We start from the raw sequence: 115,343 nt of genomic DNA on the forward strand, positions 1-115,343 counted from the left end.
CAGCTGCCTTTAACATTGCATCTAAAGCTAGTATTGCTGCTACATTTGCATCAACTTCCAGTATTCCAATAGCTCTCATGTAATCACTCTTTCTGATAGTTTGCAATTATTTTGCTGCTGGTAAAATCTTATCTACATCACTATGAGGTCTTGGAATAACATGTACTGCAACTAAATCTCCAAGTCTTGATGCTGCGCTCGCGCCAACTTCTGTAGCTGCTTTAACTGCCCCAACATCTCCTCTTACCATTACAGTAATAAGACCTGAACCGATTTTTTCTGTTCCTACAAGTGTTACATCTGCTGCTTTTACCATTGCATCTGCTGCTTCTATTGCTGCTACTAAACCTCTAGTTTCGATCATACCTAATGCTTCTTGTTTCATTTTAAATTCCTCCTATAGTGTGTGTTTTATTTTTATTTTTTATAAACAGTTTAATCTTAAGAGCTTTTCTAAGTCTTCATCAGGACTTGGAATTACTTTATCAGCAACATATCCTGCGACCTCATTTGCAGCCCTTTTGCCAGCTTCAACAGCAGCTGTTACATCGGATACACTTCCTCTGAATTTTAACATAATTAAGAGGGGTACGGGAAGTGCATCTCCACCTGCTGGTTTATTTTTATCAATTGCTTCTATGGTTACATTAGCGGCCTTACATGCTACATCAGCAGCATGCAAGGCTGTTGCCAGTCCATATACTTCTAATAGTCCTACTGCTTTTCCCATATGGCACCTCTATTATTTATTGATGTAGGCTATTTTGATACCTTCTTGCTTCATATTAACTACCATTGCCTCATTAAGTTCATCAAGACCAAATCTATGGGTAATTAATTTCTGAATTGGAAGCCCGATACCTTTAGCACGTTTTAAGAACTCTAAAGTATTCACATAGTCTCTAAAGGTATAAACCCAAGAACCTACCAGTGTAATTTCTTTTTGGCATAAGTCAAAGTGAGGATTAATGGTAGCATTCCCGTTATCAACGAAGAATCCTAGTTCACAAAGTCCGCCGCCCCGTTTAATAAATTTATAGATATTTGAAGCTGCTGATGGTACGCCAGTACATTGGAATGCAAAATCAACTCCGCCTTTTGTCTCTTTTTTTACAAAAGCTAACATCTCATCAAAGCTTCCAAAATCTTTAAAGTTTACAGTAAGATCTGCTCCAATTTCTTTTGCAAGCTGTAATCTTTTTGCATCACCATCTACAGCAATGATATTTTGTGTACCCATTGTACGTAGTACAGCAATAACAGTAAGCCCAATTGGTCCGCAGCCCTGAACAAGCACACGGCTTCCAAAACTTATAAGGTTAGTTGTTTTAGCACGTTCTACAGCATGCATAGCTACTGCAAAAGGTTCAACTAATATCCGATCATCAAGTGAAAGGTCGCTTACATTAAAGATTGAGGACCCTTTTCTAAGAACGATGTATTCACCAAACCATCCATTAAATTTGTAATTGTCATCTGGAAGCAGTCCATATACAGCCATGTTATCACTTAAGTTTGCTTTTTCTGGTTGTAAAGTTGTATATTCATCGTCTCCTGTAAGTGTAACAGAAGTTACAACTTTGTCACCTACTTTAAGTGCCTTGCCCACCATATCTACTTTAACATTTTTACCTATTTTAACGATTTCTCCTGTTCCTTCATGACCAAGTACTACTGGTATAAGTCCAAATGGGTCATTTTTGTATTCATGAACGTCAGTCCCGCATACACCACAGCCCTCAACTTTTACAAGGACTTCATCATCACTGATCTCAGGAAGATCATAAGTTTTAACTTCTATTTTTTGTTTTTCTACTAGATAAGCTGTTCTTCCTTTTTGAGGAACTGCTGCATTTGATGCTGTACCAGCGCCAATTCCCTCACCTTGTAAATTCTTAATAACTTGAGCAACAATATCTTCAATATTTCCTATATTATAAGACTCCACTTGATTTCCTCCCTATCTGATATAAAGCGCGTCTGCCATAACGCATCTTCTTGATTTGGTAAAGGATGCTGCATTCGTTAACCCCTCACCTGTTTTACTTGCTATTGTAAAGGTTGCAAAACCTTCACCGCCAAATCCAATCCCAGCATAAGACGGTGCATTTTTTACAAATATAGCTGTATCAAGTGCTCTGCCATACTTGGTTAGGTTATAAACATTGGATGAATGCATGTGTGCCGAATGTCTGTTACCACCTTCAAGCACTTTGGCAACCGCAATCCCTTCATCTACATTTGCTACTCTAACAATACCAAGCACCGGCATCATAAGTTCTTCTACAACTAAGATATGCTCTTTAGAGGCTTCAAAGATAATACATCTGATGCTCTCTGGTGCTTCTATTCCGATACCTTTTAAGATCACATGGGCATCTCTTCCTACATAGTCACGATTTACAATATAGTGGCCATTTTTTTCTACTAGAATGGTCTGTGCGAGCTTCTCAATTTGTTCACCTTTTAGCATATAACAATCATTTTCTGATGTCATATAGTGAATAAGTTCATCAGCCACTTCATTTACGACAATCACTTCTTTTTCTGCGATACAAGGCAGGTTGTTATCAAAAGTTGCCCCATTAATAATATCTGCTGCTGCTTTTTTAATATTTGCTGTTTCATCTACCAGCACTGGTGGATTACCAGCGCCTGCTGCGATACCCCTTTTGCCGCTTTGAAGAATGGCTTTTACGACACCTGGTCCTCCAGTAGCTACTAAAAGTTGAATATCTGGATGTTTAAATAATGTATTCCCTGACTCAACTGTAGGCTTTAGTACTGAGGTTGCAAGATTTTCAAATCCACCGACTTCTACAGCCGCTTCATTTACAAGCTGTACTGCAAAATTTGATGTCCTGGCAGCATTTGGATGTGAGTTAAATACAACTGTATTACCAGCAGCAATCATCCCAATCGCATTACAAAAGACAGTTTCTGATGGATTAGTTGACGGCGTAATAGCACCTACTACACCAAAGGGACCACTCTCTATAACCGTAAGTCCTTGATCACCACTCCACGCTCTTGTTTTAATACATTCTGTTCCTGGTGTTTTCTTTGCTGTAAGTTCATGTTTAAGTATTTTATGTCCGATCTTACCCATACCTGTTTCATGAACTGCCATCTTGGCAAGCGTCTCTTTATTTGCCATAATTTTTTCTCTAATACGTGCAATAATTTTTTCTCTAAACTCTAGAGGCATCATGTGAAGGTCTTCTTGAGCCGCTTTTGCAGCTGTTATTGCTTCATCCATGCTTTCAAATACACCTTGACCAAGTCCAATTGTTGGTGCTGTCTTTGGTGCTGTTGCTGAAGGTACCCCAAGTTTACGTACAACCTCTTCAACAACTTGTTTTAATTCTATTTCGTTCATTTTTTCACTCTCCTTCTATACACTGAGCGCCATATCTCGCAAACTCTATATCATCTTCGGCCGATCCGCCGCTTACACCTATAGCGCCTATAACGATCCCACCTACTTTAATGGGACAGCCACCTCCAAGGGTTACAATTTTTGCATCCAGCATATTTTCTAATCCTTCAAACTGTGCACCCTTAGCTGTAAGTCGTGCAAGTTCGTGGGTCGGCATTTTTAAAGCAGAAGCCGTAAATGCTTTTTTAATAGCCAGTTCATAGCTTATTACAAACGAGTTATCCATCACTTGAACGCTTATTGGACTGCCTTCTTTTGAAACAACCGCCACAACCACTTGAATGCCTTTGTATGCTGCATATTCTTTAACTTTTTCAATAAGAAAATTAGCTTGCTCTAAATTTAACTCTGTGTGCATTTGCTGAATATTTGTTTTCATTGTTTCTCTAAACACCTTATCTATATATCTGGCTGCTACATATAAGTAGTCCGATAATCTATTAATATACTTTCTTACTTCTGTTTGTGCATCTTGGCATCTGGCTACCGCTCTTTCTGCTCTTCTTGCAACAGTCCGTGCGATATCTACTTGAGATGATAGGGGGTTATCTCCTGGAAGAATAAACTTTGTAAATGAACCAGCCTGTTGTTCATAATGATCAATACAATTTTCTAAAAATCGTATGTCTCCTTGTTTGTTCTGCCATTCTCCCTTACCGCTTGATGCTACTTCACTCATTAAAAGTATAAGTGATTTTTGGATCTTTTCTAATTCATCAACTATAGGCCCTTTTTGAATGATACTTTTTATACCGCCTAAATGACTGGTTAGTTCATCTAGTGTGCCTACAGCTTCTATTTTAGGATGTGTTTTAGGTACCCGTTCTCCGCTATAAAGTCCTGTTGTACCATCATCACCTGTTTGGGTATATATTTTCATTCCTCTCCTCCTTATATCTCAATAAGTGGATTGCCTTTTACATACCTTGCTGCATTTTGACCAAGTTTTCTGTGCTTAGCTGTTGTGTGAAATAAGGGGGCATCTTTTATCTTTTTGACATAAAGTGCTGCATGGTCTGCCTGAATGCCTATACCTACTTCAAGCTGTGACATCTGAGATGCTATATACCCAAGTGTCATTTGATCCTTAGGCATTTGTTCATGAATCACCTTATAAAGCACACCTTCTTCTTCTATACCTGCCAGCATTTCTTTTAAGGCTTTGGTGTCTGGATTATAGGTTTTTATAATAATCTCCGGCCTTACCATACTTTTCCCACCTTTGAAAGCACAAGTCCTGTTGCCACTGCATTTCTTGGTCCTTCTGTTCCTCTAATCTCTCCTTTTCCTACTACGATATTATAATAAGAAAAGGCTTCAAGAATCATATGAGGTATTTCAAAATCAAGGGCACTGCCTCCTACTAAAACAACATTTGAAATACTTCTTATATCATGAGCTACTGCAACTTGCCCTAGTGCTCTTAGAGCGTTTTGCACAAATACTTCTTTCTTGGCTGTTTTCCTTGTAAGCGCTATTTTTTCAAGATTATGCTTTGTCTCAATCGGGATAAGTTCATTTTCTTTACAGACAACTACTTTTCCAAATACTTTTGGACTAAGCGGTTCATTAAAGAACTTTACTTCTCCTGTTTCTAATCTAATGTGGAATAAACTCTCAACCTTAGCCAGCGGATATCTTTTAATATCTTCCGCAAGCGACATATTGTGAAGATCAAGCTGTACATCTATGAGCATTGTAATGAAGTTCCCGGCTCCTGCCAGATGAACTGCTCGCACACTACCATCTTCTAAAACAATGGCTGCATCCGTTGAACCACCACCAAGATCTAGTATAGCAAGGGGTAAGGTGCTGCCTCTTGTTGTAAGCGCTCCAAGACTTGCCATAACTGCTTCAACGCCTGCTACTTCTGCGGGGATCCCAAGGTTCTCATAGACAGCCTTAGCCAGAACCTGCATGGGGAGCTTGTCCGTCTTAACCATTGCCGCTATGGCAACTGCCTTTTCTAGGGAGACTTCTCCTGCAAGGGCGCCTTTTACATTGATAGGAACAAGTACATCTACAGCCAGCAGATCCTTAATGCTTATACTTTGCATCGTACTCTTTGAAAGTATCATGAGATCATGTCTCATGCGTTCTAGCATATAGCCAACATTACTGCCTGTATCTCCTTTGATATTAACGATCTGCGTCATACCAGTGAGACCTTCCATAATCTTGGCTGCCCCTTGGTCAATATTAATCTCCTGCTGGCTGCCGTTTCCATCTACAAATGTCAGTTTGCCTGCTGGCAATACTTTTTCTTTGACTTCTCCATGAGGGGTTCTTACAACTACTGCCGAGCGATTACCTATTAAACTCTTTGCAATCGGAATAATACGCTTAGTTTCTTCATGGGTAAGTTTAAAGATATTGGCTATGCTATAAGGATTAGATAAACTTTGTACTGACCTTCCAGTTCCAGCTACTTCTATTGCAGCCGGCATCCCTATCTGAATCCGTTCAATATATTTCACCTCATCCACGATGGGTATAAAGATTTTGATGCGGTTTTGAATAAGAACTGCTTCATCATTCTGAACAATAGCACCTGCAATACATCTATCTGAGTCATTCATGAGCTTTGCTGCAGCTTCATACTTTATTTCTTTTGGCACGATTACAATATAAGCTTTATCCCGGCTTGCTGATTGAATGTCTGTTATAAGGATTGTTTCACCAATCCCTACCCCTTCTCCGCTAGGTGTACTTGGATCATGTCCTATCATTGTAGAATCTGTAATAATCGTTTCTGTAATAGTCTCCATCGCGGTATCGCCTATAACGGGAGCTGCTTCATTAAGAAAAATCCTATCTATTTCCGAAAGCTTCATCCCTATTTTATCTAATGCGACTTTAAGAGCTTCTTTAATCCCTCTTATGTTTTCTAATGTGCCTTTTGTACCTGTTGTTGTCACGCTGCTGCTACTTTTAAACGTAATATTTCCTGCGCGATCTATTTCAGCGATGCATACCTCCGTAGTTGAATTCCCTATATCTATACCTGCTACTCTTTTTCTCAAAGGTATTCACCTACTCTTTGCGAAGTATATCTCTTTTTTTGTGAACCTCTAGCGTTTCTCTTATAAAGTTTGCACAAATAGGGGCATCGTACTTAGCTTCAAGCTTATCTGCAATATTTTGAAGTTCCGTCTCTGTTGCTCTATAAGGTCTTAAGCTGTTATAGATTTGCAGTATTTCATCATCCGGAACTGCTATAAGCTCTGCTGCTCTTACAAAGTTTTCTGCGAGCTGCGTTTTGCCATCTTCAAGAGCTACTTTTGCTTGGAGCATAAGAGTACTTTTTGAAATTGAAATATCATCAATGCCAATGCTGCCGTTCATGATATTTTCTATGGTTACATCCTCTAGTTTTTTGCCGGTTTTACTGGCTATCAGCTCAGGATATTTTTCTATTAATGGGTATAAATCCATAGCTCTTACCTCCTTAACTTTTAATAGTGACTTGCTCTGGCTGACCTCTGTCTACGACCAGTTCTGTTTCTATCGTATGCATGAGCGCAGCTTTAACTTGAAATTTGGGTCTGCACATGGGGTCATTTTGTATCGGAATAGGCATTACCTGTTCCCCTTTAGCATACTTCGCAGCATTTTTACCTATTTTTCTATAGGTTTCTAAAGTTAAAAGGGGTGCTTGAGGAAACAGTTCTAAATTAGTCAGCGGATAAAGATCCTTTTGGTGAATGACCGCAGTCCCTTTAGACTGAAGTCCTATCCCAATGCCTGATCCCACAAGCTTTGCAACATCATTCCCCATAAAGGAAACATCCGAGGTTCTCATAATTCTATAAACTTTAGGTGTCATGCCCTCTTCTTCAATACCTGCCATGATTTCTCTAAGTACTTGGTCTACCGGCAGGCCGTTAATGGTGTAATGAATTTTAGTCCCATACGCTGCACCTATTCCAATCCCTACCTCTTTTGGATCTTGGTAACCAGAACTTGAAGAGCTGAGGTTTTTATGGGTATTTTGCAAGTCTGAACTTGCAAGTATTTGTCTGACAATATCAGCTATAAGCTTTTCATCCATATTAACATCACCTCCTATAAGTCTTCTGGAGAGATAATATGGGGAATATCTTTTATCTCATCCCAGCGTTCATTACTCATGACATAACCTGTCCCAGGTCCTTTATAATCATTTTTAAAGTTAATCGCACTCTGTACCTTAAAATCAGTGTCTAAGATAGCTGATGTATGGAGGTAATCTCCTGTCATACGCTGCTTAAACATTTCAAGTAAACTGCCGGCTACATCTTCAAAACCTGATTTATGAAGGGCTTTTATAATATCTATCCCTGTAATGCTGTTTTTCATCATTTCATCTATTGCGACTAAATCTTTTACAATATCTCTGTCAATCACATCTTCACTTGAATGTGCATAAGTGATCGCTTCAACTTCTGCATCAGTAACTTCCGGGAAACCTAATTCTTTAAAGATTGCCTGCATAGCTCTTGCTGCCTTGTTTCTAACGTTTATCACGTCTTCTTCTTTAACAGGTCTAAGCCCGCCATCTACTTTAAGATCTCTTTGAAGTACATTATAGTCATCAAAGTCTTCTGCATCAAAGTTTGATCCTGCAAACATATTATCAGCATTTGGTGTACCGCTGTATCCTGAGAAAATAAAGTCTGTGCCTGGAAGCATCTGCATCAGCATTCTTGCTGTTCTCCTAATATCTGAGTGAGAGAATGTCTGATCATTACTGGATGCGACTTCAAGATCAAGTATGGCTGCTATTAAGTTTTCCGCAAGGATTGCTCTTACACCTGATGGTACAGAAGTCGTAATCCCAACGCAGCTTACTGAGCCATTTTGTATCCCTTGTACCCCGCCGCCTTTTGTAACCATAAGACATCTTGTCTCTAGATAAAGCATCGATTTCATTTCTGCATTTCCCATCAGGACTTCAGAGCCTGTCCCTGAAGTGTATCTCATTTTGAGCCCTCTTGAAGCGTAAGCAGAAGCTAAAAAAGTTTTGGAATACGGCGTATCATCACCATCTATAAATACCTTTTCTGTGCCATACACCGAAATAGTCTCTGCATAAGTTGTAAGACCTCTCATACCTAATTCAAGTTCTACAGCTTCTTCAACAGCACATTGTGTAAGTACGCCTCTTGCCCCTATCTGTGAGCCTACTAGAAGACCGATTGCCGTAAAAGGTGCATATCTTGCTATACCTACCGTAGTTTCTTCTTCTCTAAAACCTCGTAGTGCGCCCTCAGCAGCATCTGCCGCAATAAGGATTGGATTATCTTTAGCGTTTGTTATATGTGCTTGATTTGCTGGATGTCGTCTTGCTCTCATTTTTTGCATTGCCATCATCATCTCAACGACATTTAAATGATTCATGACTCTTGTGAGTTTTGCTGGTGTAAAGCCTTTTGCTATTTCTACAATTTCTTCTCTTGAAACATGAATATCCACCAACATTCTCGCAATATCTAAAGTAGGTATTTCCATGCTTTTAGCAGCAATATCTGTATTTATATAATGATCTGCAATAAAGTAGTCCATAAAATCAAAGTCTTCTCTTTTTTTTCCATCCATTTCAATAACTTGTCCATCTTTAATCAGGATAGAAGGAGAAGGATCATATGGACTTAACATAGCCACAAAACCTTTTTCTGGCCATTCCTTGATAAAGCCATCTTTATTAACAGGGCGACTATCTAGCATTTCCATTCTTTTAGAACGTCTCACTGCCTCCCACCCCAATCTTATTTTTTAAGTTGTTTTAATACTTCTTCTGTAATACGTGCAATAAGGTCTGCTTGTGATGAACTTTCTGCGGCCTTTGGTGCCTTACTCTCACAGCTGCATACTCTATTTTTGCAGTTTGCATCATGTGTACATGAAGAACCTTCTGGTTTTGTACATAATCCTTCTCTTTCAATACAAGGATGTTTGCCTGGTACGTTGAACGCTTTTCTTAAATCAAGAAGACGTTTAACTTCGTGAGCTGGAATTTCTTTTGCGCCGCCTAACATTTGTGCTCTATAGGATAATTCTGCGTAGAATTCTAAACTTTCCATTTTAAAGTATGCAGCCATAAGGTCAATACCCCATGATAAAGCACCATGGCTTTCAAGTAATACTGCATCATGTGTTGCAAAGAATGGTTCGATTGCATCAGGGATTTCCATAGTTGATGGCAAACCATAGGGTGCGATAGGTACTTCGCCAAGGAAGATTGTAGCTTCTGGCATAATCTGCTTGTCCAGTGGAATACCTGCTATAGCATGAGCTGTTGCATACATTGGATGTGCATGAACTACTGAGTTAACGTCTTCTCTGCATTCATAAACACGTAAATGCATTTTAATTTCTGAAGATGGTTTATGAATACCGTCTGACTGAAGCACATTACCTTTCATGTCAATCTTACAAATCATGTTTGGTGTCATAAAGCCTTTACTTACACCTGTTGGTGTACAGAGGATTTCGTTAGGACCAATCTTATAAGAAAAGTTTCCGTCATTAGCTGCTACCATTCCTCTATTGTAAACACGTTTCCCAATCTCACACATTAACTTTCTCATTTCAAATTCATTAACAAACATATGTTACCTCCCTGATTTTTGTTTTTTGTTAGTTTGTGTTGTTTTATCTTTGTTTGACTTTATTCTATCACTATCACCCTATGAATTCAATAGATTTTTTGATTAAAATACAGAATTTCAATAAAAAAGTGTATAAATCTACTAAAAAGTGGTTACACTAATTTTTTTAATAAATTCATACACTTAAGGTTACTATTTAATCACATATAATCTGTTTGATGTTGTTGTTTTCACAGAAGTTTTTCCACTCCTGGGGTAGTTCTCGATCTGTAACAATATAATCTACTTTGCTTACTTCCATGAGTTTATACATAGAAATTCTTTGCATTTTAGTGCTGTCTACTGCTAATATAATCTCCTTAGCACATCCAATCATAGCTTTTTTAATTTCTACTTCTAGTTCATTCGTATCCATAACACCTTTTTCAAGCTCTGCCCCTTTACAAGATATAACTGCTTTATCGGCATAGTAATTTTTAATATTATCTTTAGCTGTAGGGCCTATAAGCGAAAGAGATCTTTTTCTAAGGGTCCCGCCTGTTGATACAACATTTATTTCCTCATACGTACTAAGTTCAGATAAAATACTCACAGAATTAGTAATAATAGTAAGTCTCTTAGTTTTATCTATATTTTTAGCTACTTCTAAACAAGTTGTACTTGAATCGAGCATAATCACTTCCCCATCGTAAAGCATATTAGATACTGCAAAAGCAATTTTTTGTTTACTGGTTATATTTTCTTTAAGACGCATACTAAATGGTGTATCTTCTGTATCTTTTGATGCGCTATTTATAAAAATAGCTCCTCCATATGTTCTTTTTAATATTCCTTGCTTTTCTATCTTTTCTAAATCTCTTCGGATTGTTTCTTCTGTTACATCAAAACGTTTGCTAAGCTCTATCACTTTAACTGATTTTTCTCGTTCTACAATCTCAGTAATATGTTTTTGTCTCTCTAGTGCCAGCATTATACCCCTCCAGTCTCTATATTTTCATTATTTATCATACGTTACAATGTGCTTTATATGGTTTTATGTTGTATTTTCTTTATTTTATTTGATTTTAACATACATTTATTCATTTTTAAATAGATTTCTCACATAATCTTAACTTTACATTTTTTTAACGTTAATTTAACATAGAAGCCTTACGATAGAATTGTTAAAATTTACAACAAGATAAAGGAGCGCTTATGAACAGCTTACGCGTCAAACTAAAACCAATGTTCTCCCATAGATTATTAAGTACACGCTTTAAGTTTAATTTCAAATGGGGTCTAAAATTCAGCTTAAAAAAATCTGGACTTATGAGCCGTATTATTATATTAACTTTTTTGATCTCTGTACTGCCTATAGTGCTATTAATCTCAGCTATGATTTATGATTCTAAAACGAGCATTGAAACTGATATTAAAGATTCGGCACTTTTATTTAATAAAAATATGATGGATGAGCTAAGTACTACTTTAAACAACGAGTTAAATATCCTTCAGGTACTTGCTACAGATTCTTTGTTTTTAGATTTTAATAACAGCTCTCTTCATCAAGATATCCTTCGTGAAAAGTTACTAAGTGTGGCAGATAGCAAAGATTTCGTTTCTGGCATCTATATAAGATTCGAAGATTACGACACACCTATTGGCTATTCAAAAAATAATCTAGCTAAGCTCACCAAAGAAGATATTAACGGCAACTATCTCTATAATAGTGCTAAAAAAAAGAGTGCATTTATTATTTCTGATCCTTACCAAGATGATATTACAAACACACTTCTTATCACCCTATGTTTTCCCATTATAAATGAAGCTAATCAATTTATAGGTGCAATGAATATGGATATAAGTATGGATTACCTCTCTAAACATCTTCAAGTACATATGAACGAAGCAGGTATGGATCCTAATATAGATGTACTGATTTATCTAGATAACGGTACAATCATTACCTCAACAAATGAAAACTACATCAATAAGAAGCTTGCACTCTTAGAAGGAGGCCATAGCATAATTAATGGTCGCACGGAAACTTTTTCAGCTGATTTTATAGGAGATTATTATCATTTTTTTAAAGGTGTAAGAAGCAATGGACTTAATATTGTATGTTATGTAAAAGCGTCTTATTTAACTGCTCTACTAAAAACTAAGACAGCGCCTTTATGCTATACCATACTTATTGTATTTACTCTTACTGTCTCACTCGGTTTAATCTATGCTTACTTCTTTCTGAAACCTATTAAGCATATTTTAACAGCACTTAGCAGAATTAAGGCAAATGATTTAAACGTCCATATAGATACTCAAAAAATCAAAACCCGGGATATATTTGAAATAGCTCATGCCACTAATGAACTCATACATAGTCTAAAGTCTACTATTATAAGTTTGCAAAACACCTCTAATCAATTAGTAAAAGATGCAAACATCGCTAAAGAAAGTATCAATCACTGCAATACCTACGGAGATGAAACTTTGACTCTCGTGGAAGCAATCTCTGCGGGAGCTGATACTCAAATGCAGAAAATCAAAGATAGTATTCATTCTTCAGTCATATTAAACGAAAAATTTGAAGAAGCCTCACTAACTAAAATAAAGATGCATGAAGCATCCTCAACTGTTACCCAGGCTGTTACTAATGGTATGACAATGGTGCATCACCTCAAAGAATCTATGGGTTTAAATAACCAAAAACTTACGGATTTAAAAACGGGGGTAGCTTTAATAGGCGATAAATCCACTTCGATTAAACACATTTTATCTACTATGCAGAACCTTACTAAACAAACTAATCTGCTTGCTTTTAATGCCTCAATAGAAGCCAACCGGGCTGGTGAAAATGGACGAGGTTTTGCCGTAGTAGCTAATGAAGTCAAAAAACTTGCTGATCAGTCTGCAAACTTCGCAATAGAAATCGAAAAAATAGTAGGTGAAAATATCATTTCTGTTAACCAGCTTGTAACAGATGTAGATGCTTTCGTTAGTGTCCAAGGTTCTACTGAGGATGTGCTTCGTCAAACTGAATACCGTTTTCTAGATATTAGTACTGCTATTGCATCCGTTCAAGAAGCTATAAGCAATATGGACTATGTTTTAAAAGATATTGAAGAGGCCAAAAACAATGTTATCTCTGAAATAAATAGTGTTTATAGTGTTGCACAAGAAACAACTACCTCTACTGAAATAGTTAAATCCTGCGCAGCCCTGCAAGTTGCTAATTTACAAGAAGTTCTTGCAACTTTTGAGGGGCTGAAAAACCTTTCAATCACCCTTGAAAACATCGTACATAATTACACTTTATAGAACACTACCCCTCGAACATTTTATAAAGAAGATGAGCTGATACGTTTAAAACCCATATCAGCTCATCATATACTTTATAACATAATCCTCTTAATTCTAAAATATTCATACCCATTTCTTCTTCAATTACTTCTTCAAAATAATCTTCACCGTCTCATCCTCTTTTAATAAGCTCTCATAAGTCCATTTACTCCAACTGAAACGATTACCATCTATATGTAAGTTATATAGGAATCCTCTAGAAAAGTATCTAAGGCAGCAAGTATTTTATCTGCAGCCCTCCGATATTTTTTGACTCTTTGATAATCTTCTTCTGATAGATTTGGAATACGAGATAAATTCATATTATCTGCTAGGTCTGCAAGCTTAACATGGCAAGCCAACCGATTCTCCATAACTCTCTTTATGAACTCATCATAAGTTTCATTCTTACGTTTTGTAAGTGCATCAAGTGAAGTGATGATTTCTTTCTTAAAGCCTGCTGCACTTAAGTCTTCAAAGGTAACAGCAGTATCTTCTATCACATCATGCAGTACAGCACATATCTGTGCATCTTCAGTCTTGCAGCCAAGCATGACACGAAGCGGATGGAGAATATAAGGTGCTCCTGCTTTATCAACTTGTCCTTGATGTGCAGTTGTTGCTATTAAGATGGCTTTGTCTAGATTCATAAGGTTGACTCCTTTTGGACGAAGTTGGTATGTTTTATAACGTTGCTACTTTTTTATCCATTCTTTAAATACTAATATAGAAAAAACTATTGCCAATATTAAAAAGCTGATTCCTATTATTATCGGAACGTATGTACATGCATTTACTAGTCCATTAGAAACAGTCCAGCTGTTTGCCCCAATAGGTCTTGAAAAATGGCTTCCCAGATCTTCGCCATATGCAAATCCAATCCACATGCTTATGATTCCTATTACAAATAAACCTATTATTATTTGCAGTATTTTTTTCATTTTTGAATCCAAATAAATCCCTCCCTTCCTTTATAACCAATACTATATATCTATTTATTAGGATCAGAAAAAGATAAATAGAAAACGATACATGCACTAATACATGAAAGAATAGTTGTGACTTCATCAAAAACTCAACCCAACCAGAATACCGTAGCCGATAAATGATACTGCTGTCGAATACACCAGCAACTGTGTGAAAAAATCTACTTCTTCCCGCTTCTGAATATACAGTGGAAGAATATACGGTGCAGGCAATAAAATAAAAGCGTAAAAAGCCTGTATAAACAGTCCATCCAAATCGGGGATTAGGCGTATTATAGCAAACAACACCAGTGTACCAAGCCCCACCACCAGCACGATCCGTGATAAAATATATGTTACTGTTTTGCGAAGATGTGTACGCTGAAAAACCATCGTGTACCCGATAACGATCAAAATCAGCGGTGAAGTCAGTGGCTTGAGAAACGCTATAACCGCAAGTAGACTCTGACCGATAACATGTTCATTCATCAGAGGTCGGATTCCCGCAAGGTTCGCCGCTACCCCTAAGACAATGGCGATAATCGTTGGTGTCTTTAAAAATTGCCCAACTGTTTCCGTAAGACTAAAAGGCTTATCTGCCGATCTCGCAATTAGCGGCACATAAAAGAACCATATAAACAATTCATGACCAAAGCCAATAAGCATGATGACTGGCAGCTGCTCCATACCCCAGATGGCACCAAAAAGACCAACCCCAATCATCCCAAACTCAAATCCCGTCATATAACCCTTCGTATAAAACATTCCAAAAGTCTTTGGAAAAAACTTATGTAATCCACTACCAATTCCATATAACAGGCCACAATAAATAAAAATTAACCCAAAAAGCAATAGATATGACATCTCAAGTGTCATTGTCGAAAATGCATCAAACAAAACAGCCGGCAATGCAACCCCTATAATCAATGTCTTCAATCCTTCTATAAACACATCCGAAAATAATTTTTTCCATTTCGCAAAAAAACCAATCCCCATCAACAAAAAAATTGGCAACAACCTTCTCAGTACTTCCTCCACAATCCACACCCCTTCACACTTCATTCTAAATTAACTATACCTCATAATGATCTGTATCTTCAGAAACATACGCTATCCGCTGCTCTTCAGCAAGATAATTAATATCTTTACTCCTATAAACAGGAGTAAATCGCTTAAAGTATTCTCTCAAAGCATCATCACAAATATACATATAAGTCCCTCTTATTCCTCTTGTTAAAAGTGTCTTATATATATTTAAGATATATGCTTTCAAAATCTCTACATTATCTACTGTTTGTTTGCCGTATTTATCAAAGTATTTTTCAGCATAAATCTCTACTTGACCATTTCGATAAGCTATCTCATCACCAATAATAACTCCGACATAATTTAAGTCATACCCTTGAATGGTATGTATACACCCAATCTCTTCTAAAGCCTTACTTGAGTTTACCCAGTCTTTGTTAGTAGAATTCCAACGATAGCTTTGTCCTTGAATTTTAATATCATAAGCATTCTTATCCTTTTTAGATTCCCATGGCCAAGCGTAACCTGCTACCATTCTACAAAGTCCATATTTTAATTGTTTTATTTTGACCTGATTTTCCATTTCTACAATACTCTCAAAAAGATAGAACTCATATTTATCAAATCTTTTAACTTCTACCTGTTGTCTGTGTAATATATTATGAATGTATTCGATATAGTCTTCTCCACCTAATACACGCATTTGAGATTTGATAGAGTATTTTAGGGCATTTAGTTTGTCTATTTTGTGAGACAATATATCAGAAGGTCTAACAGACTGATTAGGGTCATAGCAAAGCACTATATGTTTAGATGCTTGCCTTATCCAATCTAACTGATCTCCTTCTTTAATATCTAGACCTAAACTTCTATTCATTTTATCAAACTGTCCCATATTACTAATGTTTACTCGGCGATTGAGACGATGTGCCTCATCTACTATCAATACATCATATTTTTCTTTGGTAACCTCAAAAGGACTTAGTATCATACTACTCTTGAGCCCTTTAACAGATTTAAAGACTTTTTTTAAGGTACCTCTTAGAGAAGTCATTGGAACAACTAAGCCTATGTTAAGATGCTTTGTCTGTTCACATTCAGTAAGATATTTGACAAGATAAACAGCTACTATAGTCTTTCCGGTTCCTGGTTCCCCTTGTATAATATGTTTACTCTCAGTTTCCTCAATAATACTCTCTTTTATTGCCTCTACAACTGCTAACTGTTCACTGTTTAAAGCCTTATATGGTGAGTACTTAAATAAGTCACTGTTTCTAAGTTCAAAAATGCCTTTAACTACTACATTTTTTCTTCTCAGCTGTTCCCAAATTTTCTCAAACTTTGCTTGGTAAAATTCCCTGTCATAGTAGTTATGGTTTGTTAAGCCTACATTGCTATTTTGCAGTTTATACTTATTATCCGCAGCCATATATTGGATAAGCATCGACTCAATATCGAGCGCTACAGATTTATTAAAATCATTATCGCTGATAATATGGATTTGATCTAAGTTTTTTCTTTCTTCCACCTTATAGTGTTGTTGACTACGCTTATAGGCATTAATAGTCTCACCCACATAAGCCTCTTTTTGCCCTTCTAAGACATAGACTACTGGCCAGTTCTTGCCATACTTATAGCATCCAATTTTTTCGAAATCGTCTCTATGATACTCAAAAGTTTTGATTAATCCCACTTTTACCCCTCCATACCCTATTTGAAAGCTTATCCAATTTTATAGGATCTTTAAAGCTCTGTATATTTTTTGCTGTTCCCTTTAGCTTTCTCTACGGGGTATTTCTTCGCATTCTTTTCCATCTTCTTTAATATAATATCTTCTAAATTTACACCTATTGCATCTGCCATATGTATGCAGTAAACAAAGACATCAGCTAACTCTTCTGCTGTGGCTTCTTTATCATAGGTATTATTCCATTGGAACTGTTCAAGTAATTCTCCAGCTTCTATACTAATAGACTTTGCAAGATTTTCTGGTGTGTGAAACTGTCCCCAATCTCGTTCCTCTCTAAATCGACGAACTACTTCTAGTACCTTTTCCATTTCTGTTTTCCTCGCTTTCAAAATTTATTCTTTAGATTAATAAACAATAATAGCAACAATGTACAATTCTAATTTAATTTTATGCGTTAATTAAAAAAAATTCAACTAATTCTACTCTAATCAACCTTTATCTCCTTTACCTTACCTACACTCCCGTTCTCTAGCACGCTGATCTTCCTTTTGGACAACAAGAACGACTGCTCCTATATCTTATAGTGCCTTGGACAGTTGATATAGTACCAGCTTAAAATATAAGATTCAAATTTGAAAGGTGATTTATTCAAATAGCTTTTAGGTCAGGAATACTGTTTGAGCAGCACTCATCCCCTGGGATGAGTCGCGATTTTGCGGACGTTATCCAACTACTTCAAGTATAACATACAAAAAAGGACGAACAGCAATCGCTGTCCGTCCCAACATATTTTAATATTCTCTAATAAGCTCTGTATAAGCAAGTAACAAAGGTGCTATTCCTTTAGCTTCATTTTCAACAACTGGCTCAGAAATATAGTATTCATAACTGCCATCTCTTTTTTCTTTGCCACCAAGTCCTGCTACTAAGCAAATGCCACCTAAGTGCATCTCGCCATTTTTTTCATAAAGGTACTTCTTACAGATCCCCTCAAAAGCTTTATCGCCATAAGCTTTATATTTTTCTTCCAAATAACCGAGTCTTACGCCTTTTAGAATGGCATAAGCCATAATGGCACTGCCGCTGGTTTCTAAATAGTTGCCTGCTCTATCTCCTTGGTCAATGACTTGATACCACATACCCGAATCATCTTGATATTTAAGAAGTGCATCAACTACATCTTTGAAAATGGCCATCAACTTCACATAAGCCTCAGATTTTTTGTCGTCCATTTTTTCAAGTGTATCTATGAGGGCCATGACATACCACCCCATAGCTCTTAACCAGAAGTTTTGAGAAAGACCCGTTTCTTTGTCACACCAGAAAATGTCTCTTGAAGAATCATACCCATGATAATAAAGTCCTGTTTTTTGGTCCTTCATCAGCTTTTCTACATTAATAAACTGACTATAGATATCTTCACAATTAGCCTTATTGTTAAATTTTATTTCATACTCCATGTAAAAAGGCTGCGCCATATAAAGTCCATCAAGCCATATTTGATAAGGATAAATCTTCTTATGCCAGAAGTTGCCTTCTTGAGTTCGAGGCTGCTTTTTTATTTGCTCATATACTGTATCAATGGCCTTGCGATACTTTTCTTTACCTGTTAACTCATAAAGCTCAAAAAGTGTTTTGCCAGCATTTACATTGTCAATATTAAACTCTTCTACTTCATAATCTTTAATCGTGCCGTCTTCTTGTACGAAGTAATCTATAAAGTTATCTGCAAAGCTCAGATACTTTTCATTTTTAGTAATAGCATACATCTCTAGGATCGCTTTAATCATACAACCATCAATATAATTCCACTTTGTTTTTTCACCACTTCTTACTTTTTCTATATTCCAAATTGGATATTCTGGCGTACTTTTTTCTAATAGCTCTTCGATATAGCGTTCAAGCATTTCCATACTCAATTCTCCTTGCCCTGTCTTTATAGTACATCAAATTAAAGAGTGACCCCATCTTTGAAAATGGCAATATCTCTAATGTCATTTTGCTCTGTCTTGGTCTGTATTTCTCCTGATGCGAGTTTTATGAGATAGTCGTAGAATTCATCTGCCACATCTTTCATATCCATACCTTCAACTAATCTTCCTGCATTAAAGTCAATCCAATTTGATTTTCTTTCATAAAGATCAGTATTGGTAGAGATCTTAACAGTTGGCACTGGACATCCAAACGGTGTACCTCTTCCTGTTGTAAATAATACAATATGTGCTCCTGAAGTCGCGAGGGCTGTTGCCGCAACGAGATCATTTCCTGGTGATTGTAGAAGATTAAGCCCTTGTACTTTAGTCATTTCGCCATATTTAAGGACACTTACAACCGGTGCAGTCCCGCCTTTTTGTGTACAGCCAAGGGATTTATCTTCAAGTGTAGAAATGCCTCCTTTTTTATTACCTGGAGAAGGATTTTCATATATTTCTTGATTATATCTTATGAAGTAGTTTTTAAAATCATTAATCAGTTCTACCGTTTGGTCAAATACTTCTTTTGTAGTACAGCGGTCCATAAGAAGGGTTTCTGCACCAAACATCTCAGGTACCTCTGTTAAAATAGTACTGCCCCCCTCACTGATGAGTCTGTCTGAGAAAACACCTACTAAAGGATTTGCTGTAATACCTGATAATCCATCAGAACCACCGCATTTTAGCCCCACAATAAGTTCTGAGGTCGGTATATCTTCTCTTTCAAAGGTACTCGCATAGTCTGCTAATTCTTTGATTTTTTCGAGTGACACGCTTACTTCATCTTTTTCATCCTGACAAATAACAAACTTCACTCTGTTTTCATCATACGCTCCAAGCATTTGTTTAAACTGCTCGATTGTATTATTTTCACAGCCAAGTCCCATAACTAATACCCCTGCCGCATTAGGATGCTTGGCAAGTCCAGTAAGTACTTTTTGTGTATTAAGGTGATCATCTCCAAGCTGAGAGCAGCCATAAGGATGTGCAAAATAACTAATCGCATCCACTTTATGGCTTACATATTGCTGTGCTTCTTTTTGCACCATTTTAGCAATATCATTCACACACCCCACTGTTGGTAAGATCCATATTTCGTTTCTTATCCCAGCCTTGCCATCTGGCCGTCTGTAACCTTTAAAGGTTCCTGGTTCTTTACTTTCAAGGGCCTTGAAGCTTGGTTTATAGTTATACTCCAAGATGTCTCCAAGTCCTGTTTTTAAGTTGTGGGTATGCACCCATTCATCAGCTTTAATATCCTCAGTGGCATAGCCGATTGGATTACCATATTTAATGATGGGTTCTCCTTTTTTAATATCCGTAATAGCTCTTTTGTGTCCGGCAGGAATGCCATTTGTTTCTTTAAGAGCTACCATTACATTATCTTCAGGGTTAATTTTAATAAAATCCAACATCTTTATGCCTCCTCACTTAGACTTAAAAGAGCATTTCTCATTCCATTCTTATAGATGTTTTCTAAATAATGACTTACTGTACTTACGAAGCCTTCATACTCTGCAAGATTTTCTCCCCAGAAAGCTTCATTTGAAGCAAACTTATTCACAAAAGTCTTCACATCTTCTGAACTATAATTTTGTGCAAAGAATTCTAAGATATTTTTATCGTCCATAATCTTGTAACTTTCTTCGCCTCTTTTACCAACAAGTGCTTCTCCTTGTAAATCACTTGAAGAATAAAATGCCATAAGTGCTGCAAAAGAAAATGTCATATATTGAGGCAGTTTACCTATTTGCTCAATACTGTCTTTGAAGCTCGGCATAATTCTTGCTTTCCATTTTGAAACAGAATTTAGTGAAATAGCAAGTACGCTATGATCAATGAATGGATTTTCAAAACGTTCTATGACTGCATCTTTAAAAGCAATAACTTCATCCCGCGGAAGTGCTACAGTCGGGATAATTTCTCCTAAAAGGTTTTCCATATAACTTCTGATGAGTGTGTCTGCCATACAGTCTCTAACAATATCTTGCCCTGCAAGGTAAGCTGCAAGTACTGTCCCTGTATGTGCACCATTTAAAATACGTACTTTACGATCTCTATAAGGTTTTAGATTATCTGTAAATACAACATCCATCCCAGTTTGATCCATTGGGAACTTATCACGAATATCTTTTTCACTTTCTATAACCCAAAGACCAAAAGGTTCTCCAACATCTAATAAGTCATCTCTGTATCCTAAAGTTTCAAACATTTTATCTGCTGTTTCTCTAGGATAACCTGTTACAATTCTATCTACTAAAGTATTGCAAAATGTATTATGGCTTAGAACCCAAGCTTTAAAGTCTTCTCCTAAATGCCAAAGCTCAATATATTTAATAATACATTCTTTTAACTTAGTGCCGTTGTGTTCAATAAGCTCCACGGGTAAAATAATGAGCCCTTTTGCTGGGTCGCCCTTAAAATGTGTAAATCTATCATATAAAAATTTAGTAAGTTTACCTGGATATGTCCCTGGTGGAGTAAGTTCGAATGCATCTTTCGCATCATAAGTAATACCAGCTTCTGTTGTATTAGAAACAACAACCTCCAAAGTATCAAGTGCTGCAAGTTTTGCATATACTTCATATTCATTATATGCGTCAATAGTTTGACCTATAGAAGTAATCACCCTGTTTTCATCAACAATCGTGCCATTTTGTTTCCCTCTTAACGAAAGTGTATATAAATTATCTTGTGCTTTAAAAAAATCTAGATTACCAAATCCAATAGGTTTAATAACAGCCACATTGCCATTATAAACACCTTTCTCATTAGCCCTATCAATAATATCCAGGATAAACCCTCTTAAAAAATTGCCCTCTCCATATTGCATGACACGAATTGGTCTCTCTACTTTACTTACTAAATCATTTATCTTTTTCATATTTCACCCTCCGTTATTGTAAGTGCTTACATATTTTTATTTTAATTATTTTTCACTTAAAAGTCAATAATATATTGATTTTTTTGTAGGTGTTTTAAAATGACATTGACTTATTATAAACGGGAATTTATAATATTTATTGAAAGAGCTTACACTATAAAAAGGGATGAGATAATATGAACATTTATGACATAGCCGAAAAGGCCGGTGTTTCTATCGCTACTGTGTCTAGAGTTTTAAACGGTAGTCCTAATGTAAGGCCTAAAACTAAACAGAAGGTTTTAGATATTATGGAAAAGTCAGATTATACGCCTAATATATTTGCCCGTGGTTTAGGTCTTAATTCGATTAAAATGATTGGCGTCCTTTGTACAGATGTTGCAGATATTTATTATGCCAAAGCTGTTTCAATTATTGAAAATGTTTTAAGACAAAATGAATTTGATGCCCTGCTTTGCTGTACGGGAGACGACCTTAATAATAAAAAGAAATATCTTGACTTACTCCTTGCTAAGCGCGTAGATGGGGTTATTTTAATCGGTTCCCCTTTTAAGGAAAAGTTCGATAATTCTCACATTGAACAAGTAGCAAAAAAAGTTCCAGTATTTATCATTAATGGATTTCTTCCTTTTGACAATACTTATTGTATAACCTGTGATGAATTAGAGGCTATGCGTCAAAATGTATCCTCACTCCTTTTAAAAGGCCACAAAGACATTTTATATCTTTATGATGTAGATACTTATAGTGGCTCTCAAAAGCTTGAAGGCTACAAACGCGCTTTCGATGATAATAAGCTCGCGGATAATCCTAGATTGATTGTTAAAGTGCCGCAGGATCTATCTGTTGTTACTGAAACAGTCAAAAATCTTATGCAGGAATGCCCGTCTATTTCTGCAGTTGTTGCCTCAGAAGATATTTTGGCAATAGGTGCTATGAAAGCGATCACCCAGATTGGTCATCGAATTCCTGAAGATATCCCTGTTATAGGTTTTAATAACTCTTTACTCTGTGAATGTGCTTCTCCTACCCTAACTAGTGTTGACAATAGGGTTGATATTTTATGCACAACCGCTATTAATCTCTTAATAGATGTTTTTGCAGGGAAAAGCGTTGCAAATAAAATGACTATCTCCTCTAAACTTATAGAGCGAGAGTCTTTCAAATTATAAGGAGGCTTAACTATGAAAAATTTTATGTGTGATGATTTCTTATTATCGAATGAAACATCTAAAGTGCTTTATCACAACTATGCAGCAAAAATGCCTATTATTGATTACCACTGTCATATCAATCCTAAAGAAATTGCTGATAATCACCGCTTTAATAACATTACTGATGTTTGGCTTGGCGGTGACCATTACAAATGGCGTGCTATCCGTTCAAATGGGGTAGATGAGAACTTCATTACAGGTAATGCAGCTCCAAGAGAAAAATTTCAGAAGTGGGCCGAAACACTTTCTAAAGCTATCGGCAACCCACTTTATCACTGGACACATCTTGAATTAAAAAAATACTTTGATTATAAAGGTACTTTAAATGCGAATACCGCAGAAGAAGTATGGAACCTCTGTAATGAAAAACTACAAACAGAGACAATGAGTGTACGTGGTATTATCGATCAATCTGATGTAAAACTTTTATGTACTACTGATGATCCTGTAGACAGTTTAGAACATCACGTTGCTATTAAAAATGATCCTACATGCAAAGTCAAGGTTTTACCAGCTTGGCGCCCTGATAAAGCTGTTAATATTGACAAAGCTGGCTTTACGGCTTATATTGATACACTGGCACAAGTAAGTGATACAGCTATTACTTCTCTTAAGGATCTTTTTGCAGCACTTATTAAGAGATTAGATCATTTTGATTCTCTTGGCTGCAAGGCTTCTGACCATGGCCTTGATTACGTGCCTTATAATCCAGCATCAGAAGAAGAAGTAAATCAGATTTTTGCTAAAGCCCTAAAAGGTGAGAGTCTTTCATTTGATGAAGCTGAGAAATACAAAACTGCTTTACTGGTATTCTTTGGCAAAGAATATGCTAAACGCAACTGGGTAATGCAGCTTCATTACGGTACAATTAGAAATACGAATACAGCTATGTTTAATAAACTTGGCCCTGATACAGGTTTCGACTGTATTAATACTCAGAGTTGTGCAAATGGTATTGTAGGCTTCCTCAATGCCTTAAATCAAGAAAGTCTTCTTCCAAAAACAGTGCTTTACTCTCTTAATCCAGCAGATAATGAAATGCTCGGCACAATTCTTGGCTGTTTCCAAGGACCTGAAACTGCTGGTAAAATCCAACACGGCTCTGCTTGGTGGTTCAACGATACAAAAACAGGTATGCAAAAACAACTAACAGACCTTGCAAATCTTTCTTTGCTTGGTAACTTCATTGGTATGCTAACTGATTCTAGAAGCTTCTTATCTTACACAAGACACGAATATTTCAGACGTATCTTATGCAACCTTGTTGGTACTTGGGTTGAAAACGGAGAATATCCAAATGATATCGAAGCGCTTGGTCAATTAGTTCAAGATATTTCTTATAATAATACAGTGCGTTTCTTTGGTTTTGAAGTTTAATCTCAAAAAAAATAGTCTAAGCCTTTATCGGCCTAGACTATTTTTTGTTTTAAAAAAGCAACATCTCTATAAGCTGTTTGTGGATCCGCATTTTCTCGTAAGACACTGACATGTGATTTATGTGTATTGAACCAGTTAAATAAAAATTGATAATCTACGAGTCCATCTTCTAATAAAACATGTTTAAATGCATTATTTTCTATAATGACATTTTTAACATGTATTGCTTCTATTTCGGCTCCAAACGCTTCAAAGCATTCTTTCCAAAGTCCCTCTTGATTTTTACTGTTTTCAAAGGTGAGTAAATTAACAGGATCAAATATAATTTTCAAATGATTGCTTTTTACTCTTTGGAGCAATTTATAAGTTAACTCCGGCGTATTGAGAGTATGCACACTTACTGGTTCTATGCCAACTATAGCATCTATCTCTTCTGCCTTTTCTACCATTCTCTGCACACTGTCTACTAAAGCCTCAAAAGCTTTGGGTCTTTCACTCTCATCAGTCGTAAAATGAGTGGTTTCAGTTCCTACAAGCAGCGCATCAATTGTTTTGCTGTATTCTAAAGCTTTTAAAAATCTACTCACTTGCCCCATCCTTGCTTCTTTATCCAATAACGCCGGTTCAATATAGCATCCAAAAACCGATAACTCAATATCACTTTTTTTAAACACTTCGTGAATTTTTTTTAAAAGTTCCGGCGTAATTTGATCAAAAGTATCAATGCCACTTATTGCTTTAGGAATAGCTAACTGAACTGCCTCAAATCCTACTTCTTTTATTTTAGTTACAAGTCCTTCTGGGGTATTTTTACCATAATCATGAGCTCTTACTCCTATACGCATTTTAATACTCCTTTTCTATCGTTCATGTTTTTCCAACCTTTCTATAGTCTTATTCTAACATAATGTTTCCATTCTGGGCACATCTACTCCTGTTTTTTATAAAGATACAGCTAATTATTATTTATATTTACTTTTTAGTTAGTACATACTTCTTTAAAAAACGGTTATTTTAATTATATAAATTTTTAAATAATCCGAGGTGTTTCATGAATACTATCGCAAAACCTAGGTCCTTAACATGTATTATTTTATCAGTCATCATTGTATTTTCTTGTGTTTCATTAAGTGCTTCAGCTCCAGATATTATCCCTCCTTCTCCAACTAAACATCAACAAACTATGGAACAATTTCTTGGTGATATAAGATCAATTCATGCACAGCTATTTGATATCGCGCAATTTTCTTTAGAAGATCCAGGACTGACCCTAGATGAACTCGCAAATGCTATCGCATTTATTAATTATGATATTGAACGCTTATACAATGACACTACAGAGTACTTAAAGCTCTTTCCAAGTATTAGTGTAGAAAATACTCAAGTTCTGCTTGCTATTACTGCCCTAAATTTTATTAAAAACGAGTTATATTATTTAAGCTTAGTAATACCTGCAATTAGTGATATAGAAAGATTACAAATTCTCAATCAATATTTTAGAGCTAGATTATCTGCTGTAGACACACTTGAGCTGTTAGAAGAAGATTTAGCTAACTATTAACTTGGATTCAAAAAAACTTAGCTGATATGACTAGAAAAAGACCTGTGAGAAATCTTTAAATTTCTCGCAGGTCTTTAGGTTCTTAAATTATTCTATTGGTTTATGAATAGCATACTCACCTGTACTGCTATAGATAATCCATTCTGCAATATTTGTGATATGATCTCCTATTCTTTCTAAGTACTTTATAATCATGATATAATGTACCCCGTTTTGTATAAAATCCTTATTCGCGATCATTTCTTCCGTTATTTCTTCCCATATTTTAATAAAAATCGAATCAATCTTATCATCTTCCTTATAGGTTTCTTTCACTACCTCTATGTCTTTAGAGATAAAAGCGTTTAATACTTCTTGCAGCATAGCTTTTGCTCCAAAAGCCATTTTTTCAATATGCCTTTTATAGTTAATCTCTCTGCTCCAAGTCCCATCATTTAAACGAATATTATACTTACAAATATCGCAACATTGATCAGCTATTCTTTCTAGGTCAGTAACAATTTTTACAACCGATATCACAAATCTAAGATCTCCTGCCACCGGCTGTTGATGTGCTATTAAAAGTGCGCATTCCTTTTCAATTTCAAGCTGCATAGCATCAATCACATCATCTTGTTCAATAATGCTTCTTGCCAGATCATTATCATTATTAATAATAGCCTGTATTGTTTTATCAATAAATTCTTCTGTACGCTGACCCATTTCCATAATATTTTTATTTAATTTTTTGAGTTTGTCTTCATATACTTTTCTTGGTGTCATATCCCCTTCTCCTTTCTCATCCAAACCTGCCTGTTATATAATCTTCTGTCTTTTTGTTCTTTGGTAAATTAAATATTGTTTGTGTCGTATCTACTTCTATTACTTCTCCCAGCAAGAAAAAAGCAGTGCGATCTGATATTCTGGCAGCTTGCTGCATATTGTGTGTAACAATAACAATGGTATACTGCTTTTTAAGTTCGCTAATGAGATCTTCTATTTTAGAAGTAGAAATAGGATCAAGTGCTGAGGTTGGTTCATCCATCAAAAGTACTTCGGGGCGCATTGCTATAGATCTTGCAATACATATCCTTTGTTGCTGTCCCCCAGATACGCTGATTGCATTTTTTCTAAGCTTATCTTTTACTTCCTCCCAAATAGCTGCTTTTTTAAGACTATCTTCCACTATTTCATCAAGCTCTGACTTCTTTTTAACCCCTTGCATTCTAGGCCCATAGGCAATATTATCATAAATGCTCATAGGAAAAGGGTTAGGCTTTTGAAATACCATACCTACTTTTTTTCTAAGCTCTATTGTATCCATTTCAAATATTTCTTGTCCTTTATAAGTAATAGATCCGGTAACCTTTGGACTTTCTGCTAAATCACTCATTCTATTCATAATTCTAAGCAATGTAGATTTGCCGCAGCCTGATGGTCCTATAAAAGCTAACACTTCGTTTTCTTCTACATCTAGATTAATATTTCTAAGCGCCTCAAAATCACCGTAGCAAAATGAGAGGTCCTTAATACTAATTATTTTATTCATAATGTCTCCCCCTTATTATTTTCCTTTGCTCCTATTAAGTCTGCCTCCTATGAAATAAGTAAATAAGTTAAGGAGTAATATAATGAGCAGTAAAACTAGTGCTGTACCATATGCGTCAGCAAACGAAATACCTTCTTTAGCAAGTAAATATAAATGTACTGACAGCGTCCTTCCTGATTCTAGAGGGCTGCTCGGCAATCTATACATTGTACCTGCTGTAAGGTAAATAGCCGCTGTTTCACCGACTATTCTACCTGTACCAAGTACGATCCCTGTAAGTATGCCAGGCAAGGCACTTGGGAGTACTACTTTTGAAATAGTAGCAAATTTAGAAGCGCCTAAAGCAAGTGAACCTTCTCTATAAGCCACTGGAACTGTCTTTAATGCTTCTTCTGTTGTTTTGACAAGCGTGGGCAGTACCATCATAGCTATCGTAAGTGCCCCTGATAATATAGAAAAGCCTAGTTTGAGTCTTGTTAAAAAGAACATCATACCAAAAAGTCCAAACAAAATAGAGGGTACAGCGGCTAAGCTTTCTGTTGCAAAACGAATACCTCTTACAAACCTTCCGCCCCTTGCATATTCATTAAGATAAATAGCTGCCCCTATTCCTATAGGCGCTGCTATCCCCAGTCCTATTATAACCATATAGATGGTAGATATTATAGGGGGCACTAATTTGATTAAATCTATATTGTTATAGCCTTTTATAAAGATATACCCTAAAATCCATAGGAGCATACCGATTGTAATTAAAGATATACTAACAAGTATCGTAAAGGTTATCTTATCCTTATAATTTACCCGCATTGCCACTTCTCCTTTCTGCATTTTTTATAAACTGAGTCAGAAAGAAGTTTATAAGCATAATGAGCGCAAACAGAATCATTCCTGTTGCAAAAAGTGCCTGTTGATGTACGCCTGATGCATATCCCATTTCAATAGCAATATTGGCTGTAAGCGTTCTGACTGGATCAACCAGACTCTTAGGAATAATAGCTGCATTCCCTGATACTAATATAACAGCCATTGTCTCACCAAGCGCCCTGCCTATTCCTAGCACAATCCCTGCCATAATGCCTGATCTGGCAGCTCCTAACTGTACTCTTAGAATATATTGAAACTTAGAAGCTCCTAGCCCTAGAGCGCCTTCCTTATACTCTCTCGGAACTGCTCTTAAGCTGACTTCTGTCATTCTTATAATTGTTGGTAAAATCATAATGGCTAATATAATAATAGCTGCTAAAAGACTGCTGCCTGCACCTTTTCCTCCCCAGAACTTATTAATAATAGGGACAATCACCATAAGTCCCCAAAACCCATAAATAACTGAAGGGATCCCTGCCAGTAGGTCAATGGCTATCGAAAAGAGTTTGGCTATTTTAAGAGGTAATATCTCAACTAAAACAATAGCTGTACTGACTCCAACAATAACCCCTACAACCGTAGCCCCTAGGGTACCATATATGCTCGTAATCAGCATGGGAAAAATCCCAAACAGCTCACCTGAGGGATTCCATTTTTTTCCTAATAAGAAACTACTTATATTTGTATGACTGAAAAAGGGGAGACCCCCAATTACAATGTAGGCTCCCATAAATGCTATGACAATAATCATTATTGCTGCGCATAACCAAAATACATATTTCATTAATTTATCCATCGCTATATCATCTGCCTCAATTAATATTTAGTTTCTCTATCTCTCTGTTTTCTAGATTTCCCTATCTCTATTCATTAGTTTTTAACAGGTATATATTTTTCTGCCATAACTTTTTGTCCTTCGTTGCCTAGGATAAAATCGATAACTGCTTGTGCTTCTTTTTTAACATCTGGTTTTGTGATAAGAATAAGTGGTCTTGAAATCGTATATTTTGATGCTTTAATATTTTCAACAGTAGGTTCTACACCGTCAACACTTACTGGTTTTACTGTGTCGTCTAAAAAGCCTTCTGAAACAAATCCGATTGCTGCTTCTTTAGTCGCGACCGATGCCATCACAGCACCTGTTCCTTCTGCAACAACTGCTGTTTCTACTACTGTAGACGCTTTATTTTCATCTATTAGCTTTAAGATTTCTTCAAAAGCGCCTCTTGTTCCTGAACCTGCTTCTCTTACAACAACAACGATATCTTGATCATTACCGCCTACTTCTTTCCAGTTAGTAATGGTCCCTTCAAAGATATCTTTAACCTGTGCTTTGGTAAGGTCAGATACTCCGTTTGATGGATGAACTACAACTGCAATACCGTCATACGCAATAACAGTTTCAACTATTCCAGCTTTCTCTTCTTCTTTTAATTCACGAGAACTCATCCCGATATCTGCTGTGCCATCTATTGCTGCTTTTATACCTGCTGATGAACCTACGCCTTGTATTTCTACATTATCAGTATTACCAAGTTCTTTGTATTTTGCTGCTAGTTGTTCCATAGGTTCCGCTACTGTTGTAGAGCCTACGATAGATATTTTAACACTGCCTTTTTTAGTCTCTTCTGGTTTTGTTTCTGCTGTCTGAGTTGTATTAGACTGTGGTGCTTCGGTCTTCGTGTTATCTTGAGATGTACATCCTGCAAATACCATTGTACCAAGTGCTAATGCCGCTATACATGAAAATAATCTTTTTTTCATTTCTAATATCCTCCTTGATAATTAACTTCTAAAGCAATTATCCCTCAATTTATTTTTTCTTTTTATCTACTTTACACCCCTATACTAGCTTTTCTTTATTCAGATTATATTGGCTAAATGTTAAATCCATGTTAAATATGCTAATGCCCAAAATGCATCAAGTCTTCTTGTTACGTATGTATGAATAGAAAAACCCTATAGACTATACATATTCTGCGGACTATAGTAAACTAATATTAATAAGCATGTAACTACGAGGAGATTGATATGAAAACATTTGAAATTATTGCCACTTCTACTTTTGGGTTAGAATCTATTGTCCGCAAAGAAGTAGAAGATCTAGGATATGAAGTTAACTCTGTTTCAGACGGTAAGGTAACTTACACTGGAGATACTGAAGCTGTAGTACTTTCTAATTTATGGCTTCGCAGTGCTGATAGAGTACTTATTAAGATGGGTGAATTTAAAGCAACATCTTTCGAAGAGCTTTTTAATGAAGTCAATAGCCTACCCTGGGAAGCTTGGATTACACAAGATGCTAAGTTTACAGTAAACGGTAAATCCATTAAATCTGCACTTTTTAGTATTTCAGACTGCCAGGCTATCGTCAAAAAATCTATTGTTAAAAGACTTCAGCAGCATTATGACATAGAGTGGTTCCAAGAAACTGGTCCTTCTTATACTGTACAAGTCTCTCTATTAAAAGATATTGCTACCTTGACCATTGATACAACTGGCGAAGTGGGCCTTCACAAAAGAGGTTACCGCAAAAGCACTGTCGAAGCACCTATCAAAGAAACTTTAGCCGCAGCCCTTCTTCAAATCAGTTACTGGAAAAAAGGACGTATCCTCTATGATCCTTGTTGTGGATCTGGCACCTTTGCAATAGAAGCTGCGATGATTGCTAAAAATATCGCCCCTGGTCTTAAGCGAGAATTTGCGTCTTCTCATTGGGAACAAATCCCCAAGACATTATGGGAAGCACTTCGTCAAGAAGCAATAGAAAGTATAGATCAAAAAGGAAACCCTATTATTTATGCTTCTGATATTGATAGAAATGCTATATTAAGTGCAAGAGACAATGCCATAGCTGCCGGAGTAGATGAATACGTTCAATTCTTCGCTAAACCGCTTCATAAAACGTCACTCCCTCATGGTGATTATGGTGTAGTCATATGTAATCCACCTTATGGTGAACGACTAAGTGATTTAACGAAGATTCAAAAGCTGCATAAGGATATAAGAGCTTTAATGAACTCTAATCCTACATGGTCTTTATATACGGTTACCTCTGTAGAAACATTTGAAAAAGATTATGGTAAAAAAGCTGACAAAAAACGTAAACTTTATAATGGTAATTTACAAGTTAACTACTACCAATATTTTGGTCCAAAACCGCCTAAGGGAGGCGAAAATTTTAAGGCTATACCCCAAGCATCTCTTTGATGTTTGAGGTATAGCCTTATACCTTTGTATAGACTTAAAATTTTTATTTACTCTAAAACGTAAGTGTAAAGATTGTCCCTTCTCCTTCTTCACTTTCTACTTGGATCTGGGCACCATATAACTGTACGATATGTTTAACAATAGATAACCCGAGCCCCGTTCCTCCACTTTTTCTTGATCTGCCTTTATCAACTCTATAAAACCTTTCAAATATGTGTTCTATACTCTCTTTAGCCATACCAATACCTGTATCTCTTACACGAATTACATTTTTATTATTTTTTATTTCAGTTGTAATAATCACACAGCCATGATCTGTATATTTTATTGCATTACTAACGAGATTCAGCATCACTTGCTCAATATGATCAGTACTGGTATTTTCAAGGACTATCTCGTCAATATCATTAAAAATAAGCTCAATATTCTTTTTATGAGCCTCTTCTTTTAAAATCTCCATAACTTGCATGATAACTTGATTTACCTTTGCTATGCCATAATTTTGTTTTTCCATATTTTCGATTTCAGATAATAATAGTATATCCTGAATTAATCTATAAAGCCTCTTAGCTTCTATATCAATAATGTTTAGAAATCTTAATGCAACATTTTTATCTTCTATTGCACCTTCTTTAAGGGTTTCTACAAATCCCTGTATACTTGTAAGCGGTGTTTTAATCTCATGTGAGACATTACTTACAAATTGGTATTTCATCTCTTCTAAATTTTTTAGTTTTGTAATGTCCCTTAACACAATCAAGTATTCATAAACATTGTGTGTTTCTTCAACTGGCACAATAGTTGTATAAACAATTTTATCCCCTAATGTTAATTCTGCAGCCCCATATTTAAACTTATTTAGCGCATCATCAATAAGCTTTCTAAATTGATTACCTCTTATAAGCGTTACAATATGATTCTTATAGGATTTTTCTGCCTTTAAGTTTAGCATCTGGCCTGCTAGGCCATTAAACTCTGTAATTTGTCCTTCTTTATCTATGACTATAATACCCTCGTCTAGAGATGCAAGAACTGACTCCACTTTGGTTTTCTGATGTCTTAATTTTCTTATTGTACCATTAAGCTCTTCACCCATATTATCAAAAGCACTGGCTAATAGCTGTAATTCTTCTATTTCATAATTTCTAAGCTTATGAGTATAGTTTCCTTTGGCAAACAATTTAGCATCTTTTGTAAGCTGCTCAATCGGTGAAGCTATTTTATGAATAACTTTTAATAAAATTAAATATAATAGTATGCTTCCAACAAATAAAATACCTATAAGTCTATAAAATAGTGATGAATAAGAAGCATATTCTAAACCATAAGAACTATTATTTTTTAAGATTTCATTAAAAAGGAGCAGACTTTCACCTATGATAATAAGTCCTATAATCCATAGCATTAACATAACCGGCAAAATGATTTTATTTTTCATCAGTTACTCCTTTATAAATTTATAGCCTACTCCCCTGACTGTCTCAATATAATCTCCAATCTGATGAGCATCCAATTTCGATCTTAGATATCTAATGTGTACATCTACTGTGCGTGTCTCTCCATAATAATCATATCCCCATACTTTATCCAAAATAACTTCTCTTGTTAAAACACGCCCTTTATTAAGCATGAGAAGCTTAAGAATCTCAAATTCTTTAAAGGTAAGTTCTATTTGCTCATTATGATAGGTAATTAAATGACTCTCAATATCAAGCTCCAGTCCTTTGATTAGTATTTTATGGTTTGATACTTCTGCTTCTTTTTGATGATTTCTCTCATTTCTTCTAACAGATGCTTTGACTCTTGCAACAACTTCTCTTACACTAAATGGTTTTGTAATATAATCATCAGCTCCAAGTTCAAGCCCTAACACTTTATCGATTTCTTCTGATTTTGCTGTAATTAAAAGTATAGGAGTGTCTTTTATATGAGGCGTTCTTCTAAACTTTTCTAATGCACTTATGCCGTCAATCCCTGGCAGCATAACATCTAATAGAATAGTATCAATTTTACCTTCATCAATAGTACTCATGGCCTCTTCTACACTTGTAAATGCCGATACTTTAAAACCACTTCCTTCTAGATTATATTTAATAAGTTCTAAGATATGTTCTTCATCGTCTATTACAACGATATGCTTTTTTTCCATTTGCTGCTCCCTCCACTATATCTTGATCAATCTAAATTAGAATTTATGCCTTGTTTAATTGTGTAATTTTATCATACCCCTACGTAAAACTCAATATTGTTTTTATTTTTACAATTTAATGATATTCTGATTTCCTTTTAATAATGTACCGAGATGCTCTAAAGAAAAAATAATAACTTTACAAAAATTTATAAATTATAAGTGAAATATTTGTAAACCTCAGTAAACACGCTTTTTACTCCTAAAGTAATATTTACATACACTTTTTTAATTTGGTGTGGATATAATAAGCTGTATACAGAGATATATTTTTATTTTTTAAAAAGGGGGATTTTTTAATGTCAACTTTGCTTACAAAACAACAACTAGAAAATCATCTGCTTCAATTTAGGCACGTCTTAAGTAGTTTTGATTATTCTTCTATCCAAAATATTAGATTTTTAAATTTGGAATCTTTTTTTGTTTATATGGATAACGTTGAAAACAATCCATTTAAACAACAATATGACGAACTCCAAAAAATATTAGATGCTATACAACCTTATCTTCCTTTTGTTTCCTCTAAACGCGCTAAAGACTTTTTAAACGCACTTGGATCAAGCTCGGATGATGAAGAAGTAGATACAATTAAAAGAAACTATACCGAAAAATTACGTCAGGATTTCATTAATCTTGCCCGAACGATTACTATAGAAGACGAGTGGCAGCGTATTATAGATATATGTGAAGAGATTCGGCTACGTAAAGAAGAGATGCTCCTTGCACTTCACTAATTTATATAAGATAATATAGATATAGATGTGAAATCTATATCTATATTATCTTATTATTTTATATAAAATATTACATAGTTATTTTACTGCGAGGACTTAACTCATGATAAAAAATAAACCTTATTATAGCCTTAATAACTTTTTAAGAGAAAAACACGGTGAAAAAGTCATCAAACTTTCTATTGATGCCGGCTTTACTTGTCCAAACCGAGATGGTTCTCTTTCTTCCGAAGGCTGTGTTTTTTGCAGTGAAAAAGGAAGTGGTGACTTTATTCCGTCTCATGCTGGATCTATTACCTCACAACTTCATGCATCTATTGGTATACTTTCAAAGAAATGGTCTAACAGCCATAAATACATTGCTTATTTTCAATCCTACTCTAATACCTACGCCCCTCTTGCTTTATTGAAGGCCCGTTATGAAGAAGCCCTTAGTTTTCCTGATGTAGTAGGTATCGCTATAGCTACAAGACCTGATTGTTTAAATGATGAAATAATTGATTATCTCGAAGAACTCCATCACCGGACACATCTTTGGATTGAGCTCGGTCTTCAGAGTGCTAATCCAGCAACTGCGAAATGGATTAATAGAGGTTATTCCTTAGAATGTTTTGAACAAGCCATGTATAAGCTCTCATCAAAAAAAATCGAAACTGTTGTACATCTTATTATAGGATTTCCTTACGAAACACTAGAGGACATCTTATCAACTATCAAGTATATCAGTAGTTTTTCCTTACAAGGTATTAAGCTTCATATGCTTCATGTGCTCGATAACTCTCCTCTTGGAGAAATTTATCTTACACAGCCTTTTAACTTACTTTCTAAGACTGATTATATTTTTACCATTGGTGAAATACTAAAAATATTGCCTCCCACCTTTGTTGTTCATAGATTAACTGGAGATGGTGATGCAGACCACCTCATAGCTCCTTTATGGACTAAAAACAAAAAGCAGCTCTTAAATGAATTAAATCATTATTTTAAAATTAATGATATCTATCAGGGGAAATATTTAAACACATATTGAGTTTCGTTTGTTTTTAATATACAATATTAGTAAAAAGTGTGAGGAGGAGTTCTGTGATTAATAATCATGAAGATTTTACGATTAATAAACTCATCATACTTTATCTTTTATCTCAAGTTAAAATACCACTATCTCTTTCCCAAATGACCCAAATTATATTAGAAAGAGGCTATACTAACTATTTTTCCTTACAGCAGTATTTAAATGAGCTAGAAAAATCTTATTTTATTATGACTTCTAAACAAAATAATACTTCTTATTTTGAGATAACAGATAAAGGTGTTGAAACTTTGGATTTTTTCTCTTCTAGAATTCCTGATTTTATTAGAAAAGAACTAGACCTATTTATAGAGGCCAATTGGAGAAAATTAAGAAGCGAATTAGACATACACGCCGAATATACACCGAATAAATCTAACGAGTATATTGTAAATTGTAAAGTTACAGAAAATAATTCAAGTCTTATCGAACTTAGTGTAAGTGTTGGTTCAAAGAAACAAGCTATTGAACTGTGTAATAAATGGAAAACTAGTGCTTCTACACTTTATAGTGAAATTCTTCAGCTGCTTTCCAAATAAAAAAAGATGTCGCAATGATAACGACATCTTTTTTTATTTGGAAGACTTATATTCAGATCATCTTACAAATGAATTAAAAAAATCGGGGTGACAGGACTCGAACCTGCGGCCTCCTGAACCCAAATCAGGCGCTCTAGCCAAACTGAGCCACACCCCGATAACAAGCGCGAGACGGGACTCGAACCCGCGGCCCTCTCCTTGGCAAGGAGATGCTCTACCACTGAGCCACTCACGCACATCATCATCATAAACTAATTTGTTTCTTCCGACGAAAATTATAATATCATATTTTGATTTTTGTGTCAACATATATTACCCTAAAAATAAAATAATTCTTTAATAATAGCTATCTATTACTACCTATAGTCTTTAATTTTTTTTATTTGATCTTCTATTTTTTGCCTCAATTCATCTGCATATTGAAATTTAGGCTTAACCTCCCCCAGCTGAGTGAGCAGCAATGCATCTATACTGCTTTGCTGCAAAGTTGCTGGATGGTTCATATAATCTCGTATTGCAATCATTTTGCTTATTATTTGAGTATCTTCCACAAGCATTGTTTCTGATAGTGTATGTGCCTTAGAAGTTTTGGGAAGATCTGTTATATCTGTAGATTCTGTCTGCGTCAAAAACTCTCCCATTATTTTTAAAGTATTATAAACTTCTTCTGATACCTGTAATGTGCTTTCCCCAATAGGTGGTACGTTCATTTCATAACCACCTGCATCCTCTTCATCCGAAGTCGTATCAAGCATTATTTCTTCTATCTCTTCTATGCCTTCATCTAATATGGATAATTCTAGTTTATCATTTTTTAAACAATATAGATCTCTTTTAATCATATTCTCCCCCCTATTACCCCCGTAAACCTTTCGTTCTATATGTCAGTATTAATACCATTCTCTATAATTTCCCATAATTCATCTTTCCCTTGTTTTGTCTCTGCCGAAAATCCAATCAATACATCATCAGCTGATAATTCAAGTCCTTTTCTAATGATACTTAAATGTTTTTGAACTTGACTTCTTTTAATTTTATCTAACTTGGTCGCTACTACAATAACATTTTGATGATAATGAGAGATCCAATCATACATCATTTTATCATTAGCGCCTACTTCATGCCTTATATCCACTAACAGAATAACCTTTTTAAGCTGAATTCTTTCCTGCAAATAACTATCAATTAATTTACCCCATTTTTCTCTTTGTTCTTTAGAAACCTTTGCATAGCCATACCCTGGTAGGTCAACAAACATTACTGCGTCTTGAATGTTATAAAAATTTATTGTTTGTGTTTTTCCAGGTTGAGAGCTTGTTCTTGCCAGCGCTTTCCTATTTACAATGGCGTTAATAAGTGAAGACTTGCCGACATTAGACTTGCCGGCAAAAGCTATTTCAGGTAATTCATGCTCTGGAAATTGACTTTTGTTTCCTGCTGTTATAATCATTTCTGACTTAGTTACATTCATTGCTTTTCTCCTTTTTTATGCAAATACATATTGCAGTACTTCATCCATGGTTGAGGCATAGATGATGTTAAGATTTTCTAAAATATTCTCTTCTATCTCTTTAATATTTCTTTCATTTGGCTTTGGTATAATGATATGATTAATATTGGCTCTTTTAGCTGCTATAAGTTTTTCTTTTAATCCGCCTATAGCCAGAACTCTTCCTCTAATCGTGATCTCCCCTGTCATAGCTATATCTGCTTTTACAGGTTTTTCTGTAAGTGCTGATATAATAGCCGTTGCCATAGTAATACCAGCAGACGGGCCATCTTTTGGCACAGCCCCTTCAGGTATATGAATATGTATATCGCAAGTATTATAAAAATCTTCTCTTATCTGAAGTGTTTTCGCTTTAGACCTGATATAGCTTAGCGCAGCCTTTGCAGATTCCTGCATCACATCTCCCATTTTTCCGGTAAGCTGAAGTTGCCCTTTACCGGGCATAGTATTTACTTCAATAGATAACGTATCTCCTCCTACAGATGTCCAAGCCAGACCTCTTACAACACCTATTTCAGGTTCTTCATTCTTTTTTTCATATAAGTAGCGAGGTATTCCTAGATATTCATTTAACTTATTGGGTGTGATACGTATGCTCTTAACGTCTCTTTCAATCATTTCTTTAACGGCTCTTCTGCAAACCTTTGCTAACATTCTTTCTAAACTTCTAACGCCTGCTTCTTTAGTATAATGTTCTATAATATAGTTTAAGCTCGTCTCATTCATCTTAAGATTTTTTGTAGTAAGCTCATGACGTTTAAGCTGCTTTGGCATTAAATGTTTTTTGCTGATATAAAGTTTTTCATTGCCCGTATAGCTATTAATATCTATAATTTCCATTCTGTCTAATAAGGGTTTGGGGATACTCGCTAAACTATTAGCTGTAGCTATAAACATACTTTCTGATAAATCAAGAGGTACTTCCAAATAATTATCTCTAAAATTACTGTTTTGATTACTATCTAGTACTTCCAGAAGTGCCGCTGCTGGGTCACCTCTAAAATCTCCCATCATTTTATCAACTTCATCTAATAAAATAAGGGGATTCATAGATTTTGCCTGCGTAAGACCATAAACGAATCTCCCAGGTATTGCCCCAACATAAGTTCTTCTATGCCCTCTTATTTCTGATTCATCTCTTATGCCGCCTAGAGATATCCTTACATAATTTCTTCCTATAGCTTGGGCTATAGATCTTGCTATAGAGGTTTTACCTACCCCTGGCGGCCCCACTAAACATAAGATAGGCGTTTCTACTTGGTGAGACATTTTTTTAACCGCCAGGTATTCTAAAACTCTTTCTTTTATTTTAGTAAGTCCATAATGTTCTCTTTCTAAAATAATATGAGCCTGTTTTAAGTCTATATTTTCGTTCGTTTTGATCCCCCAAGGCAGGTCTAATACTGTATCAATATAAGTTCTGATGGTTCCACTTTCTGGTGATGCACTTGATACTTTATTTAGTCTTCTAATTTCTTTTTGCATTTTAAGTCTTACTTCTTCTGGTAAATTTAAAGCTTCAAGTTTTTTTTCATAGGAGGCAATATCTTCTAAGACACCGTCTTTTTCTCCTAGCTCCTCTTGGATTACTTTAATTTGTTCTCTTAAAAAATATTCTTTTTGAGATTGGTCTATACTTTTTTTGACCTTTGCATAAATATTTTTTTGTACTGTAAGAATTTGAATTTCAGCATCTAAGATCTTAATCACTTGATACATTCTGTCTTTGATATCAAAACACCCCAGAATTTCTTGCTTCTTCTCAACTTCCAGTGTCATATTTGCTATAATAATATCTACTATTTCTACCATATTATTAATACTAAGTATCCCTTGAACCATTTCTTCTGATATTCTCGCACTCATAGCTGCATACTTTTCAAACAATTCACCTATGGTTCTAAGCATAGCTTCTTGCTCCATATCAGCTGGCTGTTCCTCTTCTGTCATTACCTCTATACTTGCATACATAAAGGGTTCATTTTCAAGAGAAATAATTTTTGCGCGCTGCTCCCCTTTAACTAAAACTCTGACTGCAGATTCTTTAAGATTTGCAACTTGCTTAATATGAACAAGCGTTCCTATTTCATATAAGTCTTCTTGTTCAGGTTCGTCAACACTTGCATCTTTTTGAGCTACAACCAGCAACATCTCATCTTTTGCCATTGCTTCTTCTATAGCTTTTAATGATTTACTTCTTCCTACATCAAAGTGTATTGCCATCCCTGGAAATACTGTAATACCCCTTAAGGCAAGCATAGGTACATGCTTTATTTGTTTATTCATACTACCACCCTCTTTATTTGTGTCGCTTTTATTATGCGTGTAATATTGCGTTTGCTCGATCTCGTATATCTTCTTCAAATACATGCTTAATAACTTCATCTATGGTTTCTACAGGTATAATTTCTATGCCTGTATTTAAAAGCAAGTCTTGCATATTATCTTTAGGAATAATTACCTTTTTAACACCGGCTTTCTTTGCGGCTAAAACTTTTTCATAAACTCCCCCTACAGGATAAACAAGGCCTTGAATAGATATTTCTCCAGTCATTGCTATCTCACCTGATACTTTCTTATCAAATAAGGCTGAATATAATGCACAAAAAATAGCTATGCCTGCTGAAGGCCCATCTATAGGGATGCCTGAAGTGAAATTAACATGCATTAAATAGTTATTTACATCAACATTATATCTCATTTTTAGAATGGTGAGTACATTTTCTATAGAACTTGATGCCATACTTTTTCTTTTAATCGTACTATGCTTCATATGAAGATCTTCTTGTTCTATAATACCTGTAATCTTAATTTCACCGTTCTCTTTATGAGTAGGCCTAGCAACAGCTTCTATATCAAGTACCATCCCTTGTCCGTGTCCTGATACTGCTAGTCCATTTATTTTACCTATATGATACCCTTTATTGATTTTTTTATCAATCCTCGGAGCATATTTACCTGTTTGTATGACCCATTCTACATCTTTTTCTTCTATATTTTCTCTTTTTTCTAACCGAACCAGACTATGTGCTGTTTGCAGCATATTAATTGCATCACGGCCGTTCGTACAATATTTAGCAATGAGGTCTCTCGCATCCTTTACAATATCAATCTTTTGCTTATTTAATACATTTTCTACAATGCAAATAATATGTTCATAAGATAAGTCTTTAAAAAATATCTCTACACATCTTGATCTTAATGCAATTGGGATATCTTCTGGACTTCTTGTTGTTGCTCCTATAAGTCTGAAGTCTGCTGGGAGCCCATTTTTAAATACATCATGAATATGCCTTGGAATATTCTCATCTCCGGCTACATAATAAGAACTTTCTAGAAAAACTTTTCTGTCTTCTAGAACTTTTAAAAGTTTATTCATTTGAACAGAATGAAGTTCTCCTATCTCATCAATAAATAATACACCTCCATGAGCTTTTGTTACAGCTCCTGGCTTAGGCTGAGGAACACCTGCCGGTCCATAAGCACCAGCACCCTGATAAATGGGGTCATGCACAGATCCTATAAGAGGGTCTGCAATACTTCTTTCATCAAACCTAAGTGTTGTTGCATCTATTTCTATAAATTTAGCATCATTCTTAAATGGTGATCCTTCTGAGAGCTTCGCTATATTAAGCGCTATTCTAGCTGCTGCAGTTTTTCCAATACCAGGACTGCCATATATAAGAATATGTTGTGGGTTAGGCCCACATAAAGCTGTCTTTAAGGCCTTAAGTCCATCCTCTTGTCCAATAATATCTCGTTCTTCTTTTGGCCTCATTTTTTCTGATAAAGGCTCTGTAAGTGAAATATTTCTAAGCGCATTCATTTTTTCATACTGGATAGTAGCATCCTTGTGTATATTCGCCTTTGAACTTGTTTGATTTTTAAGCTGTAATAAAAAATAGATTCCAATTACAAAGGAAAAAAATAATTGAACCCCTAATAAAAACCCTTGCAACATAAAGTATCCTCCTGTTAGTTATTCATATACTTTTCAAGTATTGCCAAGAGTATTAAAAAGGATACTTCTTAATAGTTTTTTATCTTATTTTTTTAAAATCAGCATATAAAAGAGCTGTTAGTATAAACTAACAGCTTATGCTGATTCATTATCAGTCTTTTTATTTTTACCTTTTGTTTTTACATTATCGCTATAGGCAATAGAAGGATTCTTACCGTCTTTAATAACACCTTGATTAATAATAACCTTCTCAATCTGATCAGCCATTGAAGGCGTTTCATACATAATGTCCCGGAGAGCAGTTTCTAAAATGGCACGTAGCCCTCTAGCACCCGTCTGTCTCTCAATAGCAAGATCTGCAACAGCTAGAAGTGCCTCTTTATCAAATTCTAAGTTAACATTATCGAGTTCAAATAACTGCTTATATTGTTTAGTAAGCGCATTTTTAGGTTCAGTAAGAATTTGTACGAGCGCGTCTTTATCTAAATTATTAAGAGAAACAATGGCCGGAACCCTTCCAACAAACTCTGGTATCAAACCAAATTTTATTAGATCTTGAGGTTCGATATGTTTAAGGAGCTCTCCTACATTTTTTTCTTTTTTACTTACAGAAGCTGATCCAAATCCAATAGTCTTTTTGCCCAGTCTGTTTTCAATAATTTTATCAATCCCATCAAAGGCTCCTCCGCAAATAAATAAGATATTTGTGGTATCAATCTGAATAAACTCCTGATGTGGATGTTTTCTTCCGCCTTGTGGTGGTACTGACGCTACTGTGCCTTCTAATATCTTAAGTAGTGCCTGCTGTACACCTTCTCCGCTTACATCTCTTGTAATAGATGGATTTTCTGATTTTCTAGAAATTTTATCTATTTCATCAATATAAACAATACCTATTTGTGCCTTATCTACATCATAGTTGGCAGCCTGAATAAGTTTAAGCAGGATGTTTTCTACATCTTCACCTACATAGCCAGCTTCAGTTAAAGACGTTGCATCAGCAATTGCAAAAGGTACATTAAGCATTTTTGCAAGAGTTTGTGCAAGTAATGTTTTTCCTGAGCCTGTAGGCCCTAAAAGCAAAATATTACTTTTTTGAACTTCTGCATCCCCTTTTTTTCCAGGTGCTTTATGAATACGTTTATAATGATTATAAACTGCAACAGCTAATGCTCTTTTAGCATCCTCCTGCCCTATAACGTACTCATCTAAGTGTGCTTTAATTTCCTTAGGCTTTGGCATGTCTACAGCTTCGTCTTCTTCATAAGCCCCTTCTAATTCTTCTTCAATAATTTCTGAACACAATTCTATACACTCATCACAAATATACACATTAGGCCCTGCAATAAGACGCTTGACTTGTTCTTGTGTTTTGCCGCAAAAAGAGCAGCGTAGTTGTTTTGTATCATCAAATTTTGTAGGCATTGCACACCTCTCTTTTATTATTGTGGTTCTATGACTTTATCTATTATGCCATATTCCTTAGCTTCTAATGCCGTCATAAAGTAATCTCTTTCCACATCTTGTTTTATTTTTTCTAGAGGTTTCCCCGTATTTTCCGCAAGCATGCGATTCATTCTATCTTTGATTCTAAGAATATGTTCTGCTTGGATTTGAATATCTGTGGCTTGACCTTTAGCACCACCTAAAGGCTGATGGATCATAATTTCTGCATTTGGAAGCGCAAAACGCTTACCTTTTGCTCCTCCTGCAAGCAAAAAGGCACCCATACTTGCCGCCATACCCATACAAATCGTTGAAACAGCTGGCTTAATATGATGCATTGTATCATATATCGCCATACCATCTGTGATAGATCCACCTGGACTATTAATATAGAGCATAATATCTTTATCAGGATCTTCAGCCGCCAAAAACAAAAGCTGTGCAACGATAAGGTTAGCTGTAATATGATTAACCTCATCTCCTAATATAATAATACGATCTTTTAATAAACGGGAATAAATATCATATGATCTTTCTCCCCTATTGGTTTGTTCAACAACAACTGGAACTAAACTCATTTTAGTCGCCTCCTCACATCTTCTTATACTTAAATTTCTACTACTTGAGCCGAATCAGTTATAAGTTTAGCTGCTTTCTGAACTTTAACATCAGCTGATAAAGTTTCTTTCTCGTATTCAGCAAATGATTTTTTAAGTTCTTCATAAGTCATCTGGTATTGCGCTGCAATAGCCTTTAACTCTTCATCTAGCTCTTCATCAGATACTGTAATATTTTCTGTCTCAGCAACTTTTTCTAATAATAAACGTGTACTTATTTGATTTTCGGCATCTTTTTTGAAATTTTCTCTAAAGCTATCCATTGTCTGACCTGTAAACTGTAAGTATTGCTCGATTTGCAGTCCTTGTGATTGCATACGCTGTGCAAATGATTTAATATTTCTATCTACTTGTTCTTCAATCATAGCTTCTGGAACTTCTATCGTTGCATTTTTCACTGCTGCTTCTATAGCTTTTTGTTCAGTTTGTGAAGCTTTATTTGCTTCTTTTTGCTTTAACAGTTTTGCCTTAATGTCTTCTTTGTATTCAGCTAAAGTATCAAATTCTGAAATATCTGACGCAAAGTCATCATTAATTTCTGGTAATTCTTTTACAGTAATGCTTTTAATAGTTACTTTAAACATTGCAGCTTTTCCAGCTAATTCTTTTGAGTGATACTCTTCTGGGAAAGTTACATTGATGTCTGCTTCTTCTCCAATTGATTTTCCGATTAATTGTTCTTCGAAGGTATCAATAAATGATTTTGAACCAATAACAAGCGTATAATCTTCGGCTTTTCCACCTTCAAATGGTACACCGTCTACAAAGCCTTCAAAATCAATAATAACTTTATCACCATCTTCTACCGCTCTGTCTGAAACTGTAATTTCACGTGCATTTTTTTCTGCCTCTGCAGTAATTTGCTTATCAATTTCTTCATCTGCTACTGCTAATTGCTCTACCTCAACCTGTAATCCTTTATAGTCACCTAAAACTACTTCTGGCTTAATTGTAATAATCGCTGTATATTTCATAGCTTCTTTTGTCATTTCGACAACTTCCAGCTCATTAGGTCTGATACGCGCTGCAATTTCAACTTTGTTTTCTTCAATAGCATCCCATAATGTTTCATCTATAACAATATCTGCTGCCTTATTAAAGAACACTTCTATCCCGTACATTTTTTCCACCATTGGGCGAGGCACTTTCCCTTTTCTAAAACCTGGTACATTAAAGTCTTTTTTCATCGCTTGATAAGCTTTATCTATCGCTTTAGATATTTGTTCTCCACTTACTTCTACTGTAAGTTTTACCTGACTTCTTTCCATCTTTTCCATTTGTGTATTCATTATTTTATCCTCCTTAAGGTTTTTAGTCCATTTTAAGTAATGCCAACGCATAAATATAGCATTTTAAACTAACATTCAATTATTATATCATATGTCATTTATAAAATCCATATTTAATTGTATACTATTTCTATAGACAAATATAGTATTTATTTACATCTTATTATATTCCAAGTATTACATATAGTATTCACTATAGGGTTTGTTTTATAATAAATGTATGTAATAGTTTTGTAACATGTTATTTTAATACAGGAAGGATTTATTGCTATGGATAAATTTTCTAGCGAGTGTATATCCCTTGTAAGTTTCGACAAAATATATAGCCAAAATATACGTCCCAAACTTGAGGAAATAGATATTTTTTTAAAATCGAATACCATACCTTATGCGGCAAGTGATGTTGCTAAGTTATTATCTGTAGAAACAGACGATCTCTTAGATGCCATGAGCAGCTTAGAAATTTCAACTATTGATAAAATAAGCTTTTTTAGTTTATTATTTAGTTTGCCAAGCTATATTTGCAAACTGATTAAACGCCAATGGCAGTATGGTGCCGAAAAGGTTTATGATCCACAAATGATTTCTCATATCTACCAACTCAATATACATAAAGTAAAAAGTGCATTTGATGAATTAAATGTTCAGTACATAAATGATAATGAATTATCCCTAGTATTTGAAAGAATATATACGACTATCTTTACCATGTAAAGTATTACTACATATTTTTACTTATACGCGTTTGTTTTGCAAGCAGTAAAGGAACACAATAAACCTTTTAGGCATTGTGTTCCTTTACTGCTTCGTATTAAGCAGCCTTAATTATATAGTTCTTACAAGCATCGCCTCTTTAACTGTATCTGCAACACCTTTGCCTTTTAGGACCTTTAATATGGTAAATGCGAATTCTAAAGCTGTTCCCACTCCCTTGCTGGTTATAATCTTATGACTGACAACAGTTCCTTCATTTATATATTCACATTGTTTTAAATACTTCTCATTTCCTGGATAGCAAGTTGCTTTCTCACCTATAAGCAGCTCGCATTTGCCAAGTATACTCGGCGCTGCACAAATAGCGGCCAGCCATTTACCTTGTGATTTAAATGATTTAATGTTTTCTAGTACCAATTCATTCTTCTCTAGGTTGTAAATCCCAGGCACACCCCCAGGCAGTACAATCATATCAATAGCATCATGATTCAATTCATCTATAACACAATCCATTTGAATACTAATATTACGGGCACTTTTTACCTGTGTCCCCGTTACCCCTACCATGATAACTTCCACCTCGCCTCTTCTTAATACATCTACTACAGATAATGCTTCAAGTTCTTCATACCCTTCTGCAAAATATACAGCTATTTTCATATACCAACCACCCTCTCTTAAAGTCATCTCATTATCTTTCTTTACTTTCCTCTAACAAGCACATCTTAATTAACTTTATTATAGTACATACACTTAAAAAATTAATAGAGGTTTTTTCTAAACAACTATGTTAAAATTAATCCGTAAACTTTTGATCAAGCAAATAGCTGCGGAGGTATAGCTAATATGGAAATAGAACGTAAATTTTTAGTTAAAGAATGCCCCTTACTCTATCACTATCCAAATAAAGCACTCACCCAAGGATACATTGCGATGGACCCTGTAATACGCATAAGAGAAATCGCAAACAACTTCTGGCTTACAATAAAATCTAAAGGCACTATGATAAGGGAAGAATTTGAACTCCCAATCACCAAAGAACAATACACTTCACTCTGTGCTAAACTCGAGGGCGAGCCTATCGCCAAAACACGTTATTTCATCCCTCTTCCCAACGACTTGACAGCGGAACTAGATATTTACCAAGGAAACTTACAGGGACTTATGACTGTAGAAGTTGAGTTCCCAACTCTTGACGATGCCGACCGTTTTAATCCCCCATTATGGTTTGGCAAAGATATTACTTATGACAACCGCTACAAAAACAACTACTTATCGCTTAATGGTATACCTAAGTAAACTCGTTGCCCACAGACTGGATAAAAAACTAAAAAAGATGCGTATTTTAGCAATACGCATCTTTTTTAATTAAGCTGGGCTGGAAGGATTTGAACCTTCGAGTGCAGGAGTCAAAGTCCTGTGCCTTACCGCTTGGCGACAGCCCATCAAACCGTATCCACAGGGATTCGAACCCCGGACCCACGCCTTAGAAGGGCGTTGCTCTATCCAGCTGAGCTATGGATACAAAAAGCGGGTGATGGGAATCGAACCCACGTGACCAGCTTGGAAGGCTGGTGTTCTACCATTGAACTACACCCGCAAATAGTTTGATTATTTGGTTATAAATGCGGGTGACAGGAGTTGAACCTGCACGCCGTAGGCGCTAGATCCTAAGTCTAGTGCGTCTGCCAATTCCGCCACACCCGCATATGAGCCACCCGGGATTCGAACCCGGGACCACTTGATTAAAAGTCAAGTGCTCTACCAACTGAGCTAGTGACCCGTATTATCCTATTACAAATCATTTAAGATTTTAACTGGGCTGGAAGGATTTGAACCTTCGAGTGCAGGAGTCAAAGTCCTGTGCCTTACCGCTTGGCGACAGCCCATTATTTTAATTAAACAGGTGGAAAAGGGGATTCGAACCCCCGACCCCCAGAGCCACAATCTGGTGCTCTAACCAACTGAGCTATCCCCACCATACGTATCCACAGGGATTCGAACCCCGGACCCACGCCTTAGAAGGGCGTTGCTCTATCCAGCTGAGCTATGGATACATAGAGCGGGTGATGGGAATCGAACCCACGTGACCAGCTTGGAAGGCTGGTGTTCTACCATTGAACTACACCCGCTTAAAAAAACATCACTTCAATCGATTTCCCAAACTCTTTTGGCTCAACCGACAAAATGTATTATACATAACTTCTTTGCATACGTCAACACCTTTTGATGTTTTTTTTTATTTTTTTTATTTATTTTTATAAAGCGTATAAGCCGGATGTGTACAAACCCTTGAATTCTCTATGATCTGCATGATAGATATATCTTTAACCCTGCCATCTTCAAGATCCACAATCGCATAGGATGGATAATTCGAATCTCTTGGTAAGGTGATACTTCCTGGATTTAAAAGTATTATCCCCTTCTCTTTTTTGAGATATGCAGAATGCGAATGACCACATATTGCTAATTTTGCACCTTCCGCCTCAGCGTCTATAAGCAGTTCACTATAATCATCCCATTTGATACCATATCGATGACCATGGGTAATCAGTATAGATACTTGCTCTATTACAACAACACGAGTATATTCTTCTGGATACGCCATTCCGTCACAATTACCATAAACAGCATATATTTCGATATCTGGGTAAAGTTTTTTTAGTTTATGTGCGTCCCCTATATGGTCTCCACAATGAATAATTGTACTTACTCCAAGCGGTCTAATGCGTTCTATTACGTGAATTACATTTTGTATATTGCGATGTGTATCGCTAATGACTAGCACCTTCATTTTGAGACCTCTAATATGCCTTTTAGCCTTTCTTTCATTTGTCTAAGGGCTTCCCCTCTATGACTAATTGCATTTTTTAAATCTGAACACATATCTGCTGTAGAAGTATTGTATGCTTCAACAAAAAATATCGGATCATACCCAAAGCCATTGGTCCCTCTCGCTTCATACCCTATATAGCCTTCTATAGTTCCTCTTGTCGTGATTGTTGTTATGTCCTTGGCGGCCACTGCCATAACACAAACGAATCTTGCTGTTCTTTGTTCTTTAGGAACATCTTGCAATCTATCTAATATGATTTGATTTTTAACTGTATACGGCGTATCTTTTCCTAAATATCTCGCTGAATATACCCCCGGTTCTTTTCCAAAATGATCTATTTCAAGCCCCGAGTCATCCGCAAGAATAATTGCATCTGTATGTGCCTTTAGTGCCTCAGCTTTTATAATCGCATTTTCTTCAAAAGTAGTTCCTGTCTCTTCTATCTCAAGATCTATCCCTGCCTCATCCATCGTCTTTACTTCTACATCTAAGTCTTCTAACATTTTCTTTATTTCGGTTACCTTACCCGCATTCTGGGTTGCAACAACAATTGTTCTCATGCCACTAATCCTCCTAGCTGATCCTTTGATGTAACTCATTCTGTTTCATAAAATAAATTTTGAATCTAAAAAGGAGGAATGCTCCTCCCATAGCCAAGCTTCATTTTCTTCACTACTCAGCAATCTCTAAAAGTATTTTCTCATCATCTTCCGCCAGCAGTAAATCTACATCAAAGATTACAATAATTCTATCTTCTTTTTTAATAATACCATTAATATATTTACTTTCATATTTCTCAAGCATACGTGGTGTTTTTTCTATCTCATCTTCATCAACAGTTAATATTTCACAAACACTATCTACCATAAAACCTACTTTTGCTTCTTCTAAATTCATTAAAATAATTTTTGTCTCATGAAGTGCTTCATGTTTTGGCATATGAAGTCTTTCTCTCAAATTTAGTATTGGATAAATAGTTCCTCTTAAATTAATAATTCCCTCAATGTATTTCGGTACTTCAGGAACCTTTCTTACAGGCTCATAGTTGCCTATTTCTAGAACCCTCATGATATCAATGCTATATTCTTGGTCTAATAACTTAAACACTACGATTTGTTTTGTTGCCATACGCTAATCCCCCTTTATTTTTTTAATCCCGTTGGTGTATCCAAGCTAAATATGCATTCATAAATTTATCTATATCTCCATCCATAACAGCCCCTGTATTGCCTGTTTCGTGTAAGGTTCTATGGTCTTTTACAAGATTGTATGGGTGAAACACATAAGATCTAATCTGACTTCCCCAGGCGATCTCTTTCTTTTCTCCTCTAATGCCATCTAGGGTATCCATTCTTTCTTGCTTTTCTTTTTCATAAAGTTTTGCTTTTAACATCTGCATCGCTTTTTCTCTATTTTGAATTTGGGAGCGTTCATTCTGGCACTGTACGACAATACCACTCGGTAAATGCGTAATACGGACAGCCGAGTCTGTTGTATTAATATGTTGTCCACCAGCTCCCGTTGCCCTATAGGTATCAATTCTCAAGTCTTCTGTTTTAATATCCACTTGTATTTCATCTGTAATTTGTGGTATCACATCACAGGATGCAAAGGATGTATGTCTTCTTCCAGAAGAATCAAAAGGTGAAATACGTACTAATCTGTGAATACCTTTTTCAGCTTTAAGATACCCATATGCATTTTGCCCGCTTACTTGAAGCGTGACAGACTTAATCCCGGCTTCTTCTCCCTCTAAATAGTCTAATACTTGTACTTTAAACCCTCTTGAATCTGCCCATCTTGTATACATTCTAAGAAGCATACTTACCCAGTCACAAGCCTCAGTACCGCCCGCCCCTGGATGAAGTTCTAAAATCGCATCATTTTTATCATAAGGCTCATCTAATAATGTAGCAATAAGCATCTCATCATAACTGTTTTGAAAACCTTTGGCGCATGCTTTAGCTTCTTCGGCCAGCTCGTCCTCTTCAGATTCGTTAGCCATCTCAATCAGAATAAATATATCCTCATAATCCGCACATAACTTCTCATATTTGTCGACGAGTTCCTTATATCCCTTAAGCTGTTGTAATATATTCTGTGCATTTTCAGTATTATCCCAAAAATTACTCTCCATAGAGGCTTGTTCTAATTCATGTGTAATCTCTTTTAATCTTGCAATGTCAAAGAGAGTTCCCCATTTCAATCAATTTTGTTTTATAAGGTTGGAGAGCTATTTGCAACTGCTCTAATTCTAACATTCTATCACTCCTTTATATCTCTATCATATATGTTAAGCCAATGATTATTCAACTATTTTTTTTATAATTATCCTATTTTTTTATCAAGTGTGCAATCTTCTGATCAATTCATTTATTATTTGCATAACTAAAGGTATGTATGCTTTTTATTTTTAGTTCAAAAAAAGACCACCCTGTAGTTAATGAGGTGATCTTTTAGATTGCGGAGACAGGATTTGAACCTGTGACCTTCGGGTTATGAGCCCGACGAGCTACCTAGCTGCTCCACTCCGCGCTATTAATTTTAAGTATAGCAACAAATGGTCTATTATTAGAGCTATTGCTTTTCTCTAAAAACAATATCGGATTCTTTTACCATTCCCAACTCTTCTCTTGCTACCTTTTCAATATATTCAAGCGTATCCATTTGTGTGATCTCATTTTGTAAACTTTTTAATTGTTCCGCATTGATACCAAGTTCTTTTTTATCCATACTTATTTGGTGATCCACACGTTTGATAAGTTTATTAAGCTGATAGCCTTTCATACCAAGTATGACTACAATCAGGATCGTAATTATAAAGGTCAGGCGAAAAATATTCTGCTTTATCTTTTTCATTTGTATCCCTACTTTGAGCCTTAGATTAAATAATAACTAAACACTAAGTATTACTTAATCTTATCTTATCTAATTTACTATAAATTGTAAATCATTTTTTGTCTTTTTTAATTCTAAGTTCTGTGCGTATATCCGCTTTTGTATGGTACCATTTCCTTCTTAACCTTCTAAGGCGGCGTTTTTTATAATAATTTGCAGCGCTTAGTTTACCCGAGGCATATTTTAAAGGAACTTTAAGTATACGAACTGCTCCCTTAATAGGTATAAGCAAAAGTCTGATGATCTTATGTATTAATGCTTTTATGTAGTTAATAACAATCGTTGCAATCTTCATAAATACTATACTAAAACTTGCAAAATAAAGTATTGCACCAAGTAAAATACCAATAAAAACAAAGGGTCTTATTGCAGCATAGTTATTAATGTAGAGCATATAAAATCCGATAAGTGCACAAATGATCCAATAAATTAAATCTTCAAGCTGAACTAAAATGTCTGGGTGCTTAATTATTTTTCTGAAAATTCTTATGAGATCGAAGAAAATACCCATAACGATACCAATTTGAGCACAGGTTATAAAGAGCAGAGACTGATTACTTACTATTTGATTCATAACAGATCACCATCTTATTTAAATAATTTTGATATGATAGAACCTTTTTTCTTAACAGTCCCTTGATGATCATGATATATAAGTTCTGTCACAGTCCCCTCCACTATCATATCGCCATCATCTATATTCATTTTAACAATATGTAAATCTTCTCCCTTAATTTCTATGTACCCTTCATTCGTTTCTAATTCTATAATGCCTTCATCAAAAGAAAATACATCCGTAACCCCTGTTATAGACAGCCTTTCTCGATCCACGATATTTACAACATGTTTCCTTGTCATCTTTTCTTCCATCTCTCTCATCCTTTCATATAAATAGTCTTATACTAACTATTTATATGAAAGGAAAAGATAATTATTACAGAATACGGTACAAGTTATTTGTTTCTTCTTTTTTAACATGCTCTTTAATTTCTAACACTTCATATTTTGCAGTTTGTGTACCAAATTTTATCTCTATAATATCACCTATTTTAACTACCGTGCTTGATTTAGCAACTTTGTCATTAACAAGTACTCTTTGATGATCACAAGCTTCTTGAGCAATTGTACGCCTTTTTATAATACGTGCCAGCTTTAAATATTTATCAATGCGCATAACATCCTCCAATTTATTTAAAGAAGTAAAAAAAATCTACACAAGTTGTGTAGATTTATGAATATATAATTATTTATTCCCCTTTAACAACATCTTTCAGAGCTTTACCTGGTTTGAATTTTGGAGCCTTACCACCTGGAATTGGCATTTCTTCATTTGTTTTTGGATTTCTTCCTACTCTTGGTTTACGTTCTGTAACTTCAAATGTTCCAAATCCAACTAACTGAATTTTTCCCCCAGCTTTAAGTTCTTCCATCACTGATTCTTCAAATGCTTTAAGAGCTTTCTCAGCATCTTTTTTGCTAATTTCTGCTTTTGCAGCCATTGCTGCTACTAATTCAGACTTGTTCATTATAGTTCCTCCTCTATTCATGTTCCTAACATGGATATATGTATTGAAAATTTAGCGTCATTCACTCGCTTAACTTGTAGGTTTCCCACAAATTATTTATCTCTTCTAACGATAAATCAACAAGCTGCTTTCCTTGCGCAAACGCTGAATTTTCAATATATCTAAATCTATTTATAAACTTTTCCAATGACTTTGTCAAGGCAAATTCAGGATTTAAATCAAAAAAAGTTGATAAATTGACCACACTAAACAGTAAATCTCCTAATTCCTCTTCTATTTGGATTTTATTCCCATTTTTTATAGCACTTTTCGTCTCTTCAAGCTCTTCAATAACCTTATCAATTATTGGTAAATAACTATCCCAAAAGAAGCCTACCTTGGCTACTTTTTTCTGTACTTTTTGAGTTCTTACAAGTGCTGGCAAAGCTTTTGCTATTCTGTCAATTGAAGAACTTACAGATGTTTCTTTCTTCTCTTTCTTTTTAAGTTCTTCCCATGAAACAATCACCTCTTCTGGCGTTTTTATATCTTTTTCAGCTTTAAATACATGGGGATGTCTATAGATAAGTTTCCGGGCTAAACCATCTATAACTTGATCTATAGTAAATACATTTTCTTCTTTTCCTATTTGCGCATGAAGTAATATCTGAAGCAGTACATCCCCTAATTCTTCTTTCATATTAAGAGTATCCTGATGATTGATTGCATCTACAAGTTCGTAACTTTCTTCTAATAAATGAGGTACTAAAGAACTGTGTGTTTGAACTTTATCCCAAGGACAACCATTTTCTCCTCTAAGCTGCTCTATAATCTGAATAAGTTTGTCATAAGTATATGTTTGATCTTGCATAAGTAGTTTGCCTCCTAAAATACTTTTCTAAAATTTTACCTCATAAACCTCTAAAAAGCCAGTAACTTCTATGAAGTCATTGGCTTTTCAAAATTATTGTTCCATTTGTTTACCTATAAACCCAGCTGCAGACTGAGCTAACTTTTCTTCTACTTCTCCCATAAGACTATTTTTATTTGGAGACAAGAAAATAACCGCTCCAATTGCATCGCCTTCACAAATAATAGGAGATATAACTTCTGAATAGTATCCTTCTGTGGATCCTTCTGATAAAATTGGAGCAAATTTCGAATCATCTTTAGTTGCCTTAAATATCGCTCTATTTTCAATAATTTTTTCTAAATTGCTGCTAATACTTTTATCAAGAAATTCTTTTTTTGAACCTCCTGCTACTGCTATAACTTGATCCTTATCAGAGATACAGGTAATATGCCCTGTAGCTTGCGCAAGTGCATCTGCATACTCTTTTACAAAGGAACTAAGTTCTCCTACAGGTGAGTACTTTTTAAGGATAACCTGCCCCTCATTATCAGTGAAAATCTCTAGTGGATCTCCCTCTCTGATACGTAATGTTCTTCTTATTTCCTTTGGAATAACTACACGGCCTAAATCATCTATTCTTCTAACGATGCCTGTTGCTTTCAAACAAAACAACCTCCTTAATGTCTAAATGCGTATATTGTAAATTGTAATTTACAATTATTATGCTACATAATCTAGCATAATATGCATAAGTAAATTGAACTTTTCATTTCTAATTGTATTATTACCAATAATCAATAGATTAATTCGGCTAATAAAAAAGACTAAGTCATCTTTCTAATGACTTAGTCTTTTTTATTAGTTTTTTACAAATTTTACTCATTTTCAGACTCAGGAACTAGTATTTCTGTACTAGGCTCTATAGCTTGAGATTCTGCTGCATTGGGAGTATCACTTCTTATAATATGAATATTATTATAAGCTTCAGTTTTCTCAACTTTCATAGCTTCACTAAGCTCTGTAAGTTCATTGGCTGCAAATCTTTGTTTAATACGCTCCCTACTGTCTTCTTTAATTTGATCTTCACTTCCTAGTTCATGATTTTCTATCTTAATAATATGATAACCATATGATGTTTCTACAAGTTTTGGGTAAACTTTGCCTACTTCACCGGTAAAGGAAGCTTCTTCAAATTCTGGAACCATACGGCCTCTTCCAAACGTATATTCTCCACCACTATCTTTAGATCCTGGATCCTCTGAATATTTTTTAGCAAGTTCTGCTACATCTTCTCCCGCTAATGCTTTTTGCAATATTTCTTCTGCTAATAATTGTGCAGCTTCCATCTTATCTGCCGGCAGATCGTCTCCTTGCTCATCTTTATTACCAATAAGAACATGTTTTACTGTAACCTTTTCATAATCGCTTCTAATAAGCTCCATTTCTGCACTGATCTCATCTTCATTTGGCATGTAACTTTCACTAATTCTTTGAATGACCTTTTCTATAAGACTTCCATAACTTAAAAATTCTTCTACATCCCTTTGTTTAAAGCCCAGTTCTTTTACAAGCTCTGGTCTATTTTGTATAATTTCTTTAGATTTATCCTTAATGCTTGATTTTTCTTCTCTAGATAATTGTATACCAAGCTCCTTAGCTCTTTGTTTAGCTGCTACTGAAAGTTTTATTGAATCCAACGCTCTTTCTTTAGCTACATCTTCAGTTTTTTTGCCTTCAAGCTCCATATCCCATATGTTAGGTGTAAGACTTTCAAATTCTTGCTGTGTAGTCCATAAATATATTCTATAAAGTGATTCTGATATTTTTTCATTATTGATAGTAACTACTGTATTTTCAGTGGCACCACACCCTATGAGCATAATAGTGATCATCGTTGCTGCTAATAGCCTTGCTAGTATTTTCTTTACTCTTTTCACTTCTATCTCTCCTTATAGTTCGTCTCGATGCTCTTAATAATAAGTCAATCATCTATTTTTCATTATAGCTTAAAACCATTAACTCTTCAATTTTTTAATCGTTTGTAATATACTTTTAATATAAGCAAGCATTTCCTTTTTAGGTATATCTGTTAACTTTGCTTTAAGAACAGATTCTTTGCCTCCTGAAAATTTTAGTATTTTAGGATATGCACTCAGAACTTCCGGCAATTTATCTGCATTAAGGTTCACATCTGGTTTAAATTTAAATAGGACGATACGCTCATTTTCTGTTACCAAGTTAATATACATATCATGTGCTAATGCTTTAATAAGCGCTATGTCTAATAGATTTTGAACCATATAAGGAAGTGTGCCATATCTATCTTCAATCTCTTCTTGAATATCAAAATAATCAGCTTCTGTTTGAATAGAAGCGATTTTTTTATAAATATCTAATTTTTGAATTTCGTCTTGAATGTAGGTCGAAGGGATATACGCATCAATTTTAATTTCTATTGTTGTTTCAAAATCTTCTTCTATCTTCTCTCCTCTTTCTTCACTTACAACCTGCGATAGCATTTTACAATACAAGTCATAGCCTATCGTATCCATATGACCATGTTGCTGCGCGCCAAGTAGGTTCCCAGCACCCCTTATTTCTAAATCCCGCATAGCAATTTTAAAACCTGCTCCAAGTTCTGTAAATTGTTTGATAGCTTGAAGACGCTTTTCTGCAATTTCTTTTAAAACTTTATTTTTCTGATACATCAGATAGGCATACCCCATTTTATTTGAGCGCCCCACACGTCCTCTAAGCTGATAAAGCTGACTAAGCCCCATCTGATCAGCATTATTGATAATAATTGTATTAACGTTTGATATATCAAGGCCAGTTTCCACAATGGTTGTACATACAAGCACATCGATTTCCCCATTAATAAAAGCCAGCATAATTTTTTCTAGTTCTCTTTCATTCATTTGTCCATGGGCAAATGAAACTCTTGCATGGGGTATGAGCTTTTGAATCCGCTGTGCTTTCTCATCTATATCTTTTACTTGATTATGAAGAAAATAAACTTGCCCATTTCTGACGAGTTCTCTGTTAATAGCATCTTTTATAAAGTCTTCACTATACTCAATGACATAGGTTTGTACGGGTTTTCGTTCTAAAGGTGCCTCTTCTAAAACGCTCATATCCCTTATGCCTATAAGACTCATATGAAGTGTTCTAGGAATAGGGGTAGCTGTTAAGGTCATCACATCAACTTCTGTTCTTAACTGCTTTAATTTTTCTTTATGTGTTACACCAAAACGTTGTTCTTCATCTATAATAACAAGTCCTAAGTCTTTAAATCTCACATCTTTTGATAATAACCTATGGGTACCAATAATAATATCCACTTGTCCTTTTGCTAATTTTTGAAGTGTATCTTTAATTTGCTTTGGTGTTCGAAATCTTGAGAGCGGCTCTACCTGAATCGGGTAGTCTGCCATTCTTTCTGCAAACCTATTGTAATGCTGCTGGGCAAGTATAGTAGTTGGAACCAAGTAAGCAACCTGCTTATTATTTTGAACCGCTTTAAATGCAGCACGTATCGCCACTTCTGTTTTACCATACCCTACGTCTCCGCAAATAAGACGATCCATAACCTTATCGCTTTCCATATCACCTTTCACATCTTCTATCGCCTCTATTTGATCACTGGTTTCTTCATAGGGAAACATTTCTTCAAATTCATTTTGCCACAGTGTATCTTGTTCATAAACAAAACCTCTCGTGTGCTGTCTTTCCCCATAAAGCTTAATCAAATCTTTTGCAATGTCTTTAATAGCTTTTTTGACTTTTGCTTTTGACTTTTTCCACTCTACCCCACCTATTTTATTCAGCTTCGGGGTCTTTCCTTCTGCTCCAATATATTTTTGAACCATGTCCATCTGATTAATATTAACATACAATGTATTATTGTCTGCATATTCTATCTTAAGGTTATCACGGCTTATTCCTTCAAGTACAATTTGCTCGATCCCCTTGAAAATACCTATCCCATGAAGTTCATGCACCACATAATCACCAGGGGTAAGTTCGAGAAAGCTCTCAATTTTAGTGCCTTGATATTTCTTTTTAGTCTTCTTAGACTTTTTATCTTTTCCAAATAAATCTTTATCCGCTATAATATAAAAGTCAATATCTTCATACATAAAGCCTTTTTGCAAAGAGCCTTTAGTCACAATAACTTGGCCTTTTTGGACAGGATATAAAACTTGTTCTGTATAAGTAGTCGTCAGACTTCTTTCTTCTAATTCATTATATAATCTTTGCGCCTTAGCTTTAATTCCAGATAGAATAATAATTCCTTTCCCGTTATTTTTCCATGTTCTGATATCTTTCTCAAGAAGATCAACACTCTTATATACAGCAGTGTTTTCATAAACTTTTAAAGGAAGTGTATAAGCTATGTCTACTTCTTTAACCTCTGTATCGAAATTCATCAGCAACAGACTTGTAAACCGCTCTATCTTTTTAATAATATCTTCATACTCAAAAATAAGCTCTATTTGCCTTGGCATGATGTGTCCGTATTCAAGCCTGTCTTTCATGCTTTCTTGGTACTCTAAAAGGGTTGTCATACTCCTTTTTTTAATTTTAACCGGTTCATCAATATACAATATCGCATCTTTATTAATATAGTCTAATATCGATACAACTTCCATATCAGTATAAGGAACATATAACTCAAGTCCTCTTGGGCTAATATCGTTTTGTATCTGCTCTATAGCTTCCTTTACTTGCATTTGTATAGTCTTGGCACTTTCTTTTTTGCCTTCTTCCATAAGCTTGGCAGATACTTTTTTAAGTTCTGCTTTTATTTCTGGAATAGCTTGCTTTAAAAGATCTAAAGGAAAAATAATCTCTTGATTAGGTACGATGCGAACTACTTCTATCTTACCGATAGAACGTTGTGTTTGCACATTAAAACCCCTTATAGAATCTACTTCATCATCCCAAAGCTCTATTCTATAAGGTTCACCCGCTATAGATGTATAAATATCTATAATACCGCCTCTTATTGCAAACTGTCCAACTGCTTCTACCCTAGCCACTCTTTCATAACCTATTTGAATTAAATAGGCTCTTAATTTTTCAATATCTATGGTATCGCCGACTTTTATCTCTCTGATATGCGCCTTCCAAACTGATTGTGGCGAAAGTGGATTTAAAAGTGCTTCTATCGGAATGATAACAACAATATCCTCCTGCGTCATGAGCGCCTCTATCACCCTGATTCTAGCTGATGTAATATCCATACTATGCACATCTGCATTATAAAAAAGAATATCTCTTGCAGGATAGATATAGACACTTTCCTCCCCTTTTAAGAACTGCATATCCTCATAAAGTCTTTTTGTACTGGCCTCATCATAGGTAATAAAGATTGTGGTTTTCTCTATAAAACAACTTACACCGTATACAAAATGAGATTTACAAGCATCTACCATGTTAATTACTTTGCCATTTTTATGGTCCAAGAGTGCGCGAATAAGCTGTTCCATACCTTTTAACTGCTTTAACGGCTGGATAAGTCCCTCGTGCTTATATGCCATGTTTATCACCGTCTCACTTTTAAGTTATATTGATTCATCGCCTGATCAATTCCCGATTCCAGCATTACTTCTACAGCCTTAACTATATCTTTTAGTTTTGGCCCCATAGCTTTCATCTCTTCTTCTGTAAACCTGCCTAATACGTAGTTTGCGAGATCCCATCCTGGGGGCTTCTGGCCAACTCCGACTTTTATACGTGCAAAATCTTGTGATCCAAGATGATTAATGATACTTTTTATACCATTATGTCCTCCTGCACTGCCAGTCTTTCTTATACGAAGTTGAGCAACTTCCAAAGATACATCGTCGTATATAACAATTATATCATCTTTTGTTAATTTATTCCAATCCATACATTGCCTAATCGCTTCTCCACTTAAATTCATGTACGTTTGCGGCTTCATAAGTATCATACGCTCACCTTTAATAGTTCCTTCTCCTATTAAAGCCTTAAATTTATTTCTTTGAACAGATATATTATAAACTTCTGCCAGCGTATCAATAGCTTGAAACCCTATATTATGGCGCGTTACAGCATACTCCATTCCTGGATTACCAAGTCCTACTATTAATTTCATAACATCCTCCGTATTTCATATCAATCAATTTATCAGCTATTAAAACCCCTATATTATTCTATTATAATAACCTTTTCACTTAGTTATCAACCTTTATATCATAACATTATTTAGAGTATTTTATAATAACTAACTAAATATTGTTCACTTTTTATTTCTAAAATATTGTTAAAACATTTCAAACATCCTTAAAACCTGTGATAAAATATCAAATAGTAATATAGAGCTAGGTAAATGCTTTTGACATTGACCCAGCTCTATATTATAGACTATCTTTGTATCATATCTTCATTACGGCCTACCGGCTCTTTTAGTACAGTATGCTCAATAGCTAATGGCTCATTTTCTACTGTAATTTTCACTTGCTTAATAGCATTGAACTCTGTAAGTGTATTGACAATCGAATTAATTGTCATACTTTCTCCCGCGGCTCCCCCCCAGTGATGCGTATGCATCTCATCGGAAAAGTCAACGTGAGCAATATTATTTTCAATACTTACAGATAGAACCTTTACGCTGGGAGGAATTGTAGGATTTAATGTTTCATTTTGCGAACCTTTAATTAACTCTTCTGTCACTTTCTTAAGCAGCATCTCTTCAGTATCGTTAGCTTTCATACGAATAACTCTTTTTTCTCCTACTACAAAAGCCGCATTCGCATCTCCGAAGTAAAGCATAACTTCTTTATCTATTTCACTCTGTGGATCTAGTACGAACGGCTCCATAAAACCTCTTGACTCTCCGCTGGGACCTATAAATTCCTGTCCTTCTATAAGAATCTTAACTCTTTCGACATCTTTAAATTGGGTCATCGTATTAACAAGAGATCCTACTGCAATTATTTCTGCAACACTCCCATCAAAAGTATTGAATGCCTTACTTAGATCAACTGTCAAATCATCGCCTTGTATAAAAGTTCCAAGAACCTCTGTATTACTATTAATATTAGAGATAAATTTTTCATTCACAGCCCCTTTAAAAAGTTCCTCGAGTGCAGCCTTATACTTTTCTTCATCATTTCTGTAAGTTATTTCTCTTGTTTCACTTACCATTTTTTCATTACCTTCATCGCCATAAAAAACCTTAATTCTATCGGTTATTTGATTATTATCGCCACTTTCTTCTTGGTTATTATCTTCTGTCTCTTCCACTGGTATATTATCCTTTGGCAGATTTTCCGCCTTCTTACCACACCCACTTAAGATTGACCCACACATCACACTAATAAGCACTATACTTAAAAATTTTTTAAATAATAATTTTTTCATCAATACATTCAACTCCTTCTTTTCTTTATACTCTATAGGACTCTTCTTCTCTTCAAAAGCTCCCTAGTATAATTTGTTAATTTAAAACAAACTATTCTCTATACCCTTCACTCATACAGAAAAGAGGATAGCAATATGATATGCCATCCTCTTTTCTGTATGAATTAATCAAATAACTTAGAAACTGATAAATCTTCATGAATACGTCTGATAGCATCTGCAAAAATAGGTGCTACAGATATTTCTTTAACTTTTGCAATTTTTTTATCTTCTGGGATAACTATTGTATTAAGAATAACAAGTTCCTCTATTGCAGAAGCCTGAATTCTTTCCATTGCTGGTCCAGATAATACCCCGTGTGTACAGCATGCAAATACAGATGTTGCCCCTCTTTCTCTTAAAGCATTAGCTGCATTACATATCGTTCCCGCTGTATCAATCATATCATCAATTAAAATAACCTTTTTGCCATTTACATCTCCGATAATATTCATAATTTCAGACACATTTGCCTTCGGTCTTCTCTTGTCAATAATTGCTAAAGGAATATCTAACTTAGTTGCAAAAGCTCTAACTCTCCCCACGCTGCCGAGATCTGGAGAAACAGCAACCACATTATCCGCATCATCACCTAATTTATCCGCATAATATTTTGTTAATAGAGGCATGCCTACCAAATGATCTACTGGAATATTGAAAAACCCTTGAATTTGTGCACAGTGCAAGTCCATAGTAAGTACTCTGTCTGCACCTGCTGTTTGAAGAATATCCGCTACTAGCTTTGAACTAATCGGATCTCTCGCTCTTGTCTTTCTATCCTGTCTTGCATAACCGTAGTAAGGTATAACTGCTGTAATACGTCCTGCAGAAGCACGTTTCATCGCATCTATCATGATTAAGAGTTCCATAAGATGCTCATTAGCAGGTGTAGATGTTGGCTGAATAATATAAACATCTGTACCACGTACCTTTTCATCAATTTTAACCCCTATCTCCGCATCACTAAATCGTGTAATCTCAGATTTGCCAAGATGAATATCTAGCTTCTCAGAAATTTCTTTTGCAAGCTGAGGATGTGCATTTCCAGTAAACACCTTAATATCAGTGTAATTTCTAATCATTTGGTTAAGTCCTCCTTTATGAATATACGACCATCTTTTCCGCTCAACATTATATCACATTGCATACAAAATGCAACGTTTCTTCGTATTTTTGTATACAATAACCTATTTTACAACCTATTTCTTTCTTTTTTTGGTGACCCATTCTTCTTTATTTTCTTGTTTTGCTCTTGCAATGGCTAAACTATCTTTAGGAACTGTTCTAGTAATAGTTGAACCTGCCGCAGTATAAGCACCTTCTTCAACTATTACTGGTGCAACTAAATTAGTATTACATCCAATAAAGGCATTGTCCTTAACAGTTGTTCTATGTTTTTTTTCACCATCATAATTAACAACCACGGTGCCACACCCAAAGTTAACACCTTTGCCTACATCTGCATCACCTATATAAGTAAGGTGTGAAACCTTAGTACCGTCTCCTATGGTCGCATTTTTGATCTCTACAAAATCTCCTATTTTAATATTCTTGCCAATATGAGAGTGGGGTCTTAAATAAGCAAACGGCCCTACATGCGTCCCCTCATCAATAAAGCTGTCTGTAATCACACTGATTTCAATATCTACATGATTGCCAATCGTTGTATTTTTTATTTTTGAATGATACCCTATACGACAAGCTTCTCCAATTTGAGTATTTCCCTCTAATATACAACCTGGCTCTATAACAGTATCTCTGCCTATTACGACACTAGATCCTATATACGTATTTTGTGGATCAACAAGTGTTACGCCCTGAACCATGTGCTTTGAATTAATTCTTTGTTTCATAATATCAGTTACTTCAGCCAGCTGTTCTCTCGAGTTAACACCCAATATATCCTCTACGCTTTCTGATGGAACTGCATCTACTTTATGCCCCTTAGCAAGTAGTATTTCCAATGTATCTGTTAGATAATACTCTTTTTGTACATTGTTATTGGTAAGCTGTGACAGTGCATATTTAAGAAGTGCTGCTTCAAAAACATACATACCTCCATTAATTTCTGGTATCTGTTTTTCAGTATCTGTAGCATCTTTTTGCTCCACTATTTTAGTAAACTTATGGGCTTTATCTCTTACAATTCTGCCATAACCTGATGGGTCATCCACAACAGCTGATAAAACCGTTGCCCCATTTTTATTTGTTCTATGAAAATTAATCATTTTTTCTAGAGTTTCTCCAGTAATAAGCGGCGTATCTCCGTATAAAATAAGTACTTCTCCATCCTCATCTATAAAATCTATCGCCTGCATAACAGCATGCCCTGTTCCTAGCTGCTCCTTTTGAAGTACATAACTGACAGTATTACCAAGAGCTTTTTGAACTTCTTCCGCCTTATGGCCTATTATCATACAAATTTCCTGAACCCCTACATGTTTTGCTGCTAAAATAGGATATTCCACGAGTGCTTTATCAAAAACTTTATGCAGTACTTTTGACTGTTCAGACTTCATCCTGGTCCCTTGCCCTGCAGCAAGTATTAATGCTTTTGTTTTCATTTATATCTTCCTTCCCTATTACTATTACTTAGTTATTCTCTCATTTTATGACCATTTATGCAATACTTAATAGAATATCCTCACTTTATTTGCATACATAACAAAAGGTGCTTCTTATACGCTTAAGAAACACCTTTTATATCTTGTAAAATTATTCTTCTATGTAGAGTTCGTCTTCTCCCATAACAGCTACTTCATCAGAAAGCAACACCATTTCATACTTTTCAAGCACTTGATTTTGAATACGATCTCTTGTTTCAGAATTAATAGGATGCGCAATATCTCTAAATTCCCCATCTAATGTTTTTCGGCTTGGCATAGCAATAAAACGCCCTTTGTCTCCTTCTATTACTTTGATATCATGCACTACAAATTCATTATCAAAAGTAACAGAAACTACTGCCTTCATTTTTCCGTCTTTATTAATTTTCCTCACCCTAATATCTGTGATTTCCATTAGCAAAACCCCTCCTGTTATTAACTAGTGCCTTGGTGGCGCTCCTATTAATAGTTCTTTTTATTATTTGAATTATAAGTTATTTTTAATAAATAGTCAATATTTATTTTATTTTATTTCATTTTTTGGTAATATTTATAAATTCTTACACATATAGTCTATGTTATTAACTTTTTTTATACAATATTTCTTTTTTCTAATAAAATAATCTTATCTTTGGTTCCTATTACCTTTTGTCCATCAGATACAAATACCTGTTTATCCAAAATAGCATTTTCTATAATGCAGCCCTTGCCAATTGTTGCCCCTTCCATAATAATAGAATCTTTAACAATTGTTCCTTCTCCAACGAACACTTTTCTGAAAAGAACTGAGTTTTCAATCTGTCCATTAATAATATCACCCCCGCTGATGATGCTGTTTGTAACTTTTGCCTCAGCATTAAATTTAGCAGGTGGTTCATCTTTAGCTTTTGTTGAAATAGAAGGATACGTATTAAAAAATAATTTTCTTACTTCTGGGGTTAAAAAATCCATATTAATTTTATAAAATTCATTAATATCACGTATTCTCTTCCAATAACCTTCAAATAAATAGCCATACATCTTTAGTTTTTTTCTATAACGTACGATAATATCATTAACAATACTGTATCTTCCTTCTAACTCTAGTTCTTCTAGAAGTTTGATAAGAAGTTCTCTGCTGATCACATAAATCCCTAGAGATACTGTTGTATATTGAGGATTTAATGGTTTTTCTTCAAATTCTATCATCTTATTATCTTCGTCAAGCCCTATAACGCCATAATCTTCAACCGCATAGGTTTGTAAATCTTTACATACAATCGTAATATCAGCATCTTTTTGTTCATGATATTTAATAATCTTTTCGTAATCAAGTCTATAAATCTGTTCTCCTGAAGTAATGACTACATAAGGTTCATTACTCTTTTTTAGAAACTCAATATTTTGAAAAATTGAATCTGCAGTTCCTCTAAAACCAAAACCATCTTGATTAATCATATGCGGTGTAAATAAAAATAAGCCGGTCTTCTTTCTCCCAAAGTCCCACCATTTTGATGAACCAATATGATCTGCAAGTGATCTTGCACTATACTGAGAGATAACAGCTACTTTCTTAATACCTGAATTACTTAAATTACTTAGTGCAAAATCTATTGCACGATAAGATCCCCCAACAGGCATAGCTGCTAAATTTCTTTGTTTTGTAAGGACTCCTAGTGTACTTCTCTTGCCTCCTGCTAATATGATACCAATAGCTCTCATAGTTTCCTCCCTTACACGATAAGCGAATGACCGCTTTCTAAAATGCCATTATTATAATGTTCTTCTAAGGTATGTCCGCCCACTTCACAGTTTTTACCTATTTTAATATCTCTTGGAATTACTGTATTATCCCCTACTACTGTAATGCCATCCGAATAAATATGAGGCTTACTAATATGCGTAATATTTTCTCCTACCCCTATCCATGCATTTTCCCCTACTTCACATTTTTCTGATATAATACATGTTTCTAAATGAGCCCCTTGCCTAATAACGGTTTCGGCCATTATAATTGAGTTTTTGACAACGGCACCTTCTTCAATAATAACCTTTGGCCCGAGTACCGAATTATAAACCTCTCCATAGATTTCACAGCCTTCTGATATAAGAGACTGCTGCAGCATTGCCTTTTCTCCTGAATACTGTGGCAGCTGATGTTCAATATTAGTATATATTTTCCAAAACTCATCATAGAGGTTAAATATAGGCACAGTATGGGTAAGTTCCATATTAGCTTTCCAATAAGCTTCAATAGTTCCTATATCCCGCCAATAATCATTAAACCTATAGGCATGTACATTTTTTTCGGTACTGATCATATCTGGAATAATATGTTTGCCAAAGTCACTTTGCCCATGAACTTCGTTATCCTTAATAAGTGCTTGTTTTAATACATCCCATGTAAATATATAAATCCCCATTGATGCTAAGTTACTTTTTGGATGTTCTGGTTTTTCTTCAAATTCTATAATTCTATCTTCTTCATCCGTATTCATGATACCAAATTGATTAGCGATCTCATAAGGCACCTCAATAACAGCAATAGTGACATCGGAGTTGTTTGCCTTATGTTCTTCGAGCATAGCACTATAATCCATTTTATAAACATGATCGCCTGATAATACTAAAATATATTTTGGATTATATTCATCTATATATCTGATATTATGGTATATTGCATTTGCAGTCCCAGAATACCATGACCCTTCTGTCCCCTTTACAAACGGCGGCAGTACTGTAACACCACCAGTTCTCCTATCTAAATCCCATGGTATGCCTATACCAATGTGTTTAGTAAGAAGCAACGGTTCATACTGCGTGAGTACACCCACTGTATCTATTCCCGAGTTTATACAGTTACTTAAGGGAAAATCTATAATTCTATACTTACCGCCAAACATAACAGCAGGCTTAGCAATCTGCTTTGTAAGAATACCCAACCTGCTCCCTTGTCCTCCTGCTAACAACATAGCAATCATCTCTTTTTTATTCATGCAACCCCTCCTCACTACTAATAAAGCCCTATGTTTATCACCAAACAAATTGCTGTTTTACTCTCTCTTAGTTTATCATTTTACCATATTATTTACAATATTTAAATTTTAATACATTTAAATAAATGTTATCTTTATTCTTGCAAACTATAAATGTCTACTACTTTATTACTTTCATCAACCGTATCCAGCCATAACAACGTCTTAAAATCTTCTACTAATTTTTTTTCGGGTACATTAGTTGCCATAAGGACTCCGACACCTACGAGTTCTGCCTCAAACTCCTGCATAAGGTCAATAATCCCTTTTGCAGTGCCTCCAGCTTTCATAAAATCATCTATAAATAACACCTTAGAGCCTTTTTTTATCGCCCTTGTTGAAAGGCACATTGTTTTGATTCTATGATTACTGCCTGTAATATAATTCATATGAATAACTGTTCCATCTGTTAATTTACTTTGATTTCTTACAACGACCATAGGCTTATTAAGCACCATAGCTGTCATAAGTGCTATAGGAATACCTTTTGTTTCTACAGTAATAACATAATCAAACTGTACATGCTTAAAAAGGCTTGCAAGAGCAATCCCTATGTTTTTAGATATATTAGGAGAGTATAAAAAGTCATTAGTATAAATATACCCTCCCGGAATAATTCTATCCGGTGTATTAATAAGTTCACATAATTTTTTTGTAAACACTTGCATTTGTTCTTTTGTCATAAGGGGATTATAATAAACCCCTCCAGCTGCACCTGATACAGTTTCTATCGCTCCTAATTCATAATTTCTAAAAATATCTTTTATAATATCTAAATCTTCACTGATTGTTGATTTGGCACATTTAAAAATGTCACAAAAATGAGTAAGTGTAAATATTTTATTAGGATTATTCGTTAAAATATTGGTAATGACACTTATTCTGTCATGTTTTTGTACCTTTTTCATTCTTCCCTCTCCTTTTATATCATTTTAAGTATTATTACCATTATAAGCATAAATCCGAATATTTAAAAGCTTTTCCTTTAAAACATTCGTTTTTTTAATCTATTTTAACAAGGACCTATTTATTTATAAAAAATATGTTTATTATTTTAGTTCTGTTATATAATTATAAAATAATATATTGCATATTATGATAAGTGTATATACTATTTAAAACATAATATATTGTTCATCGAAAGGAAAACTTCTATGACAAATCTTAACTCTTTAACGCATAAAAAGAAAATACATTTCATAGGCATCGGCGGTATTAGTATGAGTGGACTTGCAGAAATTGTTCACAATAGAGGATCGATTGTAACCGGCTCTGATGCAAAAAGTTCTCATACCACCTGTCATTTAGAAGAAATAGGTATCAAGGTATACTATGGCCACAGCGCGGCGCATATAACTGATGATATCGATTTAGTGGTTTATACAGCAGCTATTGCTCAGGATAATCCCGAACTTTTAGCATGTCAAAAATTAAATGTAGATACTGTAACCCGTTCTCAATTTTTGGGTCTTATTATGAAAGATTATAAATTTCCTATTTGTGTTTCCGGGACCCATGGCAAGACGACGACTACTTCTATGTTGTCTCATGGATTATTATCTGCCGGTTTTGATCCTACTATTACAGTTGGAGGTATATTAAAAGCAATAAACGGTAATATCCGCATCGGAAAGTCTGAATACTTTGTTACTGAAGCCTGTGAATACTGTAATAGCTTTTTAGACTTTTTTCCAAAAGTAGGTATCATTCTTAATATTGAAGCTGACCACTTAGATTATTTTAAAGATATTGATCATATTAGGCGCTCATTTCAGAAATTTGCTTGTTCTATTCCAGAAGATGGTTTTCTTGCAGTTAATGGCGAAATAGATGCACTGGATGAGTTTTTAATGCCTATTCCTTGTAAAACAGAAACTTTTGGACTTACCCCAGACTTTAACTGGTATGCAGATCATATTGTTTTTGATGATAAGGCTTGTGCCTCATTTGATGTTTATTACAACGGCTCATTAAAAGGTCATATTACGCTTAATGCTCCTGGCACGCATAATATTCTTAATTGTTTATCAGTATGTGCTGTATGCCATTATTTAGGTATATCTATTGATCGTCTTAATGAGGGGCTTACACGCTTTACGGGTGCAGATCAGCGCTTTGAAGTCAAAGGAAAGGTTCATGATATCACAATAGTTGATGATTATGCCCATCATCCTACAGAGATTGCTGCTACGCTCCAAGTAGCTAAAGCTTATCCACATAATAAACTTTATATTGTTTTTCAGCCACATACTTACACCCGTACTAAAGCTTTTCTTAATGAGTTTGCGAGCGTGCTTTCTCTCGTCGAAAATGTTATTATTACAGATATTTATGCTGCCAGGGAAAAAAATCCTGGGGATATTTCTGCAGAAGATATCGTCAAAACAATCCACAACCTCGGTAAAACAGCTCTGTATATTTCTGACTTTGATGAAATTGCTAATTATTTACTTGAACATGCAGTTCCTCATGATTTAATCATTACAATGGGCGCTGGCAACATCAATCAAGTTGCAGATATTTTACTTGGAAAATAGTTATCCACATTACTCACAACTTTTCATAGGATTAACTTGTTGATACATGCAGCACTTACTAACAAGTTATCCCCAAAATCTCCCTTTTTTCAAGGGAGATTTTTATTTTTTTATTATCATAATTTATTTATTTTGTGCTATAATACTAACACACGAAAAGGATAATTTTTCAAGGAGGTTTCTAAATGGCATATATTAAATTTTTAACCCAAGCGCCGACATTTGTACATCTTCCCCATTGGTTTATTACAGACTATATGCCTAAATCGCTTGGCGGTTATTTAAAAGTATATATTTATCTATTTGCACAATCAAATAGTCCCGCTCAGCCTGCACTTTCTTTAGAAAGTGTAGCACATACGCTTGATATGTTATATTCAGAGGTTATACAAGCTCTTAAGTATTGGGATAAAGAAGGTGTTCTGCATTTCAAAGAGCTTTCAGATAAACAATTCGAACTTGACTTTTATTTAGAAAAACCAAAAACAGTTCCTAAAGAAACCGCACCTAAACTTCCTCTATCTAAGACAATTATCAGTCAATCAAGGCCTGAATATAGAACTGAGGAAATTAACTTATACATGCAGGACAGTACTTCTGTTAATGAACTATTTAAGATAGCTGAACAATATTTGGGTCGGCTTCTTACAAATACTGATCAAAAAATACTCTATAGCTTCTATGATTGGTTACATATGCCTTTTGACCTCATTGAATTCCTTATTGAGTACTGTGCATCTAATAACCATACCGCAATACATTATATTGAAAAAGTGGCCATTAGCTGGGTAGATGAAGGCATTAATACTGTAGAACAGGCAAAAGAAAAAGTTACACTAGATAAAAGGTATTTCAAAATACTTTCAGCGCTTGGTTCATCAAAGAGTACAATAACGCTTGCAGAAAAAAAATGTATCACCAGATGGCTTACTGAGTATCAATTTAGCTTAGACGTCATTTTAGAGGCCTGTAAGCGCACTGTAATGCAAACCAATAAACCAAGTCTTAACTATGTAGATTCTATTCTTATCTCTTGGTATGATGCAAAGGTTAAAACGCTAGATGATGTTATACTGATAGATAAAGCTTATGAAAGTAAGAAACAATTATCTTCTGAGAATAAACACTCTAGTAAACGCCCTCAAAAGATGACTAAATTTAACGATATTTATTCTCATAATTGGAATTTTGAAGAACTCGAAAAACTTGAAAGTGAATATATAGAACGTAAATTAAATGGAGGTAATTAGTATGAATAATAAAGAATTCCACTATAAGCGCCTCATAAGGGAGTATGATATTAAACGAACTTCAGCTGTTAAAGAGCAACGAAGACGCGCTAAAGAAGTTTATTTAAAGGTGCCTCAGATTGAAGAGATTGATAAAATACTCAGTCAAAGTGGTGTTCAACTCGTTCGTAGCATGCTTAAGGAGCCCAATACGCTTTCTATTGAAAATTTCCGTAAAAATTCTGAAGATCTTATGTTTACCAAAAAAATGCTGCTTGTTGAGGCCGGCTTTCCTGAAGATTATTTGGAAATTCTTTATGAATGTGCTTCATGTGAAGATACAGGTTTCATTGATAACAAGCCATGTATTTGTTTTAGACAAGGACTGATTAATATTGCCTACGAACAATCTAATTTAAAAAATATCCTCCAAATCGAAAACTTCAATGGTTTTAACCTTAATTACTATTCTAAGCAAGTAGATCCGGCTTCCGGCAGATCTCCTTATACCAATATGGAAAAAATATATCAGATTTGCGTAGGTTTTATAGAAAACTTTGAAACCAAGAAGCAAAACCTTTTATTTTATGGTCATACAGGTCTTGGTAAAACATTTCTATGCAATTGCATTGCTAAAGAGTTATTAGATAGAAATTATACGGTGCTCTACCTTACTTCACCTCAGTTGTTTAAACTTTTTGAGGAATCCAGGTTTCACCGCGAAGATATGATGGATGAAGCTAAAGCTATGCTGAGTACTCTTTTTACTGTTGATCTATTAATTATTGACGATCTAGGCACTGAATCTTCCTCCACCTTTACAGGAAGCGATCTGTTTGATGTACTTAACACACGTTATTTACATCAAAACGCTACTATTATTTCAACCAATGTCGCCCCTAATGACTGGAATAAATATTATTCTGAACGCATTGTATCTCGTGTATTCGGCAACTATACCAACCTTAAGTTCATAGGTTCAGATATAAGATTACTTAAAAAATATACAAGTAACAATTTATAACCTGCTGCCAATCAGCAGGTTTTTTTATAGGCTTGGAATGATATTTTACGAAAATTGGTAATATATATGTATGTATAAACTTTTTATAGAGAAATAACAGCTAATGATATCGATCTTGATTACAAAGGGGGCAACATATGTTTTATACAGTACAATTATCCAAGTCTGATCCAACACCTCTCTACATACAACTTGCATCTGAAATAGCTAAGCTCATTCAATCCGGAACTTTGCTTGGCGGAACTAAGCTTCCTCCTATACGAACCTTATCTAAATACCTGTCTATTAATCGAGATACTGTTGTAAGTGCCTATAAACTTTTAGAAAATCAAGGGTTAGTTGATGCACATGTAGGTAAAGGAACTTATGTAGCATCACAGCCTTCTGTTTTGCTATCTGAGCATAACTCTAATGAAATAAATAATATTTATTGCAGTACATTAGGATTTTCGAAAGATCTTTTCCCTATAGCTTTATGCAAGGAACTTGCACAACGCGTTATTGACACAGAAGGCTGGGGAGCCTTTTGTGATCCGCTCTACCGCGAGAGGAATCTTCTTAACCAAAATGTATGCTGTTTTCTAGAAAGTGCCGGAATCAAAGCTTCTTCAGCACAAGTACGTGTCATCAAAAATTTTACTAGCTTTTTAATAAATCTTTTTAAATACTCTTCTAAACAAGGTATATGTATCGAACAATTTAGTGATTTGACATATTCCTCGTTTTTACATTCTATAGGCAGCAAAATCTATGAGATTCCCTTAATAAAGGATGGCTTGAATCTAGAAGTGCTTGAAAAATATCTGCGTCTTGGCAATATAGGTTATATTTTTTTATCTTCCTATCTTCAAAATCCAACTGGCCTCTGCTACTCTGATTATCAAAAACAAGCCCTCATCAAACTTGCCAAAACTTATGACTGCTATATTATCGAGGATGGTACGCTTAGCGAATTTTTATATGATACCCCTAAGCTTATGCCTCTATTTCATCATTTTTCAAAGGATAGAGTGATTTATACTTACCACTTTTCTAAAATGTATCTGCCACATCTTTCTTATAGTTTTGTACTACTTCCAGCACATATGGTCAAAGGTATTTCCAATGATCTTGAATGTACATTTAACGAATATCTTCTCCACTATTATCTCGAATCCGCTAGTCTTATGGAACATAGAAAGCTATTATTTGAATTATGTAAAGAAAAATATAATCAACTCTATAGCGGCTTGCAGCTTCTAAAAAACAAAATTGAAATTTACGCTGTGCATGGCGGGATCTTTTTTTGGCTTAAACCATTAACAGTATCCTTAGATGAAATCTGTGAACTTTTTATACAAAACAATGTGGTTGTCTCACCTGGAACACTTTTTACTTATGCTCATAAATCTGATTATTTTAGACTGTCCATAACCCAGCTTACTACCGATCACATTGATCAAATCTTGCAACTCTTACATACACAGCTTTAAATCACGACTAAGAGGACATAAAAAAGAGCAAATGAGCTTACTCTTTTTTATGTCCTCTTCTGATCATAATACGCAGATATTTAGAAGCGCGGCGGGGTTATAGTTGAGATAAATACCAAATCTTCTTCTCCAACACTTACAATTTTATGTGGGATGCTTGAGTAGTAATAAATTGTGTCACCTTCTTCTAAGACATATTCATCTTTACCAATAGTAATCCACATTTTGCCTTGCAGTACATGATTAACTTCTTCGCCTTGGTGTGTCAGTGGTTCTTCACAAGTCATTGCCCCTGGCTCTAACCTTCCTATAAACATCTCCATCTGTCTGTTTAAATCAGGTGATAAGAGTTCATAAGTTACATGAGAATCTCTAAATTTAAGCTGTTGTCTTTCATTTTTCTTAACGACAGGACTTTTCTCTGTCTCATCTAATAAAAAATAAAATACAGCAACCTCTAAAGCCTCTGCAATCTTACGCAGCGAAGTAATAGAGGGCTCTGATATATCTCTTTCTATCTGACTCAAAAATCCTGGAGTTAAATTCGTTTTTTCTGACAGTTCTTTTAAACTCATTCCGACTTGTAATCTTTTTTCCCTTATCTTGTCCCCTATCATATGCTCTTCCTTTATTCCTGTGTTTTTATCCTAGTTTATCATAACACCTGCTGTTTGTGCAATTTACTTAGTAATTTTTTATCAGTTATTGGCAAACTTTGCATTCTAATGCCTATCGCATCATAAATTGCATTTGAAATAGCTGGGGCCATAGGATTAAGTCCTACTTCACCCATTCCTTTAGCGCCAAAAGGCCCTCCCTCATCATCTACTTCAACAATAATAGACTCTATTTCTGGGGCATCCTCTATTTTAGGTACGCCAAGCTTTTTAAGTGTATCGGTAATAATAGTTGTTTCATCTTCTAAAAATTCTTCTGTAAGAGCAAATCCCATCCCCATCACTACTGCTCCTTCTATTTGCCCCTTAATGTTTTGAGGATTAATTGCTTTGCCTACATCTTGAGCCGCAAATACTTTCAGCACCTTAACTTTTCCGGTCTGTGTATCGACTTCCACTACTACGCCCGCACTGGCAAAACAATAGGCATAATGAATATTTAATTCTTCATCTTTCATACCTTCTGCTTTATCTGCTAATATGCGATGCGGATAGGTTTTAGGCGGCATATATTCTACTTCTATTTTTAGAACTTCGCCTTCACCTTTTGCTTTTTGATAAGCATCCTCTAGTGCTTGTTGTGTTATTTTTTCATCACTTGCCGCAAGGGATAAATACGTATATAACTTATCCTTTAACTTTTCAGCGGCCAGTTTAACAGCATTTCCTGTTACATAAGTCTGTCTTGAGGCTGTGGTCATACCACCATCTGGACAAGTTTTGGTATCACATGCAATAACTTCCATCAGGCTATACGGTACTTCAAGCGCTGTGGCTGCTATTTGTGCCATAATCGTATCAGAACCTTGCCCCATATCCGTTGCACCTATTCTTACTTGTATTTTCCCATTTTCCATAACCTCTATAATAGCCCCTGCTTTATCTGGTTTTCCTGTTCCTATGCCTACATTTTTATAAGAGCTTGCAAGCCCAAATCCAACTTTTTTATCCCCTCTTGCTTCTTTATAGACTAAAGATTGTTTTTCCTTTGCTAAAGCATCTTTAACGGCTTCTAACGTCTCAAGATACCCGATACCTTTACCTAAAATTTGTCCCGTTCCTGTTACACTTCCCGGCCTAAAACCATTCTGTGCTCTAAGCACTGCTGGATCGATGCTCAGTTTTCTGGCTATTTTATCCATTTGAACTTCACAAGCAAAACTCACTTGCGTACTTCCAAACCCTCTGAATGCACCGCCTGTATTATTATGAGTATAAACGCCGTATGAATCAGCTTTTACATGTTCTACTACATAAGGGCCAGTGGCAGTAACTGCTGATCTAAATACAACTGGCATAGTCATAGAAATATAAGCTCCTGCATCTCCAATAACTTTAGATTCTACAGCTACAATCTTACCTTCTTTAGTTGCACCATGCTTCATCCAAATATGCATTGCGTGTCTTTTTGTACTCATTCTAATGGATTCTTCTCTTGTAAGGACCATCTTAACAGGTTTACCCGTTATAAAAGCCGCGAGGGATGCATGTATTTGTACAGTTGGTTCTTCTTTGCCTCCAAATCCGCCGCCACATGGTGTATAAATAACTCTCACACGTTCTTGCTCTATATTAAGGGTACTGGCTATCATTTCCTGAAAAGCTATAGAGCCTTGGTTACCTGTAAAAACTGTTAAAGTGCCGTCAGCTTCTGGTCTTGCAAGGCAGGCTTCTGTTTCAAGATAGGCATGTTCTATAGCAGGCGTATAATAATAATCTTCAACAACTACATCGGCTGTTTCAAATGCTTTATCTGCATCCCCTTTTCTTACTTGCACATGATGTACGATATTATTTTCTTTATCCTCGTGCACAAGTGCGGAAGTTTCTTTAATAGCTTCTAAAGGCGAAAGAATAGGTGGCAATACTTCATAGCTAACTTCGATAAGTTTTTTTGCAAAGTCTGCTTGTTTTCTGGTTTTAGCAAAAACAGCAGCTACTACCTCACCTAAAAATCTTACTGTATCTGAAGCAATTACAGGCTGATCTTTGAAAAATAGTCCAAAACTATTGCGACCTTTAATATCCTGACCTGTTAAGATCAACTCTACACCAGGTGCCATTTTCGCTTTCTCAATATTAACTGACTTGATTTTAGCATGGGCATATTCTGAGAAAAGAAGCGTTCCATAAATCATCCCCTCTGCTGTATAATCGTCTGCAAAAATAGGTTTGCCTTGTACCTTAGCTGTCGCATCAATCTTAGGCACAGAAACCCCAATATAATTATCAGATTTATTTTCTTCTAATGAACGAAGTGTATACTTATAGTCTGCCGCTCTTCTTACCGATTTTAAAATACTTGTATAGCCCGTACATCTGCATATATTATGCTTCAGCGCCTCTTTAATTTGTGCTTCTGTCGGATGATCTATCCGATCAAGCAGTGCTTTTGTACTCATCACCATCCCTGGCGTACAAAAGCCGCATTGTACGGCCCCTTCATCAATAAAAGCCTGCTGGATATAGTGAAGCCTTTCTCCGTTTGCAAGCCCCTCTATTGTTTCAATAACAGCACCTTCTAATTTAGTCATCTTAAGTAGACATGCGCGTTTAGCTGCTCCATTTATAATAACCATACACGTGCCACAGTGTCCTTTTTCACACCCATTTTTTGTTCCCATAAGGCCTAAGCATTCTCTTAAATACCTTAATAAAGATAAGTCTTCTTCCACCTCGGCTAATTGCTTGATACCATTAACTGTTACTTTAATTTTTGAACTCATATTTAACGCCTCCTGTCTGTCGTTCTTCTCTAAGATATGCATTGCCTAAGGCCTCAGGCGGCAAAGATAAGCTCTGCCATCACTTCATGAAGCTAATGATATATTCTCTGGCCGCCAACGCTTCACTAACTTAAAATCCAATTAAAGACTACTTGTAACCATAAAATCTTCAATGAGCCTCAGGCCAATTTTTTTGCGGTAATATGCGGTTGACCTTTGATCATCAATGGGTGTAATAATAGCTTTGTAGCGGTCTAAGAATACCTCTTTATCATGTACTACTTCGCTAAGTGTTCTCCCTATACACTCCTGTTCTATCTCCCTATCTTTTACAACCGTAGGTGCTGCTGCCCCAATAGCGACTCTCATATCTTTTATGACGCCATCTGTAACCTGCATTAAACCTACAAAAGATAATTTAGATATAGCATCAGCCTTGCGCGCACCTACCTTTTTGTAATACATTTTATTAAAGGATTGCTTAGGCACTATAATGGTTTCTAGTATTTCATTATGTTTAATATCCGTTCGCTTTGGACCTGTGATAAAATCTTCTATCTTAATTACTCTTGAAGAATGCATAGATACTAATTTAATGCTGGCATGCAGTGCATATAACACCGGAAGCGTATCCCCTGCCGGAGAGGCATTACAGATATTTCCGCCTATCGTGCCTACATTGCGTATTGCAGGAGATGCGATTTGCCCCATAGCCTGTTTTAAGATCTCAGGTGTACTATCTTGCTTAAGAAGTGTGTCATAAGTACACATGCTACCTATATAGAGGTGATCTTCATCTTCATTCACCTTAGAAATTTCTGCTAAATAATTAAGAAACAGAACTGGAAAATGAGATGTTTCATGCACCATGCAATCGGTTCCTCCTGCATATAATAAGACTTTATACTTATTTATAATGGCTAAAGCTTCCTCTAGGGTACTCGGTCTAAATGCCTTTACCATAATCCAGCCCCCCTAACCGCCGCTAAGCTAATGGCTGCAACAATCATGTTATATCCTGTACATCTGCATAAATTACCAGATATGGCTTCTCTTATTTCTTCTTCTGTCGGCTTAGGATTATAGGCTAACAACCCTTCCGCTGCCATAATCATTCCTGGTGTACAAAACCCACATTGAACTGCTCCAGCTTCTGCAAACGCTTTTTCTAAAACTGAAAACCTCTTTGTTGTCTTATAACCTTCTATGGTCCATACGTCTTTTCCTTCCAGACTTCCCATGGCTACAAGGCACGCGTTGATAAGCTTCCCATCAATAAGTACTGCACAGGCACCGCACTCCCCTTCTTTGCAGCCTTCTTTGACGCCCATGAGCTGATAGTCCTGTCTTAAGATATCAAGTAATCTTCTTTGAGGCTCACTGACACTTATAACCTTTTCACCATTTAATTTAAAGCACACTTGATTCATCTATAACACCTCCATAAGTGCTTCTGGTGTAAGTGGAATTTGATTAATACTTGCACCTGTTGCATTTTCAACTGCTGCTATATAGGCTGGTGCGGCTCCGATCAAGGTAAGTTCTCCCGCTCCCTTAGCTCCAAAAGGGCCATCTCTGTAAGGATTATCTATGAGTGTGGTATGTATTTTAACAATATCTTTAGCTGTCGGAATAATATAATCTGTTATGCTGCTTTGTCTAATGGCACCCCTATCACTTTCCATTTTTTCCATAGATGCATACCCAATCCCCTGTAACATTCCCCCTTCAATTTGTCCTTGCATAATGGTTTCATCTATAGCTGTTCCAACATCAAATACACCCCATACACCGATTACCTCTGTCATAGCCGTCAGTGTATCGACTTTTACTTCAATCACATTAACGCCCCATGAATAAGTTGGATAAGCATCTCCTTTGAACAACTTCTCATCCCACGGGATAAGTTCTGGATGGACATAGTGCTCCTCTATAACCTGCGTCTCATTTTGATCCCAGCTTTTTTTCAGCCTAATTGCTGCACGCTCTAATAACTTCCCGACTATCATCAAAGACCTCGAAGCTACTGTAGGTCCTGAATTAGGTACCCTGTCTGTATCGGGATTTTTATATATAACCGATTCAAGAGGTATTTCTAAAATCTGTGCCACTATTTTACTGAGTGTCGTTTTAAGTCCTTGCCCCATCTCGGTATTACTTACTAATATTTCTACTTGATCATTCTGTACTTTAGCTAAGCGTACAATAGCCCTAATATGATCTCTTTCCCCTGCACCTGTAAAGCCACATCCATGTAAGAAAATCGATAAGCCTATTCCATTTTTATATCTTCCCGTTTGACTTAAGCAGCTATTATATTTTTGTTTATAGTCTGATAACACCTCTGCCCTTGCAAGCATTTCGTCTAATTTGATTACATCGTGGAATCTGCCCCCTGTTGAAGTGGCATCTCCCTTTTCAACCATATACTTCTTCTTAAGGTCTAAAGGATCTATCCCCAGTTTATTAGCTATATGCACCATGTGCATCTCAACTGCAAAAAAGCTCTGCGGTGCCCCAAATCCTCTAAAAGCTCCTGTTGGAACAGTATTTGTAATAGCAGCTTTGCCACTTACCTTGATATTGGCTATTTTATATACTCCGCCTGCACAAATAATTGATCTTTGAAGCACAACACTTGAGAGCCCGGCATAAGCTCCGCCGTTTAAGGTAATATCAATAGCCATTGCACTAATATTCCCAGCCTTATCAATGGCTGTTCTATATTTTAATAGCCCTGGATGCCTTTTAGTGGTAACTGCCATATCTTCTCTTCGGTTCATAATTAATCTGACCGGCTTTTTTGTTTTATACGCTGCAACAGCTGCCTGCGCTGCTATTAGAGAGGGATATTCTTCTTTGCCGCCAAAAGCTCCTCCTGTAGCCGTTTGTACAATTCTAACCTGATCTTCTTCAAATCCAAGGGCATACACCACAGCATTTTTCACATAATAAGGACATTGTATAGATCCATAAACTGTTATCTTGTTTTGCTGATAATCTGCCATAACCCCCTGTAGCTCTATATAGGCATGTTCTTGATAGCCTGTTTCAAAGGTCTCCTCAATAATCTGTACTGCGTCATCAAATGCCTTATCAACATCTCCTTTTTGATACTGATAACTAGCGATATACTCTTTCGCATCAGCTACTGTATAAATAGGCGGCTTTTCTGTGTAATCAACTGTAATTTGAGCTAAAATAGCATCTACTTCTTTTTCTTCTGGTCCTGCAACAAGTAAAATAGGTTCACCTATATAACGTACTTCGTCTTTGGCAAAAAGAGGTTGATCATCCACAATAATTTTAACGCTGTTTTTACCTGCAACATCTAGGTGATCTATAATAAAATACCCCTCTTTTAAAGGAGGTATATTCACTTGATTAATAGCAGCTCTTGCTTTTTTAGAACGTAAAGTTTTAGCATATAGCATGTCAGGGAGTATTATATCTGCTATATATTTGATACTGCCACTTACTTTTTCATCATGATCCTTTTTAATCACAGATTGGCTGATAGCATGCATTAGACCTCACTCCTTATCATTAAAAGACGATTGACACTAAAAAAAGAGGCCTTACTTTAAGAGATAATCTCTTAAAATAAGGCCTCTTTGCCTTTTATTTAATTTCACTAAATTTATTTAGTATGATTATAATCACTCATTTCTCATTTGTCAATAGATTATCAAATAATAAGTATAAATATATTTACCTGTTTTATAAAGCCCCTTGTATCGCATGAACAGGACATTTAGACTGACAAAGCCCGCACCCAAAACAATGCTTTATATCGATAATTATTTTTTCACTTTTTTGAATCGCAAAGTAAGGACATATTTTTTCACATAGTCCGCATCTTGTACATTTCTCATGGTCTACTACTGGAAAACGAGGTTCATATCTTACTTGATGCGCAGTAATCCGTGACTGCATCACATCTTCTATAGACTTAAATCCATATTTATCTAGGGCCGCAGGCAACTCATTTACAAGCTTTTCATATAAATCTTTGCCTTTTAGCATGGCAGCTGATAACATTTGAACGCTGTCTGCACCTACTAATAAAAACTCTAGTATATCTTCGACACACTGAATACCGCCAACCCCAATAACTGTACACTCAGGAACGGCTAATTTTATTTTTCTGATAATAGCAAGCGCCATGGGCTTGATAACCGGCCCAGAGGTCCACACTTCGCCTTCGGTATTACCTACAGTTACCTTTCTTGATTTTAAATCTACTTTCATTGTGGGTCCTAATGAATTAATAGCTACTACACCATTTCCTCCGTTCCTAAGGACAACTCTTGCAAATTCTACTGGATCAGGAATATGCGGACTTACTTTCATAAAAAAAGGTTTTTGCGTATATTTTCTAATCTCCCTTACCGTTTCACCTATTGCCTCTAAATCTTTTCCTACATAATGGGTAGATACCTCAAAGGCTGCTGCAAAAGGGTCCAGCTTCGGTATAAGATAAGCCATATCTTCTTTAGTATAACCGACACTGATAAATAGCGGTACTTTTAAACTTTGCATACATCGGGGTAAAAACTTCTGGATCCACGTATCAGCCGGATATTCTGACCATAGCTCTGCATTCATAATACTGTTTTTATCTCCTACAATACAAGGTCTGACAACTTTTGCCCCCTGTATCGATATAGTTTTTGTAACCATTGCACCAACCCCGTAGTCTGCAATAGCTAAAATCTTTTCATCATCTCCAACTAATGGCCCTGATGCTGGCATTAAAGGGTTAGAAAGTTTAATACCATTAAATGTTGTCTCTAGTTTCATAATCAGCTCTCCTTACACGCATGCCATACTTTATCTGCTACATGGCGTGCCTCTTTATAAATTATAGCCTCATCTATTTTAACCTTTCCTTCAGCCACTCTGACTTCGCCTTGAGCCCATACCTTATTAGGTGTAAATCTATCTAAAATACCATAAAAGAAATGGCCTAGCATATTGCTCTTATCCATCGGTGTGGGCGGATTATAAAACACTTCCATAAAGTCCGCTTCATAGCCTTTTTCAAATCTGCCTAATTGACACCCAAGCAGTTTACCTGCGTAATCATAATTGTTTTTTATAATTTCTGTGACTTCTTGGAGTCCAAAGCATTGTGCACTTTGATATTTGAGATGCATAGTATACATAAGATTTTGCATATCTCTCGTTAGATTAAAGCCTAGTCCATCATTACCTATTAAACACTTTATGCCTCGCTGCATTAACCCTTTAACATCTGGCAATCCTACACCATTATTCATATTAGAAGTTGGATTAACTGCTGCATAAATCTCTTTTTGAGCTAATAGATCTTTATCTTTTTCACTTATATAAATGCAATGTGAGAGAATGGAATTCTTCTTAAGCAGTCCAAAATGATCTAGCCTTTCTACAACGCTCTGCCCGGATACTTTTTGAGTGTAAATACCGTCATCCGTACTTTCTCCTACATGAATATGTATAGGCATATCGCCTATCTGCCTTTGTATGGTTTCTAATGAAAGATTGCTAAGGGTCATATTAGCATGCATGCCAAATATGCCCGTAGCTACAGCTGATTGATGCTGCGCCGCAAATTCTAGATTTTCTTCTATACACTGCTGCAAATTGAACCTATCACTTGTTTCAAAACAAAAAATACCTCTTAAGCCTGCTTCATCACATATACTCTTTTTTAATGTATTGAGGCTGCCTTTAATATGTCTACCGCTGGCATGATGGTCTACAATCGTGGTCACACCATTTTTCAAACATTCTATGCCGCTTACAAGTCCGCTGTAATATACCGCTTCTTCATCCAGTGCACTATCCAGCTTCCACCACATCTGCTCTAGGAATTCTGTGAAGTTCTTAGCATCACAAGGGGTATTCCATCCTCTGGCAAAGGCAGAGTAAATATGACTATGCCCATTTACAAACCCCGGAAGTACCATCTGATGTTTACAATCAAAAACTTCATCAGCTCCTTTGAAGCATGCCATAGGCCCCACTTCTACTATTTGATGGTTAAATAAAACATAGTAATCTTCTCTATAGTTCTCATAATCAAATAAATTTGCATGTATTAAGGCTTTTATCATTCGTTAAGCCTCCTTTCTACATACGTGCCTTGGTTTCCTTTAAACTCTCCGTTTTCAACAATCATCCTGCCTCTTGAAAAAACAGCTTTTATCTTGCCTTTCACCTGAGTGTGATGATAGATATTACCTTCTTCTTCCAGACTATAAATGGGACCGTCTTCAAAAATAACTATATCAGCATCAGCTCCTGGCATAAGCGTTCCTTTTTGTGGATATAAGCCATGGACTCTAGCCGGATTTTCTGTAAATTTAGGAATAATACTTGGTCCATAAAGGGCATACATGACACCAAAAGCATACTGCACTCCCCCCACTCCCATGGGTATCTCCGAGGTATAAATTTTATTTTTAAGTACACTCTCAAAAGGGCAGTGATCTGTCGCTATAATATCTATTTGACCAATCTCTTGATGTAATATTTCTTTTTCCTCTTTACTTCTAAGGGGAGGTGTCATCGTCCATAAATAACCTTGTTTTTCCTTATACACTGAATCATCCCATAGAAAATAATGGGGGCAGCTTTCAAGTATAATGTTTTTATGCAGAAGCTCATGATAGTTTTCTCTAAAACGCCTTGCTGTACTTCCTGCGCTTAGGTGAACAATGTATAAAAGTCCATCTCTGTATTTTGTCATCTCCGCCAGTTTAAGTACTTCTGTTCTTTCTGCTAAAGCGGGTCTTGCCCATTCATGTTCACTTACTTCTATACCTTTTCCTTCTAAAATCATGCTGTCATTTTCTGCATGAATAAGAATTCTTGTTTGAAGCTCTTTAGAGTGTTTTAAGAGCTCATCAATATACCTATCTTCTGTTCTTCTTTCTGATGAAGCATAGGTGGTAAAGAGTTTAAGCGTTGGTATGCCTTTTTGCAAGCTAGCTTTCATCATTACCGAGGCATTTTCTATAGGCTGTGCGATGGTAGTATGAAAACCATAGTCTATGACACTTTTTTTAGCCTGCTCTCTTCTTAAATCAAAGGCTTTGCTAAGCTCCGTCGTTGTCTTAATGGGGTCTAAAAAATCTATAAACGTAGTAATACCCCCTAGAGCAGCTTTTATAGAGCCCGTATAAAAATCATCTGCTGAGGTGTTCTCCCCTACAGTTAACTGAAAGTGTACGTGGGGATCAATAAATCCCGGAAGTACTAGTTTTCCTTTTGCATCATATGTTTCCTTACACGCTAAATACGAAGGAGAAATGGTATCTATTTTCCCATTTTTAATATATAAATTCCCTGTAATGATCTCTCCCTCACTATAAATACTGCCATCTAATATGCCAAAATCCATCCTCGCTTCACCTCCTTTAAGCTTTTAGTTACTTATAAATCTGCCTGGCTTTTTACTTAAGTGTTTCCCCTGCTCTACAACAAGCTCACCATTTATGAGCACATATTCTATCCCTTGTGGAAACTGCATCGGGTCGGTATAGGTTCCTTGATCTATAATCCTATCTTGATTAAAAATAACTATATCTGCAAAATAACCGGTTTTTAGCAGTCCTCGGTCTTTAAGTGAAAATACCTCCCGAGGTTTACCTGACATCTTATAAATAGCTTCTTCTAAAGTCATCACCTTTTCTTCACGCACATACTTACCAAGTACCCTTGGAAAAGAGCCATATACCCTTGGATGAGGCTTGCCTCCGAGAAGACCATCTGTACACACATTTTGTTCTGGTCTTTTCATAATACTTATAATCTGTTCTTCTTTGCCATAATAATCAATCATTCCCACAGCATTGTCCTCTTCTATTAACAAATCAAATACAGCTTCCAGTGGTTCTTTGCCTCTTATTCGTCCGAGTTCTACTAAATTTTTACCTATAATACTTTGGTTGGCTGCTGTTTTTACGCTGGTAATATAAATGCCATCTAACCCTGCAAACTGCACAAAATTATCCCATTCACATGTCGCAGCAAAAATATCTTCTTTAATCTTTTCTCTGATAGTATTTTCTTTTAACCGCTCAAGTAATCTAACCGTTCCACCATCATGTACCCATGCAGGTAAAATCACACTAAGCATCGTACTTCCTGCCGTATAAGGATATTGATCTAAAGATACAGAAATCCCCTCTTTTTTAGCCTGATCTAAGAGTCCAAAAACTTCATCTATTTTATCCCAATTGTTTTTGCCGCAGATTTTAAAGTGAGAAAAGTGAACCTTAACCCCAGATTCTCTGCCAACATCTAATATTTCTTGCATAGAAGCAATGATTTGATTTGCCTCACTCCGCTGATGGGTCACAAATATCCCCTGCTTACTTGCCACAACTTTACAAAGCGCTGCTAGTTCTTTTTGATCACTATAGGCACAAGGGATATAAATAAGCCCTGTGGATAGCCCTATGGCTCCAGCATTCAGCTCTCTTTCTAATAGCTCCTCCATCTTTTCTATTTCCTTGTCAGTGGCCTCTCTATTTTCAAGCCCCATAGCTTCCATCCGTATATTCCCATGAGGTACAAGGTAAGCTGCATTAACTGCCATACCAGCCTTTTGAAGTGCCTCAATATAGCCCTTAGTATTCTCATAATGCCAATTAATCGCATCACTATCCCCATCTAATCCAGCCAGATTCTTTCTCCAAGCTTCAATATACTTCTCAGGAAGAGGTGCCATAGCAACCCCATCTTGGCCCAATATTTCAGTGGTAATCCCCTGCATCACTTTAGGTTTTACAAAAGAATCTGCCAGCAATAACTCTAAATCCGAATGACTATGGGTATCAATAAACCCCGGAGCTACCACATGACCCTTAGCATCTATAGCCCTATCATACACTGCATCTACTTGAGCGCCTATTTGGACGATCCTATCATCCTTTATTAAAAGCTCTCCATAAAATCTATCTTTACCTGTCCCATCTATAATTAGAGCATTATAAATCTTAAGTGTCATGTCCAGCCTCCTTTTTATCTTATTGTATCGCCTGCAACTCTTTAAGAATCAACACATACCCGTGACAGGCCCCTATCAGTTCACTTACCTCAACATATTCATCTATTGTATGGGCCAGATTTTCCTTGGATGGCCCAAAACCTAAAGTTTTAATCCCTGCTTCTCCTGCATAGTGACTGCCATTTGTGCAGAAAGAGTATTGTGTCACAATAGCATCTTCCTTAACTTGCTTTGCGGCTTTGAGTGCCGCTTGAACAAAGTCATCTTTTTCTTCAAAGCGCCAAGCTGGGAAAAACCTTTCTCCCGTGATAATACCTCCCGTATGACACTTCTCCTCACCCACTGCATATTTAACTACTGCTTTAAAGTCAGGATTTTCTTTTTCCAACTCTTCTATAACTGCTTGAAGAGGCGCAAGTACTTCTTCCTTCGCTTCGCCGACTAATAACCGTCTGTCATAAGTCACTCTGCACTTATCAGGTACAACAGATGCGCCAGGATAGGGCGTTGAAATAATATCAGTTAATTCTAAAATTCCTTTACCGAGTATAGGATCGATTTTATAAGGTATTTGATTAATTTTTGGAATAAGCTGCGTCATTTTATAAACAGCATTAATACCTGTTTCTGGATTCGCAGAATGTGCAGGCTTGCCATAGGTTTCAACAACGATTTCTGCTCTTCCTCTTTGACCACACTTGATATTTAGTTCTGAGGCTTCTCCTATAATGACATAATCTGGTTTGATACGCTTACTGATACTTCTTGCCGCTATCCCTTCAAAGCATTCTTCATGTACTACCCCTGCTACATAAATCTCTCCCGCAAAATCATAGTTAAGTTCTCTTGAGAAATAACTTGCTGCTATAATCATCGCAGCCAAAGCACCCTTCATATCCGTTGTGCCTCTGCCATAGATTCTGCCTTCTTCAAGAACCCCTCCAAACGGATCATAATGCCATTTTGACGGATCAGGCACTACTACAGTATCTATATGGGCATCTAATAGTATTTTGGGTCCTTTTTGTTTGCCGGTAAGCTTTCCTATTATACTGCCATATTCATCTATAATAACTTCATTAAAGCCATAGGATTTTAATATTTCTTCAAGTAGATTAACAACATCCCCTTCATGACCTGAATAACTTGGGATACTGATAATCTCCTGGCATACCTTTATAACTTCCTGCAGTCTTTCTTCTTTCATAAGTGCACCTCCTTATTGATAAGAGGGATATTTGCCATCCCATACAATGTCTTGATAGATCTGTGGATCCGTATTGCCTTCTGTACTTACAAGAATCACTACGGATGCTTCATTAATCTCTAGTCGTTCTTTTAAGTCCTTATAACTTTCATCTGCTGCAATAACACTTAATACCCCTGTTGTTACTGCCCCCGACTCGCCTGATATAATGCGTTTATCGCCTGCTAGGGGACTCCCTAATATACGCATACCTTTCGCCGTAACCTCATCTGATGCTGCTATAAAAACATCTGTACTTTCTTTTAAAATATCCCAGGCAATAGGATTTGGTTCTCCGCAAGCAAGCCCTGCCATGATAGTATTTAGATCTCCTGCGACATTTCTTATTTGCCCCGCCTGTACTGATTCATACAAACAGCTTGCCGCGTCAGCTTCTACAACAATAATACGTGGGGCTTTCTCTTTATAAGTCATCACAAAAGCTTCTGCAATTACCCCTGCAAAGGCTCCTACCCCAGCCTGCAAAAATACATGGGTCGGTACTTGATCCCCTAAGTCTTCTATCATTTCTACAGCAACAGTTGCATAACCTTGCATAATCCAGACTGGAACATCTGTATACCCCTCCCAAGCTGTGTCTTGAATAATTTTTCCTTTATCATCCTTATTTTTATCAATCATATAGCGCACCGTATCATCGTAATTGTAGGGTGTAATCTGTCCATTTGCTCCAAGCTTTAAGATATGATCTAATCTGTTTTGTGTACTGCCTTTTGGCATATAGATCTCTACATCTAAATCCAATTGATTGCCAGTCCATGCAACCCCTCTGCCATGGTTGCCATCTGTTGTGGCTACTAGTTTTACACCCTTTATCTTTTGTTTTACCGCATCACTTTTAAGATAAGCAAACGGTGTATCTTGGATATCCTTTTCTAAATAATCCGCTAAAGTTTTGCCAATAGCGTAAGATGCACCCAGCACTTTAAAGGCATTAAGACCAAATCTGTAAGATTCATCTTTTACATAAACAGCTTTTAGCCCCAGCTTTTTTGCAAGATGCTCCAGGTTTTCAAACGGTGTCTTATGATACTCATCAAAACTTTTATGAAAAGCCATAACTTCCTTATTTGTCTCTTCACTCAGTACTTTGTTTTCCCAATTCTTATGAGACTTTTTGTATGCATTTTCTGCCCATTTTATTTGTAAACTCATTTTCTCTCTCCTTGTTTAGTGATAGATTGGGTTACCCATCCCCTATACATTTAAGCTTTTAAGGGTTCTCTAAAAAACAAAAAGGTACAAGAATGTTTAAAATCTCAATCACTTCTTGCGCCTTTGCAACTTGTTATTTATTTAAGTTTTATTATAGCTCTGCCATTCTATAATTCAATGTTTTTCTCTTTATAACTTTCGTTTTATATTTTTTATCAATCAATTCGTATCATATTGAGATAGATTTCTCATCTTGAGAAATTTTGTAGGCTTTTTCAGCTAAAATGTTGTAATATTCTATTTTTCGGTAGAGGGTCGCCATACTTATTCCCAATATCTTAGCTGCGGCTTTTTTGCCCTGAACAGTATTTGCATAACGATTCATCACCTTAATAATCGTTTGCTTTTCTAAGTTTTGTAAATTAAACTCTTCACTAGTTTTTTGTGGGGACTTATTTAACTTCTCTAAAACGTCTTCATGTGATATTGTCCCATTTTGATTAAGCAGTATCATATAACTCATACTATTTTCCAGTTCTCTGATATTTCCTTTCCAAGGATAGTTCTGCAGTTCATAGAGCGCTTCTTTTTGTATGGTTACTTTTTTACCTTCCATATAACTGTATTTCTTCAAAAAGTATTGGATGAGCTCTTTAATATCTTTGGTGCGGCATCTTAGGGGTGGTATGGAAAGGCTAAATGGATGTAATAAATAATATAAATCTTTTCTAAATTGATTTTGTTTTACAAGCTCCTCAAGGTCTTTATTTGTAGAAATAATAATTCTTCCCTTAAAACCCCCTGGCAATTGTAAACTTTCTAGCAGCCTTATCTGTATTCTAAGCGGCAAATCTGCTGCCTCATCAAAAAACAGTGTCCCAGATCCAGTTAAACTCATTTTACTAAGTGGTGAGTCCCCAAATATCTCTTCTGCATCAGCCTCAACTATCCCTGTACAATTGACAGTCACAAAAGGCTTATCCTTATGTCTACTGTCATGATGAATAGCTCTTGCAAAACTTTCTTTTCCTACGCCGCTTTCTCCATAAATAAGAATGTTTTTGTCTGTTTGTGCTAATCGCTTAGCCTGTTCTTTTACGCTTAAAAAGGTTTCATCACTGCCAAGAATCCTGTCAAAACTGCAATCCTCTTTAAGAACGTTCACATAACGCTTTTTAATATCAATAATATCTTGGAAGATAAAAACTTCCATATGACTTTGCATTTCTGTTGTCATTTTAAAAATACGGCCTTGAACATGGATTTGTTTTTGCCCTACTCTAAATATATACTGCGTTTCTAAATCTCTATTTTTCTCTTCTATGGGCATACATTTAAACTGATTGATTTTATAGAGATATTCCAGTTGTTTTTGATTATTGCCTAAAATATTTTCTGCATATTGATTCATATATCTGATGGTATGCCCTCTTCCAAAAATAAGAACACCCTTGTCTACAAACTCCATTACCTTTTTCAGCATATGTGATGTGATGATATGCTCTTCATAATAGGTATATTCCCCTACCTTAGAGGCAATAAGTTCTGCAATGTTTTCTAAAAAATCAATATAGTAAGCTAGATTATCAAAGACCACCTTTTTTTGCTCTTTTTCAAAACAGGCCAGAGCGATCACCCCTATAACTTCTTCACCAAGCATAATCGGACAACCTATTTCAAACACCTCTTTACACACGTCTTTACTTGGACACATCTTGCAAATTGAATGTTTTTTAGGTTCTTCAATAATCAGATTGCATCTATTTTCTAATACCCACTTAAATCCTGTAGCTTCATTTTCTATATAAGTACCTACTGTATCTGCAAATCTTCCTGTGCCTGCAAGCCTATACAATTTATTATCTGTAATATCTACATCCACCTGTAAAACTTTTGATATCACATCGGCATAATTCATAACTTCTTTTTGAATTCTTCTTAGTAAGGGTTCCACCATTTTATGCCCCCCTTTCCCCACTAATCTACTCCGTACATTTATGTTTTAACAGCATCCTATAATCCGTCATAGTATCTAAATCCATTAAAATCCCTTCTTCTTCCACATCAACCATCATACGCCCCTTGCGGGTTAAGTACTTGTTTAAGTTAGAATCAGCTGGCTCATCTAATATTTCTTGAATACACTGACTGCTTAATAATATGGGATGCCCTCCCTTATTGTGAAATCTTGGAACTATAATGTCTCCCTGTGTATTTAGTAATTCTGAACAAATCTTTTGACTAATAAGCGGATAGTCCCCTGGGGTTAAAAAAAACCTTTGTGCGCTTACTGCTTGTATCCCCTTTTTTACAGAACTAAACATCCCCTCGTTATATGTTTCATTATAAATAAGTTCTGTCTTTTCATAGTGCTTTAAGACGTCCGCGATTTTTTCTGCTTGATAGCCTCCTACTACGATAATACGACTGCATAGTGCCTGCATCGCTTCAATCACATGCCCGAGAAGCGGCTTACCTAAAAAATCCAAGGTCATCTTAAAAGTTTCTGCTCTAGTTGAATAACCAGCTGCTAAAATAACAGCCTCTACATCTGATGACTTCATCTTAGTACCTCCCCTCTACCCGCCGATCTGATACATTCCCTTATGTGTATAGCACTGCTCCTCTAAATGATGGGTCTGTTGTTTAAGACGAATAGCATTCATTATAATAGGCTCAATAGGCTTATGCATTCTTAGCGCAGTTTTTAAGTCAATTTCAATATCTGAATGCAGACATCCTTTAAGTTTTCCTTCTGATGTGAGGCGCATCCTATTACACGCATTGCAAAATTTACAGGACATAGGCGTAATAAATCCTATTTTCGCTTGTGTTCCTTTAAGCGTATAAGGAACTGCTGTTCCTCCTTTTGTATGTTCCAGCCTTTGAAGCTTAGGCATATTTTCTAGGATTTGATCTGCTGAAATATATTTTTCTCTAGACCAGTTTATGCCTTCTCCAATAGGCATCAGTTCAATAAACCTTACTTCTACCCCAGAAGCATCTGACCATTTAGCAAATGCCTCAATTTCATCCTCATTAAACCCTTTTATTAAAACAGTATTGACCTTTATAGGCGAAAGACCCTTTGCTTTAGCTGCTTCAATACCTCTTAAGACCTTTTGAATATCTCCGCCACCAGTTATCAGATGATACTTTTTAGCATCTAATGTATCTAGGCTTACATTAACTCTCTTAAGTCCCGCATCCGCTAAGGCTTCAGCTTTTTCTTCAAGTAATACAGCATTTGTTGTCATAGCTATATCTTTCAGATGTTCAAGTTTTGTTACCTTTTCAATAAAAGGAATGACCCCTTTTCGTATCAAAGGTTCTCCCCCTGTAATTCTTAGTTTAGTGATACCCAGTTTATGAAAAGTTTTTATGATTTGATAGGTTTCATTCAAACTTAAAGTCTTTTCTATACAGCCTGCACTCTTTTTATCAGGCATACAATACTTACAGTTTAAATTACAATTTTCAGTTATAGAAACTCTTAAATACGAAATATCTCTGCCATATGAATCCATCATTTTTATCACCTGCTACTTTCTGTCGCCCTCTGATGTAACACCTTTTAGAACTTTAAGCCCTTGCCATACCGTCTCTAGTATACTTTCTAATGCTTCTCTCGCATCTTTTGTACTTCCTGGTAAGTTAATAATAAGCGTATGCTCCCTTATTCCCGCAACACCTCTAAATAGCATCGTCCGAGGTGCCTTTTGTATACCATAACAGCGTATTGCTTCACTTATACCTGGTATTTCTTTTTTAATTACTTGCTTTGTTGCCTCAGGGGTTATATCTTTTGGACCAACACCCATTCCCCCTGTGGTAACAACTAAATCTATTTTCAAATCGTCACAAAAAGTAATGAGTCTATCTTTTATAACTTCACGCTTATGTGGTATAATCTCATAGCTTTTTATAGAAAATCCATAGGCAATTAAAATTTTCTGCATCGCGATACCACTCTCATCTATCCATTTCGCATCTTGGCATTTATCACTTATAGTAATAATCGCCGCATTAAACACCGCCCTCCCTAGATCCATACCATCCTCCCTTAGACTGATCTTAACAATTTATCTATTTTCTATTTTTTAAAAAAAAGAAGAGACAAAATTGCCCAACTGGCAATAATATCTCTTCTTTGAGTTATTTCTAAACGTGACTATTTTTAATAAATTATAATGTCTAAAATAGCAAAAGTCAATGGATTTATTAGGTTATACTAAAAAAATATTGTGTGGTTAAACCTAAGATACATGTTCTATCCCTTCAAAATATTTAACAACTGCAACATAAATACTCCATGCCATTGTGTTTTGATACTCATCCGTATTAAGCTTTTTTTCCTCTTCCGGATTAGTCAAGAAACCACATTCAACAATAACCGCTGGCATATCCGCCACTTTAAGCACGTAATAGTCATTGTTGCTTTTTATTTTTCGTTTATTTTCTGGATCTGCATATTCTTTGATATTTTTTTGTATAAGATCAGCTAAAAGCTTACCTTTTTCAGAGTTTTTATTGTAAAAGACTTGTGCACCTTTTACACTGGGCTGCGTAAATGAATTTTGATGAATACTTATAAGTATATCTCCACCCTGCGCTATTTTTTTTCTTTCTGCCATATCTTTGCGTTTATGTTTTACCCCATCCATCCCATCAGCATCATCATCTGTTGTTCTGGTCATAATAACTACTGCTCCTGATTGCTCGAAGTAATTTCTAAGCTTAAGTGCTATTTTAAGATTAATATGTTTTTCATCTTCACCATTAATACCATTTTTGCCTGGATCAAACCCGCCATGCCCTGGGTCAATAATAATGACTTTAGAACTTGTAGCAAGTCCAAGTGTTTCTACTGCCTGCCCGGCATACTTTAAGTATGAAGCAATAGAAATAATAGTAACTAATAAGATGATTAGAACTGGCATCTTACCGTTTTTCATGTTAACACCCTCTTTGAATGAATACTGCTATCTCTTTCATTCTATTAAAGAACGGGTGCTTGTATGCATACTATTTAAACAATAACATTTTATGCCCTATCTTAGCTATTGAACTTTCTGAAGTTCATGCCATATGTCTGGTGTTTCAAGACCTAACTTCCAAGCCCCATAGCCAGCTAGGTCATATTGATTAAGAAGCTCTATTCTTTTTTGAATGGAACTTTCATCTTCCAGCCATACCTTAAAAACACTACTCACTTTTTCAATCTCAGCGTACTTCTGTCCGCTTATTTCATCTAATACAGGCGTAACGCCCCAGGTTTTCACCATATCCCAAGCTGGTTTCATACCATAAGCTTTTGTTTTTAAGCCCTCGTCTGTTTCTTCCCAGATGCGTGTATAAAAGGGAATACCTAACACAAGCTTTTCTTTCTCTACTTCCAGAAGATTTCTTTTAATACCTTCTTCAACCCAAGATAGTTCCGAAACTGATCCAGCATTTTCTGATCCAGACCAGTGCTGATCATAGGCCATCACTATAAAATAATCACACACCTCTGCTATTTTTTCTCTTTGATAGTGTCTCGACCAGTCAGAAGGCATATAAACATCAACAGATACACTAAGACCAACTTCCTTAAGTAAAGGATATAGTTCTCTCATAAACTGTACCCATACATCACTTGTTTCAGGCTGAATATTTTCAATATCTATATTGATCCCATCATAACCATATTCTTCTGCCTTTTTAATTATCTGATCAATAACATGCTGTCTTTTAGCTGTACTTGACAAGATGGGTTTTGTTAGAGCAGGTTGTGTAAAGTTATGACTCATAAGCGGCCATACTTGAAGATTTCTCTTTTTTGCTTCTATTACATATTGTCTTGTTCCTCTGTCTGTTAAGTTTCCTAAATCATCTTCAAATTCAAACCAGGTAGGAGATATCACATTAGCCCCTTTAATATTGGTATACTTAGGTGAAGTCCAATCACCAGGAGTCTTTGATCCGAGTTGATCCCAGACAAGTTTAACCTTATCATTAAGCGGTTTACTCATAGGCAGTGCTTCTACTACATCTCGTAGCTGGCCATCTATAGGTACAGCATCCTTTATATCTGCCTTAGGAATAAACCCTATTATGCCATTTTCGCTGCGCACTCTTAAAAAATCGGACTCTTCTTTATAGATAATGACTTTTTGTCCTTTTTTTAGTGGTTCAATAACTGTTGTTCTATTTTGTGGGTGTGTTCTTAAACTTGTATTTCTTTTTAATACAGCGAGCTGCTTTTCTTTAGTCTTGTCACTTGCAATAAATACTCTATTATCTTTACCTCGTGTGATATCTATGCCAAATCGCTCACTAATCAGCCCTGCCGGGATATAGATAATATGATCCACTTCTTTTACAGGATTTTTAACTGCTATTTTATCAAAATTCAATCTGCCTTCTAAAGCACCTTCATAGAGTCTTAACAGCTCTCTCACATTGGTAATCGTCAGAGCTTTTTCTTCTTCATCATAAAATATTGTATCACTGATATATTCTCTTGCAAATTCATAAGAGACATAGATTTCATTATCTATCATCATAGCAGGCTCATTAAGCGCCACTCTTTCATCTTCATAAACTAAGTTATTCACATTATTTCTAAACTCATTAAAATAGATGAGCGGGTCAACTTCTTTGCCTACAGGCATCCATTTATATACCGCGATTATTACAAGCGTCATCGCCATTATCCCAAATATTACTTTTTTCAACATTGATTTACCTCCCAACCCCTATAGTATATCATATTTTCAAAATAACAAAACAGCTGTTACCAAATTGTCATATATTATCTAAATAGCTGATTTCCTTTCTTAAAAAAGCGTAATAAAAAGCCCATACTTTTTAACCAAGTATGAGCTTCTTATTCTATTAATATGAGTCTGTTAAATATACTTCTTCTATTTCCTATTCATAAGTCTAAGGAGTCTAATAAATAAGTTAATAAAGTCTAGGTAAAGAATCATAGCACCTAAAATACTTGCATTACCATTTTGGGTTCCTGTAAGGTTATGTGCACCACTTAACCCCTTTATCCTTTGTGTATCATATCCTATTAACCCTATAAAAATAAACACGCCGAGATACGTAAGAGCCAGGCTTACACCCTCGCTTCTATAGAACATATTAAACACAGTGGCAATAACAAGACCAAATAATCCCATTACAAACAAATTACCGATAGTGGTAAGATCTGTCTTTGTGAAATACCCATATAAACTCATCACAGCAAATAATGCCGCTGTTAGTAAAAAAGTATACCCCACTGTCCCTAAATCATATGCAAAGAAAATCGCAGACAGCGTCAGTCCATTTAAAGCTGCATAAACGACAAACCAAAACTTTGCCATCCCTGCACTCATGCTTAATGCTTTTCGGCTTAAATAAATAACTAATGCTACTTCTGCAATAATTAAGGCAAAAAATGTAATGTTATTGCCAAATATAAGACCTAGTAAAACAGGACTGCTTACTACACTTATTCCTACCACTCCTGTGATAATGAGAGCTAGGGTCATCCATGCATAGACCTTTATAATAAAATTTCTAGTTACTTCTTCACTGGATTTTGAAACTTCTTGATACATCATATTTGAATCCATTTCGCTCACTCCTTAATATAGATTGACCTTCTATATCAATTATAATTTTATTATTGCCAAAACTCAATACCCAGATTTGGAGTGATTATTTTATAACAATATTCTGATCTCTATTAGGTCCTACTCCTACCATTGTGATCTTACAGCCACATAGTTCTTCGATTCTGGCAAGATACTTTTTAACACTGTCTGGTAAAGCTTCATAAGTTCGAATATGTGAAATATCTCCCCAGCCTTCCATTTCTTCATATACAGGTTTACAAAGTTCTAAATCTTCAAGACTTGCAGGGAAATATTTAATGACCTTGCCATTAAGCTCATAACCTACACAAATTTTAATTTTTTCTATATCTTTAAGTACGTCTATTTTATTCAGTGCAATTTGAGTAAGCCCGCTTGTTCTTACAGCAAACTCTCCAATAATAGCGTCAAACCATCCACATCTTCTAGGTCTGCCTGTCGTTGTGCCATACTCATGGCCTTCTTCTCTGATGCGTTCGCCTATTTCATCTTCAAGCTCTGTAGGAAATGGACCTTTACCTACACGGGTGATATAACCTTTCATAACACCTATACATTCATCAATCATCGTAGGCCCAATACCCGCCCCGATACAAGCGCCGCCAGTTACAGGATGAGATGATGTTACATAAGGATATGTTCCTATATCTAAATCCAACAGAGTGCCTTGTGCCCCTTCAAAGAGTACATCCTTACCTTCTTTAATCGCTTCATAAACAATAACCGTTGTATCATCTATATAAGTTCTTAATCGTTCTCTATATCTCATATAATCTGCTATGATCACTTCAGCATCAAATTGCACCTCTTGATGATAAACATGTTTAAGCATTGCATTTTTAATTTTAACATTTGTTCTTACTTTTTCTTTAAACACTTCATCATGGTATAAGTCACATACACGAATACCTGTTCTTTCTGCCTTATCCATATAGCAAGGGCCAATACCCTTCATAGTTGTTCCGATGTCTTTACCTTCTTTAGCTGAAAGTGTTTCTTTTGCTTTATCTAGTGCCTTATGATAGGGCATTACCAAATGTGCACGTGAACTGATCTTTATAGTGCTTACATCTATCCCTTTACCCACTAAATGATCTATTTCTCCTAAGATACCTTCTGGATCTATTACAACACCATTACCTACCACACATGTTTTCCCTGGATATAATATTCCTGAAGGGATTAGATGAAACTTATAGACTTCTTCGTTAACGGTTACAGTATGTCCAGCATTATTGCCTCCCTGGCAACGTACCACAACATCTGCCTTCTCAGATAGTATATCTATTATTTTTGCTTTTCCTTCGTCTCCCCATTGTGCACCTATTATTACTTTAGTTGGCATGGTTTACACATCCTTTCGATTCATTCAAACATACTTATCATATCAAATAATTGAGTATAAATCAATACAAGTCCGAATATTTTTCTCAGTTAAAGAGAAAACGTTCGAAATATTCACCAAGTATTTCATTACTATTTTATTGGTTGCAGGTTGACAATCTCTTAAGTTATTGCTATGTTTATTTTACATTAAATAGTTGCCTACAATTTAAGGAGGACATTTATGGAAAAAAATATACATGTTTTTGGGCACACAAATCCTGATACAGACTCTATTTGTTCTGCAATAGCTTATACACATCTCAAAAAAGTTTTAGGAACAGAAAATATCAGAGCTGCGAGACTTGGTAAAGTTAATAAAGAAACCCAATTTGCACTAGATTACTTTAATGTCCCCGCACCTTTATTAATAGAAAACATTAAACCTCAAGTCAGTGATATGAATTATTATGCCGTTCCTCCAATCTATGTAGGAGATTCTGTTAAAAAAGCTTGGGATGTTATGACGACTAATAACAGACAAATGATTCCCATTTTACATCCTGATCATAAACTTGCAGGTGTTATCTCTATTTCTGATATTGCTAAAACTTATATAGGACTTACAGATGCATCGGTTCTTAAAAAACACAAAACACCCTTTAGTAATATTTGTTCCGTATTAGACGGCGAATTAATTTCTGGCACTTATCCATCTCCTTGCATATCAGGAGATGTTTATACAACAGCTTCTATCGGTGAAAATACTGTACTTAATAACATGGATCTTATCATTACAGGTTCAAACCCTTATCATATTCAAATGGCTCTTGATTCTGGGGCTGGCTGTATTATTCTTACGGATCAGAATATGTCTGATATAAAGCTTCCTATCTCACTTTCTACCTCTTGTGCTGTTATTTGTACTTCTTTCTCATTCTTCAAAACAATTAAGATGATTTCTCAGAGTATTCCTGTCAAAAACATTATTATCAATCAAAATCTTATTTATTTTGAAACAGATGACAGTTTAGATGAAGTTAAAGAAGTTATGCTTAATAGCCAGCACAGACACTTTCCCATACTAGATGAAGAAGGTCAAGTAAGAGGTGTTATATCAAAAAGACATCTTATTGATATACAAAAAAAGCAAGTTATATTAGTCGATCATAATGAAAAAGACCAAAGTATTTCCGGTATTGATCAAGCTGAAATATTAGAGATTATTGATCATCATAGAATCGCTAATATTGATACAAGAACCCCTGTATTTTTGCGAGCTGAACCAGTCGGATGTACGTGCACTATTATCGCAAAAATGTATGAATCGCATCAGGTTGTACCCCCACAAGAAATTGCCGGACTGATGTTAAGTGCTATTTTATCCGATACACTTATTTTCAAATCTCCTACTTGCACCCCTGATGATATAAAAATGGCTAAACAACTTGCAAAGATCGCTCATATTAATCTGAATGAATATGGTAGCGAACTTCTTGGTGCCGGCACTTCCCTTGAGGGCATTCCCGCTTCTGAACTTATAGATACAGACCGCAAGAAGTTTATAATCGGTAAATACAGTGTAAGTGTCGCGCAAGTCAATACAGGTGACTTTGACAGCTTATTTAGTCTTAAAGAAGCTATCTTCGAAGAGATGAAGCACTTGGAGATGCGTGAAAACTTAGACCTTTGCCTCCTTATGGTAACAGACATCGTAATTGGCGGCACTGAGCTATTAGTTATTGGTAAAGAACGCTGGCTTGCTGAACACGCTTTTGGACTTTATAAAACAGATGACAGTATTTTCTTACCCGATGTTTACTCAAGAAAACAACAAATCATACCAAAACTTATGACCGCTACTCAAATTTAAAGAATAAAAGTTGAAAAATGCGCCAATTATATTTATAATAATATGTGTTAGATTGTATAATACTATTCTTTTTAATAGAAGGAGATAAAATCATGGCAACTCAAATCACTAAAGATATGATTATCGGACAAATTTTACAAATCGATAAAGGTGTTATTCCAATACTTATGAATGCTGGTATGCATTGTCTTGGCTGCCCATCTTCACAAATGGAGTCTATTGGCGAAGCATGTATGGTTCATGGCATCGATGCTGATGAGTTAGTAGGTAAACTTAATAGTTACCTTGCAACTGTAAGCGAATAATAACTACGATTTGCTACTACATTTCTAATAGAGGACAGATGGGCTTAGACCTATCTGTCCTCTATTGTTTGTGTTTTTTCTAGTAATCTCTCGCAAATGACCCTCAGCCTATTTGTGATGTCCTTAAATCCTATTTACTTTTCTTTTATACTATAATGGTGGCTAAGGGGACTGCTTCCATAGCCTAGATTTGTATCACTACGCAATGCACCTGCTACATATGCTTTAGCACGTTTTACACTTTCCTCTAGGCTTAGTTCTTTTGCCAGATTACAAGCAATGGCTGAAGAAAGGGTACATCCTGTGCCATGTCTTTCTTTTTGACCTATCCTATTGCCTTTAATCCAAATAATCTCTCCCCCGGAATAAATAAGATCATCTGCCCGGTCAACTAGGTGACCGCCTTTTATAAGTATATGTCCCTTATAAAACTTATTGATCTCTTCAGCAGCTTTTATCATATCATCAACCGTACTAATTGAAATACCAGATAAAAGTTCAGCCTCTGGTATATTGGGCGTAATGACATGGGTTATAGTCATAAGTTTGTTTTTGAGTGCATAGAACGCATCATCATTTAATAAGCTTCTGCCGCTGGTGGCTATCATAACAGGATCTAGAATAACCTTTTGAGCATGGTACTCTGTCAGCTTATTTACAATGCTCTCTATAATCTCTGCTGATGAAACCATCCCTATCTTAACTGCATCAGGGTAAATATCTGTAAATACTGCGTCTAACTGTGCCTCCACAAACTCTGGTGTGCATTTTACAACTTCAAATACTTTTTGCGTATTTTGAGCTGTAAGTGCGGTTATAACGCTCATCCCATACATTTTATGTACCGTTATCGTCTTAAGATCAGCTTGAATACCTGCCCCTCCGCTGCAATCAGACCCTGCAATAGTTAATACTGTTTTCAAAATAACCCTCCTGCTTATTTATAATAGTTCCTTAAAAGATACTATAAAATGATCACATACTTTCTCGAGTTCTTCCCTATCTTGCTCAGATGATGCATCATAAACACCTACTACTTTGAAGCCTGCTGCTTTAGCCGTCTTGACACAATATAAGGCATCTTCAAAAACATAAATGTTCTCTTTATCTATTTCGAGTAACGCTGCTGCCTCTAAATAAATTTTCGGTTCGTCTTTGCCTACTCCTATTTCATCGCAAGTTAGGATAAACTCAAAGTATTCTAAGATGCCAAGTCTTTTTAAAGCACAAAATGCTAATCTTTTATTAGAAGCTGTTGCAATCCCCATCTTTGCACCTTTTTTTTGAAGTACCTTTAGGTACTTTTCAATAGAATCTTTTAATGGAATAGTCGTTTTATAATGTTCTGCTACCTGTGCATAAACTAGGGCCATAATCTCTTCTGGTGTATGATTAATGTGATATTTATCTCTAAAATACTCAGCTGACTGATAAAAGCTCATTGATTTCAATGTTTTTTCAATATCTTCTGGCGGCGTAATGTTATGACTTAATAAAAAGTCAGTACCTATACTGCCCCATATGCCCATAGAATCTATCAGGGTGCCATCAAGATCAAATATAGCGCCTTTAATGGTCTCAAGCATCTCTTACCTCCTAAATAACATCAACATGTTCGCCGTTTAAAATCTTATTCATATTTCTTACAGCACACATTTTACCGCACATTGTACAAGTATCTGAATGCTCTGGTGTAGATTCTTCCCTATATCTTCTTGCTTTTTCTGGGTCAATGGCAAGATCAAACATCTTTTCCCAATCAAGATTTTTTCTTGCCGTACTCATTTCATAATCCCATGCCTTAGCACCTTTTATACCTTTTGCAATATCCGCTGCATGGGCTGCAATCTTAGAAGCTACAATCCCTTCTTTCATATCTTCAAGATTAGGCAGTCTTAAATGCTCAGCCGGTGTCACATAACAAAGGAAAGATGCTCCGTAAGTTGCTGCAATGGCTCCGCCTATTGCTGATGTAATGTGATCATATCCTGGGGCTACATCAGTTACGAGAGGTCCTAACACATAAAATGGCGCACCCTTACATATTGTTTGCTGGATCTTCATATTAGCTTCTATTTGATCTAGAGGCATATGGCCTGGCCCCTCAATGATGACCTGAACGTCTTTATCCCAAGCTCTTTGTGTAAGTTCTCCAAGTGCAATAAGTTCTTCGATCTGAGAAATATCACTGGCATCCTCTATGGAACCTGGTCTGCAAGCATCCCCTAGACTCATAGTTACATCGTAAGTTCTGCAGATTTCTAAAACTTCATCATAAAATTCATAGAAAGGATTTTCATTGCCTGTCATTTCCATCCATGCAAAAATGAGTGAACCCCCTCTTGAAACAATATTTGTTAAACGTTTATTATTTTTAAATCTTTGAGCTGTTTGCTTATTAATGCCGCAATGTATGGTCATAAAGTCAACACCATCTTCTGCATGCATCTTAACAATATCAAGCCACTCCTTAGCTGTAATTTTATCGAGTTCTTTATTATAGTAAACAATCGCATCATAAATAGGCACTGTACCTATCATTGCCTTACATTCTTCCACAAGTTTTTTTCTAAAAGTATGGGTATCTCCAAAAGAACTTAAATCCATAATAGATTCTGCACCCATTGCAACTGCTCCTTGGACTTTTTCCATCTCCATCTCAAGATTGAGACAGTCTTTAGAAGTTCCTAAATTAACATTGATTTTAGTTTTTAATTTATTACCTACACCGTTTGGATCTAAAGACTTGTGGTTTTTGTTAGCAGGAATAACTGCCTTACCTTGTGCGACTAACTCTCTTAGCTCTTCAACTGCCATATTTTCTTTTTCGGCTACTATACGCAGCTGTTCTGTGATAATACCTTTTCTTGCTGCATCCATTTGTGTTGTATATTGCATTCTACATTTCTCCTTTACAAGACATATCAATTTAATTTAACATCCTATGAAAGGGAACAAAAAAAGTGCCTACTATACACAGTAAGCACTTCTAATCCAATACAAAAGTATAAGATACGCCTCCCTACGCTAGTATTAACTAACAGGTTCAAAGGGTCAGGTTTTAACCTTCTCAACCAAAATGGTCCCCCCGCAAAACATAGATATTAAATTTGTCTTTAGTATAACACTGCTGGGTAATTAAGTAAATCCCTATAAATAGGGGAGTAAATCATTTGACTTAGGTCTGCAGGGAATTTTAGGGTTCTCCAGTTGCCCACTTGCGTAGTTCTAAAAATCTAAGCACTTTCTTCAAATGAACGCCGCAAACTCGCGTACGCTTAAACAGTGCGGCTAAAAGCCATTTGAATAAACTACTAAGATTTTCGTTACGAGCTACTCCAGAGGCAACTTCCGAACCCTAAAATCTCCCTGCTAGGCTTTAGAATGTGTTTAATCTGCCAATTAAAAAATAAGGCCTTTTACCACAGTTTTTAATTAAAACAACCGGTATTCGTTGACATTTTTATATAAATGCTTTATTATTATCACAGATATTGATAATCAATATCATCTATTCGGCAACCTAATACATTTTAGGATAAAATATTAAGGAGGATTAAACTTGCATTTATTAATTAAACTTATGGCTATAGGTACAATGATTTCTATTCCTTTAGTTGGTTGTACTTCACAAAAAGAGGTGCCAAATAATATAGCGGATAAGAATACTAAGATACAAATATCCCAACCCATTACTGAAAATGAAAATACATACTTGGAAGAGAAAGCAGAAGAAGAAAAGCAAGATATTAAAAGCGCAGAAAAAGAAACCCCTAATACCCCTGTAACATCTGGTAATAAGGAAGATGCCAAAAAGGATACTATTAAAGATGCTACAGTGCCAAAGGACGCTTCTCAACCAATAACTCCAAATAATAACAAAGTAACTGATAATACAACAACTCAGAAAACATTAAAACCTACTACAATTAACACCTCAAGCATGCAAGATGCTAAAGATGTAGTAAAAGAAGATCCTAAAGAGCAGCAGCCTTCAGAAATTAAAGTATCCCAACCTATCATTTATAAAGGTTCTGCTATGGGGAATGATGGCATGATAGATGTAGCTGTAACTGTAATTGATGAGAAAATTTACAGCATTGAGGTGCTATCTCATGAAGACACTCCGAGGATTGCCCAAAACGCATTTGAACATCTTACTAATACTATTGTTGCTTCGCAAAAGATAGACATTGATACCGTATCCGGTGCTACATACTCGTCTGAAGGTTTTTTAAAAGCAGTTAAAAACGCTCTTGCTAAATAAATTATTAATCTATGAGTCATTGGGCTGTTTCCCAATGACTCATTCTCTTTCAACATATATGGATTTAAAAAGTCTGTAAAAATTTTTGTGTTCAACTAAAAAAGCAGGTACTCTAAGTGAATACCTGCCTCAAATTTTGATAAACTACTTCTAATTAACTCTTATCAGCGATTACTTTTTTGGATAACTATATACCCCTCTATTAAGCCCGTCGTTAATTGCTGAAATGACTTTGCCTGATCTTAACGTAGCGCCTGTCATACCATCTACTTCGCTTGTTACAATTTTCCCTGGCTCGTAAAGATCCTTTATACCTGCTCTAACGTCTTTTCCTACAAGATAGTTAATTAAAGCCTCATATTGTGTTTTTAAACCTATAACTTTTGCATCTTCTTTTTCTGCTCTATAATCTACATCTTTGTAATATAAGTGTCTAAAGCTAGTGTTTTGTACAATATTATTCTTGATTTCAAACTGAACAGCAACTTGCTGATACCCTTCACCAAAAGATCCTCTGTAGACACCATCTTGATATGACGTCATACTTGGTGCTTTAAAAGTACCTGCATCATTAATATACGCTGAGTTAGTTTTTTCATCCCACACGATTTCTTTGCCAAGATTTTGTGATACAAACCTTAATGGTACATATGTAGTATTCTTGTAAACAATAGCACCCATATTTGCAGGTGATGCCTTTTCTACTCCGTTAAAATAATACTTTATTGATGTAAGATATGCCTCGATTTTCGTATCGGATGCATGAGCTACCCCTCCCATTAATACTGCACCAACCATTAAACCAGAAATAAATTTTTTCATCACAATTCTCCTTTAATATTTATATATTAGTCGGTTGCAGCATGCTGCAGCCTTTGACTATATTTCTTTTTTAACCTGTGTTGATAAACATTAACAAACGATATTAGATTATATATGATAATGATTATCGTTTTCTACTTTTATATATTATCTTTTTTGCTATGTTTTGTCAATATTTTTTACATCTTTCAACAAATTCCGAGATATAAAAAAACCTAGAAACCTTGAGTTTACAAGGTATTCTAGGCTTATATTTTCTCCCAGTTATCAAAGACGGGAGTATAGCATTACTGGGTAATTAAGTAAATCTCAAAAATGCTCAATCCAATCATACATACATATAGATTGAAAAAAAGAGCAGTATACTTCCAGCAAGTACAAAGAGATGCCATATAAAATGATGATATTTAAACCAGTCAAATACAAAAAATAAAACACCGATACTATAACATAATCCTCCTGCAAGTAATAATAAAAAACCCATTGGAGACATTGTTTGAAAAAGAGTGCCTACAAAGAAAACAATCATCCACCCCATTAACAGATAGATAAGAACATGTATTTTGACAAATCTCTCGATATACATCATTTTAAATACAACACCCAGTATAGCAAGTCCCCACTGAATACTACAGATGACCATACCCAAAGTACCGCCAATTGCAAGCAGGCAAAAAGGTGTATATGTACCAGCAATTAACAAATAAACGGATGAATGATCCATCCGTTCAAATACATTCTTCACTTTCCCCTCTGGAAATCCATGATAAACCATAGAGCACCCATAAAGCATAATAAGTGAAACTGAATAAATAACCATACTGACTGTATATAAGGTATCATTCATCCTCATACCTTTTATGACGAGTAGAACTAAAGCAGCAATACCAAGTAACATCCCAATTCCATGGGCAATTGAATGGGCAATTTCTTCTCCAAGAGAAAAATGTTTTCTAACAACTACTATTTTAAGTTTGTTCATCCCGCACCTCCATAAAACGCACAAGCGCCAAATAATATAATTTTAAGAGGATTATATTTTGATACTATTATTACTCTTTATTATAATCTACTCTTCAGTCATTTTAAACAGTAACTTTATCAAGGTATTCTGCAACATAGCTAAAATATATTTTTTATTGTTCTCAATACACTTCCCACCTAATTAAGTTATTTATGATATGGTTCACCGCATCATTGGATCTGCAATTTTATTTATAATAAAACAATTCTTAGGACAAATCGCTAACTTAACTTGAAATAATGCTACTCAACGACTTTTTGATATCGTTTTTATAAAGTCCTCCATGGTAGCAAATAATTCTATCTATTTCATATTTCATTAATTTAATAATTGATTCTTTTGCAGCTACCATATCTAAAGTATATTGTGTATTTGCAATAGCAAGCATATTATTTTCAATAACTAATGCATCTCCAGCAATCAATGTTCTATTCGTTTTAATGTAAATGGACATATGCCCTGGCATATGTCCTGGAGTAGTAACTATTTCAATACCTCCACAACAATCAAAAAAATCCTTGTCCTTTACGCATATATCAACAGCACAGGGCTCTACTGATTCAAGTATGCTATGAAAAGTTTTTGCTCCCTCTTTTTCTCCCTCTGACAAAAAATCATATATAGATTCTGCCTGTTGTAGTCTTAATGATTTTTTACTTCCATTAATATACTTTGCATCATCTATGGATGCCATTACCTTTATAGAAGGATACTTTCTTTTAAATGCCGCTAAAGACCCTATATGATCGAAATCGTGGTGCGTTATAATTATCTTAGACAATTTTTTTATATCAATCCCTCTAATTATTGCTTCCTGTTCTATCACTGATAAAAAATTTGGGTATCCGCAGTCAACCAAAATCATTTCCTCTTCACCTTCAATTATTACTGGATAAATCTTATTTGTTTCATCATTAAAACCAACCTTGATTTCTAGAATATTAATTTTATTCATATTACATCCTCCTACCATTGCATACTCTCACATCCAATTATATTCATAATACCATTAACACAAGTTCTTTGGTGACCATAATCATTTCTGTATTATCTTTGACCCTTTAATAAAAAAGACACTTGATGTTTTCTATTATCAAGTATCTTTTGGATATTTTTATTTTCTTCATATTTTATATGCTCTAAGGATTCTTCTAATGCTATTTTCGGTAAGATAATACTGCTTAGCAAGAGCTTTTATGGGCGTTCCTTTAAGGTGTTTATTAATAATTTCCATATTTCTTTTCTTTATTTCATTCTTATATCCACTATTTTCTCCCCAGCCTTTTTTATTTTCAGCTTTTCTAGGTATATAGATATATTGCCCATCAGCATATTGCTGAAGCAGTTCAATAATATCTTTTGGTAATAGGTTTTGTGCCTTTTCATATTTCATAATCTTTGCTCCTATTCAATATTATTTTTTATTAATATTGAAGCAAAGACTGCATAAAGTTATTTTATCAAATCTCTCTTTAAAAATGGCCCCAAACAAAGTTCATCTTTGTTTTTACAGTCTTTGCTTGGAGCCAAATCCAATAACTAACTTATCTTGCTTACTCATAAAGGCTTCCTCCTTTTTGCTACCATTCACTTTATCTATATTATTATTATAAATTAGATTTCTTTATTTATCTATTAGATTGTAAGCTTGCTCAAAATAGCCGTCATTTGTAGTACGGTTCATCGTACTGTCTCTCCTATTTGTTAGACTTTTTACTTACCTATTTTAATTAATAAGGCGGCCATTATCATTCCATGAGCCATACATCTTGCCTTGTTTAGTATTTTGTATAAACTTATCCAACCTCTTCATAAATAATTCCTGTTGGTTTTTCACCTGTTGGATTGTGTCTATTCTTACTCTCCTATACAACTCAGGGAAATTCATAAAATTTTCATAGACCAACACATCTTCTTTCAATCTTTTTTCTATGAATCTGTCAATTGTAAAAGAATGACTACTCATATCAGGTAACACCTTTCTTCCCTCATCAGTCATAAGTCTAAGCTTTTCAAGACGGCGTACACGTTCTTTATTCAATTCGGTCCATGAACTTTTTTTATTTCTAGGGGATAGTCGCTGAACAAGCTTATTTTTGGAATTTTTCTTCTTAACTCCATCAATCCATCCAAAACACAAAGCCTCCTCAACTACGTCCAGGTATAATAATGTACCTGATTTCGGGGTAATACTTATCTCTACCCAACAACATTTTTCAGTTGAATAATTATCTTGTAACCAAGTCCGTAACTCTTCTCTTGTTCTTACATCAAGTAAATTTTCGATATCTATGATTAACCCCCTCCTTTCATATTAATATTAACCGCAATGATCTTTATTAATTAATTTTATGATTTGATTACTTATTGTTAGTATATCAATGAATCCCTGTCAACTGTAGGTATCCCTCATCATTCTATAATACCCAAAAAACCCCGAACCTCCAACTGCTTGCCAGAAATTCGTGGGTTATAATTATTATATAAGGTATCTGAAAGCTCATAACCCGCTATAAAACGAGAATGTCAATCTATTATAGTTTTGAAATATATACTTAACTCCATATAGCACTGGCATCAGTAGCACTTCTATTCAAACGTGAAAAATCTGTTTTAACAAATGAAATAGTTGATAATACTAGGAATATTACGCCTATAAAAACAATAATAGCAAAAGACATAACTGGCGTAACAATAAAACCATTAATATTAATGGCGAGTCCCTCTTTTACAAGTTGAGCCATTGATAAATTGGTTTTTTCTAGTACAATCATCCGAAAGCATGCAGTTGCATAAGTCATTGGATTAATATAAGCAATATATCTAAGTCCACCAGGCAGCATGGATATAGGAATGTAGGCACCGGATAAGAAAGTAAACGGCATTGTTACTGCTGTCTTAACAATCTGGAAGGTTTGACCGTTGCGTACCTTTGTTGCCATAAAAAGCCCTACTCCTGAAAAAACCAAGCCAATACTGATCATTACAATTAAGATATATATAGGCGTAGTCCATGTCGTAAACTTAATACCAATAAATAGTCCAATCACCAAAATCAAGATGCCTTGCACCGTAGCTACCGTAGCTGCCGATAACAATTGTCCCATTGCAACAGCTATTCGCTTTGCCGGAGAAACTAGAACCTCTTTCATAAACCCGCTTACCATATCATCAACAGTTGTTGAGGCTAAATTAAGGGAACTTTCAAATACCGTTGTAATAATAACACCTGAAAGCATATAGGCTATAGGGTTGTCTATAGCGTCATTTTTAAAAATTGCACTAAATACATAAACAAAGAAAAATGGAAAGATCAAAGAAAATATTAATCCTGTTTTATTTCTAACAAAGGCTTTTAGCCCCCTTTTCCATAATGCAAAAATAGTATTCATATTAAGCCTCCTCTCTAATCTTTTTGCCTGTTATCTCCAAAAAGACGTCATTAAATGTACCTTTTTTAATCTCTATATTGGTTATATCTGCTTTATGCACGCTAATCAGCTGTAATAACCCCTCCAAGTCTTCAGCTTCCACCTTATAGTAACCCTCTTTTTTCACATAGCCTAATTCATACTGTTCTAAAAGCTGCTCAAGTTCTACTTCATTCTTTGTGTTAATATAGGCTTTATCCTTCGTATACATTTTTTTAAGTGCATAAGGTGTATCATGAGCCACAATAACACCCCCATCTATAATGGCTATTTTATCGCAGATTTCAGCCTCTTCCATATAATGAGTGGTTAGAAAAATCGTTATATTTCTTTCTTTTTGAAGTTTAATAATATATTCCCAAATATGAGCTCTGGTTTGAGGATCAAGGCCTGTTGTAGGTTCATCTAGAAATAGTACTTTGGGATAATGAATTAACCCCCGTGCAATTTCAACACGACGTTTCATTCCTCCTGATAATGCCCCGACAATCTTTTTTCTCTCCTCTAATAAATCCACCAGTTCTAGAACAAATTGTATGCGTTCTTCTACTTCCTTTTTGGGAATATTATAAAAAACACAATGCATCTTTAGATTTTCCTCAATTGTCATTTTGCTATCTAGGGTTGAATCCTGAAACACCACGCCTATAACTGCTCTAACATCACTCTTTTGCTTGGTGACATCTTTCCCATCAATTAGAAGCGTCCCTGAGGATTTTTCAAAAATGGTACATAACGTATTGATCGTTGTACTCTTACCTGCTCCATTTGGCCCCAAAAAGGCAAAAACTGTCCCCTCCTCTACAGAAAAGGATATCTCCTTAACGGCTGTAAAATCTCCATATTTTTTCGTAAAATTTTCAACTTCAATAATGGCATTCATACGACTACATCTCCTTTTTAGTTATTGAACAAATTTAGCCGTTACTGATTCGCTGCAGATTTGCAGGCCGCCTAGATTTCCTTCATAAATAATGCGTCCACCCCGGCTTCCCCCTTCTGGGCCAATATCAATAATCCAATCGGCATTTCTAATCATATCTGTATTATGTTCAATAACAATCACAGTGTTTCCTCTATCTACAAGCTTATTTATAATGCTCAAGATTACTTTAACATCAGACATATGCAGCCCTGTCGTTGGCTCATCAAGAATATAAATATTACCTTTAGCGCCTAATTCTTTGGCAAGCTTTAGTCTTTGGCATTCTCCTCCTGATAAAGTATCAAGCGATTGCCCCAGTGTCAGATACGAAAGGCCAACTGTATTGATACCTTTTAATTTGCTCTTTATTTTATTATCATTAAAAATTTCTAAAGCCTCTTCTGCTGTTGTTCCCATCATTTCTACGATATTTTTACCCTTATAGAGATATTTAAGCACATCTGTCCTATAACGGGTTCCATTGCATTCTGTGCATTCTACCTCTATGACATCCATAAACGACATATTGAGGGTTTTAAAACCTGTTCCATTACAAGCTGGACATGCACCAATGGAATTATAACTAAATAATCCTTTTTCTACACCGTTTTCTTTTGCAAACAAGGCTCTAATCTCATCCATAATCCCCAAATACGTAGCTGAATTCGACCTGGCCGTCTGGTGCACTGGACTTTGACTAATAACAATACTTTCAGGAAATTCTTTTGCAAATACGCCGTTAACTAAAGAACTTTTCCCTGATCCCGCAACACCTGTAACTACTGTAAATAATCCTTTTGGGATATTTAGACTAATGTTTTTAAGGTTATGCAAACTACTTTTTGTGCTCCTATAAAATTCTTGCGGTATGCGACCGGATTGGTTTACTTTAGATTCTTGCACCAGACATTTAGCTGTCAAAGTAGATGATTTTAAGAAATCCTTATAGGCTCCACTAAACATAATGGTCCCCCCATGGGAGCCTGCTCCTGGACCCACATCTACAACATGATCCGCAATAGGAATAACATCAGGATCATGTTCTACAATTAAAACTGTATTCCCCTTATCCCGTATTTTAACTAATAAATCATTTATTTTATTCACATCATGAGGATGTAAGCCTGTACTGGGTTCATCAAAAACATATATCAGCCCATTAAGATTGCCTGATAAGTGCTTGACCATTTTAACCCGCTGTGATTCTCCCCCTGACAGAGTGGTTGTCTCTCTTGTTAAAGTTAAATAGGAAAGTCCTATATCGCATAAACTTTGCACTTTTTCCCTAACATCTTGAATCAAATGATTGGCTTCTCTAATATCCCAACTCCCTAAAACCGCGACTAGTTTTTCCAGTTCCATATCGGTTAGATCATAGATAGAATATCCGTTTATCTTAGATGTAAAAACTAATTCATGATATCTTTTGCCATTGCAAGTTGGACAAATGCAGCTTATGCCAAATTCATTTATCTTTTTTGTACTAGCCTTCGTTGCATCTTTATCTGTATTGACAGTCGTTCTCATAAATCTTTCAACCAAACCTTCATAGGTTACGTTCATATCATTTAATAAAAATTGTCCTGTCAATTTTTGTGCGGGTGCATAGACTAATTTTTCAAATTCTTCCTTAGAAAAATCTTTAATTTTTTTATCAGTATCAAAAAATCCAGACTCCGCATAGACCTTCCAGTAATAGGACCCCACCTTAAATCCAGGAAGTAAAATAGCCCCTTCGTTTAATGATTTGTCTTGATCTAGCGCTGCATCCACATTGAGGGTAATAACCCTTCCAATACCTTCACACTGTGGGCACATGCCTTGTGGATCATTAAATGAGTAGGCATTGGCATAGCCAATACTGGGTGTTGCAAACCTTGAATACAATAGTCTGAGTAAGGAATTAATATCTGTAGCTGTCCCTAATGTTGAACGTGCATTCCCTCCAATTCTTTTCTGATCAACAATGATCGCAGGGGAAAGATTCTTAATATCATCTACCTTAGGTCTGCGGTATTTAGGCAGAAATTTTCTCACAAAGCTATTATACGTTTCATTCAGTTGTCTCCCCGACTCTTGTGCTATAATATCGAAAACTATGGAGGACTTGCCCGATCCTGATACGCCTGTAAAAACAGTAATCTTTCCTTTTGGAATTTTCAAATTAATATTTTTAAGGTTATTCTCGCTACCACCTATTATTTCAATATAATTATTTTGCATAGACTTCTCCTATTCTAAATGATAATCTTCTCTAAGAAGAAATGAATTGATGCACTTAAGCCGGCCGACTTACTGAAAATAGTCTACCAGTTAAAGTATCTCTGTGGCAAGTTATTTCTTTTGTTTTTTGTTTATTTTGTTCAAAACACCCACGGTAATAGGTTAATTTTTTTAGGTATTTTGTATATTTTAACCACAAAAATTATATCTAGTAATCGTATGTCCCCGCCTAATCAAGACCATTGCAATGTACAGTTGTACTTAAATTACAAAATCCTCGAAGCCAGATTATCTCTAGATTCGAGGATCTTTATTATTTATTCAAAAAACAAGTGACGCAATATACTTCTCCATCTTCATTATTGCCAGATACAATCTTCAATTCTTGACCACACTTTACACATTTTGAAATAGTAAATTCCTCTTCTTCACAATCACTCCTATAATTCTCACACGTTAATTCACACGTATCCTCTTCACACTCCAAACAATTCTCAGATGGAGCCCCATATTCACATTCATATTCTTCAGCGATACCGTTTTTATCGCTATCACTTGCATCGATAATGCTCTTAAGATTCTTACAACTGCTACAAATACATTCACTCATCCTATTACCTCCACTTCCCTTTTAAATAACCCCATTTGAGAACAAGAATAGATCATTAAGGCTATCCATATTAAACCAAAGCTAATCATATCCACCGCAGTAAACACTTCATGAAACACAAAAATCCCAATAAAGAGACTTATTGTAGGTGCAATATATTGGGTAAATCCAAGCACTGACAAAGGAAGCCTTTTTGCGCCACTTGAAAATAACAATAGTGGTACAGCTGTAACTACACCCGATCCTATAAGGAGAAGTATGACACCTATATGCTCTCTGCCAAAAGCACCTCCCCCACTCATCTGTCTTGCTGTAATATATAGTGCAGCAACTGGAACAAGCATAGTCGTTTCAATCGTAAGTCCAACTATAGAGTTAGCTCTAATAAACTTCTTCATCATACCATATAATCCAAATGAAACAGCAAGCCCCAAGGAAACCCATGGTATTTTACCATATTGTAAGGTTTTAATAATGACACCCACAGAAGCAAGCAAAAGTGCTCCTGCTTGCCAGTAATTTAACTTTTCCTTGAATACTAACATTCCCAAAACCACTGCAAACAGTGGATTGATATAATATCCTAAGCTTGCATCTACAATCTTATCCGAATTGACAGCCCATATATACAAGCCCCAGTTAAAGGCAATTAGAATTGATGCAATAAATATATAAAACATTTGCTTCTTATCCTTCATGATAAGCTTTAATGCTTTCCACTCTCTGGTCGTAGCTATAATAACCATTGTAAATACAAAAGCCCACAAAATTCTGTGTGATAAAATCTCTATAGAAAACACACTGTCTATCAGCTTCCAATAGATAGGCAGAATCCCCCATAATGTGTATGCTACAACTGCATATATTACACCATAAATCCTCTCATTCCTCATTTATTCTCCCTCTTTTCTTTGTTTATTTTTTATGTATTAACCTAAACACTTCTAGGAAATTAGCCCAAGCTTGATTCTAAATAAGTAAAAAAAGCCATAAGAAATATTATTTAAATATCTCCTAGGCTTTTATCCTTCCGTGTACACGCTTTACTGTGCGTTTTCTCTCGGACCTGCCAGTCAAAACTGCGGAACCCTAGAAAACTATATCGGTATTATATTCCTATAAAAATTACAATTTACATAGTAACTTTAACATAATAAAGGAACTAATACAACCTAATTATCTTTATAGCATTAAGTAATCCTGACTGCCTTATTTACATCTCAACAAGTTTTTAACTCTAAAATACAGATTGTAGAGCCGTCAGCCGTGGAAGTGAAATACCAAGCATTCTTGCATCAGCAAGTACATCCTTCGGAAAAAAGCCAGCTGTATCAAGATTAAACTGATCGCTCTCAAACATTCCACTCATAATATCCCTTGCTATACTACCTTTAGCCATAGCCTTTTTAAGAATAAGTCCAATTATTCCTGATGGTAAATACATGGCCAAATAGGTACCAAGGCTTATTTTGCCCCCTTTCGCCCTAATTAACGGAAGCATTTCACGTACTAGAATAATTGTTTCTTTAAGATTTACCGTAGAGTCAAAAACTTTATCGTATCCCCCTATTTTCAATGCTTGAGCTGCAATACCAGCATTGATTACAAAATGAACTAACAGCCAACTATGAAAATCTTTTCTTTGAGCTATTGAAAATCCTGCTTTTTCAAATAGAATACGAACATTTTGATACCGTTTGGTAACACTTGTATCCCCCACAAAACCCATATAAATCATTTTCATAAAACCACCATTTAAAGTACCTGCCGAGGAGTAACCCCCTCCTGCTCCTGGGAATCCCCATACCACCTGATCTTTTGGAAGCAGTGAAACTACTTTTTGTGGATCAATCCAAAGATTATTAAACATCAATACGGTGGCTTTGTTAACACGTGATACTAAAAAATCAAGAACACCATCTAGCTGATAATGATTCACACTAACTACAATTAAGTCATAATCATGATCGGGTGCTAGTTCTTCTCTCATCGTAATGGACCATTTTTCTTTTACTAAAGTACGCTTCTTTCTACCATCTATTATGTTTAAATCAACCAGTGGACCATATTGTGCTGCCCTTCCTGGTCTGACATAAAACTCTACCTCATTCCCCGCTTTTTTGAGTGCCCATGCATACTGCGTAGCAATTACCCCACGTCCAACCATTAATATTTTCATTATGTATTCCTCCTAGAAAGTTTTTAAATTTATAGCTTCATATTTAAAAACATTCTATAGCTCACCACTTATTTTGTCAATAAGTTTTTTAATTAACAGCTCAATATTTAAAAACTAATCTCTTTATGCTATAATAAGCTTATTAAAATTTACAAATATATCATAGAGGTAATACACATGAATAAATACGAAATAAGAACTCAAAAAAAGAAAGATGCTATCATCCATGCAGCCTTGGCCCTATTCAAAGAAAAAGGATATACCAATGTAAGCATCAATGAAATAGCTTCCTTATCAGGTATTTCTACGGTTTCTATCTATAACTATTTTAATAATAAAGAGGGTTTAATTGCAGAATCTATAAATATTTTGATGAAAAAGAGCATTCAAATGACACTAGACGTTTTAGAAGAAAAAATAAGCTTTAAAGAAAAACTTCTTAAGGCAGTCACTATCTGTTCTAATACTCACGAGCAGCTATTAGGTGAATATTTTTCTCCAGAAGCATTAGATGATAAAGTACTCGTAAACTTGTGTACTGAAAATGTAAATAAAATTCGAACAGATATTCTAATGAAATTTGTAGAATCAGGCAAAGATGAAGGGGCAATTGACCCCTCTATTTCTACACAGACAATAATGGAATATATAAATGCCATCACAAAAATGCAGCTATCTTGGACCACAGCTAGCAATTTCAAAGAAAAGGGACTTGAACTCTTTCACCTTATTTTATACGGACTAATCGGACGCTAAAATGCATTCTATAACTTATTTCCCCTTAAACTTAAAT

Annotated in this window: 109 protein-coding genes, 12 tRNA genes and 2 riboswitches (1 of these 123 cut by a window edge); of the genes, 18 read left to right on the forward strand and 103 right to left on the reverse strand. The window is 35.5% G+C overall.

The features are described from left to right. The 13 genes from BN3326_RS20040 to BN3326_RS20100 form a co-directional block, all read right to left on the reverse strand. On the reverse strand, positions 1-79 hold the start of the coding sequence (locus BN3326_RS20040; RefSeq protein ID WP_070001023.1) for a BMC domain-containing protein. It extends 212 nt beyond the left edge of the window; 79 of the gene's 291 nt are visible here — the first part of the coding sequence; its start codon is at positions 77-79; the stop codon falls past the left edge of the window. 27 nt (positions 80-106) lie between these two features. Beyond that, positions 107-385, reverse strand: coding sequence for a BMC domain-containing protein (locus tag BN3326_RS20045; protein WP_070001024.1), 279 nt, complete (start codon positions 383-385; stop codon positions 107-109). 39 nt (positions 386-424) lie between these two features. Next, a complete protein-coding gene (locus tag BN3326_RS20050; RefSeq protein ID WP_070001025.1) occupies positions 425-730 on the reverse strand; it encodes a BMC domain-containing protein in 306 nt (101 codons plus the stop codon). Between the two features lie 12 nt (positions 731-742). Next, the gene (locus BN3326_RS20055; protein WP_083258978.1) at positions 743-1,948 is read right to left on the reverse strand and encodes a zinc-dependent alcohol dehydrogenase; all 1,206 of its coding nucleotides are present in this window, start codon (positions 1,946-1,948) and stop codon (positions 743-745) included. 12 nt (positions 1,949-1,960) lie between these two features. Continuing rightward, complete coding sequence (locus BN3326_RS20060) at positions 1,961-3,379, reverse strand: aldehyde dehydrogenase family protein (RefSeq protein ID WP_070001026.1); 1,419 nt, start codon at positions 3,377-3,379, stop codon at positions 1,961-1,963. Positions 3,380-3,383: 4 nt separating this feature from the next. Continuing rightward, the gene (locus tag BN3326_RS20065; protein WP_070001027.1) at positions 3,384-4,319 is read right to left on the reverse strand and encodes a cob(I)yrinic acid a,c-diamide adenosyltransferase; all 936 of its coding nucleotides are present in this window, start codon (positions 4,317-4,319) and stop codon (positions 3,384-3,386) included. Between the two features lie 11 nt (positions 4,320-4,330). After that, positions 4,331-4,648 carry a glycerol dehydratase reactivase beta/small subunit family protein gene (locus tag BN3326_RS20070; RefSeq protein ID WP_070001028.1) on the reverse strand — a complete coding sequence of 106 codons (318 nt, stop codon included), beginning with the start codon at positions 4,646-4,648 and terminating at the stop codon, positions 4,331-4,333. Then, entirely contained in the window at positions 4,642-6,462 is a 1,821-nt protein-coding gene (locus tag BN3326_RS20075) for a diol dehydratase reactivase subunit alpha (RefSeq protein ID WP_070001029.1), read from the reverse strand. Before BN3326_RS20075 ends, BN3326_RS20070 begins: the two co-directional genes overlap by 7 nt. Before the next feature lie 10 nt (positions 6,463-6,472). Further along, on the reverse strand, positions 6,473-6,874 hold the full coding sequence (locus tag BN3326_RS20080) for a diol dehydratase small subunit (protein WP_070001030.1): 402 nt from the start codon (positions 6,872-6,874) through the stop codon (positions 6,473-6,475). Between the two features lie 13 nt (positions 6,875-6,887). Next, the gene (locus BN3326_RS20085; RefSeq protein ID WP_070001031.1) at positions 6,888-7,490 is read right to left on the reverse strand and encodes a glycerol dehydratase reactivase beta/small subunit family protein; all 603 of its coding nucleotides are present in this window, start codon (positions 7,488-7,490) and stop codon (positions 6,888-6,890) included. Between the two features lie 14 nt (positions 7,491-7,504). Continuing rightward, positions 7,505-9,169 carry a propanediol/glycerol family dehydratase large subunit gene (locus BN3326_RS20090; protein WP_070001032.1) on the reverse strand — a complete coding sequence of 555 codons (1,665 nt, stop codon included), beginning with the start codon at positions 9,167-9,169 and terminating at the stop codon, positions 7,505-7,507. Between the two features lie 17 nt (positions 9,170-9,186). Continuing rightward, complete coding sequence (locus BN3326_RS20095; protein ID WP_070001033.1) at positions 9,187-10,029, reverse strand: class II aldolase/adducin family protein; 843 nt, start codon at positions 10,027-10,029, stop codon at positions 9,187-9,189. 196 nt (positions 10,030-10,225) lie between these two features. Next, a complete protein-coding gene (locus tag BN3326_RS20100; RefSeq protein WP_070001034.1) occupies positions 10,226-10,999 on the reverse strand; it encodes a DeoR/GlpR family DNA-binding transcription regulator in 774 nt (257 codons plus the stop codon). A gap of 338 nt (positions 11,000-11,337) precedes the next feature. Here BN3326_RS20100 and BN3326_RS20105 point away from each other — a divergent pair, with 338 nt between their 5' ends. Continuing rightward, positions 11,338-13,326, forward strand: coding sequence for a methyl-accepting chemotaxis protein (locus tag BN3326_RS20105; protein ID WP_207646381.1), 1,989 nt, complete (start codon positions 11,338-11,340; stop codon positions 13,324-13,326). Between the two features lie 212 nt (positions 13,327-13,538). Here BN3326_RS20105 and BN3326_RS20110 read toward each other — a convergent pair whose 3' ends face one another. From BN3326_RS20110 to BN3326_RS20145, 8 genes are all read right to left on the reverse strand, one after another. Beyond that, on the reverse strand, positions 13,539-13,997 hold the full coding sequence (locus tag BN3326_RS20110; protein ID WP_070001036.1) for a nucleotidyltransferase family protein: 459 nt from the start codon (positions 13,995-13,997) through the stop codon (positions 13,539-13,541). A 45-nt stretch (positions 13,998-14,042) separates the two neighbouring features. Then, entirely contained in the window at positions 14,043-14,300 is a 258-nt protein-coding gene (locus tag BN3326_RS20115) for a hypothetical protein (RefSeq protein ID WP_083258980.1), read from the reverse strand. Positions 14,301-14,414: 114 nt separating this feature from the next. After that, a complete protein-coding gene (locus BN3326_RS20120) occupies positions 14,415-15,350 on the reverse strand; it encodes an AEC family transporter (RefSeq protein WP_070001037.1) in 936 nt (311 codons plus the stop codon). Positions 15,351-15,384: 34 nt separating this feature from the next. Beyond that, entirely contained in the window at positions 15,385-17,031 is a 1,647-nt protein-coding gene (locus tag BN3326_RS20125; protein ID WP_070001038.1) for a DUF2075 domain-containing protein, read from the reverse strand. A 50-nt stretch (positions 17,032-17,081) separates the two neighbouring features. Then, complete coding sequence (locus tag BN3326_RS20130) at positions 17,082-17,396, reverse strand: nucleotide pyrophosphohydrolase (protein ID WP_070001039.1); 315 nt, start codon at positions 17,394-17,396, stop codon at positions 17,082-17,084. A gap of 423 nt (positions 17,397-17,819) precedes the next feature. After that, positions 17,820-18,941: a glycoside hydrolase family 88/105 protein gene (locus tag BN3326_RS20135; RefSeq protein WP_070001040.1), complete on the reverse strand. Its 1,122-nt coding sequence runs from the start codon at positions 18,939-18,941 to the stop codon at positions 17,820-17,822. 38 nt (positions 18,942-18,979) lie between these two features. After that, complete coding sequence (locus BN3326_RS20140) at positions 18,980-20,416, reverse strand: UxaA family hydrolase (RefSeq protein WP_070001041.1); 1,437 nt, start codon at positions 20,414-20,416, stop codon at positions 18,980-18,982. Between the two features lie 2 nt (positions 20,417-20,418). After that, positions 20,419-21,885: a tagaturonate reductase gene (locus BN3326_RS20145; RefSeq protein WP_070001042.1), complete on the reverse strand. Its 1,467-nt coding sequence runs from the start codon at positions 21,883-21,885 to the stop codon at positions 20,419-20,421. Positions 21,886-22,061: 176 nt separating this feature from the next. On the opposite strand from BN3326_RS20145, the gene BN3326_RS20150 reads away from it, so the two are divergent. Both BN3326_RS20150 and uxaC read left to right on the forward strand, forming a co-directional pair. Next, the gene (locus tag BN3326_RS20150) at positions 22,062-23,057 is read left to right on the forward strand and encodes a LacI family DNA-binding transcriptional regulator (RefSeq protein WP_070001043.1); all 996 of its coding nucleotides are present in this window, start codon (positions 22,062-22,064) and stop codon (positions 23,055-23,057) included. Positions 23,058-23,069: 12 nt separating this feature from the next. Further along, on the forward strand, positions 23,070-24,476 hold the full coding sequence (uxaC, locus tag BN3326_RS20155) for a glucuronate isomerase (RefSeq protein WP_070001044.1): 1,407 nt from the start codon (positions 23,070-23,072) through the stop codon (positions 24,474-24,476). 32 nt (positions 24,477-24,508) lie between these two features. Here uxaC and BN3326_RS20160 read toward each other — a convergent pair whose 3' ends face one another. Beyond that, complete coding sequence (locus BN3326_RS20160; protein ID WP_070001045.1) at positions 24,509-25,321, reverse strand: sugar phosphate isomerase/epimerase family protein; 813 nt, start codon at positions 25,319-25,321, stop codon at positions 24,509-24,511. 206 nt (positions 25,322-25,527) lie between these two features. On the opposite strand from BN3326_RS20160, the gene BN3326_RS20165 reads away from it, so the two are divergent. Beyond that, positions 25,528-26,037, forward strand: a complete 510-nt coding sequence (locus BN3326_RS20165) for a hypothetical protein (protein WP_070001046.1) — start codon at positions 25,528-25,530, stop codon at positions 26,035-26,037. Between the two features lie 87 nt (positions 26,038-26,124). Here the strand turns inward: BN3326_RS20165 and phoU are convergent, their stop codons facing one another. The 5 genes from phoU to BN3326_RS20190 form a co-directional block, all read right to left on the reverse strand. Further along, positions 26,125-26,799, reverse strand: a complete 675-nt coding sequence (gene phoU / locus BN3326_RS20170; protein ID WP_070001047.1) for a phosphate signaling complex protein PhoU — start codon at positions 26,797-26,799, stop codon at positions 26,125-26,127. 16 nt (positions 26,800-26,815) lie between these two features. Further along, on the reverse strand, positions 26,816-27,565 hold the full coding sequence (pstB, locus tag BN3326_RS20175; RefSeq protein ID WP_070001048.1) for a phosphate ABC transporter ATP-binding protein PstB: 750 nt from the start codon (positions 27,563-27,565) through the stop codon (positions 26,816-26,818). Positions 27,566-27,580: 15 nt separating this feature from the next. Next, entirely contained in the window at positions 27,581-28,375 is a 795-nt protein-coding gene (gene pstA, locus BN3326_RS20180; RefSeq protein WP_070001049.1) for a phosphate ABC transporter permease PstA, read from the reverse strand. Continuing rightward, entirely contained in the window at positions 28,359-29,228 is an 870-nt protein-coding gene (gene pstC / locus BN3326_RS20185; protein WP_070001050.1) for a phosphate ABC transporter permease subunit PstC, read from the reverse strand. The genes pstA and pstC overlap by 17 nt, the downstream gene beginning before the upstream one ends. A gap of 74 nt (positions 29,229-29,302) precedes the next feature. Beyond that, a complete protein-coding gene (locus BN3326_RS20190; protein ID WP_070001051.1) occupies positions 29,303-30,196 on the reverse strand; it encodes a phosphate ABC transporter substrate-binding protein in 894 nt (297 codons plus the stop codon). A gap of 267 nt (positions 30,197-30,463) precedes the next feature. Here BN3326_RS20190 and BN3326_RS20195 point away from each other — a divergent pair, with 267 nt between their 5' ends. Beyond that, on the forward strand, positions 30,464-31,642 hold the full coding sequence (locus tag BN3326_RS20195) for a THUMP domain-containing class I SAM-dependent RNA methyltransferase (RefSeq protein WP_070001052.1): 1,179 nt from the start codon (positions 30,464-30,466) through the stop codon (positions 31,640-31,642). A 52-nt stretch (positions 31,643-31,694) separates the two neighbouring features. Here BN3326_RS20195 and BN3326_RS20200 read toward each other — a convergent pair whose 3' ends face one another. Together BN3326_RS20200 and BN3326_RS20205 are read right to left on the reverse strand one after the other, a co-directional pair. After that, positions 31,695-33,080: a HAMP domain-containing sensor histidine kinase gene (locus BN3326_RS20200; RefSeq protein ID WP_070001053.1), complete on the reverse strand. Its 1,386-nt coding sequence runs from the start codon at positions 33,078-33,080 to the stop codon at positions 31,695-31,697. Between the two features lie 3 nt (positions 33,081-33,083). Further along, positions 33,084-33,791 carry a response regulator transcription factor gene (locus tag BN3326_RS20205; protein ID WP_070001054.1) on the reverse strand — a complete coding sequence of 236 codons (708 nt, stop codon included), beginning with the start codon at positions 33,789-33,791 and terminating at the stop codon, positions 33,084-33,086. A 338-nt stretch (positions 33,792-34,129) separates the two neighbouring features. Between BN3326_RS20205 and BN3326_RS20210 the strand changes: the two genes are divergently transcribed. The 3 genes from BN3326_RS20210 (at position 34,130) to BN3326_RS20220 (ending at position 36,172) form a co-directional block, all read left to right on the forward strand. Further along, positions 34,130-34,564 carry a hypothetical protein gene (locus BN3326_RS20210; RefSeq protein ID WP_070001055.1) on the forward strand — a complete coding sequence of 145 codons (435 nt, stop codon included), beginning with the start codon at positions 34,130-34,132 and terminating at the stop codon, positions 34,562-34,564. 103 nt (positions 34,565-34,667) lie between these two features. Then, complete coding sequence (locus BN3326_RS20215) at positions 34,668-35,594, forward strand: tRNA modification radical SAM protein MnmL/YtqA (RefSeq protein WP_070001056.1); 927 nt, start codon at positions 34,668-34,670, stop codon at positions 35,592-35,594. A gap of 53 nt (positions 35,595-35,647) precedes the next feature. Continuing rightward, a complete protein-coding gene (locus tag BN3326_RS20220) occupies positions 35,648-36,172 on the forward strand; it encodes a DUF4364 family protein (protein ID WP_070001057.1) in 525 nt (174 codons plus the stop codon). An 82-nt stretch (positions 36,173-36,254) separates the two neighbouring features. On the opposite strand, the gene BN3326_RS20225 is transcribed toward BN3326_RS20220, so the two are convergent. The 9 genes from BN3326_RS20225 to tig form a co-directional block, all read right to left on the reverse strand. Then, positions 36,255-36,329, reverse strand: a tRNA-Pro gene (locus tag BN3326_RS20225). A gap of 6 nt (positions 36,330-36,335) precedes the next feature. Then, positions 36,336-36,407, reverse strand: a tRNA-Gly gene (locus BN3326_RS20230). A gap of 121 nt (positions 36,408-36,528) precedes the next feature. Continuing rightward, a complete protein-coding gene (locus tag BN3326_RS20235) occupies positions 36,529-37,014 on the reverse strand; it encodes a hypothetical protein (RefSeq protein WP_070001058.1) in 486 nt (161 codons plus the stop codon). 35 nt (positions 37,015-37,049) lie between these two features. After that, the gene (yihA, locus tag BN3326_RS20240) at positions 37,050-37,643 is read right to left on the reverse strand and encodes a ribosome biogenesis GTP-binding protein YihA/YsxC (protein ID WP_070001059.1); all 594 of its coding nucleotides are present in this window, start codon (positions 37,641-37,643) and stop codon (positions 37,050-37,052) included. A 15-nt stretch (positions 37,644-37,658) separates the two neighbouring features. Then, the gene (lon, locus tag BN3326_RS20245) at positions 37,659-39,968 is read right to left on the reverse strand and encodes an endopeptidase La (protein WP_070001060.1); all 2,310 of its coding nucleotides are present in this window, start codon (positions 39,966-39,968) and stop codon (positions 37,659-37,661) included. A gap of 31 nt (positions 39,969-39,999) precedes the next feature. Continuing rightward, positions 40,000-41,643 (reverse strand): ATP-dependent protease LonB, encoded by a 1,644-nt coding sequence (lonB, locus tag BN3326_RS20250; RefSeq protein WP_070001061.1) that lies wholly within the window; start codon positions 41,641-41,643, stop codon positions 40,000-40,002. Positions 41,644-41,778: 135 nt separating this feature from the next. Next, the gene (gene clpX / locus BN3326_RS20255; protein ID WP_070001062.1) at positions 41,779-43,068 is read right to left on the reverse strand and encodes an ATP-dependent Clp protease ATP-binding subunit ClpX; all 1,290 of its coding nucleotides are present in this window, start codon (positions 43,066-43,068) and stop codon (positions 41,779-41,781) included. Positions 43,069-43,085: 17 nt separating this feature from the next. Next, the gene (clpP, locus tag BN3326_RS20260) at positions 43,086-43,667 is read right to left on the reverse strand and encodes an ATP-dependent Clp endopeptidase proteolytic subunit ClpP (RefSeq protein ID WP_070001063.1); all 582 of its coding nucleotides are present in this window, start codon (positions 43,665-43,667) and stop codon (positions 43,086-43,088) included. Between the two features lie 29 nt (positions 43,668-43,696). Further along, entirely contained in the window at positions 43,697-44,995 is a 1,299-nt protein-coding gene (gene tig / locus BN3326_RS20265) for a trigger factor (RefSeq protein ID WP_070001064.1), read from the reverse strand. Positions 44,996-45,265: 270 nt separating this feature from the next. On the opposite strand from tig, the gene BN3326_RS20270 reads away from it, so the two are divergent. Beyond that, positions 45,266-45,709, forward strand: a complete 444-nt coding sequence (locus BN3326_RS20270) for a hypothetical protein (RefSeq protein WP_070001065.1) — start codon at positions 45,266-45,268, stop codon at positions 45,707-45,709. Positions 45,710-45,820: 111 nt separating this feature from the next. On the opposite strand, the gene BN3326_RS20275 is transcribed toward BN3326_RS20270, so the two are convergent. Then, entirely contained in the window at positions 45,821-46,369 is a 549-nt protein-coding gene (locus BN3326_RS20275; protein WP_070001066.1) for a DJ-1 family glyoxalase III, read from the reverse strand. A gap of 186 nt (positions 46,370-46,555) precedes the next feature. On the opposite strand from BN3326_RS20275, the gene BN3326_RS20280 reads away from it, so the two are divergent. Further along, positions 46,556-47,008, forward strand: coding sequence for a CYTH domain-containing protein (locus BN3326_RS20280; protein WP_070001067.1), 453 nt, complete (start codon positions 46,556-46,558; stop codon positions 47,006-47,008). A 74-nt stretch (positions 47,009-47,082) separates the two neighbouring features. Here the strand turns inward: BN3326_RS20280 and BN3326_RS20285 are convergent. From BN3326_RS20285 to purR, 31 genes are all read right to left on the reverse strand, one after another. Beyond that, positions 47,083-47,154: transfer RNA gene (locus tag BN3326_RS20285), tRNA-Gln, on the reverse strand. A gap of 6 nt (positions 47,155-47,160) precedes the next feature. Continuing rightward, positions 47,161-47,234, reverse strand: a tRNA-Arg gene (locus tag BN3326_RS20290). Between the two features lie 4 nt (positions 47,235-47,238). Then, a tRNA-Gly gene (locus BN3326_RS20295) sits at positions 47,239-47,309 on the reverse strand. 26 nt (positions 47,310-47,335) lie between these two features. Further along, a tRNA-Leu gene (locus tag BN3326_RS20300) sits at positions 47,336-47,416 on the reverse strand. Between the two features lie 3 nt (positions 47,417-47,419). Beyond that, positions 47,420-47,492, reverse strand: a tRNA-Lys gene (locus tag BN3326_RS20305). Between the two features lie 34 nt (positions 47,493-47,526). Next, positions 47,527-47,598: transfer RNA gene (locus BN3326_RS20310), tRNA-Gln, on the reverse strand. Between the two features lie 15 nt (positions 47,599-47,613). Next, positions 47,614-47,689: transfer RNA gene (locus BN3326_RS20315), tRNA-His, on the reverse strand. A gap of 3 nt (positions 47,690-47,692) precedes the next feature. After that, a tRNA-Arg gene (locus BN3326_RS20320) sits at positions 47,693-47,766 on the reverse strand. 4 nt (positions 47,767-47,770) lie between these two features. Then, positions 47,771-47,841: transfer RNA gene (locus tag BN3326_RS20325), tRNA-Gly, on the reverse strand. Positions 47,842-47,957: 116 nt separating this feature from the next. Further along, the gene (locus tag BN3326_RS20330) at positions 47,958-48,503 is read right to left on the reverse strand and encodes a metallophosphoesterase family protein (protein ID WP_070001068.1); all 546 of its coding nucleotides are present in this window, start codon (positions 48,501-48,503) and stop codon (positions 47,958-47,960) included. Beyond that, the gene (locus BN3326_RS20335) at positions 48,500-49,105 is read right to left on the reverse strand and encodes an XTP/dITP diphosphatase (protein WP_070001069.1); all 606 of its coding nucleotides are present in this window, start codon (positions 49,103-49,105) and stop codon (positions 48,500-48,502) included. The genes BN3326_RS20330 and BN3326_RS20335 overlap by 4 nt, the downstream gene beginning before the upstream one ends. A gap of 112 nt (positions 49,106-49,217) precedes the next feature. After that, entirely contained in the window at positions 49,218-49,673 is a 456-nt protein-coding gene (locus BN3326_RS20340; protein ID WP_070001070.1) for a chemotaxis protein CheW, read from the reverse strand. A 22-nt stretch (positions 49,674-49,695) separates the two neighbouring features. After that, positions 49,696-50,806, reverse strand: a protein-coding gene (gene prfB, locus BN3326_RS20345) for a peptide chain release factor 2 (protein WP_207646382.1) whose coding sequence is annotated in 2 segments (ribosomal slippage) — positions 49,696-50,730 and positions 50,732-50,806 — 1,110 coding nt in all. Because the reading frame shifts where the segments join, the coding sequence is not laid out codon by codon here. A gap of 200 nt (positions 50,807-51,006) precedes the next feature. Continuing rightward, positions 51,007-51,080: transfer RNA gene (locus BN3326_RS20350), tRNA-Met, on the reverse strand. Positions 51,081-51,122: 42 nt separating this feature from the next. Further along, on the reverse strand, positions 51,123-51,404 hold the full coding sequence (locus BN3326_RS20355; protein ID WP_070001072.1) for an FtsB family cell division protein: 282 nt from the start codon (positions 51,402-51,404) through the stop codon (positions 51,123-51,125). A gap of 91 nt (positions 51,405-51,495) precedes the next feature. After that, positions 51,496-52,017 (reverse strand): spore cortex biosynthesis protein YabQ, encoded by a 522-nt coding sequence (gene yabQ, locus BN3326_RS20360; RefSeq protein WP_070001073.1) that lies wholly within the window; start codon positions 52,015-52,017, stop codon positions 51,496-51,498. A 14-nt stretch (positions 52,018-52,031) separates the two neighbouring features. Next, positions 52,032-52,313, reverse strand: coding sequence for a sporulation protein YabP (yabP, locus tag BN3326_RS20365; RefSeq protein WP_070001074.1), 282 nt, complete (start codon positions 52,311-52,313; stop codon positions 52,032-52,034). Positions 52,314-52,377: 64 nt separating this feature from the next. Then, on the reverse strand, positions 52,378-52,617 hold the full coding sequence (locus BN3326_RS20370) for an RNA-binding S4 domain-containing protein (protein ID WP_070001075.1): 240 nt from the start codon (positions 52,615-52,617) through the stop codon (positions 52,378-52,380). Between the two features lie 73 nt (positions 52,618-52,690). Next, entirely contained in the window at positions 52,691-52,969 is a 279-nt protein-coding gene (locus tag BN3326_RS20375) for an HU family DNA-binding protein (protein ID WP_070001076.1), read from the reverse strand. Positions 52,970-53,030: 61 nt separating this feature from the next. Continuing rightward, complete coding sequence (mazG, locus tag BN3326_RS20380; RefSeq protein ID WP_070001077.1) at positions 53,031-53,819, reverse strand: nucleoside triphosphate pyrophosphohydrolase; 789 nt, start codon at positions 53,817-53,819, stop codon at positions 53,031-53,033. A gap of 93 nt (positions 53,820-53,912) precedes the next feature. After that, the gene (spoVT, locus tag BN3326_RS20385; protein WP_070001078.1) at positions 53,913-54,464 is read right to left on the reverse strand and encodes a stage V sporulation protein T; all 552 of its coding nucleotides are present in this window, start codon (positions 54,462-54,464) and stop codon (positions 53,913-53,915) included. Positions 54,465-54,676: 212 nt separating this feature from the next. After that, positions 54,677-55,738 carry a peptidylprolyl isomerase gene (locus tag BN3326_RS20390; protein ID WP_070001079.1) on the reverse strand — a complete coding sequence of 354 codons (1,062 nt, stop codon included), beginning with the start codon at positions 55,736-55,738 and terminating at the stop codon, positions 54,677-54,679. A 78-nt stretch (positions 55,739-55,816) separates the two neighbouring features. Next, the gene (mfd, locus tag BN3326_RS20395; protein WP_070001080.1) at positions 55,817-59,344 is read right to left on the reverse strand and encodes a transcription-repair coupling factor; all 3,528 of its coding nucleotides are present in this window, start codon (positions 59,342-59,344) and stop codon (positions 55,817-55,819) included. 5 nt (positions 59,345-59,349) lie between these two features. Further along, positions 59,350-59,922 (reverse strand): aminoacyl-tRNA hydrolase, encoded by a 573-nt coding sequence (pth, locus tag BN3326_RS20400; protein ID WP_070001081.1) that lies wholly within the window; start codon positions 59,920-59,922, stop codon positions 59,350-59,352. Between the two features lie 269 nt (positions 59,923-60,191). Further along, entirely contained in the window at positions 60,192-61,190 is a 999-nt protein-coding gene (locus BN3326_RS20405; RefSeq protein WP_070001082.1) for a GerMN domain-containing protein, read from the reverse strand. Positions 61,191-61,354: 164 nt separating this feature from the next. Beyond that, positions 61,355-62,311, reverse strand: a complete 957-nt coding sequence (locus BN3326_RS20410) for a ribose-phosphate diphosphokinase (protein WP_070001083.1) — start codon at positions 62,309-62,311, stop codon at positions 61,355-61,357. A 117-nt stretch (positions 62,312-62,428) separates the two neighbouring features. Beyond that, entirely contained in the window at positions 62,429-63,793 is a 1,365-nt protein-coding gene (gene glmU, locus BN3326_RS20415; protein ID WP_070001084.1) for a bifunctional UDP-N-acetylglucosamine diphosphorylase/glucosamine-1-phosphate N-acetyltransferase GlmU, read from the reverse strand. 151 nt (positions 63,794-63,944) lie between these two features. Next, positions 63,945-64,250: a septation regulator SpoVG gene (gene spoVG / locus BN3326_RS20420; protein WP_070001085.1), complete on the reverse strand. Its 306-nt coding sequence runs from the start codon at positions 64,248-64,250 to the stop codon at positions 63,945-63,947. Positions 64,251-64,426: 176 nt separating this feature from the next. After that, positions 64,427-65,536 (reverse strand): glucose-1-phosphate adenylyltransferase subunit GlgD, encoded by a 1,110-nt coding sequence (gene glgD, locus BN3326_RS20425; RefSeq protein WP_070001086.1) that lies wholly within the window; start codon positions 65,534-65,536, stop codon positions 64,427-64,429. Between the two features lie 11 nt (positions 65,537-65,547). Next, positions 65,548-66,810, reverse strand: a complete 1,263-nt coding sequence (locus BN3326_RS20430; RefSeq protein ID WP_070001087.1) for a glucose-1-phosphate adenylyltransferase — start codon at positions 66,808-66,810, stop codon at positions 65,548-65,550. A 134-nt stretch (positions 66,811-66,944) separates the two neighbouring features. Beyond that, positions 66,945-67,757, reverse strand: coding sequence for a pur operon repressor (gene purR, locus BN3326_RS20435; RefSeq protein ID WP_070001088.1), 813 nt, complete (start codon positions 67,755-67,757; stop codon positions 66,945-66,947). Positions 67,758-68,003: 246 nt separating this feature from the next. Between purR and murC the strand changes: the two genes are divergently transcribed. The 4 genes from murC to BN3326_RS20455 all read left to right on the forward strand — a co-directional run bounded on the left by murC (position 68,004) and on the right by BN3326_RS20455 (position 73,111). Further along, positions 68,004-69,386: a UDP-N-acetylmuramate--L-alanine ligase gene (gene murC / locus BN3326_RS20440; protein ID WP_070001089.1), complete on the forward strand. Its 1,383-nt coding sequence runs from the start codon at positions 68,004-68,006 to the stop codon at positions 69,384-69,386. A 185-nt stretch (positions 69,387-69,571) separates the two neighbouring features. After that, positions 69,572-70,636 (forward strand): DnaD domain protein, encoded by a 1,065-nt coding sequence (locus BN3326_RS20445; RefSeq protein ID WP_070001090.1) that lies wholly within the window; start codon positions 69,572-69,574, stop codon positions 70,634-70,636. A gap of 1 nt (position 70,637) precedes the next feature. Continuing rightward, a complete protein-coding gene (locus tag BN3326_RS20450) occupies positions 70,638-71,639 on the forward strand; it encodes an ATP-binding protein (protein ID WP_171903873.1) in 1,002 nt (333 codons plus the stop codon). A gap of 137 nt (positions 71,640-71,776) precedes the next feature. After that, complete coding sequence (locus BN3326_RS20455; protein ID WP_070001091.1) at positions 71,777-73,111, forward strand: aminotransferase-like domain-containing protein; 1,335 nt, start codon at positions 71,777-71,779, stop codon at positions 73,109-73,111. Positions 73,112-73,191: 80 nt separating this feature from the next. On the opposite strand, the gene BN3326_RS20460 is transcribed toward BN3326_RS20455, so the two are convergent. The 19 genes from BN3326_RS20460 to BN3326_RS20550 form a co-directional block, all read right to left on the reverse strand. After that, positions 73,192-73,728 (reverse strand): helix-turn-helix domain-containing protein, encoded by a 537-nt coding sequence (locus BN3326_RS20460; protein WP_070001092.1) that lies wholly within the window; start codon positions 73,726-73,728, stop codon positions 73,192-73,194. Between the two features lie 38 nt (positions 73,729-73,766). Beyond that, entirely contained in the window at positions 73,767-76,514 is a 2,748-nt protein-coding gene (locus BN3326_RS20465; RefSeq protein WP_070001093.1) for a molybdopterin-dependent oxidoreductase, read from the reverse strand. A gap of 141 nt (positions 76,515-76,655) precedes the next feature. Next, on the reverse strand, positions 76,656-77,477 hold the full coding sequence (locus tag BN3326_RS20470) for an FAD binding domain-containing protein (protein ID WP_070001094.1): 822 nt from the start codon (positions 77,475-77,477) through the stop codon (positions 76,656-76,658). Further along, positions 77,471-77,944, reverse strand: a complete 474-nt coding sequence (locus tag BN3326_RS20475; RefSeq protein ID WP_070001095.1) for a (2Fe-2S)-binding protein — start codon at positions 77,942-77,944, stop codon at positions 77,471-77,473. Before BN3326_RS20475 ends, BN3326_RS20470 begins: the two co-directional genes overlap by 7 nt. After that, positions 77,945-80,041, reverse strand: a complete 2,097-nt coding sequence (locus BN3326_RS20480) for a xanthine dehydrogenase family protein molybdopterin-binding subunit (RefSeq protein ID WP_070001096.1) — start codon at positions 80,039-80,041, stop codon at positions 77,945-77,947. A 193-nt stretch (positions 80,042-80,234) separates the two neighbouring features. Beyond that, positions 80,235-81,317 (reverse strand): 4Fe-4S binding protein, encoded by a 1,083-nt coding sequence (locus tag BN3326_RS20485; protein WP_070001097.1) that lies wholly within the window; start codon positions 81,315-81,317, stop codon positions 80,235-80,237. 2 nt (positions 81,318-81,319) lie between these two features. Then, the gene (locus tag BN3326_RS20490) at positions 81,320-82,615 is read right to left on the reverse strand and encodes an amidohydrolase family protein (RefSeq protein ID WP_083258986.1); all 1,296 of its coding nucleotides are present in this window, start codon (positions 82,613-82,615) and stop codon (positions 81,320-81,322) included. Continuing rightward, positions 82,612-83,904, reverse strand: coding sequence for an amidohydrolase family protein (locus tag BN3326_RS20495; protein ID WP_070001098.1), 1,293 nt, complete (start codon positions 83,902-83,904; stop codon positions 82,612-82,614). The genes BN3326_RS20490 and BN3326_RS20495 overlap by 4 nt, the downstream gene beginning before the upstream one ends. A gap of 24 nt (positions 83,905-83,928) precedes the next feature. Next, the gene (locus BN3326_RS20500) at positions 83,929-85,515 is read right to left on the reverse strand and encodes an N-acyl-D-amino-acid deacylase family protein (protein WP_070001099.1); all 1,587 of its coding nucleotides are present in this window, start codon (positions 85,513-85,515) and stop codon (positions 83,929-83,931) included. Positions 85,516-85,534: 19 nt separating this feature from the next. After that, positions 85,535-86,722, reverse strand: coding sequence for a YgeY family selenium metabolism-linked hydrolase (locus BN3326_RS20505; RefSeq protein ID WP_070001100.1), 1,188 nt, complete (start codon positions 86,720-86,722; stop codon positions 85,535-85,537). 12 nt (positions 86,723-86,734) lie between these two features. Then, the gene (gene dpaL / locus BN3326_RS20510; RefSeq protein WP_070001101.1) at positions 86,735-87,937 is read right to left on the reverse strand and encodes a diaminopropionate ammonia-lyase; all 1,203 of its coding nucleotides are present in this window, start codon (positions 87,935-87,937) and stop codon (positions 86,735-86,737) included. Between the two features lie 229 nt (positions 87,938-88,166). Continuing rightward, positions 88,167-89,894: a sigma 54-interacting transcriptional regulator gene (locus tag BN3326_RS20515; protein WP_070001102.1), complete on the reverse strand. Its 1,728-nt coding sequence runs from the start codon at positions 89,892-89,894 to the stop codon at positions 88,167-88,169. 25 nt (positions 89,895-89,919) lie between these two features. Next, entirely contained in the window at positions 89,920-90,501 is a 582-nt protein-coding gene (locus BN3326_RS20520; protein ID WP_070001103.1) for a nucleotidyltransferase family protein, read from the reverse strand. Between the two features lie 15 nt (positions 90,502-90,516). Next, positions 90,517-91,467, reverse strand: coding sequence for a GTP 3',8-cyclase MoaA (moaA, locus tag BN3326_RS20525; RefSeq protein WP_070001104.1), 951 nt, complete (start codon positions 91,465-91,467; stop codon positions 90,517-90,519). A 12-nt stretch (positions 91,468-91,479) separates the two neighbouring features. Beyond that, positions 91,480-91,989: a MogA/MoaB family molybdenum cofactor biosynthesis protein gene (locus BN3326_RS20530; protein WP_083258987.1), complete on the reverse strand. Its 510-nt coding sequence runs from the start codon at positions 91,987-91,989 to the stop codon at positions 91,480-91,482. A gap of 204 nt (positions 91,990-92,193) precedes the next feature. Further along, positions 92,194-92,892 carry an N-acetylmuramoyl-L-alanine amidase gene (locus BN3326_RS20535; RefSeq protein ID WP_070001105.1) on the reverse strand — a complete coding sequence of 233 codons (699 nt, stop codon included), beginning with the start codon at positions 92,890-92,892 and terminating at the stop codon, positions 92,194-92,196. A gap of 105 nt (positions 92,893-92,997) precedes the next feature. Next, positions 92,998-94,659: a glycosyl hydrolase family 18 protein gene (locus BN3326_RS20540; RefSeq protein ID WP_070001106.1), complete on the reverse strand. Its 1,662-nt coding sequence runs from the start codon at positions 94,657-94,659 to the stop codon at positions 92,998-93,000. A 186-nt stretch (positions 94,660-94,845) separates the two neighbouring features. Next, positions 94,846-95,547: a Bax inhibitor-1/YccA family protein gene (locus BN3326_RS20545; RefSeq protein WP_083258988.1), complete on the reverse strand. Its 702-nt coding sequence runs from the start codon at positions 95,545-95,547 to the stop codon at positions 94,846-94,848. Between the two features lie 85 nt (positions 95,548-95,632). Further along, positions 95,633-96,913 (reverse strand): adenylosuccinate synthase, encoded by a 1,281-nt coding sequence (locus tag BN3326_RS20550; protein WP_070001107.1) that lies wholly within the window; start codon positions 96,911-96,913, stop codon positions 95,633-95,635. A 222-nt stretch (positions 96,914-97,135) separates the two neighbouring features. On the opposite strand from BN3326_RS20550, the gene BN3326_RS20555 reads away from it, so the two are divergent. Together BN3326_RS20555 and BN3326_RS20560 are read left to right on the forward strand one after the other, a co-directional pair. After that, complete coding sequence (locus BN3326_RS20555; protein ID WP_070001108.1) at positions 97,136-98,764, forward strand: putative manganese-dependent inorganic diphosphatase; 1,629 nt, start codon at positions 97,136-97,138, stop codon at positions 98,762-98,764. Between the two features lie 92 nt (positions 98,765-98,856). Further along, the gene (locus BN3326_RS20560; RefSeq protein ID WP_070001109.1) at positions 98,857-99,069 is read left to right on the forward strand and encodes a DUF1858 domain-containing protein; all 213 of its coding nucleotides are present in this window, start codon (positions 98,857-98,859) and stop codon (positions 99,067-99,069) included. 134 nt (positions 99,070-99,203) lie between these two features. Here BN3326_RS20560 and thiD read toward each other — a convergent pair whose 3' ends face one another. From thiD to thiC, 3 genes are read right to left on the reverse strand one after another with little or no spacing between them, the layout of a single operon-like run. After that, complete coding sequence (gene thiD, locus BN3326_RS20565; RefSeq protein WP_070001110.1) at positions 99,204-99,992, reverse strand: bifunctional hydroxymethylpyrimidine kinase/phosphomethylpyrimidine kinase; 789 nt, start codon at positions 99,990-99,992, stop codon at positions 99,204-99,206. Positions 99,993-100,010: 18 nt separating this feature from the next. Beyond that, the gene (locus BN3326_RS20570) at positions 100,011-100,655 is read right to left on the reverse strand and encodes an HAD family hydrolase (protein ID WP_070001111.1); all 645 of its coding nucleotides are present in this window, start codon (positions 100,653-100,655) and stop codon (positions 100,011-100,013) included. A gap of 10 nt (positions 100,656-100,665) precedes the next feature. After that, on the reverse strand, positions 100,666-101,967 hold the full coding sequence (gene thiC, locus BN3326_RS20575) for a phosphomethylpyrimidine synthase ThiC (RefSeq protein WP_070001112.1): 1,302 nt from the start codon (positions 101,965-101,967) through the stop codon (positions 100,666-100,668). Positions 101,968-102,070: 103 nt separating this feature from the next. Beyond that, positions 102,071-102,169: riboswitch (TPP riboswitch) on the reverse strand. Between the two features lie 462 nt (positions 102,170-102,631). Here thiC and BN3326_RS20580 point away from each other — a divergent pair. Further along, complete coding sequence (locus BN3326_RS20580; protein ID WP_070001113.1) at positions 102,632-103,336, forward strand: FMN-binding protein; 705 nt, start codon at positions 102,632-102,634, stop codon at positions 103,334-103,336. Between the two features lie 171 nt (positions 103,337-103,507). Here BN3326_RS20580 and BN3326_RS20585 read toward each other — a convergent pair whose 3' ends face one another. From BN3326_RS20585 to BN3326_RS20635, 11 genes are all read right to left on the reverse strand, one after another. Next, complete coding sequence (locus BN3326_RS20585) at positions 103,508-104,158, reverse strand: copper amine oxidase N-terminal domain-containing protein (RefSeq protein WP_070001114.1); 651 nt, start codon at positions 104,156-104,158, stop codon at positions 103,508-103,510. Between the two features lie 328 nt (positions 104,159-104,486). Then, positions 104,487-105,140, reverse strand: coding sequence for a PAQR family membrane homeostasis protein TrhA (gene trhA / locus BN3326_RS20590; RefSeq protein ID WP_070001115.1), 654 nt, complete (start codon positions 105,138-105,140; stop codon positions 104,487-104,489). Between the two features lie 268 nt (positions 105,141-105,408). Then, positions 105,409-106,137, reverse strand: coding sequence for an MBL fold metallo-hydrolase (locus BN3326_RS20595; protein WP_070001116.1), 729 nt, complete (start codon positions 106,135-106,137; stop codon positions 105,409-105,411). A 168-nt stretch (positions 106,138-106,305) separates the two neighbouring features. Then, positions 106,306-106,575 carry a CD3324 family protein gene (locus BN3326_RS20600; RefSeq protein WP_070001117.1) on the reverse strand — a complete coding sequence of 90 codons (270 nt, stop codon included), beginning with the start codon at positions 106,573-106,575 and terminating at the stop codon, positions 106,306-106,308. A 333-nt stretch (positions 106,576-106,908) separates the two neighbouring features. Further along, positions 106,909-107,322 carry a YdeI/OmpD-associated family protein gene (locus tag BN3326_RS20605; protein WP_242876039.1) on the reverse strand — a complete coding sequence of 138 codons (414 nt, stop codon included), beginning with the start codon at positions 107,320-107,322 and terminating at the stop codon, positions 106,909-106,911. Positions 107,323-107,737: 415 nt separating this feature from the next. Beyond that, on the reverse strand, positions 107,738-108,574 hold the full coding sequence (locus BN3326_RS20610) for an ABC transporter permease (RefSeq protein WP_070001119.1): 837 nt from the start codon (positions 108,572-108,574) through the stop codon (positions 107,738-107,740). A gap of 1 nt (position 108,575) precedes the next feature. Next, on the reverse strand, positions 108,576-109,496 hold the full coding sequence (locus BN3326_RS20615; RefSeq protein WP_070001120.1) for an ABC transporter ATP-binding protein: 921 nt from the start codon (positions 109,494-109,496) through the stop codon (positions 108,576-108,578). 21 nt (positions 109,497-109,517) lie between these two features. After that, positions 109,518-111,761, reverse strand: coding sequence for an ATP-binding cassette domain-containing protein (locus tag BN3326_RS20620; RefSeq protein WP_070001121.1), 2,244 nt, complete (start codon positions 111,759-111,761; stop codon positions 109,518-109,520). Positions 111,762-112,074: 313 nt separating this feature from the next. After that, entirely contained in the window at positions 112,075-112,371 is a 297-nt protein-coding gene (locus tag BN3326_RS20625) for a hypothetical protein (RefSeq protein ID WP_070001122.1), read from the reverse strand. Continuing rightward, positions 112,368-113,264 carry an EamA family transporter RarD gene (rarD, locus tag BN3326_RS20630; protein WP_070001123.1) on the reverse strand — a complete coding sequence of 299 codons (897 nt, stop codon included), beginning with the start codon at positions 113,262-113,264 and terminating at the stop codon, positions 112,368-112,370. Before rarD ends, BN3326_RS20625 begins: the two co-directional genes overlap by 4 nt. A gap of 116 nt (positions 113,265-113,380) precedes the next feature. Further along, positions 113,381-113,475: riboswitch (guanidine-I (ykkC/yxkD leader) on the reverse strand. 133 nt (positions 113,476-113,608) lie between these two features. Beyond that, positions 113,609-114,550 carry a ketopantoate reductase family protein gene (locus BN3326_RS20635; protein ID WP_070001124.1) on the reverse strand — a complete coding sequence of 314 codons (942 nt, stop codon included), beginning with the start codon at positions 114,548-114,550 and terminating at the stop codon, positions 113,609-113,611. 177 nt (positions 114,551-114,727) lie between these two features. Between BN3326_RS20635 and BN3326_RS20640 the strand changes: the two genes are divergently transcribed. Next, positions 114,728-115,306, forward strand: coding sequence for a TetR/AcrR family transcriptional regulator (locus tag BN3326_RS20640; protein ID WP_070001125.1), 579 nt, complete (start codon positions 114,728-114,730; stop codon positions 115,304-115,306). Positions 115,307-115,343: the final 37 nt, after the last annotated feature.

The organism is Cellulosilyticum sp. I15G10I2 (genome assembly GCF_900095725.1).
Taxonomy (GTDB): domain Bacteria; phylum Bacillota; class Clostridia; order Lachnospirales; family Cellulosilyticaceae; genus FMMP01.

What these genes read in the sequence shown, in the direction of transcription:
- BN3326_RS20045 (WP_070001024.1), bottom strand. Translation starts at nt 385, where the DNA reads ATGAAACAAGAAGCATTAGGTATGATCGAAACTAGAGGTTTAGTAGCA.
- BN3326_RS20050 (WP_070001025.1), bottom strand. Translation starts at nt 730, where the DNA reads ATGGGAAAAGCAGTAGGACTATTAGAAGTATATGGACTGGCAACAGCC.
- BN3326_RS20060 (WP_070001026.1), bottom strand. Translation starts at nt 3,379, where the DNA reads ATGAACGAAATAGAATTAAAACAAGTTGTTGAAGAGGTTGTACGTAAA.
- BN3326_RS20065 (WP_070001027.1), bottom strand. Translation starts at nt 4,319, where the DNA reads ATGAAAATATATACCCAAACAGGTGATGATGGTACAACAGGACTTTAT.
- BN3326_RS20070 (WP_070001028.1), bottom strand. Translation starts at nt 4,648, where the DNA reads ATGGTAAGGCCGGAGATTATTATAAAAACCTATAATCCAGACACCAAA.
- BN3326_RS20080 (WP_070001030.1), bottom strand. Translation starts at nt 6,874, where the DNA reads ATGGATTTATACCCATTAATAGAAAAATATCCTGAGCTGATAGCCAGT.
- BN3326_RS20085 (WP_070001031.1), bottom strand. Translation starts at nt 7,490, where the DNA reads ATGGATGAAAAGCTTATAGCTGATATTGTCAGACAAATACTTGCAAGT.
- BN3326_RS20095 (WP_070001033.1), bottom strand. Translation starts at nt 10,029, where the DNA reads ATGTTTGTTAATGAATTTGAAATGAGAAAGTTAATGTGTGAGATTGGG.
- BN3326_RS20100 (WP_070001034.1), bottom strand. Translation starts at nt 10,999, where the DNA reads ATGCTGGCACTAGAGAGACAAAAACATATTACTGAGATTGTAGAACGA.
- BN3326_RS20105 (WP_207646381.1), top strand. Translation starts at nt 11,338, where the DNA reads ATGAGCCGTATTATTATATTAACTTTTTTGATCTCTGTACTGCCTATA.
- BN3326_RS20110 (WP_070001036.1), bottom strand. Translation starts at nt 13,997, where the DNA reads ATGAATCTAGACAAAGCCATCTTAATAGCAACAACTGCACATCAAGGA.
- BN3326_RS20130 (WP_070001039.1), bottom strand. Translation starts at nt 17,396, where the DNA reads ATGGAAAAGGTACTAGAAGTAGTTCGTCGATTTAGAGAGGAACGAGAT.
- BN3326_RS20135 (WP_070001040.1), bottom strand. Translation starts at nt 18,941, where the DNA reads ATGGAAATGCTTGAACGCTATATCGAAGAGCTATTAGAAAAAAGTACG.
- BN3326_RS20140 (WP_070001041.1), bottom strand. Translation starts at nt 20,416, where the DNA reads ATGTTGGATTTTATTAAAATTAACCCTGAAGATAATGTAATGGTAGCT.
- BN3326_RS20145 (WP_070001042.1), bottom strand. Translation starts at nt 21,885, where the DNA reads ATGAAAAAGATAAATGATTTAGTAAGTAAAGTAGAGAGACCAATTCGT.
- BN3326_RS20150 (WP_070001043.1), top strand. Translation starts at nt 22,062, where the DNA reads ATGAACATTTATGACATAGCCGAAAAGGCCGGTGTTTCTATCGCTACT.
- uxaC (WP_070001044.1), top strand. Translation starts at nt 23,070, where the DNA reads ATGAAAAATTTTATGTGTGATGATTTCTTATTATCGAATGAAACATCT.
- BN3326_RS20160 (WP_070001045.1), bottom strand. Translation starts at nt 25,321, where the DNA reads ATGCGTATAGGAGTAAGAGCTCATGATTATGGTAAAAATACCCCAGAA.
- BN3326_RS20165 (WP_070001046.1), top strand. Translation starts at nt 25,528, where the DNA reads ATGAATACTATCGCAAAACCTAGGTCCTTAACATGTATTATTTTATCA.
- phoU (WP_070001047.1), bottom strand. Translation starts at nt 26,799, where the DNA reads ATGACACCAAGAAAAGTATATGAAGACAAACTCAAAAAATTAAATAAA.
- pstB (WP_070001048.1), bottom strand. Translation starts at nt 27,565, where the DNA reads ATGAATAAAATAATTAGTATTAAGGACCTCTCATTTTGCTACGGTGAT.
- pstA (WP_070001049.1), bottom strand. Translation starts at nt 28,375, where the DNA reads ATGCGGGTAAATTATAAGGATAAGATAACCTTTACGATACTTGTTAGT.
- pstC (WP_070001050.1), bottom strand. Translation starts at nt 29,228, where the DNA reads ATGGATAAATTAATGAAATATGTATTTTGGTTATGCGCAGCAATAATG.
- BN3326_RS20190 (WP_070001051.1), bottom strand. Translation starts at nt 30,196, where the DNA reads ATGAAAAAAAGATTATTTTCATGTATAGCGGCATTAGCACTTGGTACA.
- BN3326_RS20195 (WP_070001052.1), top strand. Translation starts at nt 30,464, where the DNA reads ATGAAAACATTTGAAATTATTGCCACTTCTACTTTTGGGTTAGAATCT.
- BN3326_RS20200 (WP_070001053.1), bottom strand. Translation starts at nt 33,080, where the DNA reads ATGAAAAATAAAATCATTTTGCCGGTTATGTTAATGCTATGGATTATA.
- BN3326_RS20205 (WP_070001054.1), bottom strand. Translation starts at nt 33,791, where the DNA reads ATGGAAAAAAAGCATATCGTTGTAATAGACGATGAAGAACATATCTTA.
- BN3326_RS20210 (WP_070001055.1), top strand. Translation starts at nt 34,130, where the DNA reads ATGTCAACTTTGCTTACAAAACAACAACTAGAAAATCATCTGCTTCAA.
- BN3326_RS20215 (WP_070001056.1), top strand. Translation starts at nt 34,668, where the DNA reads ATGATAAAAAATAAACCTTATTATAGCCTTAATAACTTTTTAAGAGAA.
- BN3326_RS20235 (WP_070001058.1), bottom strand. Translation starts at nt 37,014, where the DNA reads ATGATTAAAAGAGATCTATATTGTTTAAAAAATGATAAACTAGAATTA.
- yihA (WP_070001059.1), bottom strand. Translation starts at nt 37,643, where the DNA reads ATGAATGTAACTAAGTCAGAAATGATTATAACAGCAGGAAACAAAAGT.
- lon (WP_070001060.1), bottom strand. Translation starts at nt 39,968, where the DNA reads ATGAATAAACAAATAAAGCATGTACCTATGCTTGCCTTAAGGGGTATT.
- lonB (WP_070001061.1), bottom strand. Translation starts at nt 41,643, where the DNA reads ATGTTGCAAGGGTTTTTATTAGGGGTTCAATTATTTTTTTCCTTTGTA.
- clpX (WP_070001062.1), bottom strand. Translation starts at nt 43,068, where the DNA reads ATGCCTACAAAATTTGATGATACAAAACAACTACGCTGCTCTTTTTGC.
- clpP (WP_070001063.1), bottom strand. Translation starts at nt 43,667, where the DNA reads ATGAGTTTAGTTCCAGTTGTTGTTGAACAAACCAATAGGGGAGAAAGA.
- tig (WP_070001064.1), bottom strand. Translation starts at nt 44,995, where the DNA reads ATGAATACACAAATGGAAAAGATGGAAAGAAGTCAGGTAAAACTTACA.
- BN3326_RS20270 (WP_070001065.1), top strand. Translation starts at nt 45,266, where the DNA reads ATGGATAAATTTTCTAGCGAGTGTATATCCCTTGTAAGTTTCGACAAA.
- BN3326_RS20275 (WP_070001066.1), bottom strand. Translation starts at nt 46,369, where the DNA reads ATGAAAATAGCTGTATATTTTGCAGAAGGGTATGAAGAACTTGAAGCA.
- BN3326_RS20280 (WP_070001067.1), top strand. Translation starts at nt 46,556, where the DNA reads ATGGAAATAGAACGTAAATTTTTAGTTAAAGAATGCCCCTTACTCTAT.
- BN3326_RS20330 (WP_070001068.1), bottom strand. Translation starts at nt 48,503, where the DNA reads ATGAAGGTGCTAGTCATTAGCGATACACATCGCAATATACAAAATGTA.
- BN3326_RS20335 (WP_070001069.1), bottom strand. Translation starts at nt 49,105, where the DNA reads ATGAGAACAATTGTTGTTGCAACCCAGAATGCGGGTAAGGTAACCGAA.
- BN3326_RS20340 (WP_070001070.1), bottom strand. Translation starts at nt 49,673, where the DNA reads ATGGCAACAAAACAAATCGTAGTGTTTAAGTTATTAGACCAAGAATAT.
- BN3326_RS20355 (WP_070001072.1), bottom strand. Translation starts at nt 51,404, where the DNA reads ATGAAAAAGATAAAGCAGAATATTTTTCGCCTGACCTTTATAATTACG.
- yabQ (WP_070001073.1), bottom strand. Translation starts at nt 52,017, where the DNA reads ATGAATCAAATAGTAAGTAATCAGTCTCTGCTCTTTATAACCTGTGCT.
- yabP (WP_070001074.1), bottom strand. Translation starts at nt 52,313, where the DNA reads ATGGAAGAAAAGATGACAAGGAAACATGTTGTAAATATCGTGGATCGA.
- BN3326_RS20370 (WP_070001075.1), bottom strand. Translation starts at nt 52,617, where the DNA reads ATGCGCATTGATAAATATTTAAAGCTGGCACGTATTATAAAAAGGCGT.
- BN3326_RS20375 (WP_070001076.1), bottom strand. Translation starts at nt 52,969, where the DNA reads ATGAACAAGTCTGAATTAGTAGCAGCAATGGCTGCAAAAGCAGAAATT.
- mazG (WP_070001077.1), bottom strand. Translation starts at nt 53,819, where the DNA reads ATGCAAGATCAAACATATACTTATGACAAACTTATTCAGATTATAGAG.
- mfd (WP_070001080.1), bottom strand. Translation starts at nt 59,344, where the DNA reads ATGGCATATAAGCACGAGGGACTTATCCAGCCGTTAAAGCAGTTAAAA.
- pth (WP_070001081.1), bottom strand. Translation starts at nt 59,922, where the DNA reads ATGAAATTAATAGTAGGACTTGGTAATCCAGGAATGGAGTATGCTGTA.
- BN3326_RS20405 (WP_070001082.1), bottom strand. Translation starts at nt 61,190, where the DNA reads ATGAAAAAATTATTATTTAAAAAATTTTTAAGTATAGTGCTTATTAGT.
- BN3326_RS20410 (WP_070001083.1), bottom strand. Translation starts at nt 62,311, where the DNA reads ATGATTAGAAATTACACTGATATTAAGGTGTTTACTGGAAATGCACAT.
- glmU (WP_070001084.1), bottom strand. Translation starts at nt 63,793, where the DNA reads ATGAAAACAAAAGCATTAATACTTGCTGCAGGGCAAGGGACCAGGATG.
- spoVG (WP_070001085.1), bottom strand. Translation starts at nt 64,250, where the DNA reads ATGGAAATCACAGATATTAGGGTGAGGAAAATTAATAAAGACGGAAAA.
- glgD (WP_070001086.1), bottom strand. Translation starts at nt 65,536, where the DNA reads ATGAGAGCTATTGGTATCATATTAGCAGGAGGCAAGAGAAGTACACTA.
- BN3326_RS20430 (WP_070001087.1), bottom strand. Translation starts at nt 66,810, where the DNA reads ATGAATAAAAAAGAGATGATTGCTATGTTGTTAGCAGGAGGACAAGGG.
- purR (WP_070001088.1), bottom strand. Translation starts at nt 67,757, where the DNA reads ATGAAAAAGGTACAAAAACATGACAGAATAAGTGTCATTACCAATATT.
- murC (WP_070001089.1), top strand. Translation starts at nt 68,004, where the DNA reads ATGACAAATCTTAACTCTTTAACGCATAAAAAGAAAATACATTTCATA.
- BN3326_RS20445 (WP_070001090.1), top strand. Translation starts at nt 69,572, where the DNA reads ATGGCATATATTAAATTTTTAACCCAAGCGCCGACATTTGTACATCTT.
- BN3326_RS20450 (WP_171903873.1), top strand. Translation starts at nt 70,638, where the DNA reads ATGAATAATAAAGAATTCCACTATAAGCGCCTCATAAGGGAGTATGAT.
- BN3326_RS20455 (WP_070001091.1), top strand. Translation starts at nt 71,777, where the DNA reads ATGTTTTATACAGTACAATTATCCAAGTCTGATCCAACACCTCTCTAC.
- BN3326_RS20460 (WP_070001092.1), bottom strand. Translation starts at nt 73,728, where the DNA reads ATGATAGGGGACAAGATAAGGGAAAAAAGATTACAAGTCGGAATGAGT.
- BN3326_RS20465 (WP_070001093.1), bottom strand. Translation starts at nt 76,514, where the DNA reads ATGAGTTCAAAAATTAAAGTAACAGTTAATGGTATCAAGCAATTAGCC.
- BN3326_RS20470 (WP_070001094.1), bottom strand. Translation starts at nt 77,477, where the DNA reads ATGGTAAAGGCATTTAGACCGAGTACCCTAGAGGAAGCTTTAGCCATT.
- BN3326_RS20475 (WP_070001095.1), bottom strand. Translation starts at nt 77,944, where the DNA reads ATGAATCAAGTGTGCTTTAAATTAAATGGTGAAAAGGTTATAAGTGTC.
- BN3326_RS20480 (WP_070001096.1), bottom strand. Translation starts at nt 80,041, where the DNA reads ATGCATGCTATCAGCCAATCTGTGATTAAAAAGGATCATGATGAAAAA.
- BN3326_RS20485 (WP_070001097.1), bottom strand. Translation starts at nt 81,317, where the DNA reads ATGAAACTAGAGACAACATTTAATGGTATTAAACTTTCTAACCCTTTA.
- BN3326_RS20490 (WP_083258986.1), bottom strand. Translation starts at nt 82,615, where the DNA reads ATGATAAAAGCCTTAATACATGCAAATTTATTTGATTATGAGAACTAT.
- BN3326_RS20495 (WP_070001098.1), bottom strand. Translation starts at nt 83,904, where the DNA reads ATGGATTTTGGCATATTAGATGGCAGTATTTATAGTGAGGGAGAGATC.
- BN3326_RS20500 (WP_070001099.1), bottom strand. Translation starts at nt 85,515, where the DNA reads ATGACACTTAAGATTTATAATGCTCTAATTATAGATGGGACAGGTAAA.
- BN3326_RS20505 (WP_070001100.1), bottom strand. Translation starts at nt 86,722, where the DNA reads ATGAAAGAAGAAAGACTGCAGGAAGTTATAAAGGTATGCCAGGAGATT.
- dpaL (WP_070001101.1), bottom strand. Translation starts at nt 87,937, where the DNA reads ATGAGTTTACAAATAAAATGGGCAGAAAATGCATACAAAAAGTCTCAT.
- BN3326_RS20515 (WP_070001102.1), bottom strand. Translation starts at nt 89,894, where the DNA reads ATGGTGGAACCCTTACTAAGAAGAATTCAAAAAGAAGTTATGAATTAT.
- BN3326_RS20520 (WP_070001103.1), bottom strand. Translation starts at nt 90,501, where the DNA reads ATGAAGTCATCAGATGTAGAGGCTGTTATTTTAGCAGCTGGTTATTCA.
- moaA (WP_070001104.1), bottom strand. Translation starts at nt 91,467, where the DNA reads ATGATGGATTCATATGGCAGAGATATTTCGTATTTAAGAGTTTCTATA.
- BN3326_RS20530 (WP_083258987.1), bottom strand. Translation starts at nt 91,989, where the DNA reads ATGGATCTAGGGAGGGCGGTGTTTAATGCGGCGATTATTACTATAAGT.
- BN3326_RS20535 (WP_070001105.1), bottom strand. Translation starts at nt 92,892, where the DNA reads ATGAAAAACGGTAAGATGCCAGTTCTAATCATCTTATTAGTTACTATT.
- BN3326_RS20540 (WP_070001106.1), bottom strand. Translation starts at nt 94,659, where the DNA reads ATGTTGAAAAAAGTAATATTTGGGATAATGGCGATGACGCTTGTAATA.
- BN3326_RS20545 (WP_083258988.1), bottom strand. Translation starts at nt 95,547, where the DNA reads ATGGATTCAAATATGATGTATCAAGAAGTTTCAAAATCCAGTGAAGAA.
- BN3326_RS20550 (WP_070001107.1), bottom strand. Translation starts at nt 96,913, where the DNA reads ATGCCAACTAAAGTAATAATAGGTGCACAATGGGGAGACGAAGGAAAA.
- BN3326_RS20555 (WP_070001108.1), top strand. Translation starts at nt 97,136, where the DNA reads ATGGAAAAAAATATACATGTTTTTGGGCACACAAATCCTGATACAGAC.
- BN3326_RS20560 (WP_070001109.1), top strand. Translation starts at nt 98,857, where the DNA reads ATGGCAACTCAAATCACTAAAGATATGATTATCGGACAAATTTTACAA.
- BN3326_RS20570 (WP_070001111.1), bottom strand. Translation starts at nt 100,655, where the DNA reads ATGCTTGAGACCATTAAAGGCGCTATATTTGATCTTGATGGCACCCTG.
- thiC (WP_070001112.1), bottom strand. Translation starts at nt 101,967, where the DNA reads ATGCAATATACAACACAAATGGATGCAGCAAGAAAAGGTATTATCACA.
- BN3326_RS20585 (WP_070001114.1), bottom strand. Translation starts at nt 104,158, where the DNA reads ATGAAAAAATTTATTTCTGGTTTAATGGTTGGTGCAGTATTAATGGGA.
- trhA (WP_070001115.1), bottom strand. Translation starts at nt 105,140, where the DNA reads ATGAACAAACTTAAAATAGTAGTTGTTAGAAAACATTTTTCTCTTGGA.
- BN3326_RS20595 (WP_070001116.1), bottom strand. Translation starts at nt 106,137, where the DNA reads ATGAATAAAATTAATATTCTAGAAATCAAGGTTGGTTTTAATGATGAA.
- BN3326_RS20600 (WP_070001117.1), bottom strand. Translation starts at nt 106,575, where the DNA reads ATGAAATATGAAAAGGCACAAAACCTATTACCAAAAGATATTATTGAA.
- BN3326_RS20610 (WP_070001119.1), bottom strand. Translation starts at nt 108,574, where the DNA reads ATGAATACTATTTTTGCATTATGGAAAAGGGGGCTAAAAGCCTTTGTT.
- BN3326_RS20615 (WP_070001120.1), bottom strand. Translation starts at nt 109,496, where the DNA reads ATGAATGCCATTATTGAAGTTGAAAATTTTACGAAAAAATATGGAGAT.
- BN3326_RS20620 (WP_070001121.1), bottom strand. Translation starts at nt 111,761, where the DNA reads ATGCAAAATAATTATATTGAAATAATAGGTGGTAGCGAGAATAACCTT.
- BN3326_RS20625 (WP_070001122.1), bottom strand. Translation starts at nt 112,371, where the DNA reads ATGAGTGAATGTATTTGTAGCAGTTGTAAGAATCTTAAGAGCATTATC.
- rarD (WP_070001123.1), bottom strand. Translation starts at nt 113,264, where the DNA reads ATGAGGAATGAGAGGATTTATGGTGTAATATATGCAGTTGTAGCATAC.
- BN3326_RS20635 (WP_070001124.1), bottom strand. Translation starts at nt 114,550, where the DNA reads ATGAAAATATTAATGGTTGGACGTGGGGTAATTGCTACGCAGTATGCA.
- BN3326_RS20640 (WP_070001125.1), top strand. Translation starts at nt 114,728, where the DNA reads ATGAATAAATACGAAATAAGAACTCAAAAAAAGAAAGATGCTATCATC.